Raw genomic sequence first — 115,343 nt, forward strand, 5'->3', positions numbered from 1 at the left:
CAATCAGAAGTTGTAAAAAGAGTGGAAAATGAAGGTCTTGATTTGATTGAAGCAACCGAGCCTCCTATTAAAATATATTTAGAGAAGTAGTGCCGATAAAAAAGGATATCATATGGCGGGTAGGGGCGATCTACACTTTGGTGATTATTTTTGCAATACTCATTGTTGGTAGGGTGGTAGCCTTGCAATTGTTCGAAGGAGATAAGTGGCGAAGTAAAGCTCAGTCTCTTTCGCAGCGAGATGTGATCGTGTCGGCCAATCGGGGAGATATTTGTGCCGCTGACGGCCGGCTTTTAGCAAGCTCATTGCCTTACTATCAGTTGCGAATGGATTTTCGTGCTTCCGGATTGACAGATTCTCTTTTTCGTGCCGATGTTGATTCTTTGGCACTTTGCTTATCTCGGTTTTTTCAGGATAAATCTGCAAAGGATTATAGAAATATGCTTTGGAAAGCGAAATATCGAACCAAGTCGAACCGGTATTTTTTAATTCACCGAAAGAAAATTAATTACATCGGACTTAAAAAGATCAAGACCTTTCCTATTTTTCGTTTGGGGCAGAATAAAGGTGGATTAATTTGTGAACAGGAAAACAGACGCATACAGCCTCACTTAAATCTGGCCAACAGAACAATAGGATATTTGTTGGAAGGTGAACAAAATCAGCAAATTGGTAAGGTGGGTATCGAAGGGGCTTTTGAAAGTGATTTAAAAGGAGTTGATGGAATAAGTATCATTCAAAAAATGTCAGGCAGATGGTTGCCTGTAAATATGGTCGAGCCTAAAGATGGGAACGATTTGATCACTACCATTGATGTGAATTATCAGGATGTTGCTGAATCGGCTTTAGAGCAACAGCTTATAAAATACAATGCAGATCATGGATCTGTGGTTTTAATGGAGGTGAAAACGGGAGCAGTTAAAGCAATAGCCAATTTAGGTTTCGATGAAAAATCACAATCATATAGGGAAGATTATAATTATGCTATTGGTGAGGCAACAGAACCTGGTTCAACATTCAAGTTGGCTTCAATAATGGCTTTGTTTGAGGATGGATATGTTGGCCCTATGGACTCTGTGGATACGGGGAATGGCGTATTTAGCTATTACAAAGAAAAAATGCGCGATTCTCATGTAGGCGGATATGGAAAAATAACGGTTCAGGAGGCTTTTGAAAAATCATCGAATGTGGGGATTTCGAAATTGGTAAACGATCACTATAAAAACAAACCTAGATCGTTTATTAATCGTCTTTACGAGTTTCGGTTGAATGAACCATTGGGGCTTGCTATTAAAGGAGAAGGAATTCCAAGTATCAAATATCCTGATGATCCATCATGGTCGGGAGTTTCTTTGCCTTGGATGTCGATTGGGTATGCGGTTCAGCAAACACCCTTGCAGACTCTTACATTTTATAATGCAATAGCTAATAATGGTAAGATGATGAAGCCTAGATTTGTAAAGGAATTGAGGTATCATGGCGATGTAATTCAAACTTTTGATAAAGAAGTCTTGAAATCTAAAATTTGTTCCGGAGAAACACTTAAAAATGTGAAAAACATGTTGGAAGGTGTTGTTTTAAGAGGAACGGCCAGAAATCTGCGGAATGCGAACTATACCATTGCCGGAAAGACTGGAACGGCACAAATAGCTGATAAAAATAAAGGTTATAAAGTTAAAGTGTACCAAGCTTCATTTGTTGGGTATTTTCCTGCTGATGATCCTATGTATTCGTGTATTGTTGTAATTAACCGACCAAATAAAACCAAAGGATTCTATGGAAATCAGGTTGCCGGTCCGGTTTTTAAAACAATTGCAGATAAAGTGTATGCGATGAGCTATTCAATGCATCCAATAAAACCGGATGTTGCAAGTTTGGAACCAAAGGTACCGGTTTCATTGAATGGATATAAAAATGATCTGGACAAAGTGTTTGATGAATTAAATATTGAAATAGCGAATAAAGATATTCAGTCGGAATGGGTAATAACTTCGCGGAAAGACTCAATTATTGAATACAAATACAGAACAATTAAGAAATTTATGGTTCCGAATGTAAAAGGGATGGGCGTTCAGGATGCACTTTATATATTGGAAAATGCAGGACTGAAGGTTCGGGTAAAAGGCTTGGGATCTGTGTCCGGACAATCTATACAGCCAGGAGCTTATTTTAATAAAGGAGATCATATTACAATCGATTTATCTTAAAATGTGACAGATGGGAATAAATATAAATGAACTGTTTGGTTCGGTAAATATACAGAGCATAAAGGGGAACAGGGATGTTGAAGTGAATGAGATTCATTTTGATTCCCGAAAGGTGAAACACGGTGATTTATTCGTTGCGTGCAGAGGAACCATGTCTGATGGTCATGATTTTATAAATACGGCAGTTGAAAGGGGAGCAACGGTGATTGTATGCGAAGAGTTACCTGACAGCAGTACTTCTGAAACAACCTTTATTGTGGTTGAAGACTCTTCGGCCACGCTTTCGCAGATTGCACATAATTTTTACAACAAACCAACCGAAAATATACAACTGGTTGGTGTAACCGGAACAAACGGAAAGACCACAATTGCTACTTTGTTGTATGATTTGTTTAAAAAACTAGGTTACAAAGTTGGCTTGTTGTCGACAGTTTGCAATTATGTGGATGAAAAAGAAATTAAGGCAACTCACACTACTCCCGACGCATTGCAGTTAAATGCCTTGTTGGCAGAAATGGTTGAGGCCGGATGTGAGTATTGTTTTATGGAAGTTAGCTCGCATGCCATCGATCAAAAACGGGTTGGAGCATTGAATTATAAGGGCGGAATTTTTACAAATATCACACACGATCATCTCGATTATCACAAAACATTCGATGCTTATTTAAAGGTGAAAAAAGCTTTTTTTGATCAGCTGGGGAAGAAATCATTTGCTATTACAAATGCCGATGATAAAAATGGAAAGCTGATGCTCCAAAATATGAAAGGGCATAAATTTACCTATTCAACTCGTTCTTTTGCTGATTATCGCTGTCAGATTTTAGAAAAGCACTTTACAGGAATGCTTTTGGAAATGGATGGCACAGAGATATGGACTAACTTTATTGGTGATTTTAATGCTCACAATTTATTGGCCGTTTATGGTACGGCTCGTCTGCTGAATCAAGACAAAGATGAGGTGTTACGGGGAATAAGTGAATTGAAATCTGTTGATGGAAGGTTCGAAAGTATCATTTCTACAGATGGCATTATGGCTATTGTAGATTATGCTCATACTCCGGATGCCTTGAAAAATGTCTTGGAAACAATCGAAGCTTTACGAACAGGAAACGAGCAGGTAATAACAGTTGTTGGTGCCGGTGGCGATAGAGATAAAACCAAAAGACCATTAATGGCAAAAATTAGTGCCGAATTAAGCGATAAAGTAATTCTGACATCGGATAATCCAAGATCGGAAGATCCTGATCAGATTATTAAAGATATGAAGGAAGGAGTGACTGCAAACAATACTCGAAAAGTATTAGCGATTACTGATAGAAAAGAAGCTATACGAACAGCCTGTATGTTGGCGCAAAAGGATGATATTATTTTGGTTGCAGGGAAAGGTCACGAAGATTATCAGGAAATAAAAGGAATTAAGTATCATTTTGATGATAAGGAAATAATCAAGGAAATTTTTAAGCTGTAGTTATGTTATACTATTTATTTAGGTATTTAAATCAATTGGATTTTCCGGGAGCCGGGATGTTTGAATATATCTCATTTCGGTCGGCATTAGCCATTATGACTTCGTTGTTTATTGCGACTGTATTTGGGAAAAAGATCATTCTCTTATTGCAAAAGCAGCAAATTGGCGAGATTGTTAGGGATTTGGGCTTAGCCGGTCAAATGGAAAAAAAAGGAACACCAACCATGGGGGGAATCATTATCATTATCTCCATTTTAATTCCGGTCTTACTATTTGCCAAACTCGATAATGTCTACATTATACTAATGATTATTACAACTATCTGGTTAGGATTAATTGGTTTTATCGATGATTATATAAAAGTCTTTAAAAAGGACAAAGCCGGTTTAAGCGGCAAGCTTAAGGTAGCTGGCCAAATAGGTTTAGGTTTAATTGTTGGGTTAACCCTTTATATAAATGATGATGTAGTTGTACGTGAAAAAACGAGTATGTCTGAAATAGGAATTCAAACCGAATTGGTTGACGAAGGATTTACATCTCAGGCTCCCGGAACAACTCGTTTAACAACTGATGAAAAATCTACAAAAACAACGATACCTTTTTTTAAGAATAATGAATTTGATTATGAATCGTTAGTTGCTTTTGGTGGAGAATATGCACCTATGTTGGCTTGGCTGGTTTTTATAATTATTACCATATTTATTGTTACAGCCGTTTCAAACGGTGCAAATATTACCGATGGTTTAGATGGTCTGGCGACAGGTTCGTCAGCAATTATTGGTGCCACTTTAGGAATATTGGCCTATGTATCCGGTCACGTGGTGTATGCTGATTATTTGAATATCATGTACATTCCAAATTCAGGCGAACTGGTAATTTTTATTGCTGCTTTTATTGGAGCAACCATTGGCTTTATGTGGTACAACTCTTACCCGGCACAAGTTTTTATGGGTGATACAGGCAGTTTGTCTTTGGGAGGAATTATAGCTGTTTTTGCCATTGTTATTCACAAAGAATTGTTGATTCCTGTTTTATGCGGAATTTTTCTTGTTGAGAATATTTCGGTGATGATGCAGGTTTCCTGGTTTAAATACACCAGAAAAAAATATGGTGAAGGGCGAAGAATCTTTAAAATGGCACCTCTTCATCATCATTATCAGATGAAAGGATATCCAGAACCAAAAATTGTTACCCGATTTTGGATCATTGGAATTTTTCTGGCAATTATAACAATAGTAACTCTAAAAATCAGATAAGTACAAATGGCAAAACGAATCGTCATATTAGGTGCAGGAGAAAGTGGTGTTGGTGCGGCTGTGTTGGCCAAATCAAAAGGCTTTGATGTGTTTGTTTCAGACTTAGGAGAAATAAGTCCCAAGTACAGGCTTGCGCTGAATAAGTATCAGCTTGATTTTGAGGAAAAGCAACATACTGAATCTCTTATTTTATCGGCAGATGAAGTTGTGAAAAGTCCTGGGATTCCTGATACAGCGCCTTTAATTGTTAAGCTGAAAGAAAAAAATATTCCTGTAATTTCTGAAATTGAATTTGCGGGAAGATTCTCCAATGCTAAAATGATATGTATAACCGGCAGTAACGGAAAAACAACAACAACTTTGCTTTTGTATCATATGCTGAAGAAGGCAGGATTGCATGTTGGTTTAGCCGGAAATGTAGGAGATAGTCTGGCTTGGCAGGTTGCCGAAAAAGATTATACGCATTATGTGGTTGAGTTGAGCAGTTTTCAGTTGGATGGGATGTATGATTTTAGAGCTAATATTGCTATACTGTTAAATATTACGCCGGATCATTTGGATCGGTACGATTATAAAATGGAAAATTACATCAATTCAAAATTCAGAATATTGCAAAATATGAAATCCGAGGATTCTTTTGTGTTTTGCACCGATGATGATATCATCAAAAAAGAATTAATGAATTGTGATACTCTTGCTCAATTATTGCCGTTTTCCGTTCAGGAAATAGAAGAAATGTGCGGATGGATTGAGAATGAACTTTTAAAAATTCAATACAACGAAAATCTCTTTTCTATGGATAAAAAAGATTTGTCTTTACCTGGAATTCACAACGTATATAATTCATTGGCATCAGGAATTGCCGGAAGTGTACTGCAAATTCGGAAGGAAGTAATTCGCGAAAGTTTAAGTGATTTTCAAGGTGTTGATCATCGATTGGAAAAGGTGGTTCGTGTAAGGGGAATTCAGTTTATTAATGATTCAAAAGCTACAAATATCAATTCTACGTGGTATGCATTGGAAAGTATGGATGAGCCGGTAGTTTGGATTGTTGGTGGAATTGATAAAGGAAACGATTATTCGGTTTTGGTCGATTTGGTGAAAGAAAAGGTGAAAGGAATTGTGTGTTTGGGTGTTGACAACTCTAAAATTCATGCAGCTTTTGATGGTAAAGTGGATTTTATAGTTGATGCCGGATCTATGAAAGAGGCAGTGACTCAAGCATATCAAATAGCCAGTAAGGAAGAGATTGTTTTGTTGTCTCCAGCTTGTGCAAGTTTCGATTTGTTCAAGAATTATGAAGACCGCGGAAATCAGTTCAAGGAAGAAGTAAGAAATTTATAAATTGAAGATATGGCGGGTTTTTTTAAGAATTTAAGCTTGAAGGGGGATAAAACCATCTGGATCATTATCTTTTTTCTTTCAATGATTTCTTTGCTGGTTGTATATAGTTCAACCGGAACACTTGCCTATAAGGTGAAAGGCGGGAATACATCCTATTTTTTCATTAAGCAATTGATTCTTTTGGGCGGTTGCTACATGATTATTTATGTAGTTCATCGGATACATTTTAAGGTATATTCCAGTTCAGCCAATCTGGTTCTGATCATTTCAATCGGATTGCTCATATTGGCAAAACTCGTTGGTACAAACTTAAACGATGCATCAAGGTGGATTACAATTCCTGGGATAGGGTTCAACTTTCAGCCGTCGGAGCTTGCTAAACTTGCCTTAATATTGCATGTTTCCAGAACATTGTCACGATATCAGGCTGAAGATTCCTGCAAAAAAGAGGCGTTTTGGCACATTGTTATTCCTGTAGGAATTGTGTGTTTGTTGATTTTTTTGGATGACTTTTCTACTTCAGTATTGTTGGGAGGCGTATGTTATTTGCTGATGTTTATTGGTAGAATAGCAAAAAAATATTTGTTTGGATCGGTGGGGGTTGTTTTGGGATTGGTGATTATGCTGATTGTAATGGCACCTCTGCTTCCCAGCATCGGACGTGTTCAAACCGTGCGGAGTCGAATCGTTAACTTTTTTGATAAAGACGAGTCAAATGTAAATAACAACCAGAATTATCAGGTAGAACAAGCAAAAATTGCAGTTGTTTCCGGGGGAATTTTCGGAAAGTTCCCAGGAAATAGCACACAGCGGAATTTCTTACCACATCCGTATTCTGATTTTATTTATGCCATTATTTTGGAAGAAATGGGCTGGATTGGAGGTTTTATCATACTGGCTTTTTATCTCATATTACTGTATCGCGCCGGCTTGATTGTCCGGAAATGCAATCGGACTTTTCCTGCATTGCTGGTGGTTGGTTTAACTTTAAGTATTGTTTTTCAGGCATTGACCAATATGGCAGTATCGGTTAATTTAATCCCGGTAACGGGACAACCTTTGCCTTTAGTGAGTATGGGAGGTACGTCACTAATTTTTACAAGTGCCGCCTTTGGAATGATACTAAGTGTGAGTAATTGGGTAAATGAGGAAGAGAAATTGAATGAAGAAGCAAAAGTAAATGAAGCAGAAAATTAAAATAATTGTTAGCGGAGGCGGAACAGGAGGCCATATATTTCCGGCTATTTCAATTGCAAATGCTTTAAAAGAAAAGCATAACGATTGTGAAATTTTATTTGTAGGAGCCGAAGGGAAAATGGAAATGGAAAAAGTTCCTTCTGCAGGATATAAAATAGTTGGATTGCCAATACGTGGACTTCAACGAAATTTTTCGAAGGAGAATTTGAAATTTTTTTCGAGACTGTTTAAAAGTTTGAGAAAAGCCAAGGCCATTGTTAAGGATTTTCAGCCCGACGCAGTTGTTGGTGTTGGAGGATATGCCAGTGGTCCGCTTTTACATGCAGCAGCTAAAATGGGAATTCCTACCGTAATTCAAGAGCAGAATTCGTATGCGGGAATAACGAACAAACTTTTGGCAAAAAAAGCAAAAAAGATTTGTGTGGCTTACGAAGGAATGGAACGGTTTTTTCCTGCTGACAAAATATTATTGACAGGAAATCCTGTTCGAAAAGATTTAATAAATATTGCTTTGAAAAAGCAGGAGGCAATGGCTCATTTTGAGTTAGATCCTGAAAAGAAAACCATTTTGGTTGTAGGGGGAAGTTTGGGAGCAAGAACCATTAATAATAGTATGTTGGGTTCGCTTTCAGCAATTTCAGATTCAGAAGTTCAGGTAATCTGGCAAACAGGAAAGTTTTACATTGAAAAGGTTCGCGAAGAATTGAAAAATTGGGACATCCCCGGATTAAAAGTTTTTGATTTTTTGGGGAGAATGGACTTGGCTTATGCTGCTGCCGATATGGTTATTTCAAGAGCCGGAGCGGGTACAATATCAGAACTATGCCTGGTGGAAAAGCCATGTATTTTGGTACCGTCACCTAATGTTTCAGAAGATCACCAAACCAAGAATGCCATGGCTCTGGTAAATAAGAATGCTGCGATAATGGTAAAAGATATTGATGCTGAAAAGGAATTGGTTGTGGAGGCATTAAAACTGATAAATGATGCAGATAAATTATCTGAGCTTTCGGCGAATTGCAAAGCTTTGGCGAAGCCCGATGCAGCAGATGAAATTGCAGAACAAATAATAGCATTAACATAGATTATGCAGATTAAGGATTATAAAAATATTTACTTTATCGGGATTGGTGGAATTGGCATGAGTGCTATAGCCCGCTACTTTAATTCCATTGGTAAGAATGTGTTTGGTTATGACCGAATGGCCACTCAGCTTACTGCGGAATTAACTGCGGAAGGTATTGGTATAACTTTTCAGGAAGATGTCGATCAAATTCCAGTACGTTATCAATCTAAGTATGATACTTTAGTAGTGTACACACCTGCTATTCCTGCAAATCATCCTCAATTGATTTATTTTCAGCAGCAACAATTTGAAATTATGAAGCGATCGCAGGTTCTGGGTTTGCTTTCCGATAATTTGAATGGTATAGGTATTGCCGGAACCCATGGTAAAACTACGGTTTCAACCATCACAGCGCATATTTTTAAAACATCAGCTTTAGATTGCAATGCTTTTTTAGGAGGAATTTCCCGCAACTATCAGTCTAATCTTTTACTGTCAAAAACCAGTCCTTGGATGATTCTTGAGGCTGATGAGTTTGATCGTTCATTTCTTCAATTACACCCGCAGTTGGCTGTAATTACCTCAATGGATGCTGATCATTTGGATATTTACGGCGATAAAAATGAATTGGAAAAGAGCTTTCAGGCTTTTGTTCATCAAATAAAGGAAGGGGGAATCCTTGTCTATAAAAAGGGATTGGTTCTCACTCATGATAAACTTTCGGCTTATACTTATTCATTAGAGGAGAAAGCAGATTTTTATGCTGAGAACATCAAATTAGTGGAAGGATTTTATCAATTTGATTTGGTGTATCCGGATGGAACAATTAAAGATTTGTTGTTCTCCTACCCAGGGAAGATTAATGTTGAAAATGCAATTGCAGCATCAGCTATGGCTCTTCTTTGCGGTGTTGAAGCTGATGAGTTGAGAAAAGCTCTTTCAACTTTTAAAGGAGTTAGAAGAAGGTTTGATTATCAAATCAGAAATGAAAAAATTGTTTTTATTGATGATTATGCACATCACCCAAAAGAGTTGTGGGAAAGTATATCATCGGTAAGGGAATTGTATCCTGAAAAGAAAATAACCGGAATATTTCAACCTCATTTATATTCACGAACAAGAGATTTTGCAGAAGGTTTTGCTGCAAGTTTAAATCTTTTAGATGAAGTCATTCTTTTGGATATTTATCCAGCCAGAGAATTGCCAATAGAAGGGGTTAATTCTGAAATTATTTTGAAAAACCTGAAGGTGCCAGCTAAATTATGTACTAAAGGTGATTTGATAGAGTTACTTAGAGAGAAAGAATTTGAAGTTTTACTAACTTTAGGTGCAGGCGATATCGACAAGTTGGTCGAGCCGATTAAAAATTTAATCTGCGAACGATTGGAATGCTAAAAAAAATTGCAAACACATTAATTTGGGTGTTCTTGCTGGGATACTTAATTGTAGTTTTTTCCTTTGCCAATGGCAAATCGGAGAAGCTGGTGTTTTCAGGTACACTGGTAAATGTGGTTGATAGTGTGAAAAGAGGTTTTGTAAACAATTCTGATGTTGAAAGAATTATTAAGAAAAAATATCCGGGAGTGGTAGGGACTACTATTTCCGAAGTTAATAAAGAAGCATTGGAGGATCTAATAGACAAGATTCCTTATGTGAAAAAATCGGAAGTGTACAATTCGCTTTCCGGAAAATTAATTGTTGAAATTAAACAACGCAACCCAATTGTGCGGATTTTATCGGGGAATGGATATTATATTGATACGGATGGAGAGAAAATGCCTTTGTCTGCAAATTTTACATCAAGGGTTTTGGTGGTTTCAGGGGCTGTAAATGATCAGTTGATAAAAGAAGAACTGTTTGAGTTGGTAAAATTTATTACAAATGATGAATTTTGGAAATCGCAGATCACACAAATTGATGTAGACAGAAACAAGGAGTACGTTTTAATTCCTCGTGTTGGAGCTCATAAAATTGAATTGGGGAGCATTGAAAACTACGAGCAGAAATTTCAAAAATTGAGAGCTTTGTATATCAAAGGATTTTCAAAAAAAGGTTGGAATACGTATAGTAAAATCAATTTGAAATATAAGAATCAGGTAGTTTGCACAAAAAAGAATTTAAATGACTAGCAGGAATAATATCATAGCAGCTATCGACATTGGCACAACTAAAATTGTTGCCATTATGGGAGAAGTAGACGCCGATGGAAGGTTGCGGATTATAGGTATGGAAAAAACCGTATCGAGGGGCGTTAAGAGGGGAGTGATTCATAGTATTGAAGATACAATTGGTGCTATCAGTGAGGTAGTTGATCGATTGGCGGAGAAAACTAACAAAGACATTTCTACAGTTTATGTAGGTATTGCCGGACAGCATATACGGAGCATAAAGAACCGACAGTTTAAATACATCCAAAATGGAATAGGTGAAATTACTAAACAGGATGTTGAGGAAATCATAAATGAGAATTTTAGGATTCCAATTGAGATTGGAGAACAAATACTGCATGTGATTCCGCAAGATTACGTAGTTGACAAGGAGGCTGGCATTCGGAATCCAATAGGAATGGCCGGACGAAGGCTGGACGGGAATTTCAATATTATTATTGGAAGAACTGCATCTGCACGCAATATTGTGAAATGTGTGAAGGAAGTTGGATTGGAAATTGAAGAATTGGTTTTGGAACCTTTAGCTTCTTCTTTATCTGTGTTAAGCGAAGAAGAAAAAGAGGCTGGAGTTGTTTTGGTTGATATTGGTGGCGGAACTACGGATATTACAGTTTATTTTGATGGTATACTAAGGCATACTGCAGTAATTCCTTTTGGTGGCGATATTGTTACCCGAGACATAAAGGAAGGTTGCTCGGTACTTATAAAACAGGCCGAAGCTTTAAAAATTCAGTTTGGAGAAGCTGTCGCTGATTTAGTAGACGAAGAAAAGGTGGTTACCATTCCAAGTGTTGGTGGTTGGGATCCAAAGGAAATTTCTTTTAAAACCTTGGCTCAAATCATTCAATGCCGAATGGAGGAGATTATTGACAGTGTTAAATTTCAAATCGAAATTACAGGACTGCACGATAAAATTGGTGCCGGAATTGTATTAACAGGTGGAGGTGCATTACTGACGAATCTTGACGTGCTGACTCAAAAACAAACAGGAATAGATGTTCGCATAGGCTATCCCGGAGCATCATCTAAAATAATTTTAGATGAAACCTTAAATCAGCCAATTTATGCAACAGGAATTGGATTGATGCTAAAAGGTTTGAATAAACCTCGTAAAAAAATTCAGAATCAGAATACAGACAAAAATAAAACAGGCAAAAAGAAAGGATTTCAGAAATTTTTTAGTGCTTTGTTTGATACTGATGATTTAAAAATGTAAATAAAATATTGTAACCCTAATACTTGTGACATCATGATTGACGAATTGTTACCGGTTGATTTTGAACCTAAAGAGAAATCCATTATAAAAGTGATTGGTGTGGGTGGCGGTGGAAGTAACGCTGTTAATCACATGTTAAAAGAAGGAATCACGGGGGTCGATTTTGTAATATGTAATACTGATTCTCAGGCTTTGGAAAACAGTCAGGTGCCGATTAAGGTACAGCTTGGTAAATCACTTACCGAGGGTAGAGGAGCTGGAAACAAACCTGAAAGAGGACGGGAATCTGCACTTGAAAGTATTGATGACATCAATAAAGTTTTAAGTGAGAAAACCAAAATGATATTTGTGACTGCCGGTATGGGAGGTGGAACCGGTACAGGTGCAGCTCCTATAATTGCAGAAACAGCCAGAAAGCAAGGAGTCCTAACTGTTGGAATTGTAACGATCCCATTTCGATTTGAGGGGAAAAGAAGAATTGAGCAGGCGATGGAAGGAATTGCAAATCTGGAAAAGCATGTGGATGCACTTCTAATCATCAATAACGAAAAGTTGAGGATGATGTATGGTGATTTAAAATTATCGGATGCCTTTGCAAAGGCTGATGATGTTTTATCTATTGCCGCCAAAAGTATTGCTGAAATAATTACTGTTCATGGTTATGTAAATGTCGATTTTGCCGATGTGGAAACCGTGATGAGGGATAGTGGTGTAGCCGTAATGGGATCAGCTTCTGCTACAGGTGAAGACAGAGCGCTTCGTGCTATTGAAGAGGCACTTACATCTCCGTTATTGAATAGTAATAATATTTGCGGAGCAAGAAATATCTTATTAAATATCATCTCGGGTAAAGATGAGGTGACCATGCAGGAGGTTAGTGTGATTACCGATTACGTTCACGATGTAGTGGGTGACGAGGTGAGTATTATTTGGGGAAATGGTAATAGTGATAGATTGGACGATGAATTAAGCGTTACAATTATTGCTACCGGATTTTCCGAAAGCCCTATTCCTGAATTAAGTATAGAACCTCGGAAATCAGTTCAAAATGAAGCTCCTAAATTGGAGCTGATTATTGAGAATCCAGCCGAAGCTGAGGAGATTGCGGCAATGAAGAAGCGGGAGGAAAGGCAACGAAGAGAAGAGTTGATGAGAAAACGCTCCGATGAAGACCGTGAGGAGTATGAGGTAACAGAAGAGAAAAAAACGCCTGTAACTAAAAGTAAGGAACCTATTGAAGTTGAGGAAGAAAGTGGAGAAGAGGAACATAAAAAAGGAAGCCTCGACAATTGGTTTAAAGATAAGTTTACACAGATATTTGATAATAATGATTCTTCGATGTAGCGTTTTAAGTTGCGTGAAATCATAAAAGAGATAATTTTAGATATTAATGACTGAGGATTTAATTGATTTTAGTTTGCAGGAAAATGAATCATCGATTATAAAAGTAATTGGTGTTGGTGGTGGTGGCGGTAACGCTGTAAATTATATGTATAAGCAGGGCATAAAAGATGTGGATTTTGTCATTTGCAATACTGATGCCCAGGCCCTTGAAACAAGTGAAATTCCTGTGAAAATTCAGTTGGGTGAATCGCTGACTGAAGGTCGTGGTGCGGGTAACAAACCCGAGCGGGGTGAGCAATCCGCGATTGAGAATTTGGAAGATATAATTGAAGTGCTGGCTGATAATACCAAAATGGTTTTTATTACTGCTGGTATGGGAGGAGGAACAGGTACAGGTGCCGCTCCGGTTATCGCGAAAGCGGCTAAAGAAATGGGGATTTTAACGGTGGGTATTGTTACGATACCATTTCGTTTTGAAGGACGCCAGCGATTGCACCAGGCCATTGAAGGAATCAATAAATTAAAAGAGAATGTGGATTCCCTTTTAGTGATAAACAATGAAAAGCTAAGCGAAATTTACGGCGATTTAAAGTTGTCTACAGCCTTTTCCAAGGCGGATGATGTGTTGGCAACCGCAGCTAAAGGAATTGCTGAGATTATAACGCTTCACGGTTATATCAACGTAGATTTTGAAGATGTAAAAACAGTAATGACAGATAGTGGGGTTGCAGTAATGGGATCTGCTTCGGCCGAGGGAGAGGATCGTGCTGTTAATGCCATTCGTGAGGCTCTTACATCACCATTATTGAACAGCAATGATGTTAGAGGAGCCCGAAATATTCTCTTAAATATTAGTTCCGGTCAGGAAGAGGTAACCATGGATGAGGTGGGACAAATAACCGACTACGTTCAGGAAGCTGTTGGCGATAGTGCTTCTATTATTTGGGGTACAGGGCAGGATTTGGCATTAGGAAAAAAAGTATCGGTTACAATCATAGCAACGGGTTTCGATAATGGTTTAATTCCAGAGGAGAAGGCGACACCCAAAACTGCATCTTTTCAGGCTGGCAGAGGACGCAACAGTGCTGTCGATCAAGTAAAAACTATTTTAGAAGAAGAGGCGAATGAAAAATCGGAAGAGAATCAGTTAATCTTGACAGATTTGAAGGATACTGAAATTGATGAAATTGAAAATATTCCTGCTTACAAGCGAAAACTGAAGAATATAGACAACCAGAAATTTCAATCGGGTAAGGTTATTCGCTTTACTTTAGACGAAGAGTAGTCATACAGTCATAATCTTATAGAAACTTAAAATACAGAACAATGGGTTTATTAGAACAGATCAATTCAGATATAAAAACTGCCATGAAGGCGAAGGAAAGAGACAGATTGGAAGCACTCCGAGCTGTAAAAACAGCTTTTACCATGGAAATGACAAAAACAGGAGCTGCCGATATCGACAATGATTCTGCACTTAAGATCATTCAGCGATTGGTGAAACAACGTAAAGATTCTGCCAGTACATTCACTGCCGGAGGGCGTGGAGATTTAGCCGAGAAGGAACTTCTGGAATTAAGTTATTTAGAGGTTTATCTTCCTGCTCAATTGTCTGATGAAGATTTGACCGTTGCCGTTCAGGGAATCATTACTAAAACCGGAGCATCTTCCATGAAAGATATGGGGAAAGTAATGGGATTGGCTTCCAAAGAATTAACAGGTAAAGCTGATGGTAAAGCCATTGCTGATAAAGTTAAGGAGCTTTTGTCCTAGTTTTATAAGGAATTTTAAGAGGTGCTGCATTTGTAGCATCTCTTTTTTTATGGATAAACTTAAATGCACAAAAAAAGCGGGATGATAATTTATCATCCCGCTTTTTAATGAGTTTTACTCTCTAATAAAACTTGTATCTTTTATCAATAACATTTGCATTTTCTTTCAATGCCTGAAATGCCTGATAGTTTGTTCTGTATTGATATCCTTGCTCTAATCTTGATTTAAAAGCTTGAACGGTAACATCAGAAACTTCATCGCTGTTTTCGTTAGTAATAACAAGCATGTAAACACCTTGATTGCCTTCAACAGGAGATGAAATTTTACCTTTCTCCAGCATTGAAGCTGTACTTATTACTTTAGGCTCAATCCCTGCACCAGGAATCTGAAACGATTGGAAACTGATACCTGTTGCAGTTTTAACTTCTAAGTTTTCTTTTTGTGCCACAGAAAGCAAACTTTGAGCTCCGGCACTACTCTTTGTCATCTCAGCAATAATTAGTTCAGCTTTTTTATCTTTTCTGATCGCTCTCTTGATTTCAGAAACCTTATCTTGAATAGATGCAATTCCTTCTTCTTTTATATCAGAAAGGATCGCAACAACAAATTTGTTTCCAAATTCGAAAACTGCAGAGTTATCATTATTCAATAAAATACTCTCCATATTATCCGTGTTGTAGGCAGCTCTAACAAGATCTCTTGAATTTTCCAGTCCGGGGATCAATTTAGTTTCTCTTTTAAGATTTGCTGTTCTACGATTTAAACCATCAGCAGTGCTTGCTTTCTCGAACGCATTTTTGTCAAGATTGTTTCCTGCAAAAGTACGGGCTTTAGCATAAGCTGCCTGAATTGTTTTTTGACTGGCTTCAACCTTACGGTCAACAATAGCAAGTTGAACTTTTTTCACTGCCTTACTCATATTGGTAACCTGAATAACGTGAGCTCCAAATTGAGTCAGAACAACTTTTACTTCATTCTTTTTCGAAGAGAAAGCAGCATCGTTGAATGGCTGAACCATTTTTCCTTGAGTAAACCATCCTAAGTCACCACCATTAACAGCAGAACCTTGATCTGATGAGTTTTCTTTTGCTAAAACAGCAAACTTAGCTCCTTTATCAAGTAAAGCTTTTAAACTGTCAGCTTTTGCTTCAGCACCTTTATAATCACCATTAACAGGACGAATTAGAATGTGACGGGCTTTTACTGAATCAGGAAGCATTTTTACTTCATGCAGTTTTGCCATTTTATACATTTCGTTTTCGAAGTAAGGGCCAAATACATCACCTTTATTTGCAGAGAACGCGAATGCGTTAAGATCAGCATTTGTGATTTCGTCTTGTTTGAAATAGTAAGCATTAAAATCGCTGTCGCCATTCAATTCTACAAATTGAACGTCATTGCTTTCATTTGTGAAGTCTTCTTTCAAGTCAACAATCCATTTTTCAGTTGCTTTGTAATCTTCAGTAGAAGGTATAACGTCAAATGATACGTAATCAATCTTTCTTGATTCTGTTTGTTTGAACAGATCTTCGTGTTTACTATAGTAATCTCTGATTTCAGATTCAGTTACATTAATAGTACTGTCTGGAATTAGATTGTAACTTTTCACAATATAATTGAAATCTACTTTTTTACTTCCTTTAGTTGCCATGTCTTTAACCAATACATTTGGCATGTAAAGACCTTTTTGAACTAAGGTATTGTACTTAACAAGATTTCTTTGCGTAATAATTGATTCTTCGATGTTTAACCAGTAAGCTTTTTGAGGAGTTCCATTAGGAGCTGCAATTAATTTCTTAAGAGTTGCAACAACTTGATCCTTATCAACCAATCCGTTTTCGTTTTGAAATAACTGACGAATAGCAGGATCGATATTTCTACCTTGAACCATATCAAATAATTCCTCAGAAGAAATAGAAATTCCCAACTCATCATACTCACGGTTCATTACAAATTCCTGAACCATCTGTTGCCAAACCTGCTCTCTTAAACGCTCAATCTGTTCCGATGGAATTGAGTTCTGTCCGGACATGAGTTTGTTAATCTCAAGACTATGATTGAATCGGTTTTGGAAATCACGGATGTTTACTGATTCCCCTGCAATTTCTGCCATCTCATTTCGTGAGTTTGCTAATAACGAACCACCTGATTTTAGAGCATCTCCAGCAATAAATGCAAGAAGAGCACCACCAATAATGATCCCTATAAAAACACCACGATTTCTTATTTTTTGTAATGTTGCCATCGAAAAAGATTTAAATATTCTTAATTAGGCTACGAATATACAAAAAAATGGGAAATGATCGCTTTTTATTGCAATTGGATTACTCGCTTTTATAGTAAAATAAAAAGAGACTTGAAAGTAATTATTTCTATCTGGAATAATATTGACCTGATCCTACTTACAATTGAGGATGCGGACATACCCGGATATCTATTTTGGATATAAATAGAGATGATTTAAATGAGGATAAGAAAATTGGGGATGAAGGATATTTTATAGAATTGTTAAGCGTATTTTAATAACACGTGTATTGCTTACTTCCAAAATTTTAAAATTGAAATTTTCAATGCGAATTGTTTCATTATACGTGGGAATACTTTCGTGAGTGAAAATAAGAAAGCCGTTTAATGTTTCAAAGTCTTCTGATACAGGCAGGTTAAGTTCATACTTGTCATTCAGATAATCTATTTCCAAACGGCCTGCGAAAATGTATTCTGTATCTGAAATTTTCTGTTCTTCCAGATCTACGTCATCATGTTCATCTTCAATTTCGCCAAATATCTCTTCCATGATGTCTTCGATGGTAACCATTCCCGCTGTTCCTCCAAATTCATCAACCACTACGGCAACACTTTTATGTTCGCGCGTAAAAAGATTTAGTAATTTATGAGCGGGCATTGTTTCGGGTACAATAATAATATTGCTTAAGCCTGCCTTTATACTTTGTGGATTTTTAAAAATTACAGACGAGTGTATATAACCAACAATATTGTCGATTGAATCTTTGTAGATTAAAATTCTGGAGTATCCGGTTTCTATAAAACGTTGCGTCAGGCTTGAAATATCACCATTAATTTCCATTGCCTCAATTTCATTTCGGGGCACAATGCATTCGCGCAATTTCACTTTTGAAAAATCGAGCGCATTTCTAAATATTTTTATGTCGTGAAGATCGTCTTCGGCTATGGTTTGGGCATCATGGCCTTCCTGTACCAAATGATCCAGATCAACTTTCCCAAAAGCCTGCGTTTCTTCTTCTTCGGTAATGTTAGTTTTAAAAATTTTTCGGATAATATTTTTTGATAGGAATATAGTGAACGATGTTATCGGATAGAATAAAATGTAAAAAAACATCACCGGAAGGGCAAACAGGTTCAAAGCCATGTTTGGATTGATCCTAAAAAGGGTTTTGGGTATAAACTCTGCAGTAACCAGAATTAATATGGTTGAAAGAAATGTTTGAACAGCCAGTATTATTGAATCGGAATCAATCCATAGCGCTATAGAAGGTTCCAATAACTTAGCCATAAGAATACCATATATTACAAGGGCAATGTTGTTGCCAACGAGCATGGTACTAATATAATGTCCTGGGTTTTGAGAAAAAATAGAAATAACCTTAGCCGAAACTGTATTTTTGTTTCGATCAAGCTCCATTCGCAACTTGTTTGCGGCAATAAAAGCAATTTCCATTCCTGAGAAAAATGCCGATAAGGCCAACATGATAAAAATGATGATCAGCTCGTTCATTTATTTCCGGGCTTTGTTTTTCTCTTGTAATTTCCGCATGTATCTTCTCCAAACATACATTAAACCAGCAATGCCGGCGATAACATACAGCATAATACTTTCAGCAAATCCGTAATCAATTGTTTTGTGTACAGCAGCAATCAAGCCAACAATCATAACGATTAACCAGATGATTTCTAAAATGAAAGGGAGTTTTTGTTTCATGTGTTAAATGATTTTAGATGCAATATAGTACGATTTTATTCTTATTGTTCTGTTTCATCATTTAAATATACTTCACCAGTAACTTTTTTGAGGGTAATCTTATCCATTTTATCATCAGAAGAAAAACCGATTCCTTCCAAAACCTGACCATCATCTGTGGTAATTCTAACATATTGATCCGAATAAATGAGACCTTTACCTTGATCCCAATACATTAATTCGGTATTTATGGTTTTCCCGTCATCACTAACAGCAATAACTTTATTTCTTAGTTCCCACAATTGATCTGAGGTAAAGTGTTTGGCATAATTTGCTTCTATTTGTCCTGCAACAGTTCCGTCATCGTCATAGGAAGTAATTTTTCCTCCTTTTGGGAAATCCTGATACTCTTTATCTTCGGTTTTCACATCAATAAATTCAACCGCAAAAGCACGATATTTAATTCGTGTTGAATCAGTGAAAATAAATTCAACATCTTTGCCCGAACGCTCCGGGGTTTTTTCGTTACTTGTAATACTTTGTACCTCTTTAATACTGTTTTTACAAGACAAAAGCATTGTAATCCCGGAAAGGATCACAATGCTTTTGATAATATTATTGATATTTTTCAATGTTTTATTCTGTTAATCTTGCTTTGGTTGATTCGTTAATCCAATCTCCAACTTTATAAGTATCTCCTTCTTTAATTCCTTCGAAGAAAGCTTCCTCTTTGCGGGGGAAATACTTAGAGTAAGTAGTAATTAATTCGCGGGCTTCTTCAGAACAATCAGGATCTAAAGCTTTAGCTTTAGCAAATTTATCAACAGCTACCCAATAAACAGCTTGCTTTTCAAGCGGACTTGATCCGTAATTTTTGCTGTAAGCAGCATAAGCTTTTCCAATCAACAAATAAGGTTGTCCCCAATTAGCTCTGTATTTGGCTGCCTTTAATGCGTTAGATTTAGCATCACTGTATTTGCCTTGCATTAAAAGAATTGTAGCTAATTTGAAATGAAGGTCCGCTTTAATATCAGCATCTGTTTCCAATTCGATAGACTTAACTAAGTACTCTTTACTCTTGTCAAATTCTTTTTTCTTGATAAACATTTTTGCCAAGTTGTGAGCAGCATCAGCATTCGGATCCAATTCATATTTTCTTTCCGCAACTTCAGCATACAAAGCTCCATCTTCACATTCCTGACGATTCAACATTCTTAAGATCTTATTGATCAGAACCAAATCATTATTATTTGCATGAAATTTAGGAGTAAAGATATTGCTTAAGGTTTCACAATCAGCAACTCCGGCAGCAAAGAAAATTTGTTCTACATTCAATCTTGCGTTGTTGATATTGTCTTTTTTAGCTGGATCAGTTTCAGCATCCATTTGCTTCTTAGCCATATCCATAAAAAGAAGGTAATTGTCGATCACTTCTTCTGCTTCTATTTGATTGTTTTGAACCAAAACTTTTGATGCTTCCATTGTGTTGGCAATAACTTTCGCTTCAGCATTCAGTCCTTGCATTTCAATGGATTTTTTCATCATGGCATAAGCTTCTTTTACAGAAGGGATATCTTTTTCTCGGTATTGAAACAAATCACCACCTTTACGACCAAGAATCCAACCTGTAGAATATTTACGATCTTTACCAAAATACTTAATTCGGTTATCGTAAACCATCATTAAAGTGTCAATGTATTTGTCATTCTTAGTAGCGCGGTATAATCCTTTCATTATTTTCACACCATTAATATACGTGGATTTTTGGTAGGCAGGTGCATTTCTATAAACGTATCTCCATCCAGTAAGTGCTTCTTTGTAATTTCCCTGTTTTACCATCTCGATGTAGAGAGATGCGTTTAAAATTGTTTTAGCACTATCCAACCCATATTTTGATTCCAAAGTCTGAGCTTCCGCCTTAAACAGACCCGAAAACAAAAGAACCATTGTTACAATTAAAAGTCTTGTCTTCATATTACTATTTTTTTTATAATCAAGTTACTTTTTATTTCAAAACCAAAAATGACATTTAGATTTACCTGTAAAATCTCAATATTTTAAACCAGGGTCTAAATATAACGAAAGTTTTAGTTTTGTCAGAACTAAAACTGCAAAACTCATACCAAAAATTTAGTACAAGCTTCGAAACTGGTTGGGACATCTATATTTGAGAGCCCTTTGCAAAACTATAAATAAAATATAAAGCTGCAAAAAATACGTCTTATTAAGAGTGAATCAATAAATTAAATTCCAATATCTTATTCAACCCCTCCAATACGATTTCGGGATGATATGCTGCTTTGTTATCTATTGATTTATTTAAAAAACGGGCATCTCCTCCGGTAATTACCACACGTAATTCCGGATGTATGGCTTTTAATTTGTTGATGTATGAATCTATTTCGAAGATCAGACCATTTTGAACGCCTGACACTATTGCATCATTGGTGTTTTTACCAATTAAATTGAAACCTTCATTTTTTGACAGCTCGGGCAGGTTTTGAGTAAATTCGTGTAAAGCTTTGAAACGCATTTTTAAACCGGGAGATATACAGCCTCCTAAATATTGGGCTTTAGCAGTAACAAAATCAAACGTGATAGCGGTTCCGGCATCTATTACCAGTATGTCTTTTCCTTTATATAAACCATGTGCGCCTGCGCAAGCGGCTAATCGATCGTAGCCGAGTGTGCTTTTCGATTCATATAAGTTTTCCAGTGGTGTGCCTATTTCTGAATTAAAAAACAGAACGACTTTGCAGGCCAATTTTAATCTGGAGATTAATTCTTCAGGATATTTTCTAACAGAAGAAATAATAACATTAGGTGCATTTTCACATCTTGATAAAAGGCCGGAAACGAATTCAGTTTCCCCTAATGTTGAGTTTTCAAGTCTAACTAATTGATTGTTTTCAAAGAAGCCTGACTTTATTTGTGTGTTCCCTATGTCTACTATTAAATTCAAAAGAGTCGGAATGATGGTAATTTATTGTAAATGTCTTGTAAAATCGCATAAAATTAGTAAACTTTAGGCATATTAGTCTATTGATACTTAGGTTTTTTATAATCATTTTAAATAAGATGCTATTTAATTATTCAGTAAATACAATTTAAATGATTGTATATCCTTTTTTTAGATTAAAATCGATCACACATTCAATTTTAGATTGATGAAGAAAAAAATTTTAATTGTAGAAGATGACAGTTTAATATCGACCATCTTTCGGATGTTTTTAAAAGAACTGGGTTACGATCTTATCGGAATAGTAGAAGATGGAAAAGAAGCTATTCGTTTGTGTGAAACAATGAAGCCGGATATTATTCTGATGGATGTTCATTTGGGTGGAGGCCTTGATGGAATTCAAACTACAGAATTAATTAAAACCAAATTTGACATTCCGGTTATCTTCCTTTCCAGCGATACTGAAGAAAGCACTATTCAGAGAGTTATTAATATTCATTCTTATGGATATCTGGTGAAACCAATTGATAAGAGGGAACTTGGAATTTCAATAGAATTGGCTTTTTATAAACATCAATTTGATTTGGATCAGAAAATGCGTGAACAGCGTTTTAGAAACTTCATTACCGATTCTCCCGAAGCTATTATTGTGATCAATGAAAATGGTTTGATCGAATATGTGAACTGTTTGGGATTAAAATTATTCAAAACAGCATACATCGAAGATTTAATGGGCTTGCCCTTGTTGTCATTTGTTGATGATGATTACTCGGCAGTTTTTAAAGAGAGATTGGAGAATTCGTCGGCTATGGAAAAAGGAATCTCTTATACTCATCTGAAATTAAAAACCATACATGGCGAATTGATTGATGTTGGTTTGACCGGAGCTCAAATTGAATTTAATGGTAAGAAAAATTTACAATTAATTGTTCGTGATATTACGCGGGAGTTTGCCTATCGTCAGTTGTTAGCTGAAAAAGCGAATATCATTAATAATTTTGTTGATGGTGTTGTTACTTTCGACCTTGAGGGGAAGGTGAAATCGTGGAACCGGGCATGTGAACGGATTTTTGGTATTTCTGAAGACAGCACTATCGGTAAATTATACTGTAGTTTGTTTCTTTACGAGGGACAAAAATCGTTTGCCGAAGATATTTTAATTCCATTAGGGGAGAACGGGAAACATGAAGTGAATTTTACTTTAGAGATAAATGATAAAAAGCAGAACGTGAAGCTGATTGCTAGTTTGCTGCGTAACGAAAAAGGAGAAGAAACCGGAGTGGTTTGCTACATCCGGGATCATTCGTGTTCATAAAAAATAAACTCCGATCAATTTATCGATCGGAGTAATAATATTATATCTCATTAATTAGAGCCAGTATTTCGCTGGCTTTTTTAATGTTCTTAATTTTCTCGAAACTAAGACTTAGTCTGTTTTTTGCTTCTTTCATTTTGCAGGGAACAACTTGTGTCTGCAGGAATTGAAGGACTTTACTAAACTGCGCTGATTTATAGAAAGCTGAATCCTGATCAGAAATAAAATACAGAACCAGTTTTCCCTTTTTAAGAATGATTTTTTCGATTCCTAAATCCAAAGAAATCCAACGCAAACGAACAACATCTAACAGTTCAAGACATGGTTCGGGTAAGTCTCCAAACCGATCTTTTAGTTGAGATTCAAATGTTTTTATTTCTTCTTCGGTCTGAATGTTATCCAATTCGCGGTACAAACGAATTCGTTCTGAAATGCTTTCAACATATTTCTCAGGAAATAGAATTTCCAAATCGGTATCTATTTGGCATTCGCTTATAAATCGGAGAACATTTTTTCCTTCTTCTTTCTTTTCATCTTCGAAAACATCTTTGAATTCATTTTCCTTCAATTCCAGAAGTGCTTCATTCAGAATTTTGTGATAAGTCTCGTAACCAATATCAGCAATAAAACCGCTTTGTTCGCCACCCAGTAAATTACCGGCGCCACGAATATCCAAATCCTGCATGGCAATATTAAAACCACTTCCCAGTTCCGAGAAGTTTTCAATGGCCTGAAGTCTTTGTCTGGCTTCCTGAGTCATGGAATCATGCGGAGGAGTTAACAAATAGCAAAATGCTTTTTTGTTCGATCGGCCAACGCGGCCTCTTAACTGGTGCAGTTCGCTCAATCCAAAATTCTGTCCGTTATTAATGATGATGGTATTGGCATTCGGAATGTCCAATCCAGATTCAATTATGGTAGTTGCAATCAGAACATCAAAATCACCTCGGATAAAGTCGAGCATGATTTTTTCCAGTTTAGGTCCTTCCATTTGTCCGTGGGCAACCACAGTTGAAACTCCTGGAACGGCTCTCTGAATCATTGCTTCAACGTCCTTGATATTTTGAACCCTGTTATGAATAAAGAAAACCTGTCCGTTTCGTTCCACTTCGTAGGTAATTGCTTCCCGAATAATGTCTTCATTAAAATTATGAATTTCGGTTACAATCGGATAACGGTTTGGTGGCGGCGTATTGATGATGGACAAATCTCTCGCACCCAGCAATGAAAATTGTAATGTTCTTGGAATTGGAGTAGCAGTTAATGTTAAGGTATCAACATTTACTTTAAACTGTTTCAATTTTTCTTTTACGGATACACCAAATTTCTGCTCTTCGTCAATGATGAGTAAACCCAAATCTTTAAACTCAACATCTTTTCCTATGATCCGGTGTGTCCCGATTATAATATCAGTTTGTCCGGCTTTTAAATTTTTCAGAATCTGTTTCTGATCTTTCGAGGTTCTCATTCGACTGATATAATCTACCGTGCAGGGAAAATTTTTCAATCGATCGTTAAAAGTTTTGAAATGCTGAAAGGCCAGAATTGTGGTCGGAACCAGAATAGCGACCTGTTTGTTATCGGCAACAGCCTTAAAAGCGGCACGAATGGCAATTTCGGTTTTTCCGAAACCAACATCACCGCATACCAGCCTGTCCATTGGGTAAGGCGATTCCATTCCTTCTTTGGTTGCGATTGTTGCTTTCACCTGATCGGGAGTATCTTCGTAAATGAAAGAAGCTTCCAATTCTTGCTGCATGTACGTGTCGGGACTAAACGAAAAACCTTTTTCTGATTTTCGTTTGGCATAAAGGGCAATCAAATCCTTGGCAATATCTTTTACCTTGCCTTTGGTTTTTTCCTTTAGCTTTTGCCATGTGCCGTTACCCAGTTTGTATATTTTAGGAGCAGATCCGTCTTTGCCTTTGTATTTTGAAATTTTATGGAGCGAGTGCAAACTCACATACAGAATGTCATTGTCTTTGTAAACCAGGCGAATTACTTCCTGTGGTTTGCCGTTAGTATCGATTAGCTGCAAACCTCCGAAACGACCAATTCCATGATCGGAATGAACGATGTAATCACCTGGGTGAAGGCGGTTAATCTCTTTAAGAGTTACCACTTCTTTGGCTTTGTGAACCGTTGAGTTCTTAAGCTGAAATTTGTGGTAACGATCGAAAATCTGATGATCGGTGAAGATCGATATTCTCAGGTCTTTATCCGAAAATCCTTCATGAAGGGTATGGTTTACATCCTGAAAATCAACTTCAATTCCCTGGTCTTCAAAAATATTGTGGATTCGTTCAATCTGTTTTGGATTGTCGGAAAGAATGTAATTCGACTCTGCTTTGGCATTGTTATTTAGCAAATGCTGACCAAGTAACTCGAAATTTTTATTGAATGCTGGTTGCGGATTTTGATTGAACTGAAGCTCTTCCTGAGCCACAAAAAAGAATTTCTGTCCGAATTCCAATGTCGAAAAATCATTTAACTGATTCAAAAATTCTTTGCTGTTTATCAGATAATCTTTAGTGGATACGGAATCTTCACCCATTTGCATAAAAGGAACCTTTTCGATGGTGCTTTCATATATAGATTGAATCCGGTCGCAGGAAAACTGTAAATTCCTGCACCAAAAAACGGCATTGCGGGGCACAAAGGAAAGAAAGGATATCCTGGAATCCTTCAGCAGACTTTCCTGAATGTTGGGAATGATATCAACGGAGTTTAGTTTTTCTATGGATAGTTGATTTTCCACATTAAACATTCGGATGGAGTCTACTTCTTCGCCAAAAAAATCAATTCGAAAAGGATGCTCATCCGAAAAGGAAAAAATATCAATAATACTTCCGCGGATAGAATACTGACCTGGTTCTACCACAAAATCGGCTCGTTCAAATTCATAATCGACCAAGACTTCTTCCACAAATTCGGGAGATAATTTTTCGCCTACCTTAATTGTTAAGGTATTTTCTTCCAGTTGTGCTTTACTAATTACTTTTTCGATAACGGCTTCGGGAAAAGTAATAATGAAAGTAGGATGCTTATCGGAATTCAAACGGTTCAGACATTCGGCACGAAGAATAATGTTCGAACTGTCAGTTTTCTCATATTGAACGGAACGTTTGAAGGAAGATGGGAAGAACAAAACGGTATCTTCATCAAGCAGATTGCACAGATCATTGTAAAAATAGGCGGCCTCCTCCTTATCGTTAAACAGTAAAATGTGTGGATGTTGGCCGGGTTTAAGGGCGGAAACCAACAAGGGAAGCGAAGAACCAACCAAACCTTTTAGGTGAAGCTGAAACTTTGATTTTTGTTCCAGATATTTTTCAATGCTGTATCGGGCAGGATGCTCCGAGAAAATTTGTATAAGTTGTTTTAGTTCCAAACCCTTGTCCTTTTATTATTTGATTCGCAAATTTAGGGAAAATATTTTAGGGACAAGTTAAAAGTGCCAAGAACCAAGTAACAAGAACCAAGTAACAAGAACCAAGTAACAAGTGCCAAGAACCAAGTGCCAAGAACCAAGAACGAAGTAACAAGTGGAAAGAACCAAGTATAAAGCAGGCAAAAGGAAATGTCGTTGGTTTGATAACATGCACATCTGTTGCTTTTAAGTAAAAAAAAAATAAAGGGATATGAAATTTCATTCGTCAGTACTATTTGTAAAGGATATCGAAATATCAAAAGATTTCTACATTCGTGTACTTAATCAGGAAATAGAACATGATTTTGGAAAGAATGTGATATTTAAGAGTGGTTTAACGATTTGGGAACCGGCACCAAATCATATTATTGAGAAAGAGTTGAACACAAAAGGTGATTTGAATCGATTCGAATTGTATTTTGAAACGGAGTTGCTTGAAGAGTTTTGTGAGAGACTGAAAATGAAAAAAACAGTGTTTTTACATGAAATTCATAAAGAATCCTGGGGACAAAGGTCCATTCGTTTTTTTGATCCCGACAATCATCTGATTGAAGTGGGAGAGCCTATGGAAGTATTTGTGATGAATATGAAAAACGAAGGACTTTCTATAAAACAAATTGCACGAAAAAGTGGAATACCACTTGAAACTGTTGAGACTATAATTTTAAGATTAAAAAAATAATAAAATCATGTTTATCATTTCATTAACCTACAAAGTACCTATCGAAAAGGTAGAAGAAGAATTGAACAATCACGTTCAGTATTTAAAAGAGCAGTATGCTTTGGGAAATTTTCAGGCTTCGGGCAGAAAAGTTCCGAGAACAGGAGGCGTAATACTTTCAACAGTGAAGGATAAAAAACAATTGGAAGAAATTCTGGCTAAAGATCCTTTTCACAAAAATGATTTAGCCGATTATGCAATCACCGAATTTATCCCCAGCATGACGAGCGACGAGTTAACTTGTTTGCTGGAGGTTTAATTTAAAATCCATAACCGACAGGGCCGTATCCGGGAACACTAACATAGCCGCGGGTATTGCCCTGATCGGAATTGCCGGCACTAAAGCGGGTTGACCAGAAATTATCTCCGCCACTGCCTTGTCCCATATAATAGTTCTGCTGAGCAGCCAAATACAAATTAACAGTAGGAATTGGATTGCCCTCGTAACCGGCATTCCCCTGATCATCGAACCAGTAAAAGCCTGGTTGAATGTAATAACCCAATACATAGCTCCACACCAACCATTCGTTCTCGGGCAGTTCCCGCCCGTTAACAACTACACTTGTATTGCCGGCAGATGCGTCTGATTTTAATTCCCCAAAATCGTGTCCGGGCAGCATAAATCCGAAAGAAGCATAACCAACAACTCCATACAAACCACTTTTGCTGTCGTACCAGTAATTTCCTGCTTTGGGTTTTAGGCCATATTCATTTTCAAGATTGGTAAGTTGAGTTTCATTCAGCTCAATATCATTAATAATGACTTTCCCGTTTTGACTGAAAGCAATAAGGGGAACCGTAAATAGAAACAGGCTTATTAAGAGTTTGTAAACTGTATTTTTCATTGCTTTTGATATTGATTTATTCACGAATTGGATTTAAAATATACATATGTGTGCGAAGAGAATTGGAAGCAATGTAGGGTGCTTGTGTAAAATTACAACAAAGATGATGGAGTGTCAATAGCTTGTTGATGAGACTTGATGAGTGTTTAAAATGGAGTTGTGAAAAATAATAAAGAGAATTATGTGTATTTTAATAATCGAATTGTTAAATTTAAAAATTCGATCATAAAAAATAATATAGAAGAATTGAGTGGGATCAGAGATGATTGGTGAGTTTGAAGAGCTTGATGATAGTTTATGATCCGTATAGGTAGGAACAATTTACAAAAATAATACAGAGAATTAGTTTCACTAAAATCAACATGAAATGGCAAAACTATTAAACGACAAAATGTCGTCGCAGGTACACATTAACAATTCGAATCGCCATACCAGGCTTTGTAAACAAACCAAAGGAGCAGAAGGTTTAGCAGAGGCAATAGCCCCTAAAATTATTGTTTTAAAAGAAAAAAGAGACGAAACCGACAAAAAGAGGGAATTGTATGATGCTGCTCATGATGATTTGATGCTGAGAGATGCGGTATTGGACGATAGCATTCGAAACGTGGCCGATGTGGCCAAACAATACGACCGTAACAATCCGGGACGACCTGTTTTTACTATGTTATTTCCCGATGGGAAGTATTCCGACATTGTACGTGCACCATTTGCCAAAGAAGTTGATAAGGCTAATCAAATTGCTGAACGTATTAAAGCCTTAGGCGAAGAGCACGTTTTGGCGGTACAATATGCGCCACTTACCAGAGCCATTGCCGAAGTGCGCACAGCAATATCCAACAAGCAACAAGCCAAAACCAATGTGGAAATGGCTGTTGCAAATGAAGGATTGGCTCAGGCCGATTTGCGCAAACAATACGAATTCAATTATCTGGATGCGGTAAAGTTGTTTGGCCGGAAATATGCCGACCGTTTGTTCCCCAGAACGGTATCGAAAGCAAAGGTTGAGGAAGAGGTTGCTGCTCCCGAAGTGTAATCCGATTGTAAATACAGAAAAGTATGCGCTGCAAGCCTGCAGCGTTTACTTTTTTTCGGAGGAATATAGTACGCAGGCTTGTAAAGCCAACTCTACCGAAATCGAATAGCTGCTGCATGCCTGCAGAACATGTTCGATTGTAGTAAAATAGGGTAAACATGCTTGCATACACCATTTCACAGCTGTCGAATAGTTGCTGCACGCCTGCAAAGCACATTTTACCGAAAAAAAACAGTTGCTGCAGGCATGTAGAAATAGCTCTACCGAAATGGGGAGGTGTTTGCAGGCTTGCAAGAAGAGCATGTGATTGCAAGTGTTAGTGAAGAATATTTATTGATTAATAATTTAAAGAAAATATAAAATGAAATTTTTAGTAATAGATTTTGAAACAGCCTAATATTTTATGTGCAGGGAAAGGAGTCGGCCCTTCAAAGGTTGAGAAGATGGAAATTAAAATTGAGCAGGGTAAAGATGCTTGTATTTTGAAGGAAGGTGAAATTTTAGAATTGTTAGGGATGAATTGATATTTCTAAGTGTTTGATCTGCTAGAAATCTTCGACTTCTGGCATAAGCAAGTAATATGAGGAGAATTACAGGTTGCAAACTTGCGGTAAGAACAAAACAAAAGCCACTTTCCAATTGGGAAGTGGCTTTTGTTTTGTGGTGTGTTACAATAATTTCTTCTGTAAATTCGGTTTAAAGTATCATAGTTTAGGCATTCATTATTATACTTGATTGTAAATAATGTTTACTTTCGTAAAAATTTTATGGATAATAGTATTGCTTAAGGCTTACAGGCAGGCAAGGTGTTTTTCTCTAAAATAGTAACGATGAAATTAAATTAAGATAACCTTTTGGCATCTCTTACAAAATGGAGTGAGACCATTCAACAAAATAGATAAAATATGAATCCAATTTTAAGTCGAAATTCATTTTTCGTGAAGGAACATGTTGGCATGTTCAAAGCAGCAAATAATTTTGATATTTTCAATCCTGAAAATCAGGAAATGATAATGACCTGCAGGGAAGAAAAACTTGGTTTTTTTACCAAGATGCTTCGCTTTACTGATTACAAGAGAATGACTCCTTTTAATATTGAAATTAAAACTGTTTCAGGTGAAAAAGTACTAACAATAAAACGAGGTGTTTCATTCTTCTTATCTACAGTTGAAGTTTTTGATGAGAATGATAATTTATTGGGAAAATTCAAACAAAAATTTTTCTCAATAGGTGGCAAGTTTGATGTTATTGATTCTACTGAAAATATTTTGTGCACTCTTAAAGGAAAATGGACCAGCTGGGATTTTAAATTCAGTAAAGGGGAAACCGAGTTTGCTCATGTAAGTAAAAAATGGGCTGGAATTGGCAAGGAATTGTTTACATCAGCAGATAATTATATGTTGGCGATTGATGAGAAAGTGACTGCAGATAATCCGATGAGAATTCTTATTCTTGCCGCGGTAATGTGTATTGATATGGTTTTAAAAGAATAAGCGACCAATAAGTAAAGAATACAAAGCCACTTCTCAATTGAAAAGTGGCTTTGTTTAGTAGTGTGTTAAATTTTTCTTCTGAAAATTCTATTTCAGATGTTGTTGAAGAAATGTAAAAACTCTTCGGTTTTCTTCACCATGTTAGTCGATCCGGTATAAAACGGAACACGTTCGTGAAGCGAACTTGGTTTAATGGTTAAAATTCGCTGCGTGCCATCGGTAGCTTTACCGCCGGCTTGTTCTGCAATAAAAGCAATTGGATTGCATTCGTACATCAAACGAAGTTTTCCGTTGGGGTTTTTTCTGGTTTGCGGATAGATAAAAATACCACCGTTCAATAAATTTCGGTGAAAATCGGCCACCAAAGATCCTATGTATCGGGAAGTGTAGGGGCGGTTTGATTTTTGATCATATTCCTGACAATACTTAATGTACTTTTTTACACCCATTGGAAAATTGATGTAATTCCCTTCGTTGATGGAGTAAATTTTTCCTGTTTTTGGTGTTTTAATGTTGGGATGCGACAAACAGAATTCACCGATTGATGGATCCAGAGTGAAACCGTTTACTCCTTTTCCGGTGGTGTATACCAACATGGTTGACGAACCGTAAATGATATATCCGGCAGCAACCTGTTTGGTTCCTTCCTGAAGGAAATCCTCAATTTTAGCAACTTCTCCCCGGGGAGAAAGGCGTTCGTAAATCGAGAAAATTGTTCCGATCGAAACATTTACATCGATGTTCGATGAGCCGTCAAGCGGATCCATTGCGAAAACATATTTTCCATGTTTACTCAATTCATCATCAAAAATAATGATTTCTTCATTTTCTTCCGATGCAACAGCACAGCATTCACCACAGGCTTTTAAGGCATCAATAAAGTGAGTATCTGCAAAAACATCCAGTTTCTGCTGATCTTCTCCCTGCACATTTCGATCTCCATGTTCACCTAAAATATCAACCAGACCGGCTTTGTTCACAGCACGGTTTACAATTTTAGATGCAATTCCAATATGATGAAGTAACCGGGATAATTCTCCCTTTGCTCCAGGATGATCGGATTGTCTTTGGATGATGAATTGATTTAGAGTTTGAACATTGTTGTGTTCAGTCATTTTTTTAAGGCTTTTTGGTTTACATTCATTTGGTGGCATAAAGTTATGCTTTTTTGTGAAACGCCGAAACACTTATTTCAAACGTCAGACTGTCTAAAAACCTTGATAAGTTGTTGATAAGTTATAATTGCTGTATTTGGCAGGTTTTCAACACTTTGTTATCTTATGGTATGAGATTTATACAAGGACAAGACAGAACACAAACTCATCTTTTTCCCATCTCACTGGATCAGTCAATTGCTAAAGACAATGAAGTTCGCTTGATCGACCTGTTTGTTGACAGCCTTGATTTGAATGACTTTGGTTTTAAAGTTGATTTTGATGAAAACGGACGACCGGCTTACCGTCCATCGGATTTACTCAAACTCTACATTTATGGGTATCTGAACAGAACCCGCTCCTCCCGGGGTTTAGAGAAAGAGTGTGCGAGAAACATAGAAGTTATGTGGTTGCTCAGGTGCTTAAGCCCTGACCACAATACCATCTCCAACTTTAGACGGGACAATCCCAAAGCAATAAAAAAAGTATTCCGGCAAACCGTTCAACTGGCCAAACACTTTAATTTGATTGGAGGAAAATTGCTGGCCGGTGACAGCACCAAACTCAGGGCACAAAACAGCAAGAAAAACAACTTCAATCAAAAAAAGATTGACTGTCATTTAGCTTATATTGAGAACAAGCTTTCGGAGTATGAAAAGGCATTGGCAGAAAGTGACGGCGATAAAAAAAAGATCATCGAAGAAGAAATCAGCAAACAAACTGATCGGAAAAAGGAGTATCAAAATATAGAGAGTCAAATCAAGCAAACAGGTCAGCCTCAAATCTCTACTTCCGATCCTGACAGCCGTCAGATGATTACCCGTAATAACATTACCGAAGTCGCTTATAACATACAAACCACGGTTGATGCAGAAAACAACATCCCCATCGATTACAAAGTAACAAATGCCAACGACAGCAAAGCCATGGGTAATATGCTGCAGCGTGCAAAAACGATTTTACGAAGCAACCAATTCACGGCTCTTTACGATAAAGGTTACCATACCGGTTCAGAATTCGCTGTCGCGGATCGATTGGGTATTGAAACCATAGTAGCCATACCCAGAGTGGCAGCACAAGCACCGAATCCAGAATATAATGTAGACAATTTCGGATACAACAAGCAGGAGGATTATTATACCTGTCCGCAAAACCAACAACTAAGAACTAACGGAAGATGGCACCAGGCCAGAACCTACCAGTTTAAACGCTATACGACCAAAGCCTGTGCAAACTGCAGTGTAAAAGACCAATGCAGCAAGGCAGTCTGTGGAAAGGCAATACAACGCAGCGAATACCAGGATCTCATTGAGGTAAACAAACAACGCGCAGATCAGAATCAAACTTATTACAAACGACGGCAGGCAATAGTCGAACATCCTTACGGAACCATAAAACGACAATGGGGCTTCGATCACATTATGACAAAAAAAGGCATCGCAAGGGCAAGTGCCGATGTGGGCTTACAAATGACCGCCTACAACCTGCGCCGCTTAATCAATATTATTGGCCTGAAAACCCTTATGGAATGGGCAATACAGCAATTATCTTATTTTCTTGAATTAATACTGCTGTTAAAGTTAAGTGTCGCCCAAATAAGAAGCTCAATTCTATTTCCAAATAAAAGCATTTTCAATTTTTATGTATCCCTAAAACCGCTATATTTAACACTTAATTGAGCAGTTTGATGAGTTTTTAGACAGACTGACGTTTACGGTAATTAATTTTAAGGTGTGAAGCCTTGGTATATTAGGTATGTAATAAGTGAAAGGAAAATTGTTGTTTTAATGGCATTAAACAGGTTTTTGTTTTCAACCGCGTTTTTTTCTTTTTTGCGATTAAAAAGTGCGAAATGAATTACAGAATGATCTTAAAATTTCACAAACTTTGTAATGCTGAAACAATATTTTGTAACTTCAATTTTTATTTTGAAAGCGGGTTTAAATAACCTTTTAGTAAGAATTATCTAACATTTTTTTGATGAACATATTTAAATTTGGCGGGGCTTCGGTAAATAGTGCTGATGGTGTACGGAATTTTGTGAAAATTGTACAATCCTACAGAGAGGAAATGATTATTGTATTGTCGGCAATGGGCAAAACAACCAATGCTTTGGAAGAGATCGTTGATGCTTTTGCAGCTAAAAAGGATGGGATTGAATCTAAAGTAGATGCATTGCAAACATACCATACAAAGATCATAAATGAATTGTTTTCCAAAAAGGATGATGCTGTTTTTTCGAAAATAGAATCTCTTTTCGGGCAGTTGCGGGCTTATCTGCAAAAATCACCCTCCTTAAGTTACGAATTTGATTACGATCAAATTGTGTGTTTTGGAGAGTTGATTTCTACAACAATTGTATCTGAATACCTTCGTTTAAGCGGTACGCCAAATAAGTGGGTGGATATCCGTACTTGTTTAAAAACGGATGATACTTATAAAGAAGGACGGATTGATTGGGAACTTTCTCAGAAATTGGTACCTCAGGCCTTTGGTTTTACCAACACATTTGTATACGTAACCCAAGGATTTTTGGGTGGAACTAAAACCAATCAGACAACAACTTTAGGACGGGAAGGCTCCGATTATACCGCTGCAATTTTATCTTATATCCTTGATGTGGATAAATTGGCCATTTGGAAAGATGTTCCCGGAATTATGAATGCAGATCCAAAATGGCTGCCCGATGCGCAAAAATTAGAGCGTATTTCGTATCAGGAGGCCATCGAACTTGCTTTTTACGGCGCTAAAGTAATTCATCCCAAAACCATACAGCCAATTAAGAAAAAGAAAATTCCATTGCAGGTGCGTTCGTTTCTTAATTTGAATGAATCCGGAACTTTAATTAGTACAGCTTCTAAAAAGCAGGATCAGTTGATTCCTGTTTATATTCGTAAACAAGATCAGGTGCTGATTTCGATACGACCAAGTGATTTTTCTTTCATACTGGAAGAAAATTTAAGTTCGTTGTTTTCCATTTTCGCAAAACATCAGGTGAAAGTAAATTTAATTCAGAATTCGGCAATTAGTTTTTCGGTATGTGTTGATAATTCAGATAGAAGGTTGAAAAATTTAATTGAAGAAATTTCTACCAAATTTGAAGTGAGATACAATGAAAATCTGGAGTTGATTACGATTCGCCATCACAATTCTGAAGCCGTTGAAAGAATGACCAATGGCCGGGAAATACTGCTGGAACAGCGAAGCAGAGATACTGCACAATTTGTGCTGTTGTAAAAAAATAAAAGACAAAGAGGTCGGGAATGTTTGGTGAATTCAAAAACTTCCCTATCTTTGTTCCCGTTATATAAGGTAAATCTCTCAGGAGAATATCTATAATTTATACAGAAGAAGTAAGAGAACAGGCTCGTTGACCTTCTGACAACCGCGGCTTCCATAGCTGAAAGGTGTCAAATCCTGACCAAATTTTTGGTGAATATAAATTAACAGATTATGAAGAAGACTCAAATTAATTACAATCAGCAGGCTCATCAGGAGCAAAACTTCACGTTGCAATCTTCAACCATGTTGATGATGCGAATGCAGCAAATGATGCGTATGATTTAACGCATTCTTTCTAAAATCTTTCCCTTTTTTTAGATACTGGTGCGTATAAAATAACACCGAACCCGGGAATTCAAATTCAATTTTGCTTACTTTTTATATTTCTGTTTTTACAGAACGATGAATAGGTACAACCAAATCTGAAACCACATTCAGAATGTTTGAATCTAAGCAGATATGTTTTTGCGACATTCAGAAACTTCAGTTTCTAACAAATTAATCAATTTTTAAATCAAGGAATAGGCTTTTAAGCTGAATAACAAGTCAGATAATCTGATTGTTATGTAGTAGCTAAAAGTGAATGGCTGACAGCAAACAGCCTGTTCGAAAAACAGAATCGCTATGTCAAATAATTTAAGATACGAAACATTACAGATACACGCAGGTCAGGAAGTTGATGCAGTAACCAACTCGAGAGCAGTTCCTTTGTACCAAACCACAGCTTACACTTTTAATAGTTCAGAACACGCAGCAAACCTGTTTGGATTGAAAGAATTCGGAAATATTTATACTCGTTTGGGGAATCCTACCAATGATGTTTTCGAGAAAAGAATTGCGGCTTTGGAAGGTGGAGTTGCAGCTGTTGCAACAGCATCCGGTCAGGCTGCCCAGTTTTTAGCACTAACAAATATTCTGGAAGTTGGTGACAACTTTGTAAGTGCTTCTCAGATTTACGGAGGAACATACAATCAGTTTAAGGTTCAGTTTAAAAAACTGGGAATAGAGTGTCGTTTTGTTGATATCGATGAGCCGGATACTATTATTCCGTTGATCGATGAAAAAACCAAAGCCATTTATGTTGAGGCTTTACCGAATCCTAAATTCTCAATACCGGATTTTGAAAAGATATCTGCAATAGCTAAGAAATATGATTTGCCGCTTATCGTGGATAATACTCTGGGTGCAGGAGGATATTTATTCCGTCCGTTGGAGCACGGAGCCAATATTGTTGTGGAATCGGCAACCAAATGGATTTGCGGTCATGGAACAGCTATTGGAGGAGTAATTGTTGATGGAGGAAACTACAATTGGGGAAATGGAAAATTCCCTCAGTTTACTGAGCCTTCAGAAGGATATCATGGATTGGTATTCTGGGATGTTTTTGGCGCCGACGGACCATTTGGAAACATTGCTTTTGCAATTCGTGCCAGAGTAGAAGGTTTACGGGATTATGGATGCAGCCAGAGTCCGTTCAATTCTTTCCTTTTATTACAGGGATTGGAAACTCTTTCACTTCGTTTGGATCGTCATGTTGAAAATACAGTCGCTCTTGCCAAATGGTTAGAGGAACAGGATTGGGTGGATCAGGTAAATTATCCAGGCCTAAAATCCAGTCCTTACTACGAAAGAGCTCAAAAATATTTCAAAAAAGGCGCCGGCTCTGTTTTAACTTTTAAAGTAAAAGGTGGAAAAGAGCTTGCCGATAAATTGGTTGATGGTGTGGAACTTCTTTCACATGTTGCCAATTTGGGAGATGCAAAATCTTTAATTATTCATCCAAGTTCAACCACTCATGAGCAATTGAGTCTGGAAGAGCAAAAAGCTTCGGGTGTTGAGCCGGGGTTGCTTCGTATTTCGGTAGGTATCGAACACATCGAAGACATTAAAGCTGACATCAAGCAATCTGTTGAGAAAGCAATTAACATAGAGACAATCAATTAGTTCTTATAGTCAATCCCAGTTGGAAATTTTTTAGTCGGATTTTCGACTGGGAACTTAAGATTTCGCTCAAGAATATTTTGGGTGAAATTTTCACAAAGTAAAAAACAACAAACAAAACAAAATCAATAAACAGTGAATCCAGAATGTTACATCCATAAAGAAGGTTTACAACTTGAATCAGGTGAGTGTCTGAAAGAGTTGGAGCTTACCTATCACACCTATGGGGAATACGATCCGCAAAGGAATAATGTGATTTGGGTTTGTCATGCTCTTACTGCTAATTCGGATGTTTTCGATTGGTGGGAAGGATTATTTGGAGAAAATGATTTTTTCAATCCAAAAGATTACTTCATAGTTTGCGACAATACTCTTGCTTCCTGCTACGGTTCAACCGGACCTCTTTCAAAAAATCCGGACAACGGGCAGGCATATTATCATGATTTTCCACAACTAACGGTTCGGGATTTGGTTGGGGCACATGAAATTTTGAGAAAGCATTTGAAAATAGAACGTATTCATATGATGATTGGAAGCTCACTTGGCGGCATGCAAGCCATGGAGTGGGCTTATCTGTTGAATGGGAAGTTGGACAATTTGGTGATATTGGCCTCCAATGCAAAACATTCTCCTTGGGGAATTGCTTTCAACGAATCGCAAAGAATGGCAATTGAAGTTGATCCTACCTGGAAAGAATCGAATGATGAAGCAGGTTTGAATGGCATGCGCGTGGCAAGATCGATTGCTCTGCTCAGTTACAGAACTTATTCAACTTACGATCATTCTCAGCAGGAAAATGAAGAAGGCAAAACAGATCATTACAGGGCAAGTTCTTATCAGAGGTATCAGGGCGAGAAGCTGGCGCGCAGATTTAATGCGTATTCGTATTGGCATCTTTCAAAAATAATGGATAGTCATGATGTTGGCCGTGGAAGAAATGGTTTAGTTCCTGCTTTGAACGAAATCAAATCAAGAACATTGGTGATTGGTGTAAATTCCGATCAGATTTTCCCAATTCAGGAGCAACGATTCATTGCTGACAACATTCCAAATGCAGAATTCCTGGAAATCAATTCAATTTACGGGCACGATGGCTTCCTTTTGGAACAGGAACAATTAACTGAAGTATTAAAAACATTCTTAAACGATAGCAAAATCAAATGAGTAATAAACTAAAAATAGGCGTTTTTGGCTACGGTGTTGTAGGTTCCGGATTGGCTCACGTTCTAAAAAACAGCAAAGGTTTGGATGCATCTATCGTAAAAGTTTGTGTGAAAGATGCAGCTAAGCAACGGGACATAGATCCTGAGGTACTCACATTAAATTCGGAAGATATTTTGAATGATCCGGAAATTAATGTTGTTGCAGAATTAATTGACGATGCAGATGTGGCCTATCAGATTGTAAAGGCAGCTATGCAAAATGGAAAGCATGTGGTTTCTGCCAATAAAAAAATGCTGGCCTATCATATCGAGGAACTGATTCAACTGCAGTGGCAATACAAGGTTTCATTTTTGTATGAAGCTTCGGCATGTGGAAGTATTCCTATTATCAGAAATTTGGAAGAGTACTACGACAATGATTTATTGCAATCGGTAAGTGGAATCCTGAACGGATCATCTAATTATATCCTGACAAAGATTTTCAATGAAAATCTGGATTACAATCTGGCATTAAAAGAGGCACAGGATTTAGGATTTGCTGAAAGTGATCCTACATCGGATGTTGGTGGGTTCGATACTTTATACAAACTGATTATCCTTACCGTTCACGGATTTGGTTTGTTTGTGCATCCCGATGAGGTTTTTAATTCGGGAATCGCGAATCTTTCACCAAAAGATATTGAGTTGGCATCGCAAAAGGGATATAAAATTCGATTGCTGGGAAAAGTAACCAAAGTAAACGGCAATAGGGTGAATTTGTTTGTGGCTCCAAAATTTGTGAGACCAACAGAGCATGCTTATACGGTTGAGAGTCATTACAACGGCGTTTTAATTCAGGGGAATTTCTACGACAACCAGTTTATGTATGGAAAAGGAGCTGGTGCGCATCCAACCGGATCGGCAGTTTTATCGGATATAACAGCTTTGGCCTACAATTACAAATACGAATATAAAAAGCTGAAATATTATGGTGGTTTGGAATACACCAACGATATGGATGTTGAGATTTATTTGAGATACACAGATAAAAACGATTTGGAATTATTTGATTTCAAGGAGATATCGGAATCGCTGACTGGAAAAGATTTTAACTATGTAATTGGAACATTGAATCTTTCCAAACTGATAAATATCCGTAAGCAAATTGCAGGGAAAGATATTTTCCTGGCTTATTTGGGTGATGAGTAATTTTGAATAATGGAAATCAATGTAAAATCTCATCCCGATTACTATCGGGACTCGCATCTCAAATCTAACTAGAAATGATCATATACAAATTTGGCGGTGCATCGGTTAAAGATGCTGCTGCTATTAAAAATATTTGTCAAATTATTGGCAAAGTAAAGCGTCCGCTTACAGTAGTGATTTCGGCAATTGGTACAACAACCAATTTGCTGGAAGAAATTGTAGATGCTTATTTTTCCGGAAATGATAAGGCCTTGGAACTTTTTGATCTGCTGAAGGAAAACCACACTTCAGTGATCGATGATTTATTCGAAGAAGTTCCGGCGAAGGTCAGTTCGGAAATAAACGCTCTTTTCATCGAGCTGAAAACCAAAATTTCAAAACCATCATCCGACCAGTTCAATTTTGAATACGATCAGGTGATTGGTTTTGGAGAACTTTTATCAACAACAATTGTAGCTGCTTATTTAAATCATATCGGACAAAATAATAAGTGGATTGATGTTCGAACCTGTTTGGATTCCGATGATAATTACGTAGATGCCAACATTCTTTGGGATTCGTCGAAAGAAAAAGCCAATGCCGTATTTCCAGATAATCCGGCTGCATTATACATTACACAGGGTTTTATTGCCAGAGATCCGAATGGTTTCACCACCTCTTTAGGAAGAGAAGGATCAGACTACACAGCGGCAATTTTAGCTCATTTGCTTGGCGCTGATAAAATGATCATCTGGAAAGATGTATTGGGAATTTTGAATGCAGATCCTGATTATTTTGATGTGACAACCAAATTGGATTTAATTCCTTATCATGAAGCAATAGAGCTTTCTTATTACGGAGCCAGGGTAATTCATCCGAAAACCATAAAGCCGTTGCAGGCAAAGAAGATTCCTTTGTGGGTGAAATCATTTATCGATCCATCGCAAAAAGGAACTTTAATTACAAAAGGAGATCAGCCGCAACCATTGCTGCCAAATTACATTGTAAAAAAAAGACAGTTGTTAGTGACTTTAAAACCGCTGAATTTTTCTTTTATTGGTGAAAAAGACCTTGTTTTTATTTTTACACTGGTTACAAAGTATAGAATAAAGCTTAATTTTACTCAGAACACTGCGGTTAGCTTTGCATTCTGTGCCAATAGCTCAGCCAGAAATATGCAGGATTTGGTGGCAGAATTGGAAGAAAAGTATGAGGTTGAATTGAGTGAGGATTTGGAATTGATCACCGTTCGGCATTATACGCCGGCGACAATCGAAGAAATACAGAACAAACATCATGTTCTGGTAGAACAAAAGAACAGTAATACTGCAATCTATCTAACAGTCGCAAATTAATATGGAACAGAAATTTACATCTATTAAAGAGGCATTACAGAAGCAAATTCTTGTTTTAGACGGTGCCATGGGAACAATGATTCAGGCGCACAAGTTGACTGAAGCAGATTTTCGTGGAACCCGTTTTGCAGATTTTTCAAGTGATCAGAAAGGACACAACGACTTACTGACTTTGACTCAGCCTGAAATCATTAAGGAGATTCATCAAAAGTTTTTGGAAGCCGGAGCCAATATTATTGAGACCAATACATTTAATGCCAATGCAATATCATTGGCCGATTATCAATTGGAAGAATTGGCCTATGAACTGAATTTTGAAGCAGTGAAAAATGCCCGTGCTGCTGTTGATGAAATGAATGTTATTGATCCAAATACTCCACGTTGGGTAGCGGGAGCAATAGGCCCAACCAACAAAACGACTTCCATGTCGCCAAAGGTTGAAGATCCTGGATATCGGGATGTAGGTTTTGATGATTTGGTGAGAATTTACACCGAGCAGATAAAGGGATTACTGGATGGTGGAGTAGACGCCCTTTTGATAGAAACAATTTTTGATACTTTAAATGCCAAGGCTGCGATTTATGCGGCTGATTTATTGCTGGAAGAAAGAGGATTGGATACACCAATCATGATTTCGGGAACCATTACTGACAACAGTGGACGAACTCTTTCGGGACAAACCCTGGAGGCTTTTGTTACTTCAGTAAAATGTGACCGATTGCTGAGTATTGGATTGAATTGTGCTTTTGGAGCCAAAGATTTGGTGCCGTATATTCAACAATTGGATACGTTGCTTCCGGTTTATGTGAGTGTTTATCCGAATGCAGGTTTGCCAAATGAATTGGGAGAGTACGACGAAACTCCTCAAACCATGTTGGGTGATTTAAAAGAATTATTGGATAATAAGAAGATAAATATTGTTGGAGGTTGCTGTGGAACCCGACCAGAACACATTAAAATATTAGCTGATGCGGTTAAAGGTGCTGCCCCAGAGAAATTCCGGTTGTAGAAAAGGAAACCCGTTTGAGTGGATTGGAATTGCTTCGAATTAATTCGCTCACCAATTTTGTGAATGTAGGAGAACGGACTAATGTGGCAGGTTCTATAAAATTTGCCCGTTTAATTCGTGAGAAAAAATACGAAGAAGCACTTTCGATAGCTCGCAATCAAGTTGAAAACGGAGCACAAATCATCGATGTAAACATGGATGATGCCATGTTGGATGCTGAAAAGGAAATGGATATTTTCTTAAAGTTATTGGTGTCTGAACCGGAAATTTCCCGTGTTCCCATCATGATCGACTCATCAAAATGGTCGGTGTTGGAAACAGGATTGAAATGTGTGCAGGGAAAATGTGTGGTCAATTCAATTTCATTAAAAGAAGGTGAAGAAGAATTTATCGATCATGCAACCAAAATAAAAAGATACGGAGCTGCTGCTGTTGTAATGGCTTTCGATGAAAAAGGACAGGCCGATACTTTCCAGCGAAGAACTGAAATTTGCGCAAGAGCCTATAAAATATTAACCGAAACGGTTGGCTTTCCGGCCGAGGATATCATTTTTGATCCCAATGTATTGGCAATTGCCACAGGAATCGAAGAACACAACAACTATGCGGTTGATTATATCAAAACCGTAAAGTGGATCAAAGCCAATTTGCCACATGCTAAAATTAGTGGAGGAATCAGCAATCTGTCTTTTTCTTTCCGGGGAAACAATACAGTTCGGGAAGCAATGCATTCTGTTTTCTTGTATCATGCCATAAAAGAAGGCTTGGATATGGGAATTGTAAATCCGGGAATGTTACAGATTTACGATGAAATAGAACCAGAACTTTTACAAAAAGTAGAAGATGTGGTTTTGAATCGCAAGCCTGAGGCTACCGAGATACTCATTGAATTGGCCGAAGGATTGAAATCGGTAGGGAAAGTTCAGGTGAAAGCCGATGCATGGAGAGAAAAACCTTGTTTTGAAAGACTTTCTTATTCTCTGGTAAAAGGAATCACCGATTTTATTGAACAGGATTCTGAAGAAGCCAGACAGTTGTTGCCTCGCGCATTGGATGTGATTGAACAACCTTTGATGGATGGAATGAACATTGTTGGCAATTTGTTTGGCGAAGGGAAAATGTTTTTGCCTCAGGTGGTAAAATCAGCAAGGGTAATGAAAAAGGCTGTTGCTTATCTTCAACCTTTTATCGAGGAAGAGAAAAATAGTTTGACCGATGCGAAAAATGCCGGTAAAATAGTAATGGCGACCGTTAAAGGTGATGTACACGATATTGGGAAAAATATTGTTGGCGTAGTTTTAGGATGTAACAATTTCGAGGTGATTGATTTGGGCGTTATGGTTCCAAGTTCAAAAATTTTAGAAGTCGCCATACGAGAGAACGTGGATGCAATTGGTTTAAGCGGGCTGATCACTCCATCCTTGGAAGAGATGTGTTTTGTTGCCGAAGAAATGAAGCGGCAGGGCTTGAATATTCCTTTGGTAGTAGGAGGTGCAACCACTTCGGAATTACACACAGCAGTAAAAATAGAACCAAACTATGACAATGGTGTGGTTCACGTTGTAGATGCGTCCAAGTCGGTTGGGATCTTTAAGCAGTTGTGCGATAAAAATAAAAGAGAAGATTTTTTGGCAAAAACCCGTGATGAGTATCAAATTGTGCGTGAAGATCATGAAAATAAAAAACCGGTTGAATACTATACTTTGGATGAGGCCCGGAAAAACAGAGAGCAAATTGATTGGAAAACCGCTCCTATTTACCAGCCAAACAAAACAGGATTGCAGGTTCTAAATAACTTTTCGATTGGCGAAATCCGCAAATACATCGACTGGACTTTCTTTTTTGTAGCCTGGGAGCTAAAGTGTATGTATCCTGAAATTATGGAAGATCCGGATTTTAAGGAACAAGCTAAAATTCTTTTCGATGATGCCAATTACATGTTGGATGTAATTGAGCGCGAAGGATTGATTGAAGCAAGTGCGGTTTACGGATTGTTTCCTGCCAATAGTGTTGGCGATGACATCGTATTGTTTACCGATGAAGACAGAACAAATGAAATTACCAGATTTTGCGGCATTCGTCAACAGGAGAAGTTTAAAAAAGGACTGAGCAGTTTGTGTTTGAGCGATTTTGTGGCTCCAATCGAATCGGAAAGAATCGATTATGTGGGCGCCTTTGTGGTAACAGCAGGTTTGGGTATTGAAGAAATACTTCAGAAATTTGCCGAAGATCATGATGATTACAACAGCATCATGATTAAGATTTTGGCTGATCGTTTGGCGGAAGCTTTCACCGAATTACTGCACGAAAAAATCCGTAAAGAAGATTGGGGATATGCTGCCGACGAAGATCTTGACATAGAGATGATGCTTCGTGAACATTATCAGGGAATTCGTCCTGCTTTTGGATATCCGTCATTGCCCGAGCATTCCGAAAAACAGGTGCTTTGGGATTTTATGGATGTTGAAAAAAACATAGGAGCAACATTAACCGAAAGTTTTGCCATGTATCCGGCAGCTTCGGTGAGTGGATTGATTTTCGCTCATCCGGAGGCATTGTATTTCTCTATCGATAAAATTAAGGAAGATCAATTAAAGGATTATGCCTCCCGAAAAGGAATATCCGAAGAGAAGGCAAAGAAGCTGTTAACAGCTATATTATAAATATGATTTATGAGAATTGGTAGTATCGGGAATGAATTTTATTTCTTAAATCTAATATCTCACATCTAAATTTAACCAATGAAAGTAATCGAACTATTAAATCAGGCAATTGAGAATAAAACCACACATTTCTCATTTGAATTGTTGCCTCCTTTGAGGGGAAACAGCATATACAAAGTTTTTAACACGATAGATAAGCTAAAGGAATTCGATCCTAAGTACATTAATATCACAGCACATCGCGACGAGGTGGTTTTCACAGAATCGGAAAGTGGTTTAATTGAAAAAAAAATTACCCGAAAGCGCCCGGGGACGGTAGCAGTGGCGGCAGCAATAAAAAATGAATACAAAATAACTGTTGTTCCTCATGTAATTTGCAGCGGATTTACCCCGGAAGAGACTGAAAATGCACTTTTGGATTTAAATTTCCTGGGTATTTACGATTTACTACTACTGCGTGGTGATTCATCTTCCCGCCATGCTTTTATTTCCAGTGAAGGAGAGCACAAATATGCGATCGATTTAATCAATCAGGTGAATGAAATTAACAAAGGCGGGTTTTTGGATGGCACACATGTAGAGCCTTTTGCAACTCCGTTTTCTTTCGGTACGGCCGGATATCCTGAAAAACACGAAGAAGCTCCAAATATTGATTCCGATATTTATTGGTTGAAAAAGAAAGTGGATGCCGGAGCTGAATACATCGTTACCCAAATGTTCTTCGATAATCAGAAATTCTTTGATTTTGTAAAGAAAGTTCGCGATGCCGGTATTACAGTTCCTGTTGTTCCGGGTATCAAGCCAATATCTGCTTTAAGCCAGTTAACAGTGCTTCCTCAGATTTTCAAAACCGATATTCCTGAAGCATTAGCTGCCGAAGTTCGCAAATGCAAAACCAACGATGAGGTAAAGCAAGTTGGTATAGAGTGGGGAATTCAGCAAGGAAAAGAATTGATTCAGCACGGGGTTCCTTCCTTACACTTTTATACACTTATGGCATCCGATTGTGTTCGTGATATCGCAAAAGCAATCTATTAAATACGTTAAGGTTTATTTTTTCCTTCGAAAAAAGAAGCATCCAGTATCAAATTAAACCCAGAGGCTCAAGATCTGATACCATCCCCCTGATTTTTAATCAGGGGGTAAGGAGCAACAGAATTTCTAATTCGTATTCAGCTGTTGGCAGTTAGAAAACGATCCCGCAATGGGAGATCTCTTTGTGTTTTTACTTGATTAGCACTTTTTTGGATTAAATGGAACGCTTTCTCTCACAAAGTGTCCCTCATTTCTCAGTATGGAAATCCCTTTGGCTCAGAGAGGAAAGATTAGCTTATTGATGGGAAGCACTCCAATGATGAGTTTCGTGAATTAATCCTGCTCAGGGATTTAAAACTTTGTGCAGCTTTTTATTAAATTTGCAAAGAAGATCGTATAAGTAATCTTTTAGAATTATGTACGATTTATTTTTGACTATGCACCTTGAATTTTCAGCGAATACATGATAAAAATAGAGATTGAAGTGTTTTTGACAGAGAATGATAAAATTTATTGAAATGAAGAGAATACTATTTGTACTGATGTTTTTATTTGTTGCAGCATTTTCGAATGCCCAAATTTTTAATACATCAGGAATTTTAAAAAATGGTGAGGCGTCGATTGGATTTGAACCCTCGATGTTAGTATCCAATGGATCAAATGAATTTTTAATGTTTTTCCATGCAGGAGTAGGCGTTGGAAGAAATATCGATTTGGGAGCTAAAATTGGTGCTTTTGGCGATGAAACTTATTACGGTGGCGATGTGGAGTTCGGAATCAGTAAGAATCTCTCATTGTCAGCAGGAGCTCACCATTTTCATGACTTTGGTTTCGATGGAACGGCCAATGTAACAGTTCCCTTGGCATCGGGTACAAAATTGATTGCCGGATTAGATATGGATATTAATTTTGGCGATGAAACAACTATCCCTCTTTGGGTGCCAATCGGCATAAGAGTTGCTGTAGGAAATGGATGGTCGCTGATTATGGAAGCTGAAATTGAATTAACCGATGAGGCTTACCATTACTTTGGAATCGGCATGGCTTATGGATTTTAGAATTTACAATTACAAATAAAAAAAACTCCGCTTTGGGCGGAGTTTTTTGTTCTAAATATCTCTATTTTCCAAATTCATCAATAGTTTTTTGAGCCCTAACTTCCGATAGTTTCCTATTCGATTCATGTGTCCAGTCACCAATGTGCAGACTCAGCAATGCTTTTTCCGCTTCAATCTGATAAACAAACACCTTTCATCTGACCAGATACGGATTTTTCACCAGATGGCAATACGAACCACTTTTCCGTGTGCAGTATTAATAAGGCAAATCAGTTTTTTTTAATTTATTCAGGAATTCATTATTCACCATAAACATCGTATCCTTTGTTTGCTGCACATACAGACTCATAATATCGCATTGCTCAAACAAGTCTTCAATCATTCTTCCTTCGCAGAACTTGCCTGAATAGTTGAATTTGTCGTAATCAGTTGCTTTTCTGTCAAAACTTTTAATGGATAGGCAAAAATAATTTCCGTAGTACCGTATCTCATAATTCTAATAATATCGTTTTTTAGGTTCTGTTTATAGGTTCATATTTGTTGATGAAAGGCTTTTAATTGTTGATTAAATGCTATTGAGTAAAGATTTTTGAGAAAAAATATTTTTCTATTAAGTGGATTTTAGGTAAATTGAATTGAACAGTAATACTTGTGGTATTGGTGATTATTTTTACATAAAATAATGTAATTAACTTAAACTCATGAAAAAGCGAAAAACAAGCATTCAGAAGTTAAAAGAATTTGCAAGGCAGTCTAATAGAAATATTGACTTTTCAGTGAAGCATTGTCATGGTAATGCTTTGAATCCTCTTATTTATAATCTTCGAAATCTGTATATTCCTAATAATGGAGGTGAGAATAGTTATTTTGTATGTTTTGGAGATTCTCGAAAGATAAATGAAAAATCAACGTTTAGTGGTGTTTTTTTCCCAATATCGATGTGCAGATCAGCTAAAATACTTATCAGAAAGAAAAATATAAAGGATATATTTAATCCTTTCTTATCGCAGAGCGATTATAAAACGGGCAATGAATCTTTCGATTCTCAGGTGGTGATAGAGGAGTTTGATTCTATCGGGACAAATAATATTTTTAAGAATTTAGAGATACAAGAATTGATTTGTAACTCATTGGAGTTTGATAAAAGGCTTAAAATCGGAGTGAATCTTGTAAATACCAGTTTTGTTCCGTCATTAATAAACAGATCTCATTTTGGAATTTTTACAACAGACAGATGGTTCGTTGAGCCGGAAAAAATAGAAACTTTATTCAGCATTGCAGAAGAAATCAGAAGTCATATTATTCAGATTGAGGAGCCTAAGCTGGAGCTTCATATTTAAAATACAAAACCTTTAATTTAATTAAAGGTTTTGTATTTTAGTAAGAATCATTACTCTCCAAATTCATCAATAATCTTTTGAGCCGTAACTTCCGATAGTTTAATATTCGATTCATGTGTCCAGCCTCCAACGTGCGGACTAAGCAATACTTTTTCCGATTCGATTAAATATTGAAACTCTGCGGGCAGCTCCGATGCATGCAAATCTTCGAATGAAGTTTTTTCATATTCCAGTACATCCAAACAAGCACCTTTTACCTTTCCTGTCTCTAAATTTTTCACCAAATCAGCAATACGAACAACTTTTCCGCGAGCAGTATTAATAAGGTAAATTGGCTTTTTAAATTTATTAAGGAATTCATCATTCACCATAAACATTGTTTCCTCCGTTTGCGGAACATGTAAACTCAAAACATCACATTGCTCAAACAAGTCTTCCATCTGTTTTTCTTCACAAAACTCATCCGAATAATCGAATTTATATTTGTCGTAGGCAATAACTTTGCAACCGAAACCTTTCAGGCGTTGGGCAAAAGCACCGCCCATATTTCCATATCCAATAATACCAATGGTTTTTCCTTTTATTTCGATGCCTCGATTTTCTTCCCGTCGCCACATTCCATTTCTAACTTCCCAATTGCACCGGCACAAGTTGTTGAAAAGAGAGAGCAGCATTCCTAAAGCATGTTCACCAACCGCATCTCTGTTTCCTTCCGGAGCATTAAAGCATCTAATCCCTTTGCTTTCGGCGTAGTCTACATCAATGTTTTCCAATCCGGCACCCACACGACCAATAAATTTCAGACGAGTAGCCTGGTCTAATTCTTCCTTGTTCAACTTGAATTTACTGCGGATAATAATGCCGTCGAACTCATGAAAAATTGCCAGAAGTTCTTCTTTGTTTTTTTCAGGAGCATAAGTGCATTCAAACCCTGCTTCTTCAAGCATTTCTTTCAAACGTGCGTGGGTTGAATCTATAAATAGTACTTTCATTTTTTTATGATATAAGATTGTAGATGTGAGAAGTTTCGGGCCTTTTTTCTTAGGCAAGGCCGTATGTTCTCAAATGCCGTACAAAAGTAAATGTAAATTTAGAAAATGAACAATCTGTTTGAAAGTATTAATGGCGGTTGATAGCTAAGAATTGGAATTGGTTTAAAATTAGTGAAAATTACAAACGATCATTTTTTATCAGCATCTAAATCCACTACAAAACTGGCTTTGTATCCTCTGACTTTTCCCAGAGCATCATATATCTCGTAGCCAAACATCATTTTTTTAACTCTCTTTTCAAGAGAAAGCTTTTTCGCATCCCAAAACCATTCCTCTTCAAACTGAATGTTTCCCGTTTTATTCATCAAATCACTTTCAGCTATTATTTTTTCAAGTTCAGGAATTGATAACTGATGATTGTCGTAATAATCAAAGGCTGGAAGATCTCCATTTCTTACCGCATTAATAATGTCTTTCACCAGATCGTGAATATTGGTATTTGCAAGGCATTCAGTTTTCCAATCATCTTCCGGATTCGGATTAGTCACCAAAACCTCATAAATAATAGGATTGGCGATTTTCACACCAGAATATTCTTTGTTTTCAACAGTGTCTTTCTGCTGGCAGGAAAACAAAAACAGCCCTGAAAAAATCAGAGCTGTAACTATAAGATTATAGTGTTTCATATTTTGAAGATTTCACCTTTTTACTTTTACCTTTTTTCTTATTTCTCAAATCTCACTTCTATCTTTCAAAACTCAGCCTCATTCCTTTAGTACTGTCATCAAATACACCATTGTCGTAGGCCAAATGACCATTAACAAAGGTTTTGTCTACTTTATATTGGAATTTTTCACCATCAAAAGGAGTCCATCCACATTTGTATAAAGAATTGGCATTGGTAGCTGTCCAGTCATCTTCTTTTAAAAGAACCAAATCGGCGTAGTATCCCTTGCGAATAAATCCACGTTTTTCAACCTGAAAAATTTCAGCCGGAGTATGGCACATTTTCTCCACTACCTTTTCCATACTGATTTTTCCTCTACGTGCTTGTTCCATCATTGCTATCAGCGAATGCTGAACCAAAGGACCACCACCGGCGGCTTGCATGTAGTTGCCATCCTTTTCTTCCGGAGTATGAGGAGCATGGTCAGTTGCAACCACATCCAAACGATCATCCAAAAGAGCTTCCCAAAGCGCATCCTGATCTTTTTTTGTCTTAATTGCAGGATTCCAACGTATTCTCGACTTCTTAGTCAGGTAATCTTTATCATCAAACCATAAATGATGAACACAAACCTCACTGGTAATTCTTTTATCTTTTGCAGGAATCGAATTATCAAACAAATCCATTTCCATTGCACTCGACAAATGCAGAATATGCAAACGTGTATTGTATTTCTTTGCCAGTTCGATAGCTTTCGATGACGATTTGTAGCAAGCCTCGGCACTTCTTATCACACCATGATACTCCATAGGAATGTCATCACCGAATTTTTTCTGATATTCAGCCTGATTTTTATCAATGGTGGGAGTGTCCTCACAGTGGGTTGCGATCAACATGGGCGATTTTTCAAAAATCTGCGAAAGCGTGTCAATATCATCTACCAACATGTTTCCGGTCGACGAGCCCATAAATATCTTAATGCCACAAACCGATTTCGGATCTGTTTTTAAAATCTCCTCCAGGTTTGTGTTTGTAGCGCCCATATAAAAGGAATAGTTTGCCAAAGATTTTTCAGAGCCTAATTTATAACGTTCAGTTAGCAATTCCTGAGTTACCGTTTGTGGTTTCACATTGGGCATATCCATAAAGGAGGTAGTTCCGCCAGCAACGGCAGCTCTCGATTCTGTATACAAGTCACCTTTTTGTGGCATTCCCGGATCACGAAAATGAACCTGATCATCAATAACACCCGGAATCAGTAATCTTCCGGCAGCATCAATAACAGTCCAATTCTTATCCGTAACTTCAGGAGCTGAAGTATATATTTCTTCAATTAGCTGATTTTTTACAAGAACACTTCCTGCAAACTTTTTGCCTTCATTAATAATCAAGGCGTTTTTAATTAGAAAACTTGACATTTGGTTGCTTAGTTAATACGTTGTAATATTTTGTATATTATAGTATATAGATGTTTGGGAAGCCTCACTATTTTATCAAATAAATTAATCTCATAGCTAACATCTCATTTCTCCTATCTATTATATTTTGTGAAAAAGCTTCTCAATTTCATTTTAATCACTCCCCAAACAGCTTCATTAAAAATTCCACCACTCATTTTAGAGGTTCCCTGAGTTCTGTCGGTAAAAATAATTGGTACTTCAATAATATTAAAACCAAATTTCCAGGTGGTAAACTTCATTTCAATCTGAAAAGCATAGCCTTTAAATCGGATATTATCCAAATTAATCGTTTCCAATACCTTTCTTGTATAGCATTTAAAGCCGGCTGTAGCATCATGAATCTTCATTCCCGTTACAAATCGGACATATTTCGATGCAAAATACGACATCAATACTCTACCCATAGGCCAATTTACAACATTTACACCGGAAACGTAGCGCGATCCAATAGCCATATCGCCGCCTTTTTCCGAACAAGCCTTATATAAGTGAACTAAATCTTCCGGATTGTGTGAAAAATCAGCATCCATTTCGAACACATATTCATATTTGCGTTCCAACGCCCATTTAAAACCAGTAATATATGCTGTGCCCAAACCAAGTTTGCCCTTGCGTTCTACAATGTGCAGCTGCGAAAACTCATTTTGTAGTTTCTTTACAATAGTAGCAGTCCCGTCTGGCGAGTTATCTTCTATAATCAGAATATCAAAAGCTGTATCCAGCGAAAAAACCTTCCTTACAATCGCTTCAATATTTTCTTTTTCGTTGTAAGTTGGGATAATAACAATACGATTTGTCACCATGAGAGATTAATGTGTTAAAATAATTTTGCAATACGAAGATAGTATATCTACCTAAAATCTTTTCCGAACGATAGTTAAAAAGCCTAAAATTTTTAATTTTAATTCATTCCATTCCCAATTTTGTATAAGAAAGAATAGAGAAATTGGTCGGGCTATCCGCTAAATCTTTTACTTCGTTCCTCGTTAAAAGGATATCGCTTCTATCCCTAATGGAGGGATCTCCCGATCATCAGCGAATAATGTTTTACTCAGCACCATCAGGAATCATTGGTTAATTTACTTTTTATAAAAAATAATTATTCATGTTATCAGTTAGTTAAGTTAATGTTTGGAAAAACTTTTTAAATGTATTAGGAATTGGGAAAAATAATGGTTTATCTTTGCACCGCTTTCAACGGAAAGTGAGCAGGGTTTTGAGTGATTTGGGGAGTAATTTTTTTATCACCGGAACGGGTTTTATTTTTTTTTGAAATTTTTTCACTTTGGGATTAGGATATAATGAAATAAATGATTTATCTTTGCACCCGCTTTGGGAGCTAACGAGCTCGTGAGACCCTAGGAAACTTGGGGATTACAGCGAAATTGTCCTGAAAAAAAAAGTTGAAAAAAGATTTGCAGGTTTGGGATTTATTTCTTTATCTTTGCACTCGCTTTTAGAGACAGCAACGGCTGTCTTGTTTAAGAATGAAATTTTAGAACAGGTTGCCTTTTTAAGTAAGGGGTATACAGCCGACAGAAGTTCTTTGAAAATATTGGAAACAACAAGTTAGGTAAATACAGGGAATAAAACCTTGTCAAGTAAGAATTACGATAACTATAAATACATCCAAGAGCAGAATTATAACAAAAGTTTTTATACAACGAAGAGTTTGATCCTGGCTCAGGATGAACGCTAGCGACAGGCCTAACACATGCAAGTCGAGGGGTATAGGCAGCTTGCTGCTTAGAGACCGGCGCACGGGTGAGTAACGCGTATGCAACCTACCTTTTACTGGGGGATAGCCCAAAGAAATTTGGATTAATACCGCATAATATATTTGAATCGCATGGTTTGAATATTAAATCTACGGAGGTAAAAGATGGGCATGCGTAGCATTAGTTAGTTGGTGAGGTAACGGCTCACCAAGACTATGATGCTTAGGGGGTCTGAGAGGATAGTCCCCCACACTGGTACTGAGACACGGACCAGACTCCTACGGGAGGCAGCAGTGAGGAATATTGGTCAATGGGCGCAAGCCTGAACCAGCCATGTCGCGTGCAGGATGACGGCCCTATGGGTTGTAAACTGCTTTTTTACAGGAATAAACTTTGCTACGTGTAGTGAACTGAAGGTACTGTAAGAATAAGGATCGGCTAACTCCGTGCCAGCAGCCGCGGTAATACGGAGGATCCAAGCGTTATCCGGATTTATTGGGTTTAAAGGGTCCGTAGGCGGGCTTTTAAGTCAGTGGTGAAATCCCGGAGCTCAACTCCGGAACTGCCATTGATACTGAAAGCCTTGAATTTAGTTGAGGTGGGCGGAATACGTTATGTAGCGGTGAAATGCATAGATATAACGTAGAACACCGATTGCGAAGGCAGCTCACTAAGCTAACATTGACGCTGATGGACGAAAGCGTGGGGAGCGAACAGGATTAGATACCCTGGTAGTCCACGCCGTAAACGATGATTACTCGTTGTGCACAATACACCGTGCGTGACTGAGCGAAAGCATTAAGTAATCCACCTGGGGAGTACGTTCGCAAGAATGAAACTCAAAGGAATTGACGGGGGCCCGCACAAGCGGAGGAACATGTGGTTTAATTCGATGATACGCGAGGAACCTTACCTGGACTTAAATGTAGATTGACCGGCTTAGAAATAGGCTTTCTCTTCGGAGCAATTTACAAGGTGCTGCATGGTTGTCGTCAGCTCGTGCCGTGAGGTGTCGGGTTAAGTCCCATAACGAGCGCAACCCCTATCGTTAGTTGCTAACAGGTTAAGCTGAGGACTCTAGCGAGACTGCCACCGTAAGGTGAGAGGAAGGTGGGGATGACGTCAAATCAGCACGGCCCTTACGTCCAGGGCTACACACGTGTTACAATGGCCAGTACAAAGGGCAGCTACCAGGTGACTGGATGCTAATCTCAAAAGCTGGTCTCAGTTCGGATCGGAGTCTGCAACTCGACTCCGTGAAGTTGGATTCGCTAGTAATCGTAGATCAGCAACGCTACGGTGAATACGTTCCCGGGCCTTGTACACACCGCCCGTCAAGCCATGGAAGCCGAGGGGACCTGAAGTACGTAACCGCAAGGAGCGTCCTAGGGTAAAATTGGTAACTGGGGCTAAGTCGTAACAAGGTAGCCGTACCGGAAGGTGTGGCTGGAACACCTCCTTTCTAGAGATTGGAAGTATTGTACTATAGGAATTGAGATTCGATAAGAGTTTTAGACTGTATTTCCTGACTGATTGTTTTCATAAATTTATTTATACCATAACCCATAGCGTTAGGGTGTTTTCACCGCTAAGCTGATAGGTAGTAATAGTCCTGTAGCTCAGTTGGTTAGAGCACTACACTGATAATGTAGGGGTCCGCAGTTCAAATCTGCGCAGGACTACTATTTAATTATCCATTAGGAGTTATTGATTACGAATAGAACGTAATTAAATGATTTGTAATTTGTAATTGGAGTGAAACGATTATGGGGGATTAGCTCAGTTGGCTAGAGCGCCTGCCTTGCACGCAGGAGGTCATCGGTTCGACTCCGATATTCTCCACAAAAATACGATGGTGTATTTAAAGTTCTTTGACATATTGAAACAAAATTAAAGTAGAAGTAACAAAAGTAAAGAAACAGGGATGAATTCCGGTAACGGGATTTAATTTTTGTTAACACAATAAGAAGTAATTAAGAGCGTATGGCGGATGCCTTGGCTCTCAGAGGCGATGAAGGACGTGATAAGCTGCGATAAGTCATGGAGAGGTGCAAATAACCTTTGACCCGTGAATTTCCGAATGGGGCAACCCACCTATTTTAATAGGTATCCAGCAATGGAGGCAAACCCGGAGAACTGAAACATCTAAGTACCCGGAGGAGAAGAAAACAAAAGTGATTCCCCTAGTAGTGGCGATCGAACGGGGATCAGCCCAAACCTATATTGTTTCGGCAATGTAGGGGTTGTAGGACTGCAATAAGAGAAATGGCGTGAAGTGGAAGTGTTTGGAAAGACACACCGAAGAGAGTGATAGTCTCGTACACGTAAGCAAAATGCCTCCAGCAGTATCCTGAGTAGCGCGGAACACGAGAAATTCTGTGTGAATCTGCCGGGACCATCCGGTAAGGCTAAATACTCCTGAGAGACCGATAGTGAACAAGTACCGTGAGGGAAAGGTGAAAAGCACCTCGAATAGAGGAGTGAAATAGTACCTGAAACCATACGCTTACAAGCGGTCGGAGCACCTTTTGGTGTGACGGCGTGCCTTTTGCATAATGAGCCTACGAGTTACTCCTCACTAGCGAGATTAAGGGCTTCAGGTCCGTAGTCGAAGCGAAAGCGAGTCTGAATAGGGCGTAAAGTTAGTGGGGGTAGACGCGAAACTTGGTGATCTACCCATGGTCAGGCTGAAGCTCTGTTAATCCAGAGTGGAGGGCCCAACCCGTTGACGTTGAAAAGTCTTGGGATGAACTGTGGGTAGGGGTGAAAGGCCAATCAAACTGAGAAATAGCTCGTACTCCCCGAAATGCATTTAGGTGCAGCGTCAGAGTCGAGAGTTATAGAGGTAGAGCTACTGATTGGATGCGAGGGCTTCACCGCCTATCAAATCCAGACAAACTCCGAATGCTATAACTTATATCTGGCAGTGAGCCCGTGGGTGCTAAGGTCCACGGACGAGAGGGAAAGAACCCAGACCATCAGCTAAGGTCCCCAAATGTATGTTAAGTTGAACTAACGAGGTGAGATTGCATTGACAGCTAGGATGTTGGCTTGGAAGCAGCCATTCATTTAAAGAGTGCGTAACAGCTCACTAGTCGAGCGATCTTGCATGGATGATAATCGGGCATAAAACATACTACCGAAGCTATGGATTTAGAATTTATTCTAACTGGTAGGGGAGCATTCCAGCGGCGCAGAAGCAGTGTGGTAATGCATTGTGGAGCTTCTGGAAAAGCAAATGTAGGCATAAGTAACGATAATGCGGGTGAGAAACCCGCACGCCAATAGACTAAGGTTTCCTGATCAACGCTAATCGGATCAGGGTTAGTCGGGACCTAAGGGGTAGCCGAAAGGCGAACTCGATGGACAACGGGTTAATATTCCCGTACCGGCTTTAACTGCGATGGGGTGACGAAGAGATGAAAGCACCGCGAACTGACGGAATAGTTCGTTGAAGACCGTACGTGATGAGAGATGCAGGTAAATCCGCATTTTGAGCTGAAAGTCGATAGTACTGCAATGCTACGGCAGCGCAGATAGTGTGCCTAATTTTACTTCCAAGAAAAACCTCTAAGCTTCAGGTTAAAGCTGCCCGTACCTCAAACCGACACAGGTAGTCAAGTAGAGTATACTAAGGCGCTCGAGTGATTCATGGCTAAGGAACTCGGCAAAATAGTCCTGTAACTTCGGGAGAAAGGACGCTCTCAGCGATGAGAGCCGCAGTGAAATGGCCCAGGCGACTGTTTATCAAAAACACATGGCTTTGCAAAAACGAAAGTTGAAGTATAAGGCCTGACACCTGCCCGGTGCTGGAAGGTTAAGTGGAGATGTTATTTTCGGAGAAGCATTGAAATGAAGCCCCAGTAAACGGCGGCCGTAACTATAACGGTCCTAAGGTAGCGAAATTCCTTGTCGGGTAAGTTCCGACCTGCACGAATGGTGTAACGATCTGGGCACTGTCTCAGCCATGAGCTCGGTGAAATTGTAGTATCGGTGAAGATGCCGATTACCCGCAACGGGACGGAAAGACCCCGTGCACCTTTACTGCAGCTTCACATTGATTTTGGGTAAGTAATGTGTAGGATAGGACGGAGACTATGAAGCGGGTTCGCCAGGACTTGTGGAGTCAACCTTGAAATACGTCCCTTTGCTTATCTGGAGTCTAACGTCTGACGACGGACAGTGTGTGGTGGGTAGTTTGACTGGGGTGGTCGCCTCCAAAAGAGTAACGGAGGCTTCTAAAGGTACCCTCAACACGTTTGGTAATCGTGTGTAGAGTGCAATGGCACAAGGGTGCTTGACTGTGAGACATACAGGTCGATCAGGTACGAAAGTAGAGCATAGTGATCCGGTGGTTCCGCATGGAAGGGCCATCGCTCAAAGGATAAAAGGTACGCCGGGGATAACAGGCTGATCGCTCCCAAGAGCTCATATCGACGGAGCGGTTTGGCACCTCGATGTCGGCTCGTCACATCCTGGGGCTGGAGAAGGTCCCAAGGGTTGGGCTGTTCGCCCATTAAAGTGGCACGCGAGCTGGGTTCAGAACGTCGTGAGACAGTTCGGTCCCTATCTGTTGTGGGCGTTGGAAATTTGAGAGGATCTGACTCTAGTACGAGAGGACCGGGTTGGACGAACCTCTAGTGCATCTGTTGTGGCGCCAGCTGCATTGCAGAGTAGCTACGTTCGGAAGGGATAAGTGCTGAAAGCATCTAAGCACGAAGCCTACCTCAAGATGAGATTTCCTTTAAGGGTCGTTGGAGACTACGACGTTGATAGGTTGCAGGTGTAAAGGCGGTGACGTCAAAGCCGAGCAATACTAATTACCCTAAAACTTTTGAGTGCGGTGTTCATTTCTGAATTTTTTCGGATGTTATTTTTACTTTGATTTTTTTGATATGTCTATGATATTATCTTGAGGGTGTAAGCTCAATATTAGATGAATGATTTTAGGTGTCTATTGCATCGGGGTTCCACCTCTTCCCATTCCGAACAGAGAAGTTAAGCCCGATAGCGCCGATGGTACTGCCAACAGGTGGGAGAGTAGGTCGACGCCAACTTTTAAAGAGTCTTGTTCCTATTGGAATGAGACTCTTTTTTTTTGCCTGAAATTTAATTTTGCTGAGAAACCCGGAAGGAAATCTTTTTTTAGAGACAATTTGAAATAGCAGATAAGCCTGTAATAGAAGTAATTTTCATTAATTCAGCATTTTGAATGGATGTTTTTATTGCTATATCTTGCTTTGTAGAAAATATTGCTTAATTTTGCGAACTGATTGTATAAGGCAATCAGTAATAGAAATTTTAAATTTTCAAATAAAAGAATTATGTATTTATCAGCAGAGAAAAAGCAAGAGCTTTTCGAGAAGTACGGGAAGTCTAACAAAGATACTGGGACTGCAGAATCACAAGTAGCTTTGTTTTCATACCGTATCAGTCACTTGACTGAACATTTAAAGAAAAACAGAAAAGATTACAGTACCCAACGTGCACTGCAATTGCTAGTAGGTAAGAGAAGAAACTTCCTTGATTACTTAAAAGCAAAAGATATTGAAAGATACAGAGCTATTATCAAAGCTTTAAATATTCGTAAATAATATCATATTAAAGCAATCCCGAGTAATCGGGATTGCTTTTTATAATATATAGCGACATCCTGTTGCTTATCCTAAAAAGAGTTTGAAATAAACTACACAAAGATGAAAGTGATTGAAAAAATAATTGAATTAGGTGATGGAAGGTCCATCACAATTGAAACAGGGAAGTTAGCAAAACAAGCTGATGGAGCTGTTGTAGTTAAAATGGGTAAGACCATGTTGTTGGCTACTGTTGTGTCTGCAAAAGATGCAAAAGCGGATGTTGATTTTATGCCTTTGTCGGTTGAATATAAGGAGAAATTCAGCGCATTAGGTAGATTTCCTGGAGGTTTCATGAAACGTGAAGGCAGACCTTCAGATTATGAAATTCTTGTCTGTCGTCTTGTGGATCGTGCTCTACGTCCATTATTTCCTGCAGATTACCACGCAGAGACTTTTGTTTCCATTAACCTTATTTCGGTTGATGCTGATGATATGCCTGACGCTCTTGCAGGCTTAGCTGCATCTGCAGCGATCGCAGTATCAGATGTTCCATTCTCAGAACCAATTTCTGAAGTTCGTGTTGCCCGAATCGATGGCAAAATGATAATTAATCCATCTCGTACAGAATTAGAAACTGCTGATCTTGATATGATTATTGCTGCTACCATGGATAACATCATGATGGTTGAAGGTGAAATGTCTGAAATTTCTGAAGCTGAAATGCTGGAAGCTATCAAATTCGGTCATGAAGCTATTAAAGTTCAATGCCAGGTTCAAGTTGAGTTGGCTGAACTAACAGGTAAAACTGTTAAAAGAGAATATTGTCACGAAACTAATGATGAAGAACTTCGTCAGTTAATCGTGGATAAAACATATGCTAAGGTATTAGCCGCAGCAAGATTACAAAACCCAAATAAGCATGAACGTTCTGATGCATTTGGTGCAATAAAAGAAGAGTTTATCGCTGAATATTCTGAAGGTAAAGACGCTTTAGAGATTAACAAGTCTTTGATTGGTCGTTACTATCACGATGTTGAAAAAGACGCTGTTCGAGAAATGGTTTTAGAAGATCGTGTACGTTTAGATGGTCGTAAGACTGACGAAATTCGTCCAATCTGGTCTGAAATTGATTATTTACCAGGTGCTCACGGTTCTGCTATATTTACCAGAGGTGAAACACAATCATTAACTTCGGTTACTTTAGGGACTAAGTTGGATGAGAAAATGGTGGATGATGTATTGTACAGAGGAAAAGAGAAATTTGTTCTTCATTATAATTTCCCTTCATTTTCAACTGGAGATGCCCGTCCTTCGCGTGGCATAAGCCGTAGAGAAGTTGGTCATGGGAATCTTGCTTTTAGAGCGTTAAAAGGGATGATTCCTAGCGATTCTCCATATGCAATTCGTGTAGTTTCTGATATCTTGGAATCTAACGGTTCATCTTCAATGGCTACTGTATGTGCAGGAACATTGGCGTTGATGGATGCAGGTATTAAGATTAAAAATCCGGTAACTGGTATTGCAATGGGATTGATCTCAACTAAAGGTGCTGAGAAATATGCTGTATTGTCTGATATTCTTGGTGATGAAGATCACTTGGGAGATATGGATTTTAAAGTAACTGGTACTAAAGATGGTATTACAGCTACTCAAATGGATATAAAAGTTGACGGACTTCCTTACGAAGTTTTAGCTCAAGCATTAGATCAGGCACGTTTGGGTCGTCTACATATTCTTGGAAAAATTAAAGAAACTATTAGTGAACCAAGAGAAGATTTGAAACCTCATGCTCCGCGTATTGTATCTATTGAAATTCCAAAAGATATGATCGGTGCAGTAATCGGACCAGGTGGAAAAATTATTCAAGAAATTCAAGAATCAACAGGTGCTGTTCTTGTTATTGAGGAAATTGACAATAAAGGTGTTGTTGATATTTCTGCTAATAATAAAGAAGCAATTGATGCAGCTTTAGCTCGTATTAAAGGTATTGTTGCAATTCCTGAAGTTGGAGAAATCTACAAAGGAAAAGTAAAATCAATAGTTGCTTTTGGTGCTTTTGTTGAAGTTCTTCCAGGAAAAGATGGTTTGCTGCATATTTCTGAAATTGAACACAGAAGATTAAATACAGTTGATGAAGTTTTGAAAGAAGGTCAGATTATTGAGGTAAAACTTATTGAAGTTGACGCTAAGTCGGGTAAACTGAAACTTTCCAGAAAAGCTTTGTTGCCTAAGCCTGAGAAAGAGGAGAAATAGAAAATCAAATATATGATTGGAAATCCTGGATTTATTCCGGGATTTTTTTTTGTTATTAGTTGAATGTCTAACTTTAAAACTTCTAAAACAGAATCGGCCTTATGGATGAAAATTGGGTAGACAAAATTTCAAATGAAATTGATGAACAAATTGATCTTTATATATCAGTACGCGACTATCGATTTTATCAAATTGAAAAACTGAAAAGAATAGCAAAGCACTTAAACAATGATAAAAGTTGTTTAGAATGCAAATATGCCCGAAAAGAGTTGGAAACTATCGTTCTGGAGTTGGATCGATTAATTAACAAGTCAGGCGTAAATAAAAGTGAATATGAGAAAAAAGTTGAAAGCTTGCTAAAGCATTTAAAGGATAAGCATAAAGTTTTTCAGGCCCATTATTTCACTTATACTTATTCCGCAACATACACATTCCTTGGAGCTGGTTTAGGGCTTCTTTTGACTTATGGGATATTTTATAGTTTCAACCCGTCAGTGTTTTTTCTGACTTCTGGAATTGGAATGTTCGTCGGAAATGTTCTGGGGAGCAGAAAAGACAGGATTTTAGTTCGGGAGGGAAAACAGATTTAGACTAAAAAAAAGAATATCAAATTCGAATAAATAGATGGACTTTTCCAATTTTATTATAGCTAAGAGTCATTGTTACTATTTTATTTGCAATGGCTCTTCCTTTTTTATAAAAAAGCCTGATATTTGTGCCTCATTTTCTATTTTTATGTCTCCAAATCTGTAACTCACTATTAATGGATTATAAATTTATCGTAATAGAAGGAAATATTGGTGCTGGTAAAACCTCACTCTCTCATAAGATTGCGGAACAATATAATGCGAAGCTCATTTTGGAGCAGTTCGCAAATAATCCGTTTTTACCCAAATTTTATAAGGATCCGGATAAGTATTCATTTCCTTTGGAGATGTCTTTTTTAGCAGACCGATACAATCAATTAAAAAAGGAATTAAGTGAGACAGACTTATTTAAATCATTTACGATTGCCGATTATTATTTTATGAAATCATTGATTTTTTCGAAGCAAACGCTAAAGGATGATGAGTATAGTCTGTATCGGCAGTTTTTCCATATTATCTATAATTCCTTACCAAAACCCGATTTATATGTCTATCTACATTCAAATGTAGATAAGCTATTAAGCAATATAAAAAGTAGAGGGAGAGAGTATGAACAGGAAATTTCAGCAGATTATTTGCAGAAAATTCAAGACAGTTATTTCGAGTTTTTTAAACAGCAGCAGGAACTCAGTTTCCTTGTTATAGATACAAATAGCATCGATTTCGTTAATAATTTAGATGATTACAATAAAGTTTCAGATACGATATTCAATTTTAACTGCAAAAAGGGGGTAAATAGAATTATTCTCTGAAGGCCTTGTTATATCAAATAAAATTATCGAATCGATTTAATTTGCATAAAATTTTCTTAAATTTGTTTTTGAACTAGATTATAATGTTTAAAGTTAAAATAATTAAGTAGTTGTTATGAAAAGATCAAAGGTTATTTCCCTAGCTTCTTTGCTGTTATCAGTTGCAGTTCTTACGAGTTGTGCAGGATTGAGCAAAATGAAGAAAGAAGCAAGTAACATCAAGTATCAAGTGACTCCTGAGGTTTTGGAAGCTCATGCAGATATGGTTGATGTAAAAATCACTGTTAATATTCCTGCAAAGTATTTCAACAAGAATGTTGTTTTAGTTGCAACTCCGGTTTTAAAGTTTGAATCAGGAGAGAAAGCTTTCCCTTCAAAAACTTTGCAAGGTGAAAAAGTTCAAGGAAACAATACTGTTGTTCCTTACGAAACAGGTAAAACAATCACTTACACAGGAAAAATTCCTTACGAGCAAGCGATGAGAATTTCTGACCTTGAAGTAAGAATGGTTGGAAGTAAAGGTGATAAGTCTCAGGAATTTGATCCTTATAAAGTTGCTGATGGTGTTATCGCTACTGCTACTTTGGTTCAAAATGCTCCACGTAGTATTGTTGGAAAAGATGCTTTCCAAAGAATTATTCCTGAAAGTAAAGAAGCAGATCTTCATTACTTGATTAACAGCGCTCAAATTCGTTGGTCAGAAATGAAAGCTGATGACATTACTGCTCTTAAAGCATATTTGGATGCTGCTAAGATGGATGAGAATAAAGAATACAAAGGTGTTGAAGTTGCGGCTTATGCATCTCCTGATGGAAAGCAGGATTTTAATGAGAAGTTAGCTACTAAACGTGAAGGTTCTTCTTCTAAGTACATTAAAAAAGAAATGAAGAAAGCTAAAATGAGTGATTATGCTGCTGAAGAATTCTTTAAAAGCAAAGTTACTCCTGAAGATTGGGCTGGATTCCAGGAATTAATGAAAGCTTCTAATATTCAAGATAAAGAGTTGATTTTGCGTGTTCTTTCAATGTATTCAGATCCTGAAGTACGTGAAAAAGAAATCAGAAACATTTCTGCTGCTTTTGACGAAGTTAAAAAAGAAGTACTTCCTAAATTGAGAAGAGCTAAATTTACTGTTAACGTTGACCTAATTGGAAAAACTGATGCTGAATTAAAGTCTCTTGCTTTAAGCAACCCTTCTGAATTGAATGTTGAAGAATTATTATTTGCTGCTACATTAGTTGATTCTGCTAAAGATAAATTGGCTGTATACGAAACTGCTAAAAAGCAATTCTCTAACGATTGGAGAGGTTATAATGATGCTGGTATGATCTTATTCGGAATGAATAAAGTATCTGAGGCTAAATCTAACTTTGAAAAAGCTGATCAGCTATCTGCAAACAATCCTGTTGTTAAAAACAACTTAGGTGCTGTTGAGTTAGTAAACGGTAATGTAAGCGAAGCTGAAGTTCTTTTTGGAGCTGCAACAGGAGCTGGAAACGAAGTTAATTACAACTTAGGTATTGTTGCAGTTAAAAAAGCACAATACGATACAGCTGTTAAGCAATTTGGTGAGTGTACTGCTGCTAATGCTGCATTGGCTAACATCCTTGTTGGAAAATACAATGTTGCTTTAGACAAACTAAATGCTAACACCAGCGATGATGCAATAGTTTATTATTTGAAAGCTGTTGTTGGTGCAAGAACTGATAACAATAACCTTGTTTTCACAAACCTTGAAACAGCTGTTGCTAAAGATGCTTCTTTAAAAGCTGCTGCAAAAACCGACATGGAATTTGCTAAAGTTTTCGAAGATGCTAAATTCAAAGCTATTGTTGAATAATTAATTATTCCTAAAATATTGAGAAGCGACCCATTTATGGGTCGCTTTTTTTATTCTTGTAATGCATTTATTCAGTAGATTTTTTATCTTCGTCTTCTCACTATTATCAGTGAAATAATGAATTAATTTGATTGTAGAATGGAAATTCAATTCCCATATAAAGTAGTAAACAATTTTCAAGGCTATATTTTCTTTTCGGAAATGCATCACCAAACAAAGAGTTGCTTTGAGGAGCAAATTGTTCTGAATTTTGCAAACACTAAGGTGATTGAATCCAATTTGTTTGCCATATTGGGAAGTATTATTGCCGGTTTGGAGCGCAGGAAGAATAAAATCCGACTTTTGAATATGCAGGAGCCTATTCAAAACTTATTTAATTCTAAGAAGCTGATTAATGGTTCTGCCCGCAAATATTTATGGAAGTGTTTTGTGAAATGCCAGCAGTTTGCTTCGGTAGATGAAGAGGCTTTGGCTGATTATTTGGAAAAGAGGATCTTTCCCGAGCGACCTGAAGTGAAATTAAATAAGCAACTGAAAATGGCTGTTCAATTGTGTGTGGCCGAAGTTTATCGGAATGCTTTCGCACACAGCAACTGCAAAGAAGTTTTTATTGCACACTATTATTCTGTTTATAATAAGAAGCTTTTAATAAGCATTGTAAGTCAGGGGCGACCATTTAGTTTGCTCGTAAATAAGACTCTTAATAAAAGGTTAAATGGTGTAGGAGCCATCGAGTGGGCTGTTGAGAACGGACATACAACAGGAAAAGATACTCATAAAGGAATTGGATTGTATACTATTCGTCAGTTTATAAAGCAAAATCAAGGCAAAATTCAAATTATATCGGGCGATGGAGTTTGGAAACAGGTGAAGCACCGAAGCTTTTCAAAATTGCATGAAAAAGAATTTCCGGGATCCGTTATTACCTTAGAATTTAATCTTCAGGAATAAGCTTACTTTTTCTGATAATTTAGTTTTGAGAAAAGATCCCAAAGCACGATTCCACAGCTTACCGATACATTAAAAGAGTGTTTGGTTCCGAATTGTGGTATTTCTATACAGCCTTCAGAAAGACTTACAATATTCTGTTGAACACCTTTTACTTCATTTCCAAAAACCAAGGCATATTTCTTAGAGGAATCCATTGTGAAATTTTCCAGAGATGTGCTGTTTTCTGCTTGTTCAACAGAGTAAACATCAAAGCCATTACTCTTTAATTGCGCAACAGCATCTTCCGTTTTTTCGAAATATTCCCAATAGACAGAATCTTCCGCTCCTAAAGCAGTTTTGTGCAATTCGCGGTGTGGAGGTGTGGCAGTAATTCCACAAAGATATACAGCTTCTACCAAAAGTGCATCCGATGTACGAAAAACAGAACCAATATTGTTCAGGCTTCTTACATTATCCAAAACAATAATGATGGGAGTTTTTTCAGATTCTTTAAACTCATCGATGCTTTTTCTGTTTAGCTCGCTGTTTTTTAGTTTTCTCATTGCTTTTATTGGAATATAAGGTCAATAATAGAATTGGCTACAAAAATATAAAAAAAGGAATCCTTTTGAGATTCCTTTCGTTTATTTTGTTTGAATTGTTACCAGTTAACAGGTTTACGGCGAACGGGCATAGTCATGCAGCGCGCACCGCCGCCACCACGTGGTAATTCTGATCCTTCAAGGGTTATTACATATTTTTCGTAATCGGAAAGCTCTACTTTATGACGAATAATGTCTTTTGCACGAAGAATTTCGAATCCGTTTTTATTCATTGCATCCATGGTGTGAACGTTTCGTCCGTAACCAATCACTTTTCCCGGACCAACGGCAAAAAAGTTAGCTCCGCTGTGCCATTGCTCCCTCTCCTGATTCCAAGGATCTCCGTTTCCGCCGCAATAAATAGGTTTCAAATCCATTCCAAGTTTTTTCAGAGCCTGAAGAAGATTGTTTTCACGGGTGATAGAAATCACTTTTCCGTTTTCAATGGCAATGTGAACAGTTTGGTATTTGTTTGGACGGATAATTAAGGGTTCGTAAACCATACATTTATCAACATCTAAAAGGGTAAATACCATGTCCAAATGAATGAAAGATTCCGGATGACTTGGCAGCTCCTGTATTAATAAATGGCGTTGTGTTTTGTCTTTTTGGCAAAGTAACTGAGCCAGAATAAAATCAATACCCTGAGTTGATGTGCGGGTTCCGTTACCAATAATCATGATGTCTTCACGGGCAATTAATACATCGCCTCCTTCAATGGTACAATTAGGATCCATTTCAGGATTATCAATCGGATTAACTGTTTTTGTTTTAAATCCAGGAGTATAATCAAAAATCGCCTGCATAATCAAGGATTCTCTATCGCGAACCGAACTGGCCATTTTACCAATCAGAACCTCATCCAGAACTGACATTGAAGCATCTCTGGTAAAGAAAAAATTGTGCAGTGGCCGCATCGCATATCGTTCCTTACTCAGAAATTTAGTCAGGTTGTCTCTTTTTAAAGGAACACCTTCGATTAATAGAGAAGCAAGGTCCGGGGGTGTCTGTTCCAGCAGGAAATCTTTTATGCAGTAAGTGTTTCCTTTAACACTTATCTGAGGTTCCATTGCAGAAATTTGGTCAATAACATTCTCTTTGGCTTTTTCATCTGCAAGCACATCAGCCAGTAAATCTTTAACCTGATAGGTTTCTGAAATTTCAGAAAGAACACCGCTTAATTGTTTGTATTCATCTTTTGCAACCGATAGGTTTAAAATATCACTGTAAAGAGCTCTTTCGGCATTTTCGGGAGTCATGTTTTCAACTTCTGAACCAGGAGTGTGAAGGATTACACCTTCCAATTCTCCAATCTCCGATCTTACATTTAATTCTACATACTTTGTCATACCTCTCAATTAAAGTACCGTTTGTTATAGTTGTTTGCGTCTAAAAATAGATGTTTTTAGATTTGCAAATGAAAGAAAAATTTGGGGCATTGAAAAGGATTGCGTTAAGTAAATTTCAATTTTCCTTAACAGTGTCTGAAATCGTTAAGATCATGATCAATACGAAGAGTTTGAATCTGGAAGTTACTTTGCGTGTTATGTAATGTAGTGTTGATATTGACGGCAGAATGCAGACACATTTAAATTATTGGTTTTTTGGCGTTTCCTAAATTCCCCTGCACAATTGTTCCGGGGAATTCAGGTCAGGCTTTCCGCTATTACTCCCCGCCATATTCTTCCGCTTCGCTTTAGATATGTCTGCGGGGTAACCGCTTCAATCCTTAACGCAAGCCTTTGTAATATAATAGGGTATAACACCCGATTGAATAAATACTGCCTACCAATTTATCCAATCGGCATAAAACCAAAACCTCTGAATAATTCATAAAACCAATATCAGACCTAAACCTCCCTGGCAATTTTCACTACACTTTGTTCCAATTTCCTTATCCATAAGAAAAATAATTTGCTGGCCACACAAATCACTCCCTGCGGTCAATGGCGTTTTACCTGCTATTTATAGCTGCCAAACAATATTGTCCTAATTGATTTTAACAATTGGGCTTTCCGCCCAAACCCGACATCATTTCTTGTCTTGAAACAAGAAACGAAGCAAAGAAATTCAAGGCTGCTTTTTAAAAAACTTCCTTATTTAATTCAAACCTAAGTGCGTACGGGCGATCTTCGAACAAGTTCTCAGCTTCCCGGTCTTACTAAAGGTTTGAACTAAAACGAAAGCTCTTTAAAAAAGATGCCAATCAAATACCTAACTTAAATTGTACCCCTTAAGATTATCACGAGCTGTAAGTTTTTATAAAAGAAGTAATTAATACTTATTCTCAAAAAACGTTTAGGACGCAATTGGCTGCCAAATATTTTTCTTCTTGTATATTTTGTTCAGTAATAAAAAAAGCACTACATTCATTATGTTTTTTACGTTAAAATAAGGGGGAGTGGGAGGTGATTGATTAGATACTAATTGCAAATGCTGGTCTTTCAATCAATATCAATTTTGGTAAGCTAAGAAAAATAGTTTTTTCATTCAATATCAATAGTGATAAAGGTTTAGGAAAGGTTTTTTTAAGCAATTTCAATAGAGATAAAGCCTGAGGAAATGTTTATTTACCAAATATGAATATTGATAAAGCCTCAAAAATTGGTTTTTTGCTCAATATTAATATTGATAAAGTAAAAGAGGACATTTTGAATAATCAATAAATACTAATCTTTATAATGATGACCCATGGCATTGATTAAGAAAATCACACCGAGCAGTCGCAATGGCGATATTAGTGCATTGTTTAGCCTTATTCTAAAAGCATTTGTGAAGATTGATTGGAGTTCAGATACGTATTTGACTTCCATAATTGAAAAGATAAGTGCTAGTAACACCTCCCTGATTGAGGCATTAAGACGACTGAAAGTTTATTCTCAGATGGCAGAGAAAGACCACGTGCGCAATATGGCAATTAGAGATTTGTTTAAATTGGTAGAGGGCTATGTTCATATTCCTATTGCTGAGATGAAAAAAGCAGCCTTGGTGGTCGAGAATGTATTGGAGCAATATGGTTTAAGCATGCAGAACAAAGATTATGCTGCAAAATCAGCAGATATTGAGTCCTTACTAAACGATTTAGCCAAGCCCGATGTTGTGGCAGCTATAGCAAATTTGAAAGGCGTGGCCGAAACGATTGCTGCTTTGGATGCGAATCAACAAGATTTTGAAAATGTGACCTTGCAACAGGCAGAGGGAGAGAGTGTGAAGAAAGGTTTGGCTTCTGCCAGTCAATTGAAAAAAGAAGGCGTTATTGAGATTAATACCAATTTGGTAGGCTATATGAACACCATGGCAAAGGTAAAGCCAGCCACTTACGAGGCTACGGCCAAAACAATTGCCGAGTTAATCAATCAAAATAACGAATTGGTAAAACGCCGTTACAAAACAAACAAGCCAGACCGCGAAGTAGCCGGTAAAACTACCGGCTAAGTGCTTCACGAGATGTAATGCACTTTGTTTTTAATAAAACACAAGTTTAAGAATAGAAGCCTGCTATTACATGAGTCGAGTAAAACAAAAGAGATTTACACCCGCCTAAGTGAAAATCTCTTGCAAAAATAAAAAGGATAACAATAACTTACGAAAAACAACAGATAAGTGATATAAAGTGCATTGTACTTTAGGCATTTGTTGTGGTGCATAGAAAAAACAAACTTAGATTTAGATAAAGAATGGAAGTTGACGATTTTGAAGAAAAATACGCAAAAGACACAGAGGAAATAGATGAAATATTTAAGGATTTAAAGCGTTCAGAGCGAGAAGGTGCACAAAACATCTTGAAATATTTCGATAGAATTCACGATAAGCTATTCACCTTCAATAATATCCTAATTGCTGGTTATTTTGCTCTTTCCCAATTCTTTGAATCTTTTTCAGTATATGGAATAATTATTCCTCTCATAAACCTTGCGTTACTAATAATTATTGAATATCGCATGATGGAGAAAAGTAGATTTGACGCACAAGTAACAAAAAAACCTAAAGACGAAATCGACCAGAATGGATCAAAAATCAGTAGAACTACAAGATATTCTCTCTACTCAATAATCTCAACCTCAATTGTTGTAGGTGTTTTCATATTTAATTTATTCAACCTTGACTCAAAAGCAGTACAAGTTGTTAATAATAATACAACTATTCAGTACAGTGAGTATGGCTATGCACAAAATGGGAAAGACAATCTGAAAGTTTCGCTGCTAATATCTAGTTTTAATAAATATGGAGAAATAGTTGATCGGATTCGCCAAATAACTTGCAATGACAGTATTCCTAAAATTGTAATTAAAAATAGAACTATCGTACGCAATATTTTTCCTGCTGAAAATTGTGAGCCAATAAAATTTGATCCAAGAGGAAAACACTATGTGACTTTCGTTGATGGGAAAGCTTATCACAATAATGGATCAAAAGAACTAAGTGTAGATTCATTAGAAAGAATGCTGCTAAATGATTTTTCCTACTATAGTACACCTAACTTAACCAATGAACCTAATAGTTATTTGGTAATTATTGAATCAAAACGGAATGAAAAAATAATAGGAATTGAAAAATTCATCAGCGAACTAACTGGAGCATTTGATAATCTGAAAACGAATTTAAATTTGAACATTGCATTTTGGGAAGTTGTACCACATATACCACCACCTCCCGAAAAACCAATTGAATTAAAAAAGGATGAATAAAACGCACCACAACATACGCTATATACCATAGGCGAGTAGTGGGTTTTCGTTGGTTTTATGCCTTTAATGAGCAACGGCAAGGCAACCATTTTAGAATAGTTATAGTTAAATGTAATCCTAAAATGGCTACCTTGCCTTTTTATAAAATTTGAAATATAAATCAACTAAAGCGCCTACGTTATATAGCGCCGCTCGTTAGGCACAAGCGGAACAGCGACTGAAAATTTAACACGCAAAAAATATTATAAAAATGAGAATAGCATTTTTTTTAACCTTATTTTATTTGGGTTTGACCAACATTTCGGCTCAATTAGCTCAAAACCCTATTATCTGGGCCGATGTTCCTGATGTAAGTGTTATTCGTGTGAATGACACATACTATATGAGCAGTACCACAATGCATATGAGCCCTGGAGTTCCAATTATGAAATCAAAGGATTTGGTAAACTGGGAAATAGTAAGCTACGCATATGATCGATTAGTTGAAAATGATAAAATGAATATGGAAAACGGTCAAGAAGCATACGGATATGGTTCTTGGGCAAGTAGTCTTCGTTATCACAAAGGGATGTTTTATGTATCAACTTTTTCTGCCACTTCAGGAAAAACACATGTTTACAAAACTAAGGATGCTGAAACTGGACCATGGGAAGCCTTCTCCTTTGCGCCTGTTCTTCATGATAATTCACTGTTTTTCGACGATGATGGACGCGTATACATGCTCTATGGAGGAGGTGAAATTAAACTAATTGAATTACTTCCCGATGCATCAGGAATTAAACCTAATGGGATTAATAAGGTAATTATTGAAAATGTTAATTTGATATTTGGAGAAGATGAAGTTGGTGGACTTCCTGGGGAAGGTTGTCAGTTACAGAAAATAAACGGAAAATATTATCTTTTTAATATTGCCTCACCAAAAAGCCGCTGGTCACGATCGGTTATTATTCATCGTGCTGACAAGATTACAGGACCTTACGAAGGTCGTTTGGCTCTTCAGTATAAAGATGTAGCGCAGGGAGGTTTAATTGATACACCTGATGGAGATTGGTACGCTATGCTTTTTGGTGATAGAGGGGCTGTTGGGCGTGTTCCTTATCTTGTACCTGTAAAATGGGAAGACGGATGGCCAGTTCTGGGAAATGAAGGCAAGGTTCCTGAGCACCTAAATCTCCCTGATAATTCTGATTGTATATCCGGTATTGTGGCTTCTGATGAGTTCGAACGAAAGCAAAACGATCCTAAACTTCCTCTTGCGTGGCAATGGAACCATAATCCTGATAATAAAAATTGGGATATTCTTCAAAATCCGGGACGTTTACGTATCACAACAAGTCGTATTGATACGAATGTGCTATGTGCGAAAAATATTCTAACCCAGCGAACATTTGGACCTAAATGTTCGGGATCAACTTTAGTAAATGTCAGTAATATGAAAAATGGAGACATTGGTGGTCTAATTGCTCTACAAAATAAATATGGTTACGTAGGCGTCAAAAAGGAGAATAATAAAACTATGATTGTTCAGGTTCAGACAAACCTTGGAGCAAAAGAAAAAAATGAAAAACAAGGCATTATCAATTTAAATGATATAATTACTTCATCTAAGGTGATTGAGCAAGTACCATTAACTCAAGAACAAGTCTATTTCAAAACCGCAATTGATTTTGAAATAGATAAAGCTTATTTTTATTACAGTTTAGATGGAAAAAAATGGAAGAAAATAGGGGACTCATTACAAATGGTTTATTCATGGCCAAAACACTTTATGGGCTACCGCTTTGGACTCTTTAATTATGCCACAAAAGAAATTGGAGGAAATGTCGATTTTGATTATTTCCGAATTGACGAAAGATAAACCGCCCCGCTAGTGCGCGATTTTATCGCGTTCCTTTAGGCTGGAAAAGAAGACAGTTATCACTCCGCTACAAGCTTGCGCTAGCAGGAGTTTGAAGAAGTAAGATGATGCTAAAGCAAAAGAATAGGAATATTTTAAATTCAGTTGGCTAAAGCCAAACTGCAATAGATAAAAAACACAAAATATTTACTGATGTAATGAGCAAAACTGAACATCTATTGCAATTGTTTTTAAGCAATGAATTAAAATGATTGAAGCAGTAGGATAAAGCTAAAGGCAAATATCTATATCAGTTGCTTTTAAGCAACTGATATAGTGAAATTAATAAATAGGCTTATTCTTATTCCCAATTCAATATCCGGCAGCCTGCCCATCTTTTCTCGATTCCGAGGCTCCAAAATACACAGCTCTTTCGGCATCAAATAGAATAGCCTGATAGCCACCATATCCGCCCATGTCATATTTTATTTTGTGTCCTTTTTCCATTAACTCACGAATACTTTGGTAAGGAATTTCCGATTCTAAATTTACCCATCCACCATCGGTCATTTTCCCTCCGGTTGGCTGTGACGAACCATCATGACGAATTCTTGCTGCATCGCCGGCCTCTTGCAAGTTCATCTTAAAATCAATTAAATTAACAACAATTTGAGCATGACCTTGTGGTTGCATGGCACCGCCCATTAAACCAAAACTGACGTATGGTTTGCCATCTTTGGTAATGAAAGCCGGGATAATTGTATGAAACGGACGTTTCCCGGGTTCGTACACATTGGCATGTCCTTCTTCCAGACTGAATAATTCACCTCTGTCCTGTAACACAAAACCCAAACCATCAGGCGTCATTCCTGATCCCATGCCCCGGTAGTTGCTTTGTATTAATGAAACCATGTTGCCCTCTTTATCGGCCACAGTCAGGTAAATGGTATTGCCCTGTTCCAGTTCACCGGCAGGATAGCTTTTGGCTGATTTGTTGGGATCAATTAAAGCTTTTCTCTCCAATGCATATTCTTTCGAAATCAATTTTTTTAGTGGAATTTTCGAAAAGTCAGGGTCGCAGTAGTACTTTGCTCTATCCTCGAAGGCCAGTTTTTTAGCTTCAATAAAAGTGTGCAGGTAATCACTGCTTCCAAATCCCATTTGTGCGATGTTATATTCTTCGAGAATATTTAGCATTTGAAGAGCCGCTGTGCCTTGTCCGTTGGGTGGTAGTTCCCAAATATCATATCCCCGGTAATTTATAGATACGGGATCAACCCATTCCGATTTGTGTGAGGCCAAATCATCGTAAGAAAGAAAACCACCCTGCTCTTTCATATATTTTGCAATGGTTTTGGCAATATCACCTTTGTAGAATGCATCGCGGCCGCCTTTTGCTATTTTCTCCAAGGTATTCGCTAAATATGGGTTCTTGAAGATGTCACCCTTTTTAGGCATTTTTCCATTTGGCATGTATGTTTCCGAAAATCCTTTGTATTTCATTAATCGATTGGCACTGGCATTCATATAGTAAGCAATAAGTTCGCTTACCGGAAATCCATTTTTGGCATATTGAATTGCTGGATTTAGAATTTGTTCCATATCCATTTTCCCAAACTTGTTATGCATGGTAAACCATCCATCAACACAACCGGGAACAGAAACGGGCAAGGCTCCAAATGATGGGATAGCAGAGTAGTTATTTTCCTTGAAATATTCCAGACTTAGCGATTTTGGGGAACGTCCACTTCCATTTAAACCATATAGTTTTTTAGTTTTTGCATCCCACAAAATGATGAAAATATCGCCGCCAATTCCATTTCCGGTAGGCTCCATTAGTCCTAAAGTGGCATTGGCTGCAATCGCGGCATCAATTGCATTTCCTCCGGCTTTTAGTATATTGAGTGCAACTTGAGTGGCTAGTGGCTGACTGGTGCAGGCCATCCCGTTTTGTGCGATAACTTCAGATCTTGTTGCAAAATTAAGTCCGGTAACCCGGTCTTGAGAAAATATTGCCAATGCGAAGAGTGATAGTAAGCAGAAGAGAAAAGACTTTTTCATTTTACAGGGATTTTTATGGATTAGTTATTGCTTGAGAATACACTTAAAGATAGGAAAGATTATCTTTGAATAGGAATTATGGATATGGCAGGATGGTTTAAAATAGGCGTCGTAATTTTGTTTACTTTTGCAGGTTCGGCATCAGCAAAGGAGTTGTGCAGTATTCGCTCATTTTCACAACAAGACACTGTCGTTTTCCTCGATACCAATTTGCATGTAAATCTCGACGAGGTTAAAATTTTGCGTTACAAAAAAAAGAGAAGAAAACACTATCAAAATACCCGGCAGTACTGGCGGATGGTTCGAAATATTCGTATCGTTTATCCTTATGCCGAGGCAGCCAATGAAACCATCGGGAAGCTTACCAAAGATTTAGAAGGAATTGACAACAAAAAAGAACGCCGTAAACTCATCCGAAAAGAATACAAAGGCTTGATGAAAGATTACAAAAAACCTCTGATGAAACTCAAAATTTCGCAAGGCAAATTGTTGATGAAATTAATCGATCGGGAAACCGGAAACACCAGCTACAATCATTTAAAAGAGTTGAAAGGATCGTTTACAGCAATATTTTGGCAATCGGTGGCTGTGATGTTTGGTTCATCGCTAAAAGCAGAATACGATCCTTTTGGCAACGATTGGATGATTGAAGAAATACTCGACAGAATGAAACGCGGCGAATTGCTGCCTCCGGGAAAATTGCCTGTGAGGAGAATCAATTAAAATTAAAAACCTTCTGAAACCCCCGGGAAGAGCGCTTACTTTTGCGAAGGGAGGGTCACAGGGCCGAAGGGCGACTCACTTTTGCGAAGGGCGGGTCACAGGTGCGAAGATTTGGATAATTCTTCCGAAGGGCGGGTCACAGGCACGAAGGAAGGCCTGCTTTATGCGAAGGGAGCCTCACAGAAACGAAGGGCCAATAGAATGGCGATTCTTCGCAGTTAATACTCATGGTTTCGTGAATTGGAAGCAACCTTTTGTATGGTTCTGCATCAGATAATTAAAGCTTAATGTTATGAGAAAAAAAGTATTGAAGAAGTACAACAAATTAATTGCCGTTCTTTTATCCATTATGGGCATAGGTGGTACAATTTCTTTTACCGGATGCGATGGTGGTGGAGAGAGTCCTGTTGAGTATGGAACTCCTCATGCAACCTTTAAAATTTACGGAACAGTTACTTCTGAAAGTAAGGTGGCGATACCTAATATTAAAGTGAAAATGCAGTACGATTCTACTTATACGGATGAAAAGGGAGAATACGCCATACAGGTTGTTGAATTTCCTCAGGATCAAAATTTCACAGTTCGGTACGAAGATATTGATGGCAGTGATAATGGCAGTTACCTTTTAAAAGACAGTATTGTAGAGTTTAAGGATCCTCAGTTTGAAAACAGTACAGGATCTTGGGATTTTGGGGAAACGAAAAAGGAAGTAAATATTGAACTATCAGAGGACAAATAATGAATTCGAAACTCTCGTTACGCAAAAAAATAGCTCTTGAACTTTTTAGAAAATACCGGGACAATGCAAAAAAGCTGCATCAGCTCAATTATATATTTTGGGAATGTACCTTGCGCTGCAATTTGAATTGTTTGCATTGCGGCAGCGATTGTAAAAAAGAAGCCTTGGTAAAAGATATGCCCATTTCCGATTTTATTGGTGCTATTGATGATGTATCCGGCATTGTAGAGCCAAATAAAACCATGATTGTTTTAACAGGTGGAGAACCGTTGGTGCGAACTGATTTGGAAATTTGTGGAAAACAATTGTATGAGAGGGGATTTCCATGGGGAATGGTTTCCAATGGATTTCATCTTACTTCCAAAAGATTGCAATCTCTTTTGAGAGCGGGTTTACGTGCCGTTACCATTAGTTTGGATGGATTGGAGAATTCGCACAATTGGTTGAGAGGAAATCCAAAAAGTTTTGAAAATGCAGTAAATGCTGTTGGGCTTTTGGCCGAAACGGAAGATCTAAAATTTGATGTAGTTACCTGTGTGAATCAAAAGAATTTTAATGAGTTAGACCAGATCAAGGAGCTGCTTTTATCCAAAGGGGTTAAAGAATGGCGGCTATTCACGGTTTTCCCAATAGGGAGGGCAAAGGAAAATAGCGAATTGCAATTGAATCCGGTACAATTTAAAAGTTTGTTCGATTTTATTGCCAGGGAAAGAAAAAAAGGCGATATCAAATTGAACTACGGTTGCGAGGGTTTTTTGGGAAATTACGAAGGCGAAGTTCGAGACAACTTGTTTTTCTGCCGGGCGGGTATTAATGTAGCCTCTGTTCTGATAGACGGTTCCATCTCGGCATGTCCAAATCTTCGGGATAACTTTTCGCAGGGAAATATCTATCAAAATAGCTTTAAGACAATCTGGGAGAATGAATATTCTATCTACAGAGATAGAATTTGGATGAAGACAGGCGAATGTTCCGATTGCAGTTCGTTTAAATATTGCGAAGGGAACGGTATGCATTTGCGTGATGAAAAAACCGGGAAATTGTTATTCTGTCATTTAAATAGAATAAAAGAAGGCGAAGAAGCCTTTAAAATGTAGCTTTCCTTAACGTTTAGTGCTTAAATATTCCTCCATTCTGCGATCAAACATCTGGTTTTTCTCTAAGTAGTCAGCAAACTTATTGTGCCCCGATTCCTCAATAAACTTCTTTAATTCTTCAAAGGCTTGTTCTTTTTTTTCTTCGATATTCATTCTGTACAGGTTCATGTATTGCTCAGCCTTTCTTTCCCATTTATATTTTTCAATGATGATTTTTTTGAGCAGGAAAGAAATTAACAGGCTTGAGATAAGTAAAATAAAGCTGGAGATTTCAGGAAAAAGAAGTACAGGCAGTATCAGGAAAAAAACAGGTAAAAAGGAGGCAATGCAAAATATCCCTATAATTATGTTGTTGTAGTACTCAGAAAAATGAACCAATTTCTTTTTTTGAGAGGAATAAAAAATCAGCCAGTTGACAAATAGATTCAGAGCCATGCTATACAGAAGAATTGCTGCTTCATATGCAGAATTAAGGGAGAAGAAAATAGCAGCAAAGAGGAGTAAATTAGAAATGATAAAAGGATAGATGTGATTTTCGGCTGCATCTTTGGTGTTTCGGTTTTTCATAGAAGGAATTATGATGTTGGCTTATGGCAGGCAACCAAAAGCCAACAGCTGATAGTTTATTTATAATGCCATAATTGTTTTCACTACATTGTCTGCGCCATCACCAATTTGAGCAATTGTTGCATCAAGCATATAGCAAGGAGTTGTCACAATTTTATTCTCTTTATCAAATACAATTTCACCGTGAGTTGTTGTAACATGAGTTGCCCCCATTTTAGAAATTGCTTCAGCAGTTCCTTCGTCTTCGCCAATGGTAACTTCTACATCTCCCAGAACTTTTGCAATAAGGGCAGGAGAGATGCATAAGGCACCGATTGGCTTTTTTGCTTTGTGCATTGCCTTTATAGCCGATGCAACATCAGGATTTACCTCACATTCGGCACCTGCGAAAGCAAATGTGCATAAATTTTTTGCTACGCCAAATCCGCCGGGAAAAAGAATAGTATCAAACTCATCGGCTGAAAATTCTTTTAGATCTTTGATATTTCCCCGTGCAATTCGAGCAGCCTCGACCAATACATTTCTTGTTTCGGACATTTCTTCACCAGTAATATGGTTAATTACATGGTATTGATTGACGTTTGGAGCAAAAATCTGATAGCTTCCTCCGTTTTTTGAAATAGAATATAAGGCTAAGGTTGCTTCATGAATTTCAGAACCATCATAGACACCTGATCCTGCTAGAACAACTGCAAATTTTTTCTTTGAATTCATTTTTAGAAACTTTTAATTTTACGGTTTATGATGTTTGTTTTAAATAAACGAATATCTGTTCTTTATATTTCATTGCGGAATTAGCCTGAACTAATTCCATTTTTATAAATACAAATTATAAGAATGAAGACGAAACGTATATTTGTTGCAATAAAGATAGATAATACACATCAAATTAATGAAGTTTTTCGACAAGTTGGAGTTGATTTAGATGAAGAAAGAATAAAATGGGTCGATAAAAACGGACTTCATATTACGCTTCTTTTTCTGGGAGAGACCGATATTGAGGAAATTGCCGTGATTACTGATAAATTGAAGATGATTGGAGCTGATTTTGATGTTTTTAGGTTGAATTTAAAATCGCTCGGCGCTTTTCCTTCAATAGAGCACCCAAGAATTTTATGGGCTGGCATTAATTCAACTTCAGGCTTATATCAACTGCAGGAGAAAATTCGAATTCACCTTGAAAAAAGTAAAGTGTCCGAGGATTATAAATATACACCTCATCTTACTATTGGCAGGATTAAAGGAGGAGTTAAGGATTCTGAAAAGGTAAAGAAATGCCTGCTGAAATGGAAAGAATGGGAAGATAATGAGCTTCTTATCGATAAGTTTGTACTCATGGAAAGTTTACTTACGAAAGATGGACCCGTTTATCATGTTTTGGAAACTTTTAGCTTGAAAAATCAGAATGTGTGAGTTGTTTTTCATTTGTAAAGTGTTGAAATAAATAATTATAAACGACTTTTAAATTTTCCTTTCATCAGGATTTTTTAAATTAATGATTAAATGTAAATTTGGGCTACTTAAAAATATTCGAATATGATTACGATAGAAACATTGGTGTTTAATCACTGGCAGGAAAACACATACATATTGCATGATGAAACAGGGGAGGCAGTCTTGATTGACTGTGGTGTTTTTTTTAAAGACGAAGGCAGAAAGCTGATTGATTTTGTTGAAAAGAAAGGGCTGAAACTGGTAAAACAGTTGAATACACATTTGCATATCGATCATGTTTTGGGCAATCAATTTATGAAGGATCAGTTTGGATTACTTACCGAAGCTCATAAAGATGATGAATTTTTGTTGGCTGAAGCTCCTAATTACGGAGTTCGATTAGGATTGGAAAATGTGGTGGAGCCACCTCCTATTGGTAAGCTGATTAAGGAAGGTGACATTATTAAATTTGGAAATTCGGAGTTGAAAGTGATTCATGTTCCCGGACATTCACCTGGTCATGTGGTGTTTTACAATGAGGAACAAAAATTTTTAATTGCAGGTGATGTCTTATTCCGCGAAAGTATTGGGCGAACAGATTTACCATACGGAAATTACGAGCAATTAATTGAAGGAATCAAAACCAAACTTTTGATCCTTGATGATGAAGTTTGTGTTTATCCCGGGCACGGGCCGGCAACTTCTATCGGACACGAGAGATCTAAGAATTTGTTTTTAAAAGGATTGAGTTAAATCAATTAAAATATTCTAAACCCCATTTTAATATGGGGTTTTTTTGTATCCAAAACAGACTTCGGAACAGGTTGTAAATGTGATAAAAATCATGTTTGTATCGTTCTATAAAACAATTTGTTAAGATGAATTGTTGTTGGATATGAGAATGTTGGATAACTGTGATTAAATTCAGGGTTCAACCTCCTCGTAAATTTAAATCTTTTACTACTTTTACGGACACAAATATTTTATAAACAACACCTAATTTAAACAACAATATGGCAACTGAAAAGTTTGTTTCCCGTCACATTGGACCTCGTAATGGCGATATTAAAACAATGTTGGAAACTGTTGGTGCTCCTTCTCTGGAAGCCCTGATTGATGAAACAATCCCTTCAGATATTCGTTTGGAAAAAGCATTAGACCTTCCAAAAGCATTATCAGAATACGAATATTTTTCGAAGATTAAAGGAATTGCTGCTAAAAACAAAGTATTCCGAACATTCATAGGACAAGGGTATTACGATACCATTACTCCGGCCGCTATTCAGCGAAATGTATTGGAAAATCCAGGATGGTATACCCCTTATACACCTTATCAGGCAGAAGTATCACAGGGTAGATTGGAAGCTTTATTGAACTTCCAGACTATGATTTTGGATTTAACCAAAATGGAACTGGCTAATAGCTCTCTTTTAGATGAAGCAACTGCCGTGGGAGAGTCAATGTATATGATGCAGGCTCTACGTTCCCGCGCCAAGAAAAAGGCTGATGCAAATCAGTTTTTTGTTGATAAGAATGTTTTTGCTCATACTCTTGACGTCTTAACTACTCGTGCAACTCCTCTGGGAATAGAGCTTGTTGTTGGTGATTTCAATACATTTGAATTTACTGATCAGGTTTTTGGAGCCATAGTTCAATATCCGGCTTCAAACGGTAGTATTCAAGATTATGCAGCTTTTGTTGAGTGTGCTCATCAGGCTGAAGCATTGGTTGCTGTATCTGCTGATTTAATGAGTTTGGCGTTGCTAACTCCTCCAGGTGAGTGGGGTGCTGATATTGTTGTAGGTACATCTCAACGTTTTGGTGTTCCAATGGGATATGGCGGACCTCATGCAGCATATATGGCTTGCCGCGAAGCTTACAAAAGAAGCATTCCCGGACGTATTATTGGTGTAACCAAGGATGCTCAGGGAAACAATGCTTTGCGTTTGGCTTTGCAAACCCGCGAACAGCATATTAAACGTGAAAAAGCAACCTCTAATATCTGTACAGCGCAAGCCTTGTTGGCTACAATGGCTGGTTTTTATGGTGTTTATCACGGTCAGGAAGGTTTGAAGAGAATTGCAATGCACATTCATTCTGCTGCAGGCATTCTTTCCGAAGGATTAAAATCCTTGGGTTATCAACAAACTGTTGACAACTTCTTTGATACTTTGCAGGTTGTGATTCCTGCCGGGGTTTCTGTTGAGGAAATTCGCAAAGCTGCATTGCAGGCCGAATTCAATTTCTATTACATTAACGATACCACAATTGGTATTTCAATTGACGAGAAAATTAGCGCAGAGGAATTAAGTGCTGTTCTTACCATTTTCTCAAAAGCAGCAGGTAAAAATGAAGTTGTTGTGGAGGGTATTGAAGATAAAATTTCATTCGATTCAAAATATGCAAGAACAAGTGAATTTCTAACTCTGGATGTATTTAAACGTTACCGTTCCGAAACCGCTTTGATGCGTTACATTAAAAGTTTGGAAAAGAAAGATATTGGACTGAATACATCTATGATTTCTTTGGGATCGTGTACAATGAAGCTGAATGCAGCAGTGGAAATGCTGCCAATTAGCTGGCCGGAGATTGGTGGAATTCATCCATTCGTTCCTGTTGATCAAGCTCTTGGTTACAAGGAAATTATTGAAGATCTTGAAAAATGGCTTTCGGTTATTACCGGATTTGCAGGTTGTACTTTACAGCCAAATTCTGGTGCTGCCGGGGAGTATACAGGATTAATGGTGATTCGCGAATATCATATATCAAGAGGTGAAGGCCATCGAAATGTGGTTTTAATTCCTTCATCAGCACACGGAACAAATCCTGCTTCGGTTACAATGTCAGGAATGAAAGTTGTGATTGTAAACTGCGATGAAAACGGAAACGTAGAATTTGAGGACTTAAAAGCGAAAGCAGAAAAGCATAAAGATGATTTGTGTGCATACATGATCACCTATCCATCTACACATGGTGTGTTCGAAACAGGTATTAAGGCGATGATGAATCTGATTCATGAAAACGGAGGACAGGTTTACATGGATGGAGCGAATATGAATGCTCAGGTTGGTTTAACAAATCCGGGTACAATTGGTGCCGATGTTTGTCATTTGAATCTTCATAAAACATTTGCAATTCCTCATGGTGGCGGCGGACCTGGTGTTGGTCCAATAGCTGTGGCTGAACATTTGGTGCAATTCTTGCCTTCTCACAAATTTGTGAAAACCGGTGGCGAAAATGCAATTACTGCAGTGGCAGCAGCTCCGTTTGGATCTGCAAGTGTATTGCCAATTACCTATGGATACATTGCCATGTTAGGCGCTGAAGGCTTGGAGCAAGTTACAAAAATGGCAATTTTGAATGCCAATTACCTAGCTTCCTCTTTTGAGAAATTAGGTTTCAAAATTTTATATAAGGGAGCAAAAGGGCGCGTTGGTCACGAGATGATTTTTGACTGCCGTGAGTTCAATAAATCTGTAGGAATTACCGATACGGATATCGCTAAGCGATTGATGGATTATGGGTTTCATGCTCCAACATTATCTTTCCCTGTTCATGGTACATTAATGGTTGAACCAACCGAAAGTGAGCCATTGGAAGAGATGGATCGTTTCATTGAAGCATTGGCCAAAATTAATGAAGAAATGAAAGAGATTGAAGATGGTGTTGCTGATGTTTCTGACAATGTATTGAAAAATGCACCACATACACATAGGGTATTAACTGCTGATGAGTGGAATCATACATACAATCGTCAAAAAGCAGCTTATCCATTAAGTTGGGTTGCTGATAATAAATTTTGGCCTTCAGTTGCTCGTGTTGATGATGCTTTTGGCGATAGGAACCTAATGTGTACATGTGCACCATTAGAAGCTTATTTGGAAGAACATATCGATGTTGACTAAGTAATATCAGATAAATATTTTAAAATCCGGTGAGTTAATTTTCATCGGATTTTTTTATAAACAAGATCGAAATTTAGGGCACAAAAAAGGAGGCTGCCCCGGCCTCCTTTTTGTTCTATTACTAACCCTAAAATTTAACTATGAAAATAATGAATTGAATAAATTCATTAAATCTATGTGTGTTTACGTTAGGGTTTTGAAAAAGTTTTGGTTAGTAAGAGCTTAGAGTTTAAATTTTGTCTGATTGATTTTCATAAAAATGACTCTTTCCCTTTTGCTGCAAGTCTTTCCTTGAGACGGGAAAAAATGAAAAAAAAATGAAAAAAGGACAGTTTTCTCTTCATTTAACTAAATATTGTAATTATCAGTAATTCAGATATTTAAATTAATTTAAAATTCATTTTCAATCACCATACTCAAAATATCTTTTAAATCTATATTCATGGCGGCAACTTGTTGGGGTATAAAACTAGTTGCTGTCATTCCCGGAATAGTATTCGCTTCTAAAACGAAAATTTCATCTTTTCGAAGCATATAATCAACCCGAACAATCCCTTTGCACTTTAAAGCGTCATAAATGTCCGAAGATAAATTTTGTATTTGAAGAGTTAGCTCTTCTGAAATTCTCGCTGGCGTAATTTCATCAGCCATTGTGGGATCGTATTTGGCTTCGTAATCGAAGAATTCCTTTTTAGGCAATACCTCTGTTACTGGAAATACAAGGGATTCCTTTTTTGTCTTGACTAAACCACAGGTGAATTCCAATCCGTCTATAAATTCTTCGATGATAACTTCTTTTCCTTCACCAAAAGCTTTGGCAATGGCTTCATCCAGCTCATCAACTTTCTTAACTTTCGAAATGCCAAAGCTAGAACCATCTGCATTTGGTTTCACAAAACAAGGCATGCCCAGATTTTCATTTATTGCTTGGGTCGAATAGTTTTGGTCTATTTTAAGAAGAATCGACTTGGCAACCTTAAAGCCCAACGATTTTAAATAGGAATTACAAGCATGCTTATTAAAACTAAGCGAACTGCTAAAAACATCGCAGGTTGAATGGGGAACAGCAAGTAATTTTAAATATCCCTGCAAAATTCCATTTTCACCGGGAGTTCCATGAATTCCAATATACGCGAAATCAAACTTTACCTTACCTTCTTCAGTGCTAAAACTAAAATCATTTTTATCGATCGGATAATATCGATCGTCGATTTTTACGTTCCAATCTGTTCCTTTTAGTATTACTAAGTAAGGAGTGTATTTCTCAGCATCCAGACATGAGAAAATATGATTTGAAGTTTGCAGGGAGATTTCAAATTCAGCAGAATCTCCACCTGCAATTACAGCGATTGTTCTTTTCATTGGGTATCTATGGTTTTATTGTTCTTCTTCTTCCTCTATAGGTCTGTTAGAGGTGTAATCTCTCCATTTCTGGATTAAAGTGGCCATGTCATCAGGAATTTCCGAATCAAATGAGATATATTCTCCGGTTACCGGATGATTGAAGCCTAATGTTTTAGCATGTAAGGCTTGGCGCGGACAAATTTTAAAACAGTTCTGAACAAATTGTTTGTACTTGGTAAAGGTGGTTCCTTTTCTGATATCATCTCCTCCGTATTCAGCATCGTTGAATAGGGGATGACCAATACTTTTGAAGTGGGCACGGATTTGATGTGTTCTTCCGGTTTCTAAAATACATTCTACCAAATTTACATAGCCAAGTCTTTCCAAAACTCTGTAATGGGTTACAGCATGCTTTCCATGTTCACCATCAGGGAAAACATCCATAACTTTTCTGTTTTTAAGATTTCTTCCAACATGACCGGTTATTGTTCCTTCGTCGTTTTCAAGATTTCCCCAAACCAATGCTCTGTATTTACGGTCACTGGTTTTATTAAAAAACTGCAATCCCAGTTTGGTTTTAGCATCTTCGGTTTTGGCAATTACCAATATCCCGGATGTGTTTTTATCAATACGATGTACCAACCCCGGGCGAGGATCTTTTGCATTAAATAAAGGGAGGTTTTGCAAATGAAAAGCCAAAGCATTAACCAATGTTCCCGAATAGTGCCCGTAGGAAGGATGTACAACCATTCCCGGCTCTTTATTAATGATTAAAAAAGCATCATCTTCATAAACAATATTTAAAGGAATATCCTGAGGAATAATTTCAATTTCTCTTGGCGGATAACTCAACACAACGGTGATTACATCCTTTGGTTTTACCTTGTAGTTACTCTTAACAGGTACACCGTTTACCAAAATGTTTCCATTGTCAGCAGCATCTTGAATTTTATTTCTCGATGAGTTTAACATTCGGTCAACTAAAAATTTGTCTATTCTAAGAGGATTTTGTCCAGGATCGGCCTCAAAACGAAAATGTTCGAATTGTTCCTGGTTTGCATCCAGATCTTCGTCAACATTGAAATTATCTAATGGTTCTTTTTCAGTCATTTTTTAAGTTGTTTTAGTAAAGCAAGTTGCTTAAACTTAGTTGCATCAGAGAATCAGCGCGTTGTAGTTTTACCGAATCCCGTGTTAGCCAGATATCAATTTTAGAACCAGGTTGAATCCTTTGATCATTATCAAAAGAAGGATATTGTTTCCAAACTTTGGATTGAATAGAATCAAAATGGTTGGTAATTGATTGATCGAATTGTATTCTTCCCAAATTCATATTGGATAGAATGATTTTTTCTTTTGCCTGAGATTTTGTTTTCCCAATTAAATTTGGAGCAATAGTTCCATTGTTATCCCCTTTTCCCAGAACTAAGTCTATGCTTGCGCCTTTATCAATCATACTGCCGGCAAATATTGTATCGCCGCTGTATTTTGGAAATAACACAAGGTTAAAAAATTGATTTTCGGCATATTCTAGTTTTCCAATCTGAAAACCATTGGTTATTAATAATTCATAGGCTTGCCGGAATGAATTATCGACCAAATTAGGGAAACGAACCTGTTCAGGTTTGTTGGCATTAATGGTTAAGAATAAACTTCTCTTTCTTTTTACAACCGCACCAGCTAAAGGTCTTTGGTCAAGAACCGTGCCCGGAGCAAATTTTGGGTTGTATATGGAATCGTAGATAGAGAAAACCAATTGCTCAGTTTCCAGTTTATTTCCGGCTTCTTCAATACTCATACCATATAAATCCGGAACTTCAAGTTCTTCTCCGTGATGGGTGTACCATCTTAAACTAATTAGAGTGATCCAAATTAGAACTATTGTAATTAATAAAGCGATTCCAATCTGTATTAGAAATAGCTTACTCTTAAAGAAATTTACTGATTTCATCCTCATTAGGGGCTTTAGTATTCTTTATAAACAACTACCTGCAAAAGAAAATATTGCTTGAATTACTTTTCTTTTGCTTTCTACAAAAATAGCAGAGATTTTTTAGATTATAGAAAAAAATGGAGCAAACCAGAACTAATTATTTGATTTGAGATTAATCCATAAAAAAAGAGCTCCCTCGGAACTCCATCTTCATCAATAATAGAATATTGTCTATTCTATAAAATACAAAAAAGTAAAGAATATAAAATCCTTTACTTTCTGTATATCGTCAACTTAATTTAAAAATTAAGCCTTGTGTTTGTGTTCACTAGAAACAGATAGTTTTTTTCTGCCTTTGGCTCTTCTACGAGATAATACAGCTCTACCGTTTACTGAAGCCATTCTCTCTCTGAATCCGTGCTTGTTTCTTCTCTTTCTATTTGAAGGTTGAAATGTTCTTTTCATCGCGAAAAATTTTTATCGAATAAAGTTATTATATGCGTTGATTTCGGATTGCAAAAATAGGGTTTTTTTTAATCTAACAAAAAGATCAGCCCTTTTATTTTCACTAAATATCAAGATGTACTACTTTTTTTGTCTCAAAGAACTCTTCCGAGAAATAATTTGAGCACTCGTAAACACTGATTCTGCTTCCATATTCGGAGATTTCACCCTCAAAATCACCACCCTTTAAATAAATTATTCCATTGGGTAAACTATTTTGATCTTTCCCCTTACTATTTTTAAGAACCATGTTTACAAATTTTGGAAATGCCGTAACAGCTCTGCTTACAATAAAGTCAAATTTATCTTTAACCTGTTGTACGCGAATGTGTTCGGCCTTTACGTTGTTCAGCTTTAGTGCATTCGCAACTTCAGTTACAACTTTTATTTTTTTCCCGATCGAGTCGATTAAATAAAAACTGCATTCAGGAAATAAAATAGCCAGCGGAATTCCTGGAAAACCACCACCTGTTCCAACATCCATTATTTTTGTGCCGGGAGTAAATTGAATCACCTTGGCTATTGCTAAAGAATGTAAAACGTGATGTTCATAGAGTGAATCCATATCTTTTCTGGAAATAACATTAATTTGCTCATTCCAAAAAGTATATAATTCTTTTAATCTGAAGAATTTTTGTTCCTGTTCTTCAGTTAAATCGGGAAAGTATTTTTTGATGATTTCCATGCCAAATGTAAATTTAAACTTGGCAAATATAGACTAAATTTTGAAGATGCGAATGAAAAAGAAGTGCGGATTCTCTTTAGTTTTTTTTCTTATCAATCTTTATCTCAGTATCTTTTAGAGTGTTAAAAAGTAATTCCCGCGCTCTAAATAATTGTGCTTTTACAGTGCCAATAGGCAGATTTAATTCTTTCGCAATTTCCTCATAGGAAAATTCTTCAAAATAGCGCAGTTCTATTAACCTTCGGTAGCGTTCTTTTAAACGACCTACCTCGTTGCGCATTATTCGGGCTTTCTGATCCCTAATAAACTCTTGTTCCGGATTTAGTGTGTTGGATTCCAGGGATATACTTCTCTCGTTTTCAGAGTCATCTTTCCCATCAATAGAAATAGTATTGCCTTTCTTTTTTCGGAGAAAATCAATACAGTTATTGGACGCAATTTTAAACAGCCAGGTGCTGAATGCATATTTTGGAGAATACTGTTTGATGTTTCTAAATGCTTTTCCAAATGCTTCAAACGTTAAATCTTCTGCATCATTTTTGTTGTTCACCATTTTTAGCAACATGAAGAAGATCGCGTCTTTGTATCTTTTGAAAAGCTCCTCATATGCTTTTTGAGTACCATTAATAGCAGATAAAACAAGCCTGTAGTCGTATTGAGCTTTTTCCGAGAGGTTAGGATTTATTTCCATTGGTTGCTTTTACTGAGAATGAAATTTGTAGACAAAAAATATATTTTTGAAAATAACACAAAAATCTCATATAAGTACGAAGATAAAAATAAATTTTCTTCCTTCAAATGCCTGGTACTTATTTTAAATAAGGTTCCAATCAGTATTATTTTTGTTAAATATATAATTGCGACGAAAAAGTATAAGTGTGTAAAGAGTAACGCGTAAATACTGATACTATAAAAGATCATTTTGCTTATTGGTTCTAAGTCAGTAAGTAAACGAATTTTGAAGGGAAGGTATTTTCGGCATTTGTAATAATGCCTGTTGATTCTGATCCATTGGTCAAAAGCACAAATTGAAGACAGGTTAATTTTGGCTTCGGGTTGAAGACATACGGATGCTCCGGAAAGTTTAGCAAGTTGAAAAACCATTAGGTGATCATATCCGGCCTCAAAGTGGGAATGCTTTACAAAACCTTTGTTTGCAAAGAAATCGGATTTTTTGTATCCCAAATTATCACCATTTCCGGAATGAGCGTTTCCTGAAGAAGCAAAACCTGCACTTTTGATATTTTTTGAGAGTAAATCGAATTTCAGAAAATTATAAAAAAAGCCCTTTTTGTTCTCAAAATTAGCATAGCCTATGTGTACTCCTTTGTCCCATGAGTTTACGAATTCCTGCAACCATTTGCTGCTTGAGGGTTTACTGTGGATATTGGTGAAAATTATTTTTTCATTCTTAGCGGCTTTAATCCCGATACTTAATGCCAGCTTTTTGTTGTGTTGAAATTTATCATCCAAAGGTATTTTTGTAGAGCGAAGATGAGGGTATCTTTTTTGAAACTCTTTAATTATTGTTTCGGTTTCATCTTCACTACCATCATTAACCAAAATTAACTCAAAGTCGGGATACTCCTGTTCCAGGAATAGTGAAAGGTTTTCTTGTAAATAACATCCCTCATTTTTCACGCATATAACAATAGAAACAGGTTCTGTTTTTATGTTGTGATTGGTTTTTTTCTCTTTTTTGAATAATTGGATGTAACGAAGTTGATATAACATCTGTACGCAAAAAGCAACCAAGAGAACAATGAGAATAGCCCATTGATTAAAAGAAGTCGGTAGAGTAATTATTGTTTCCAAATTTAGGCATGTTTTTGTGCCTCAAAAATAAGAGATTCTTATCGATAAAAAAATTTTGATATGCAGATTGATTTATGTTAGCAAAGACGACTTGTCTATGTGTCTGATATTCTTGCTTTAGGAATCATCAGTTTACCTTCGGACAAGGTAAGTGATTCAGAAATAAGATTAATTAGTATCTTTGCTGCCTGATTTTTTTACGAATTGGTTGAGATACCTGATTGTAAGTAAATATAAATAGGTCATATGGATTTTAAATTACTGAATACAGATACTAAGTCTTCGGCGAGGACAGGGGAGTTAACCACGGATCATGGGAAAATTCAAACGCCCATTTTTATGCCGGTAGGAACACTTGGTTCTGTAAAAGGTGTACATCAGAGAGAGTTAAGAGATGATATTAATGCCGAAATTATTTTAGGTAATACCTATCATTTGTATTTGCGTCCTGGTTTGGATGTGTTGGAGAAGGCGGGTGGCTTGCATAAGTTTAATGGTTGGGATCGGCCTATTTTAACAGATAGCGGTGGATTTCAGGTGTTTTCTTTGGCTGAAAACAGGAAGTTATCAGAGGAAGGTGCAATGTTTCGTTCACACATTGATGGCTCGAAGCATTTCTTTACTCCGGAAAATGTGATGGATATCCAAAGAACCATTGGTGCTGATATTATTATGGCATTTGATGAATGTCCTCCCGGAACATCTACTTATGAGTATGCAAAAACTTCACTTGAGCTTACTCAAAGATGGTTAGAGCGTTGTGTGAAAAGATTTGATGAAACAGAATCAAAATATGGTTATTCGCAAACTTTATTTCCGATAATACAAGGTTGTGTTTACAACGATTTGCGGATTAAAGCAGCTGAACATGCAGCATCTTTAAATCGGGAAGGGTATGCAATTGGCGGTTTGGCAGTTGGTGAGCCGGTGGAAGATATGTATTCGATGATAGAGGTTGTTAATCAGATTCTGCCTAAAGATAAACCGAGATATTTGATGGGGGTTGGAACTCCTGTTAATATATTGGAAGCCATTTCGAGAGGTGTTGATATGTTTGATTGTGTAATGCCTACCAGAAATGGAAGAAATGGTATGATTTTCACAAGTGAAGGAATTATCAATATTAAAAACAAGAAATGGCATGATGATTTTTCACCAATAGATCCTAATGGAACATCATATGTGGATCAGGCCTATTCAAAAGCTTACGTTCGGCATTTGATTCATTCGGGGGAGTTGTTGGGTTCTCAAATTTGCAGTATTCACAATCTGGCTTTTTATTTATGGCTGGTACGCGAAGCAAGAGAGCATATTAATGCAGGAACTTTTGCATCATGGAAAGAAATCATGGTTAAGAAATTAGCTGCCCGTTTATAACTGTTAAAAAAGCTTACAATAGATTCAGCTCGATTGGTAATTGAAGAATAAGTTATACTTTTATTCCGAAATTTGTTATTCTGCAATTTTCGGGAAATAAGGAATTTAAAATTCAGGTTTTGAGAAAATTAGATTTATACATTATCCGAAAGTTTTTGGGAACTTTCTTTTTCGCTATTGTTCTGATAATAAGTATTTCGGTTATTTTCGATTTTTCGGAACATATCGATGAATACATCGATAAGGAAGCTCCTCTCAGGGCAATCATCTTCGATTATTATCTAAATTTTATTCCATATTTCGCCAATCTTTTTAGTGCGTTGTTTACTTTTATTGCAGTAATTTACTTTACCTCTAAAATGGCATATGACACTGAAATAATTGCCATTTTAAGCAGTGGGGTAAGCTTTCGCAGATTGATGTATCCTTACTTTATTTCAGCACTAATTATTGGAATATTTTCGTTTCTTCTAAGTAATTATATAATTCCTCCAGCCAATCAAAAAAGGCTGAATTTTACAGCGACCTATATCAGTAAGCAATTCAGAAATAACGAACGTAATATTCACAGGCAAATAGAACCGGGTATTTTTATTTACATGATTAATTACGAAACAGCCAGTAATACAGGATATAAGTTCGCGTTGGAGAAATTCGAAGGAAAGGAGCTGGTCTCTAAATTGACATCCAGATCGATTCGGTGGAGTAAGGAGAAAAATAAATGGACTATAAATGATTATTTTATTCGAAGAATAGACGGGGATAAAGAGTCATTTGAAAACGGAAGGACGAAGGATACAACCTTTAATTTTGGACCGGAAGAGTTTGGCTCTAAAAAAAATATTGTTGAGGCAATGAATTTACCGCAATTGAACGCATACATTGAACAACAGTCCATGCGGGGTGACAGCAATATTGAAGCTTATAAGATTGAGAAATACAAGAGGATGGCGAATCCGTTTTCGACTTTTATTCTTACGCTTATTGGTGTATCACTTGCATCACGCAAAATTCGTGGAGGAATGGGTTTGCATTTAGGAATTGGACTACTGTTAAGTTTTTCATTTATACTTTTTATGCAGATATCTATTGTATTTGCAACAAACGGAAGTATGAATCCCATACTTGCTGTTTGGTTGCCTAATATTGTTTTTTCATTCATAGCGGTATATTTGTATCGAATCGCGCCAAAATAGAAAAAATCTAAATAGTTTTTTGTGAATTGATTTGATTATCAAGCTAAAGAGCTTATTTTATATGTGGCTAAATATGGGGTGGAGTTGAGTAGAGTTTTTTTCTACCCTAAAATTTAGTAATGTTGTATCTTGGAATTTCATGAACTGATGAAATTCAACATATATATGAAAGTATATATTTTCTAACTAAATGTACAAATTATGTCATTGAAACGAAACATTCTTGATCTTAGAAAGAGAAAAGAAAAAGTGCTTCAAGGTGGCGGTGAAAAAGCCATTCAGAAGCAAGTTGCGATGGGGAAATTGACTGCCAGAGAAAGAGTAACATCTATTTTAGATGAAGATTCTTTTCATGAATACGATATGTTTGTTGAGCACGAAGCTCGCGACTTTGGTATGGAAAAGAAAGAACTTCACGGTGATGGTGTTATTATTGGTACCGGTACTATTTATGGTGAGCCGGTGTGTATTTTCGCACAGGATTTTACCGTAGCCGGAGGTTCTCTGGGTCTGATGCATGCACGTAAAATTACGAAAATCATGGATCATGCATTAAAAATGCGTGTACCATTGATTGGTATTAATGATTCGGGGGGAGCCCGTATTCAGGAAGGTGTTAATTCGCTGGCAGGATATGGTGAAATCTTTTTCCGAAACACTCTTGCATCCGGAGTAATTCCTCAATTGTCAATAATTCTTGGTCCTTGTGCCGGAGGAGCTGTTTATTCTCCTGCACTTACCGATTTTGTGTTTGTGGTAGAGAACATTTCTAAAATGTTCATTACTGGTCCTGAGGTAATAAAAACAGTTTTGGGTGAGGAAATCACCATGGAAGAACTGGGTGGTGCTAAAGTTCATAGCGAAATCACTGGTAATGCTCATTTTTATGCTCTTAGCGAATACGAATGCTTCGAACAAATTAAGAAGCTGTTAACTTTCATTCCATGGAACAATACTAAAAAAGCTAAGGCATTTCCTCCTAAGCCACCAAGACCGGAATACAAAATTGAAGAAATTGTTCCTTCTGATCCTACTCAGCCATATGATATCCGAAACGTAATCAAATCTGTTGTTGATGATTCTGATTTCTTCGAAAGTATGGAGAATTTTGCACGAAACATTGTAGTTGGTTTCGGTAGAATGAATGGTGAAACTGTTGGTTTTGTTGCTAATCAGCCATTAGTGCTGGCAGGTGTATTGGATTGTGATTCTTCAGATAAAGCGGCACGTTTTATTCGTTACTGTAATGCTTTTAATATTCCAATTGTTACTCTAGAGGATATGCCGGGTTATTTACCAGGTGTAGATCAGGAGCATATGGGCGTTATTCGTCACGGAGCTAAGATTCTTTATGCGTACAGTGAAGCTACAGTACCTAAAATTACTGTAATCATCCGTAAAGCATACGGTGGAGGTTATATTGCAATGAACTCCCGCCATATGAAGGCTGATTTTATGTTTGCATGGCCAAATGCTGAAATTGCTGTTATGGGACCTGATGGAGCAGCTAACATTATCTTTAAGAAGGAGATTATGGCAGCTGCCGATCCTGAAGCTATGAGAAAAGAAAAAGTAGCTGAATACAGAGAGAAGTTTGCTAATCCTTATGTTGCAGCAGCCAAAGGTTATATCGATACAGTTATTGAACCACAGGAAACACGTAACATGTTGTTGCATTCAATTGAGGTTTCAAGCAATAAAGTTGATAGCAGACCTGCGAAAAAACACGGTATTCCTCCATTCTAAAAAGTATTCGATATGGGAAATTTAAAAGAATTCAACGTTGATGGTACTGTTTATACAACAGAACTAACCAAAAAGTTTGAGAATAGAAAGCCTTGGATTAGACCTAATCCGAAGCATATTAATTCATTCATTCCAGGTACAATTGTTGAGATTTTAGTTAAAGAAGGGCAGGAAGTTAAAGAAGGTGAAAACCTGATGATTCTTGAAGCTATGAAGATGAAGAATCAGATTAAAATGCCTTTTGATGGTAAAATTGCCAAGGTTTATGTAACTGAAGGAGAAAAGGTTCCCAACAGATTATTAATGGTGGAAATTGAGTAATCTTTCTGAATTGAAATAAAAATGAGTCTGTTCATAACGAACAGGCTCATTCTGTTTTAAGGTTTTTACAGTCTGCTTTTCCAGCAAAAATATTCACTCCAGATTTCAGGGCACATGGGTTCTTCTTTAAAAATTCCGAATAATGAAGATCCACTGCCCGACATTGAAGCATAAACTGCGCCCATGTTGTATAAATCATTTTTAATGTTTTCTAATTTGGGATGATTTGGGAATATGCTGTTTTCAAAGTCATTAAAAATTAAGTTTTTCCAATTTTGGATGGGCTCAGTTATAAGTTCTTTTAATGATTTGTTGGGTTGCGAAGGTGTAACGCTCGAATAAGCTTCGGGTGTGCTGATGTGGATATTCGGTTTTACCAGAAGTATATGATATCCGGAAAGATCAATAAGTATCTCTGAGAAAACATCTCCTTTCCCTTCTGCGAAAACAGGTTTGTTGGCAATAAAAAAAGGACAGTCGCTGCCAAGTTGTCCTGCCAGATTTTTCATTTCATCAAATGAAAGTTCTAGTTTATATTTCTCATTTAGCATCTTAATCATGAAGGCGGCATCCGATGATCCTCCTCCTAATCCTGCACCAAATGGAATATTTTTGTGCAGATGAATATTGGTTGAAGGGATATTGTATTTTCTGTAAAGCAAGTCAAATGCTTTGCAGACAATGTTATCCTTATCGTCTATTTTTATTGGAATGCCTGATGAACTGAAGTTGTAGATTGTTTCCTTGTTCGAATCTGCAATTTCCAAGCCATCTGTAAGAGGAATGGGGTAAAATATAGTTTCTATGTTGTGAAATCCGTCAGATCTTTTTTCAACTATATTTAATCCGAGATTGATTTTAGCATTTGGGAAGCGAAGCACAAGTAATAAGTTTTATGATTGAATGGTAAAAATACTTGATTTATAAGAGCAAAAAAAATCAATTTGTAGTATTTTTATTTTCTATCTTTGACACTGCATTCTATATTTTTTTTAGAACTTTTTTTGAGCTTGAAAAAATGCTTAGTGTGCTGATTTTAAAGGAAAAGTAAACTGTTAGAATTTAATATTTTATGGCTGGGGCAAATAAATATAACAATCAACCGAAGAATAAAGTAGATCTTGATTATGGGAAAGTTCCTCCGCAGGCATTAGAGCTTGAGGAAGCTGTTCTGGGAGCATTAATGCTTGAAAAAGATGCGATGATTTCGGTTGGGGATATTCTAAATGCTGATTCCTTTTACAAGGATGCTCACCAAAAAATATACAAAGCTATACTGTCGCTTTCAATTAACGAGGAACCTGTTGATATACTAACAGTTACTGAAGAGTTAAAGCGACATGGGAATTTGGATGCTGTGGGTGGGCCTTTTTACATTACCCAACTTACAAATAGGGTTGCATCTGCTGCTCACATCGAATTTCATGCGCGAATTATTGCTCAAAAGTTTATTCAGCGCGAATTAATTCGGGTTTCATCTGAAATTCAGACTCAGGCTTTTGATGAGAGTGTTGATGTTGCTGATTTGCTGGATAGGGCACAGCAAGATGTTTTTGAGATTGCAGAAGGAAATATCAAAAAAGAATCCTCGCATATTCGTCCATTGGCTGATGAGGTAATCAACCAAATTGTGGAAGCAGGGAAACGAACCGATGGTTTAAGTGGTGTTCCTTCCGGCTTTACTGCATTGGATCGAATTACATCCGGATGGCAAAAATCCGATTTAGTGATTATTGCGGCTCGGCCATCAATGGGAAAAACAGCATTTGTTTTGTCGATGGCCCGGAATATGGCGGTTGACCACAAAGCACCAATAGCTATTTTCTCACTCGAGATGGGTGGTGATCAGTTGGTGAAACGTTTAATATCAAGCGAAACAGAATTAGGTTCTGAAAAGTTGAGAAGCGGGCGTTTGGAAGATTTTGAATGGGAACAGTTACATGTTAAAATTAAAGATCTGGTTGAAGCTCCAATATATGTGGATGACACACCTGGTTTGTCAATTTATGAGCTGCGATCTAAATGTCGTCGTTTAAAGGCGAAACATGATATTAGTTGTATTGTGATTGACTATTTGCAGTTGATGACAGCTGGTTCGGATATGCGTGGCAATCGTGAGCAGGAGGTGAGTTTAATATCACGGCAATTAAAGATCATCGCAAAGGAATTAAACGTTCCGGTAATTGCTCTTTCTCAGTTGAATCGTGGTGTTGAACAAAGAACTGGGGATGCAAAAAAACCAATGCTTTCCGATTTGCGTGAATCCGGTGCGATTGAGCAGGATGCCGATATGGTGTTGTTTATTCACCGTCCGGAAAGATATGGCATAACTGAGGATGCTGAAGGAAATTCATTAATTGGTATTGCTGATATTATTATTGCAAAACACCGTAATGGTGCTGTCGGAGAAATACAGCTTCGTTTCCGAAATCAGTTGGCCCGATTTACCGATTTGGAAGGTGAATCATTAAACCCATTCGCCACACCGGGTTTGGAGGATGTGAAAACATTCAGTTCCAGCATGAATCAGGAATCTTCCGGTTTTGATGATTTTAGTGCAGGATTTGGTGGGGGCAGTGATTTTGATGATGCTGCACCATTTTAATGACCTTATGAAACGTCTTCTCAAATAGAATTTGTTATTTTGTTTTTATGATAGAAGATAGATTGTTCCCGAAAATATTTTTTCGAAAAATAGTTATTTTACTGTTTTTCGCCTTATCTGCATATACATCCTTTTCTGCAAGTTTATTAATTCAGATGGATGATACTCAGAAGAATCATCTTAAAGCCTATGGTATTGCTTTTTGGACTCTGGAAAAGGATTATCAGATTCATTGGCTGTTGAATTATCGCGGAGGATCTTTTTTACTTCCTTTCCAGAAAGAAATTCAGGATGAGTGTCAGATTCGAGGTGTCAGTTTTTCTGTTCTCAGCGATGTTTCTGCTCAGCAAATATTGACAGAAATATCAAGCGATGAGTTGAATATGGATGCCGTTAAACTGGAAAAATCACCTTTGATTGCAGTCTATTCACCAAAAGGGAAGAAACCTTGGGACGATGCAGTAACCCTGGCACTTAGCTATGCCGAAATTCCTTACGATATTATTTATGATGATGAGGTGATGACCGGGAAGTTGTCGAAATATGATTGGCTGCATTTGCATCATGAAGATTTTACAGGGCAGTTTGGTAAATTTTATACCTCATACCGAAATATGAAATGGTATAAAGATGAGGTGCAGTCCAATATGGAGATGGCTAACCGATATGGTTTCCCGAAAGTTTCCGATTTAAAAAAAGCAATATCTGCTAAAATAAGAAATTTTGTTGAGGCTGGTGGATTTTTATTTGCAATGTGTTCTGCCACTGATACTTTTGATATAGCACTGGCCTCGGGAGAACATGATATTTGTGATGCTGTGTTCGATGGAGATCCTATTGAGCCGGATGTTCAGTCTCAACTGGATTTTTCAAAGACATTTGCCTTTCAGAATTTTACGCTTGAAAAAAATCCTAATGTATATGAGTTTTCGGATATTGATGTGACTTTAACAAGAAAGCTAAGGCAGGATGAAGATTATTTTTCTTTGTTTGAGTTTTCTGCAAAATGGGATCCGGTACCAACCATGTTGTGTCAAAATCACAAAAATTTGATAAAAGGTTTTATGGGACAAACCACTGCTTTTAAGTTGGAGTTGATAAAACCTAGTGTACTTATTATGGGAGAGAATAAAGCTGCTGGTGAGGCGCGGTACATTCATGGAAATTTTGGGAAAGGAACCTGGACTTTTTATGGGGGGCACGATCCTGAAGATTACCAGCACTTGGTTGGAGATCCGCCTACTGACCTTAATTTGAAAAAGAATTCGGCTGGTTATCGCCTAATACTGAATAATGTTTTGTTTCCGGCAGCAAAGAAGAAAAAGAGAAAAACCTAAGGAGAGTCGAAAAGTCTGAAAAGTAGTAAGGTCAAAAATCTGGGATCTTTTTTTTCCTCTAAGCTTTTAACTTTGATTTTTTTCCTGACCAAATCAAGTAGGTTCAGATAGAGTATAAAAAGAAAAGGCTGCGTCCCCTAAACGCAGCCTTCGTATTTCAACATCGGTTATATACCAGTTTCAATATATTATTAACCATTTGTAATCTATTAACCTTAGTAACTTCACTAACCCTTTAAAAGTATTTATGAATGTCACAGTACAAACCGATGTTGGCAACAAAACTTGTTTGCATATCAAGTTTTGCTGATTACCTCTGCAAATATAAATGATATTTGCTTACTATTGATCTGTTAATTGGTCTTTTTTATTGTGAATTGTTGAAGAACATTAAAATTTGATTGCAGATTGTAATGCAAATATGTTGGTTAGCATGTTACAGTATCCTTTTGATTTCTGATAAATCATTGATTTCGAATGTTGGCTCGTCTTTGTGATTGATTTTGTGTGGGTTAAAATAAATTTGATCCATTTTGACTTTTTTTGCACCGGCAATGTCTGTAGAAAGATCATCCCCGATCATTATGCTGTTTTTTGCAAAAGCGCCGGCCCTGTTAAACGCATATTCAAATATTTGCTGGGTTGGTTTATTGGCACCGGCATCTTCCGAAGTTATTACCTCCAGAAAATAGCTGTCAAGTTTTGAATTTTTTAGTTTCTTAGCCTGAACTTCAATAAAACCATTGGTAATAATATACAATTGGTATCCTTTGTTTTTTAAATATTCAAGAATCTGATGCGCATTTGGGAAGGTAGCCGTTTGTAAAGGACTAATTTCGATAAAATCATTTGCAATCTCTTTTGCCAAATCAAGATCATCAAGTCCTGCTTCTTTTAATGTCAGGTAAAATCTTCGGTAGATCAAATCCTCTTTTTTTATTCTGTTTTGATAATAGGCATTCCACAATTTGCCGTTGTGATATTCATATCGTGATTTGAAAAACAGGAAACTTCCAAATATTGATTGCAATTGGTAATCCCTAAAGAGTAGATTTAGGCTTGCCTCGGAATTTTTATTAAAATCCCAAAGTGTACGGTCAAGGTCGAAAAAAATATGTTGGTACTTTAAATTCATGTTTGATGATTTGTATGAACTACAAATATAGCAGGGGATTTTCAGATTGATTTGCTTTTAATTCAATACAAACAATTTTTATTGCTGTTTTTAATTGCTTGACAGTTTTAAAAATACTTTTAATGTAAAATAAGAAAAATATACCAGTCGTGTTTATTTTTGGGGTTTATAATCTTGTAACTTTCTATCAGTCAAATCAGATAAAATAGTATGTAATGAGTATTGAAAACAGAATTAATCTTTAAATTGATGGTGTAAAACGTGAAGCCATCGAAACCGGGATTGCCGGTATAAAAACAGAATTAATGCCTTTGTTGGTTGCATTATCTGTTGAGAAAAAGCGAAATCTGCCAATTGTAGGCGAACGATTAATTACTTTTGTAGAGCGGGCAACGCAAAGTGTGAATCAAAACTTGAAATTTGTGCCTCCTTATTTAAATTTAGACGACGTTAAGGTTGATTTAGAGGCCTGGGTTTCTGAATAGTTTAAGTAAGAAATTGGAGAATTTACTGAGTATGTTAAATGATACTGCGGCCCTAAGTGACAGCGAGGCTTACATGGCAATGCTTTCCTATTACAATTTTCTTAAGCAGGCAGCAAAAGATGCTGTGCCTGGTGCAAAGCCAATCTACGATAATTTAAAGCATCATTTCACTTCTGCTAAAAACAGTACCAGTACAAATACAAACGAAGATTAAAAATTAATAACCGGGTTTGACACATTAATGCAAAGAGGCTGTTTCGTAGTTATGAGACAGCCTCATTTTTATGCTCATATTACAGCTGTCCCACTATTTTTCAGTGTGGCTTGTGTTCACTGTGTTAAAAAAAAATGATCTAGAGTTCTAAATTCTATATTTGTTTGATGTGAAAATTCTTGACCACCGAATATACTGGTAATCACAGTGGAAATGAAAATGGATTGTTTCCTTACGTTATTTTTGTTCTTAAGCTCTTTTACTTACGGTCCTTTGCCTTCTTTTCGTTTACCTGCGTAATTGTTTTTTTTTCTTGGTGTAATTTTGTGCCCTTCGTGGTCAAATCTTTTTTTTGATATTCTTCGTACTTCGTTGTGCTAATGCTTTTTCCTTTTTGTACCCCTTTGCAGTTAATTCCTTATTTCTTTGTAGTTAAATTTTCGGGTACGGAATAGTGACGCAGGTCTTGTTGATAACAAGTGAGCCCTAAAATAGTTGAATTTGGACATTATTAGACCAAATTAGGGGTAAAATACCCCTCGCCCGGTATTTTTTATCTCATAGTTGGTATTTTTTACAGCTTGCCAGGACAATTGTATAGCGGGCGAAGTATGTTTAAGCCTTTAATCGATCTTTTTATAGAAAAAAAACTGTCGTTTAATTCAAAATATACAAATTAAGATTAAAAACTCTTCCTTTTTTCAATTCTGTTGAATACCTTTGCGTGCTTTGTACGGGCTTGTCAATGAGTTTTCTGGAGGAATAATGTGTTGAAATAAATCCACATTTTCTGTTATTGATTAATGACGATTAAATGATGTCTTAATTCTTGTTTTTTGTGATTAAAATAGTTTAAATTGGGATGGAGACTTGGTGTATAAGTCAAATTAAAGGTAATTGCAGCTCAAAATTTTCTTTTTTGTTAAAAAAAATACAACACTTTTTAACATTTGCCGTATCAGAGTTTATATTTCGGAAAAATTTATGTTTTTTATAACAGCTAAGTACTAATTGTGCATTAAACCCATACGTTTGATAAAACATTTACACATAAAATTCTTTTTACTACTATTTATTCTTTGTTCGCAGGGTGGTTCTCTCTTGGCAAAGGATATTCTAATGGGGAGTACTTCTTCTATTAATGTAAATACGGGAGATTATTTTTATGATGACGGTAAAAATAGGAATTATGCTAATGATAAAGACTATACTATCGTTTTAAAGTCCGCACCAGGAACTCAAATTCAAGTTGTTTTTGAGAGCTTTGATGTTGAAAGTGAAAGTAGTTGTGGTTATGATTGGTTAAATGCTTTTGATGGAAATGGTACTACCGCTAGTTCTTTAATTGGAAAATATTGTGGAACAACAAATCCTAGTCCTGTACTATCAACAGGAAGTGATTTGACATTTCAATTTCATTCAGATGGATCAGTTAAAAAGTCAGGATGGAAAGCTAGAATAGAGGTTGTTGTCCCAAGTGTTGTAGGTCAGGGCTTTTGGTTTAAAGCAGATGCTGGTGTCAACGGAAATGTTACGTCTTGGACAGATCAAAGTGGTAATGGACATACCGCCAACAATTCAGGAAATGTTTCGAAAATAAATAATCGTTTGAATTTTAATCCGATTCTAAACTTTAGTGGAGTAAACAGGCAATTTCCAGTTTCAGGTACAGCTTCGGTTCAAACTTTGCTTGTCGTGAATAAAACTCCTGCCACTAATAATGATTTGTCAGGATTAATTGGTGCGAACGGCGATAAGGGGGTGCGTTTGGCAATCCCTGGTCAGTCTTGGAAGGGGGATAATAATAGGGATGACTGGGTGAATACCACTCAAGTAGGGACGGGGCGAATCAATGGATTGTCTGATCGCAATATGGTTCATAATTCACAGTGGCACATCGCTGATCTTACTCGTTATCAGGCTTTATCAGGCGATTATTATTTAGGTGGTTATTATAGCAATCGCCCATATTCTGGGGAGATTGCTGAAGTTTTGGCTGTTTCATCTGCTGTTACCAATCCAGTACAAATTGAAACTTATTTAGCCATTAAATATGGCATTACTTTAGGAAATACAACAAATCCGGTTGATTATGTGAATGCTTCCGGAGCAAAGGTTTGGAATGGATCTTCCAAGTATCAAAACAATATTGCTGGTATCGCTCGGGTCGATTCTCCTTATGCATTGCATCAAAAAGTATCTTCTACCAATAATACAGCATCCACGAGTGGTTCCAATGTTACGATGTCCACGATTAACGATTTCACAAAGTCGAATCAGGATGCTTCAAGAACGGACTTGGCAGATGGGGATTATTTACTATGGGGTGACGATGCAGGAGCAAGCGCTTCATGGCAGGATAATGGCGATTATCAAACTGTTGCGCGCAAATGGAAGTTGGAAGAGACAGGAAGTTTAGGGACTACTTATTTTCAAATTAATTTAAAATCTTACCCCAATGCTGTTGGTAATTATCTGTTGATCGTTGATAATGATCAGGATGTTGCGAATGGAATAATCAATAGCTATGTCCTAGCCAATACAACCGGCGATTTATATTCTACGTCTTTCACACCTCCTAATGGAACGAGTTATTTTACCATTGGATATTATTCCGGATCAAACATTACTGTTGCAGACTGTTTGGGGGCAAAAACTATTTGTGATGCAGTTTACGATGAACCCTCGCCTGAAATTGAGGGGCAAGGATTTGTTTTAAATGAACTTCCTGCTGTCACTAATACTTGTATGCCTGATGAGAAGAATGGTATTTGGTATTCTTTCACTCCTCAGAATGATGTGGATGCGGATTTGAAGTTTAGGATTACACCTAAACAGTCAAGCGATGATTATGATTGGGTGATTTTTGATGTGACCAATGTAAACTGTGAAGATTTGAGAGCCAGAGGAATGGATGCTGATGTTTTTGTAAGTGGAAATACCTATGGTTCAAATTGGAATAATGGAGCTACTGGGGCAGATAGTGATATGGGCGGTTCAGGAAATTGTAATGGGCCAGGAACTAATAATGGGCCAAAATGGAACAGTGATGTTAGGGTGAAACCGGATCATCATTATGTTCTTTATGTTTCGAATTGGTCTGAGAGTAATAATGGATATACAATAAGTTTTGATCAAGGAGGGTCGGCAATTATTTATGATGATATCCCGCCTGATTTGAGTGGTGTTGTGCAGGCATGTTATGGTACGAATGAGTTAAAAGTTGACTTTACAGAAATAATACCTTGTGGGAGTCTTGATAAAAATGATATTACTGTAACTATTGGAGGGATATCTTATAACGTTATCGATGTAACTTCGGCAAATTGCGATTCAGGAGGAGTTGGAAGTACTTCGTATGTTTTTATTTTGGATCGGACAATCTTAGATGTTGGGGCATCAAGCCTTCAAATAGAAGCTTCGGGGATTGCAGATATGTGTGGGAATGTGAATTTGGTTACAAGTAATATGTCATTTAATGTTTATGAAGTTGTAGCGGCTCTTTCTTCAAATAAAAACCCAGTTTGTATTGGTGAGATAATTACTGTTACTGCTGATGCTTCAGGAGGGTCGGGAGCTTATACTTACGAATTTTACTTGAATGATAATCCTCTTGTAAGTAATGCCCAATATAGTATTTCTGACAATCAATTGTCGTCAGGTGCATTTGTTGATGGCGATGTTGTGAAAGTAAAAGTGACAGATGAGAATGGCTGTTTTGTAACAAGTGCGGAAATAAATTTGACGATTAATTCTTTGCCTGCAGAGCCAACAGGGGCTGGAGCTCAATCCTTATGCAGTACCAGTACTGTGACTGATTTAAGTGTAATACCGCCATCAGGAAGTACTGTTAATTGGTATTCTGCGGCTAATGGAGGAACTGCTTTAGCTGATACCGAAGTTTTGGTTAACGGATCAACTTACTATGCCGAATCAGAAAATACGACAACAGGTTGTTTGAGCTCAAGTCGTCTGGCTGTAAGTGTAACGGTAACCGATAATGAAGATCCAACGGCAATTTGTAAAAATATAACGATTCAGTTAGATGCAAGTGGTAATGCTAGCATTACAGCAGCACAAATAGATAATGGATCAAGCGATAACTGTGGGATAGCGTCAATGTCATTATCAAAGACAGATTTTAATTGTGATAATGTTTCTACTAATCAGGTTGTAGCCTCAAGTAATGGTTATTCTGTTAATATAGAAGTATGGCCTGTTTCTGTTAATCCTGTTGGCACTACTTGTGATTATGGTTATAATTATACCGTAACGCTTGGGTATGATATAAGCTTCTCAGGTTCAGGTATTCCAGCAGGGGTGTATACCCTACAAGGAACTTTGGGTTGCGGTGGTTTTTTTAGTTTGCCTAACGGTGGTGGAAGTGGAACAGTCGAGACAACAAATGCATGGAGGGGTGCTTCTGATTGCGCAACAATTACACCAGAGATTTTGGGTTGTACTGATGCTACCATAGTAATTGAAGGACCAGGTATTCCTAATCAAAATATATCTTTACCATTATCATCTCCTAATACTGTTGAACTGACAGTTGTAGATAATTCAGGGAATACCTCAACATGTAGTGCAAATGTTTTTGTTGAAGATAATGCAGCACCAACAGCGATATGTAAGGATATTACAATTCAATTGGATGCAACAGGAAATGCAAGTATTGTAGCCAGTGATATTGATGGAGGATCAAGTGATGCCTGTGGAATATTAAGTATGACTGCAAGTATGACCTCATTCGGTGTGGCTAATGTTGGGGAAAATACGGTAACATTAACAGTGACAGATAATAACGGTAATGTATCTATTTGTGATGCAACAGTAACAGTTGAAGATGATGTAGCACCAACGGCAATCTGTAAAGATATTACGGTTCAGTTAGATGTAAGTGGTAATGCTAGTATTACAGCAGTACAAATAGATAATGGCTCAAGCGATGCTTCAGGGATTTCAGATTTAAGTGTAAGTCCAAGTACATTCAGTTGCTCAAATATTGGAGCTAACACAGTTACTTTAACGGTAACAGATAATAATTCTCAAGTATCAACATGCACAGCAACAGTGACGGTTCAAGATGTAACCAATCCATTAACCCCAACATTAGCGGATGTAACAGGAGAATGTGGTGCTACCGCAACGGTACCAACCACAACAGATGCATGTGCTGGGACAATTACAGGAACGACAAGTGATGCATTAACTTATAATACTCAGGGAACACACGTAATTGCTTGGACATTTGATGATGGCAATGGCAATTCAATTGTTGTGAATCAGAATGTAATCATTGCCGATAATAAAGCACCAGTTGCTGATTTGGCATCTTTGCCAAACGTAACAGCCCAGTGTGAAGTAACAAGTTTAACAGCACCAACAGCAACCGATAACTGTGACGGTGCAATCACTGGAACACATTCAGAAACGTTTCCGCTTACAGCATCAAAAACTGTAGTTTGGACTTATACTGACGGATCAGGAAATACCAGTACACAGACTCAAAATGTAGTAATTAATGATACAACAGATCCTGTAGCTGACGCAGCAAGTTTATCAGATGTTACAGCTCAGTGTGAAGTAACAAGTTTAACAGCACCAACAGCAACCGATAACTGTGACGGAGCAATCACCGGAACACATTCAGAAACGTTTCCGATTACAGCATCAAAAACTGTAGTTTGGACTTATACTGACGGATCAGGAAATACCAGTACACAGACTCAAAATGTAGTAATTAATGATACAACAGATCCAGTAGCTGACGCAGCAAGTTTATCAGATGTTACAGCCCAGTGTGAAGTAACAAGTTTAACAGCACCAACAGCAACCGACAACTGTGACGGTGCAATCACCGGAACACATTCAGAAACGTTCCCTATTACAGCATCAAAAACTGTAGTTTGGACTTATACTGACGGATCAGGCAACAGCACAACACAGACTCAAAATGTAGTAATTAATGATACAATAGATCCAGTAGCTGACGCAGCAAGTTTATCAGATGTTACAGCCCAGTGTGAAGTAACAAGTTTAACAGCACCAACAGCAACCGATAATTGTTCGGTAGTAACGGTAACAAGTGATGCAGGCTTACCGATCAATACTCAGGGAACCACTGTTGTAACCTGGACTTATAAAGATGTTGCGGGTAATACAAGCACACAAACACAGAATGTCATTATTACTGATAATATTAAACCAACGATCACCTGCCTTACTGATATCATGCAAGTAGTTGATGCTGGAAGCTGTGATGCCGTGGTTACTTATGCTACACCAATTGGTTCTGACAATTGTGCAGGAGCATCTACAGCTCAGATCACCGGATTGTCTTCGGGTTCAGCTTTCCCAATTGGAACAACAACGAATACCTTTGAAGTTACAGATGTGGCAGGAAATAAGGCCAGCTGTAGTTTTAATGTGACAGTAACAAAAGAAAACAATATAGCAGTTGTTGACGTATCTGGTTCTTTATCTCCTGAAACTAGTGATGGTTCAGATAATAATAATGGAAATCACTGTTCTGATATGAATGGATTGCAGGCTGTTATTTCTCCATCAGGATATACTTATTCCCCAGGAACATCGCAAGTTCAATTTAGAGTGGATCGCTTGTGTGACGCAGGAACTTGGTCTTTTGCTTATTCGATAGGAGGAGCAGGGGTTAATGTAGACAAGGTTTTAATAACAGATGTTGGAACTTCAACAAACTCTTCTGGTGTGATCAGCGTTCCTTCTGAAAAAAATTATGTCCTATTTACAATAGATGTAGATAATGTAGTTGGTACAACTTTACTTATTGATTTTACAATTTCTAATGGAGGAACAGATAGTGCAATAAAAGATGCAATTACAATACAACACAACTTGAAAATGATACCACAAATAGTGGGTTTTGACTAATTAGAATTAATAAAACAACTATAAAAATTTCATATTATGAAAAAGCTATTACTCTCATTAATGATTTGTTTGGGAATCATGATGATTTCCTCTCAAACTTTTGCTCAGAACAATCCTGGTGAAAAATTAAAGCCATATGTAGGTGGGACTTATACTTATACATTTGATGGTATTACTGATGGATTGACCTATGAATTTTATATAAGTTCACTCAGTACTTCTGGTGGAGGAAAGGGAACTGTAGATACTGGTTTAACGGGCTATATCACTTCGGGATTAACTGGAACTGTGTCAGGTAATAAAGCTGTAGCAACAATTGCATGGCCTGCAGCAACAACAACAGGAACCGAAGTATACTTATTTGTAAAGATTTCAGGTGCTGGGGTTTGTGAGAATTATAATGCTGTTGGAATTACGCCAATCGCGAATAGCTTCACATTAGCTTTGATAGATGATATTGCAAGTCCTTCCTGCCCTGATTTGACAGGTTTAAATGCTGTTGTAGCACCAACGGATACTTACAATGCAGGCACAACTACTTTAACTTATACTTTCACCAAAGCAGGCAATGACAATGATTGGAATGCAGGATTTGATATTGTTCAGGTTGGTAGTGGTGATTATACTTATACATTTAATGGTACCAGTGCTTCGGTTACAGGTAACAATGCGACAACTGCTGTTTCGGCAACGGGATTGACAAATAATACTCAGGTTGTAACAATCGTGGTGAATAATGTTCCTGGAGAAACTCCTTCTTTTAAAATTCACCCAACGAGTGCTGTTGATGTGGTAACATCAGTATCACCAACTCTACCAGGTGATGTAACTCATATAATTACACCTATGCCGGTAATTGGTTCATTTAATTAGTAAAATCTAAAAAATTATATCATATGAAAAAGTTATTATTATCACTCGTTATTTGTTTGGGTTTGGTATCCTTTGCCAGCCAAACATTTGCTCAGAGTACGGCTGTTAAACCTTACGATGGAGCGAAGCACACCTACACATTTGGAGATGTTGAGGCGAATGCAACTTATAAATTTTATGTGAGTACTTCTACTGTTGCTTATGGTGTAGGATCGGAAGTTACCGATTTTGGAGCTTTCACGGGAACAGGAACAGGAACTATTGGAGCGGCAAATGGAGCTGCCTCGGTAGAAATAACTTGGGCAAATAATGCAGCGGCAAACTATGGTGCTTCCGGATTGTATTTGTTTTTAGCAGTAACTGTATCTGGAGACCCTTGCTCTGGGCCAGGTAACTACAAAGCTGTCCATATTATGCCTCAAGCCAGTGCATTTAATCTTGCAGTTGTTGATGACTCAGCAACAGATCCGACTTGTGCCGATTTAACTGGATTGAAACCTGTAATTAATTTGACGGATATTAATGTAACAGATGAATATGATGCTGGTAAAACAACATTGTCTTATACAATAACCCGTACAAATTCATCTAATGCTTGGAGCGGAACTTATACTGTTACTTCTAGTGATAATACTGTTGAATTCACTGCTAATACCGTAGCTTCGTCTTCAGGTTTAGTTTCAGGCTCTGTAACTAATGAGACTGCAAATACACATGTTGTGACAGTAGTTATTACCAATAAACCAGGATCAAATCCAACATTTACCTTGAACTTAGTAACAGGTTCGGATGATGTTACAGGAGTAACTGATATTGATCTTACAACTGCTGATGCAACAGCAGATCATACAATCAATTTGATGCCAACAATTGGATCTTTCACAGGAATTTAATTTGAAAAAAATATATAAATGAAAAATATTTATAAATTATTAATTGCACTAGTTGTTTTAGTGGGCTCTTCGGAACTTACTAAGGCACAAAGTACTTATGAATTGCCTTATCCCGGTGCTACACACACTTATCAATTCGATAATGTTGTAGGAACTAGTACTACAGATTGGTTTGTATCCAGAGATGCAGCTGTTGGTGCTACAGCGATTGTTGGAGGTGCTTCTGCAGATTTTGTTATTTCAGCGGTGGATGGAACAGGAACCTCAATGGGTACTGATGGCGTTTTAACTGGTACTGGAGTATCTAAAGTGTCAATTACCTGGAATGGAACTGCAAGTGGTACGTATTATGTGTTTCTTAATGTTAGTGACGGTACTTGTTCGAACCTAAAAGGTTATAAGGTTGTTGTTCAAACGGGTGAATTTAATGCATTGATTGCTGATGTTACAGGTTCGGCTACACCTGGTACTGTAGATACTTCTGTGGCAAATGATATTAAATCTCTTACTTGTCCGGATGAGACAACAATTAGTCCTATTGTGAATGAAGGTACACCAAGTTTAGGTACGTCTGATATTGTATATCGTGTGAATCGTGAGTTTACAAATACAACTAATGGCTGGAAAGTAGTGTTTGATGCTTTGGTTGCAGGTGCTTCAATTAAAGAGGTTAAGGATGCTGCAGGTACAACTATTGCAGATGCTTCTGGTTATATCGTTGATGGAACTCAGGATTACATTCTTGTTACTGTAACTGTAACAAATGCAATTTCAACGCCTGATTTTACTTTGACGATTAATTCAGCGGGAACAATAGATATTATTACTAATGCTTCAGATAATGATGCAACAGATAATGATGCAACGCATCAATTCAATGATATGCCAACAATTGGTAATATTTCTGGAATTTAATAGAAATAATATTTAATGAAAATAGACATAATATATAAGACATTTATGGCATTTGCCATAATCATCCTCTCACTTGCTTCGGCAAGTGGGCAGGGTGCTTATACTGTTGTGTTAAATTCTCAAGTAAAATATGAAGTACCGGGGAATACAGATATTCAAACTTACGAATGGAAGGTTTATACCGATAATTTATTAACAACAGAAGCTTTAGTTTCAGAATGCATATTAGCAACCGTAACAGGAGAGCCTAATGCCATTGTTGTAGATTGGCTTAGTGACGGAGATTATTATCTTACATTATATGCAACCGGAATCAATGGTTGTACTAATAAAAAGGCTTGGAAATATACAGTAGTTTCAACACCTAACATTGTTTTTAAAGATCTAACATCAGAGGATTGTGCTGATTTAGATCCACAATTTGCTACAGAAATGGTAACAATGTTCGATTCAGGTACTCAATTGCCGGAATCACAATACCCGATTACAGTGAACTATCGCTTAGATGGGGATTCTGCTGATCGAACTGCAATTGTAAATTTTGCAGATAAAATGCTCCATGTAGCGGGCGTTATTGAAAATGAAATAAATGAAACAATAAATCATATAACCATAATGAGTGCAACCAATAGGTATGGAGGTACGTTAAATGTGGTAACAGGAAAAGAAATTCATACAAGAACAATACATCCATTACCAATAGTTAACGATATAGAATATTAATTAGACTTTAAATACTACTGATATGAAAAAAATATTACTTGCAACGTTTGTAATTCTGACAACAAGCATAGCTTCATTTGCTCAAAATGGCGAATTGATGGCTACAACTCACAATGTGTACTCTGGTATTACTCATACCTATAAAGCAACTGGTACGGATGCTTTTACTTGGGAAGTATTTTCTGATGTAGCTTGTACAGCCACGGTTTTACCTGCTGCCGATACATATACTTTTTCAGCAGGAACAGATCTTACTAAAGATCTAACCATAACATGGAATGAACCTGTAGCATCACCTGCTACATATTATTTGCGTTTGAAGCAGTTAAATACAGGAACTGGTTGTTATAACTATAAGACCTTAACAGTTATTGTTACTTCTGTAAATGATATGACTTTTGCATTTGCACCTACTGCATCTACTGAAGATTGTGCTGTAAACATCTCTTTATCAGATGTGATTTTTGATGTTACTTTATCAGGTACTAATTTGGTTCATGAGGCAACTAAACAAGCTCAGGTTGAGTATGCTATTGGAACAGGTACTAAAGCTTGGTTAAATGTTGATTTAGGCAGTACAACAGGAGCTGGTACATATACCATAACTATCCCTGCAAGTCAATTGTTAAGTTCAGATCCAAAAGTTGATCAAAATTTTGATATTAATATTTATCGATTACGCGATGGAAATGGCGCAATTAATGATTTTGCATCAACGCCTATTACTCATGTATGGAAAGCAAATGCCCTTCCAACTATTGTTGACATTGTATTTTAGTATTAACTAGATAGCTATGAAAAAAATAATTTTATCAATATTATTCTGTTTTACTGCGTTTGGACTTGTATCAGCCCAAACACAGGTAACTGGAGGCACAAGCCAAAAGTTGACCGCAGTACATACGTTTGGAAATACTTTCGCTTGGACTGTTGTTGGTGATGGGACTGGAACGACTGTAACTATTCCCGAAACAACAAATACTGTAACTTTTACTTGGCCAACTGTAGCTGATATCTATACTGTTACAGTAGTTACAACAGATGTGAATGGTTGTAAGAGTGAACCGTTTGAGCAAAAAATACAAGTACTAGGTGACCCAACTGTGGAGTTTGCTGATGCAGGTGATGTAACAGGAGTTTGTTCTGCAGCCACTACAATTGCTGCTAATGGAAGTACACCTGTTACTGTTACTTATACCGGGGCACAGCCATGGACATTAACGTATTCAATTTTGGATAATAATGATCTTGTTGTTGCTGGATTTGATAATGTTGAAGTCGCAAATTTGAATGGTGATTATATTATTGATGTAGTTCATAATTTTGTTAATAATGAAACAACACCTCAGAATTGGAAAGTTGTAATTAACTCTGCAAAATCAGCTGATGATGTGGTTGTTAATGCTGCGGATAACGATAAAAATATTGTTGTTTATCCTTTACCAGTTATCACCAATCTTACTTTGAACTAAGCTAAATTTTAAAATAAATGTTGAAAACCTTACTACATAAAACACTGCTTACTGCAATAGCCATCCTTTTGGGAGGATGGGCTGTTGTGGCACAGCAGTATGTGGTTAAGGGAACAACACTTAATTTTAAGGTGGATGAAGTTACTGGTTATGAATATCATTGGTCAGTAACACATACATCTAGCGGTTCAGTAGCATATCTTGCATCAAAAACATTTGAATCCGGTGATTATGTATTCGCTAACGAAGGTGATTATGAGGTGAAAGTATATCCGGAGGATTTAGGGACACATTGTTTTGGTGATCCATTAACCATGATCGTGGTAGTTGATGGCGCAGCTCCAACCGCTGAGTTTGATGATTTAGAGGTACCCTATGTTTGTTCTGCAAATAATGGCGGAGATGCAAATGGTAAAGTGAATATTACCGTTAATTATAATGGTCCTAAACCATGGACATTTAAAATTTCAGTCGATCGTGCACCTGCAGTAATGCCTGTTGGAGCAGAGGAACTGTATGTGAATACTTTTGAGTTTGAACTTGAAATTCCAAATACAACGGGTAAAACACACAGAGCGGAGATTTTATTAGTTGAGGCGAAGACTTTATCAGGAATACCGGTAACAGAAGATCTTGCTAATCAAACTTTGGAGGTTGATGTAATGGCTTTACCAAATACTTTATTTGGTGATTATGCTCCGGTAATTCAGGCTGGAACAATTCAGTCTTATACTGCAACCATCGAGAAGAATGAAAATTATGAACTTTTTGTTCCAGGCGGAGCAACAGTCCTAAATGAAAAGACGAAGAAGCTAAGCGATAAGTTCCATAGTGAATTAAGTTTTGATGTTCAATGGGGAAATACGCCTGGAGATTATCAGATAAAATTGTTGGAGCGCACTGCTTTTGATTGTGCCGGAGATACAATTTATGCAGCTATTAGTGTTGTTGAATCTTTCGTAGTTAGTTTGGGTGGAGATATTCAAATTTGTGAAGGAGAGACTGCAGCTTTAACTCCGGCCATCGACTTTGATGGAACTTATACTTACCTATGGTCAGATGGATCAACAGGTTCTTCATTATCCGTAACTGAGACGGGAACATATTCTGTTACAGCAACTGATTCCGAAACAGGTAAATCATCATCGGCAACAGTAAATGTTAATGTGTTAACAGCTCCGGTTGTTGATTTGGGAGCGGATTACGAATTGGCTGATGCTGAAACAAAGGTGTTGGATGCAGGAAATCCGGGATTAACCTATTCTTGGTCGACAGGAGAGACAAGTCAGACCATAAGCGTGAATAACAGCAATACGTATAGTGTTAATGTAACCAGCTTAAATGGTTGTGTTGGAACTGATGAAATTATTATAAGCAGCGCAAGTGATGTATTTGCTATTGATTTGGGTGCCGACAAGAATATTTGTGATGGGGAAGAAGTGATTCTAAATCCCAATCCAAGCATCTCGCAAAACTATGCTTACCTATGGTCAAATGGAGCAGGAACCTCCACACTTACCGTGAGTGAGTCCGGAATTTACTCGGTAACGGTAAGAGATGATGAAGGCAATGAAAAAACCGATGAAATTGAAGTAATTGTGCATGCTTTACCAATTGTTGATTTAGGTGGAGATATCACATTATACGATGGTGAAACCACGACTTTGGATGCCGGAGTTTCAGGATCAGGTTTGGTTTACGAATGGAGTTCCGGAGAGTCAACCCAGACAATATCGGTAAGTGAGGAAAATGTATATTCTGTGAAGGTTACAGATGAATACTCATGTTATAATACAGATGATATTAGTGTTGTTAGAAAAGACGGTCATAAATTCTCTGTAGATTTAGGTGGTGATATTCAGATTTGTGAGGGTGACAGAGTGTATCTTGAACCAATTATTGATAGAACATTTACTTCTGATCCTATTTATAAATGGATACCGTCAGAGTCAACTGAAAAGGGAATCCTTGTCAATCAATCAGGTAAATATTGTGTTGATGTAACGGATCCATTTGGTAATACAGAAGGAGATTGTATCGAATTAACGGTTAATCCTTCTCCTATTGTGGATCTTGGTGAAGACCTTATTGTTCAAACCGGAGAAAATGTAACTCTTGATGCTGAAAATAATGGTAGTTTCTACCGTTGGTCAACAGATGATATTTCTCAGACTATAAATGTGAGTCAGGCAGGAGAATACTGGGTTGAAGTAACCAATCAACAGAGTTGTATGGGAAGGGATACGATAAATGTAATTTATCCGGAAGGTGATCAATTTGTTGGATTAGCCAGCGGATTCTCTCCAAATGGAGATGGTAAAAACGATGTTCTATTTGTTCGGGGTAACAATATAGGTTCAATGAATTTGATTGTTTATAACCGATTAGGACATAAAATCTTTCAATCGAACAGACAAGATGTAGGATGGGATGGTACCTATCGTGGAGTAAAACAAGATATGGATGTTTATGTTTTCTTCCTGCAAGTGACCTTCCTTGATGGTAGTTCTGTACAAAAGCGCGGAAATGTTACACTACTGTACTAATATAGTTGATGAATAAAATGGATTATTACTGTTAAATTTCATCATATTAATTATATTTATGCCAAATAATTTGTCGCAAAAAAATAAATGTAATATAAAATATTTCACAGTGGGTAATAGGCTATTATTACCCATTTTTATATTTTTGCTTGGGGTATTTCGTTTTGCTGGTTGAAAATCTTTGCTAATCGGCTGAAAGACCCGTAAAATTGGATATGAGGAAGAGTTTAATTGTTTTTATACTGATATCGTTATTCGGGGTCTGTCAAGTCTTCGCACAGCGTGTGCACTCTTCTCAATTCTATTCTATACCATTATTGTTGAATCCAGCTCTTACAGGAAATTCTGATTATAATCTTCGGGGTGGGATGAATTATCGTAACCAGTGGAATAGTGTAACAACACCTTTTGTTTCTCAGGCAGTTTTTGTAGATGGTAAATTATCGACTCAACTATTGAGTTCTTCCTGGCTTGGTGTTGGAGGTATGATTTTCAATGATAAAGCTGGAGAAGGTAGTTTAAAAACTACTCAGGTTATGTTTTCCGGATCATTAAATAAAAGTCTGAATGCAGGGAATACATTGTTTTTACATGTGGGACTTGGTTTGGAATTAGTTAATAAATCGGTTGATTATAACAAATTGGTTTTTGATGATCAATGGGATGGCACACTTTTCGATCCAAATTATCAAACAGGAGAACCTTTAGGAACACAATCTTTATTTTATACTGACTTTTCTGCTGGTACTATGGTTACATTTTTTAAAGGGAAATCAAAATATTTTATGGGGATGGCAATTAGTCATATAAATCAACCCAATGAATCCTTTTACGCAATCACCAATAACCTTAAAAGACGATTTGCATGGCATGGAGGAGTAGAGTCCAGATTATCTTCGAGATTATATGTCAAGCCTGAAATTATGCATACTACCGAGAGTAGTTCAAACGAGTGGATTGCCGGAACCAATTTTATGATGTTGTATGGAGAAAAAGGCACCATTCTTCATTACGGATTGTGGTATCGTTTTACTCAGGATATTATTCCTGCATTTGGGTATGAGAAAAACCGCATGAAATTTATGATTAGCTATGATATTAATGTCTCGGATTTACAGGCTGCATCTTCTAACAGAGGTGGTTTGGAGATTTCTCTGACTTATAATTACAACTATTCCAATCCCCGGGAAATCCGAAAGTTGAAACGTCGTCAGAAAGTCAAAAAATTGGGTGATAAGGCAATCTCTTGTCCTAAATTCTCACACGAAGACTAATGACAGTTAAGAATTATAAATTCATAATGTGGTTCTTCTAAGCTAAATCATGAAAGAGTAGCAGCAAAGCTTTTAGCCTTGGTTTTACTGTCGGTCCTTTTTTATGTATTCTTTCTTCTTTTTCTCAACAAGCTTACCGCCAACAACAATTACAATTTCACCTTTCACAGTTTTCGAACTGAAATGAGCGATTAGTTCAGCGAGAGTGCCACGTACATTTTCTTCATATAGTTTGGTTAACTCACGGGATACAGATGCTTTTCTATCTTCTCCCATTACTCCAGCAAATTGCTCTAAGCTTTTCACCAGGCGGTGTGGAGATTCATAAAAAATCATTGTTCTTGATTCTTCCGCCAGTTCATCTAATTTAGACTGACGCCCTTTTTTTTGCGGTAAAAATCCTTCGAAACAAAATTTTTCATTTGGCAACCCGGAATTCACTAAAGCAGGGACAAATGCTGTTGCTCCTGGTAAACATTCAACATCAATTCCATTATCAAGACAATGTTTCACCAAAAAGAACCCGGGATCTGAAATAGCCGGTGTTCCTGCATCAGATATTAAGGCAATGGTTTCACCGGCTTTAATTCGGTTAACGATGTTTTCGGCCG

89 protein-coding genes, 2 tRNA genes, 3 rRNA genes and 1 riboswitch (2 of these 95 only partly in view) are annotated in these 115,343 nt (G+C 37.2%); of the genes, 66 read left to right on the forward strand and 28 right to left on the reverse strand.

Annotated features, from left to right (window positions below; genetic code table 11):
* The 13 genes in view from ACY0M5_RS05460 to ACY0M5_RS05520 are tightly spaced (at most 46 nt apart) and all read left to right on the forward strand, a layout consistent with a single transcriptional unit that may run on beyond the window.
* Positions 1-90, forward strand: partial view of an FtsL-like putative cell division protein gene (locus ACY0M5_RS05460; RefSeq protein WP_101309401.1) — the 3' end only. The gene continues 291 nt to the left of window position 1, outside the view; 90 of the gene's 381 nt are visible here — the last part of the coding sequence; its start codon lies beyond the left edge, outside the window; it ends in the stop codon at positions 88-90.
* Positions 90-2,207, forward strand: coding sequence for a penicillin-binding protein (locus ACY0M5_RS05465; RefSeq protein WP_461631057.1), 2,118 nt, complete (start codon positions 90-92; stop codon positions 2,205-2,207). The genes ACY0M5_RS05460 and ACY0M5_RS05465 overlap by 1 nt, the downstream gene beginning before the upstream one ends.
* Before the next feature lie 10 nt (positions 2,208-2,217).
* Positions 2,218-3,675 (forward strand): UDP-N-acetylmuramoyl-L-alanyl-D-glutamate--2,6-diaminopimelate ligase, encoded by a 1,458-nt coding sequence (locus tag ACY0M5_RS05470; RefSeq protein WP_461631058.1) that lies wholly within the window; start codon positions 2,218-2,220, stop codon positions 3,673-3,675.
* Positions 3,676-3,677: 2 nt separating this feature from the next.
* Positions 3,678-4,931, forward strand: coding sequence for a phospho-N-acetylmuramoyl-pentapeptide-transferase (gene mraY / locus ACY0M5_RS05475; RefSeq protein WP_156196964.1), 1,254 nt, complete (start codon positions 3,678-3,680; stop codon positions 4,929-4,931).
* A gap of 6 nt (positions 4,932-4,937) precedes the next feature.
* Positions 4,938-6,275, forward strand: a complete 1,338-nt coding sequence (gene murD / locus ACY0M5_RS05480) for a UDP-N-acetylmuramoyl-L-alanine--D-glutamate ligase (RefSeq protein WP_461631059.1) — start codon at positions 4,938-4,940, stop codon at positions 6,273-6,275.
* A gap of 9 nt (positions 6,276-6,284) precedes the next feature.
* On the forward strand, positions 6,285-7,472 hold the full coding sequence (locus ACY0M5_RS05485; RefSeq protein WP_101309396.1) for an FtsW/RodA/SpoVE family cell cycle protein: 1,188 nt from the start codon (positions 6,285-6,287) through the stop codon (positions 7,470-7,472).
* A complete protein-coding gene (murG, locus tag ACY0M5_RS05490; protein WP_461631060.1) occupies positions 7,456-8,556 on the forward strand; it encodes an undecaprenyldiphospho-muramoylpentapeptide beta-N-acetylglucosaminyltransferase in 1,101 nt (366 codons plus the stop codon). Before ACY0M5_RS05485 ends, murG begins: the two co-directional genes overlap by 17 nt.
* A 3-nt stretch (positions 8,557-8,559) precedes the next feature.
* Positions 8,560-9,933: a UDP-N-acetylmuramate--L-alanine ligase gene (gene murC, locus ACY0M5_RS05495; protein WP_461631061.1), complete on the forward strand. Its 1,374-nt coding sequence runs from the start codon at positions 8,560-8,562 to the stop codon at positions 9,931-9,933.
* Entirely contained in the window at positions 9,927-10,667 is a 741-nt protein-coding gene (locus ACY0M5_RS05500) for a cell division protein FtsQ/DivIB (RefSeq protein ID WP_461631062.1), read from the forward strand. Before murC ends, ACY0M5_RS05500 begins: the two co-directional genes overlap by 7 nt.
* Entirely contained in the window at positions 10,660-11,922 is a 1,263-nt protein-coding gene (gene ftsA / locus ACY0M5_RS05505; protein WP_461631063.1) for a cell division protein FtsA, read from the forward strand. The genes ACY0M5_RS05500 and ftsA overlap by 8 nt, the downstream gene beginning before the upstream one ends.
* Positions 11,923-11,955: 33 nt before the next feature.
* Positions 11,956-13,266, forward strand: a complete 1,311-nt coding sequence (gene ftsZ / locus ACY0M5_RS05510) for a cell division protein FtsZ (protein ID WP_461631064.1) — start codon at positions 11,956-11,958, stop codon at positions 13,264-13,266.
* 46 nt (positions 13,267-13,312) lie between these two features.
* On the forward strand, positions 13,313-14,551 hold the full coding sequence (ftsZ, locus tag ACY0M5_RS05515; protein ID WP_461631065.1) for a cell division protein FtsZ: 1,239 nt from the start codon (positions 13,313-13,315) through the stop codon (positions 14,549-14,551).
* Between the two features lie 41 nt (positions 14,552-14,592).
* Positions 14,593-15,039, forward strand: a complete 447-nt coding sequence (locus tag ACY0M5_RS05520; protein ID WP_124993908.1) for a GatB/YqeY domain-containing protein — start codon at positions 14,593-14,595, stop codon at positions 15,037-15,039.
* A 121-nt stretch (positions 15,040-15,160) separates the two neighbouring features.
* Here the strand turns inward: ACY0M5_RS05520 and ACY0M5_RS05525 are convergent, their stop codons facing one another.
* From ACY0M5_RS05525 to ACY0M5_RS05550, 6 genes are all read right to left on the reverse strand, one after another.
* Positions 15,161-17,284 (reverse strand): peptidylprolyl isomerase, encoded by a 2,124-nt coding sequence (locus tag ACY0M5_RS05525; protein ID WP_461631066.1) that lies wholly within the window; start codon positions 17,282-17,284, stop codon positions 15,161-15,163.
* 252 nt (positions 17,285-17,536) lie between these two features.
* Positions 17,537-18,793, reverse strand: a complete 1,257-nt coding sequence (locus tag ACY0M5_RS05530; protein WP_461631067.1) for a hemolysin family protein — start codon at positions 18,791-18,793, stop codon at positions 17,537-17,539.
* Complete coding sequence (locus tag ACY0M5_RS05535; RefSeq protein ID WP_124993905.1) at positions 18,794-18,997, reverse strand: hypothetical protein; 204 nt, start codon at positions 18,995-18,997, stop codon at positions 18,794-18,796.
* A 41-nt stretch (positions 18,998-19,038) separates the two neighbouring features.
* Positions 19,039-19,608: an LPS export ABC transporter periplasmic protein LptC gene (gene lptC, locus ACY0M5_RS05540; protein ID WP_461631068.1), complete on the reverse strand. Its 570-nt coding sequence runs from the start codon at positions 19,606-19,608 to the stop codon at positions 19,039-19,041.
* Between the two features lie 4 nt (positions 19,609-19,612).
* Positions 19,613-20,950, reverse strand: a complete 1,338-nt coding sequence (locus tag ACY0M5_RS05545) for a tetratricopeptide repeat protein (protein WP_461631069.1) — start codon at positions 20,948-20,950, stop codon at positions 19,613-19,615.
* Positions 20,951-21,200: 250 nt separating this feature from the next.
* Entirely contained in the window at positions 21,201-21,938 is a 738-nt protein-coding gene (locus tag ACY0M5_RS05550) for a type III pantothenate kinase (protein WP_461631070.1), read from the reverse strand.
* Between the two features lie 205 nt (positions 21,939-22,143).
* Here ACY0M5_RS05550 and ACY0M5_RS05555 point away from each other — a divergent pair, with 205 nt between their 5' ends.
* Positions 22,144-23,250, forward strand: coding sequence for a PAS domain S-box protein (locus tag ACY0M5_RS05555; RefSeq protein WP_156196848.1), 1,107 nt, complete (start codon positions 22,144-22,146; stop codon positions 23,248-23,250).
* A gap of 40 nt (positions 23,251-23,290) precedes the next feature.
* Here ACY0M5_RS05555 and mfd read toward each other — a convergent pair whose 3' ends face one another.
* On the reverse strand, positions 23,291-26,641 hold the full coding sequence (mfd, locus tag ACY0M5_RS05560) for a transcription-repair coupling factor (RefSeq protein WP_461631071.1): 3,351 nt from the start codon (positions 26,639-26,641) through the stop codon (positions 23,291-23,293).
* A 250-nt stretch (positions 26,642-26,891) separates the two neighbouring features.
* On the opposite strand from mfd, the gene ACY0M5_RS05565 reads away from it, so the two are divergent.
* Positions 26,892-27,362: a VOC family protein gene (locus ACY0M5_RS05565; protein ID WP_124993899.1), complete on the forward strand. Its 471-nt coding sequence runs from the start codon at positions 26,892-26,894 to the stop codon at positions 27,360-27,362.
* A gap of 7 nt (positions 27,363-27,369) precedes the next feature.
* Entirely contained in the window at positions 27,370-27,660 is a 291-nt protein-coding gene (locus tag ACY0M5_RS05570; RefSeq protein WP_124993898.1) for a YciI family protein, read from the forward strand.
* Between the two features lies 1 nt (position 27,661).
* Here the strand turns inward: ACY0M5_RS05570 and ACY0M5_RS05575 are convergent, their stop codons facing one another.
* Positions 27,662-28,246, reverse strand: coding sequence for a hypothetical protein (locus ACY0M5_RS05575; protein WP_124993897.1), 585 nt, complete (start codon positions 28,244-28,246; stop codon positions 27,662-27,664).
* 367 nt (positions 28,247-28,613) lie between these two features.
* On the opposite strand from ACY0M5_RS05575, the gene ACY0M5_RS05580 reads away from it, so the two are divergent.
* Both ACY0M5_RS05580 and ACY0M5_RS05585 read left to right on the forward strand, forming a co-directional pair.
* Positions 28,614-29,279 carry a hypothetical protein gene (locus ACY0M5_RS05580; protein ID WP_321320564.1) on the forward strand — a complete coding sequence of 222 codons (666 nt, stop codon included), beginning with the start codon at positions 28,614-28,616 and terminating at the stop codon, positions 29,277-29,279.
* A gap of 905 nt (positions 29,280-30,184) precedes the next feature.
* Entirely contained in the window at positions 30,185-30,772 is a 588-nt protein-coding gene (locus ACY0M5_RS05585) for a phospholipid scramblase-related protein (RefSeq protein ID WP_124993895.1), read from the forward strand.
* 92 nt (positions 30,773-30,864) lie between these two features.
* Here the strand turns inward: ACY0M5_RS05585 and fbp are convergent, their stop codons facing one another.
* On the reverse strand, positions 30,865-31,887 hold the full coding sequence (gene fbp, locus ACY0M5_RS05590) for a class 1 fructose-bisphosphatase (RefSeq protein ID WP_461631072.1): 1,023 nt from the start codon (positions 31,885-31,887) through the stop codon (positions 30,865-30,867).
* Between the two features lie 170 nt (positions 31,888-32,057).
* On the opposite strand from fbp, the gene ACY0M5_RS05595 reads away from it, so the two are divergent.
* The 11 genes from ACY0M5_RS05595 to ACY0M5_RS05645 all read left to right on the forward strand — a co-directional run bounded on the left by ACY0M5_RS05595 (position 32,058) and on the right by ACY0M5_RS05645 (position 47,939).
* A complete protein-coding gene (locus ACY0M5_RS05595) occupies positions 32,058-33,605 on the forward strand; it encodes an IS1182 family transposase (protein ID WP_461629368.1) in 1,548 nt (515 codons plus the stop codon).
* Positions 33,606-33,906: 301 nt separating this feature from the next.
* A complete protein-coding gene (locus ACY0M5_RS05600; RefSeq protein WP_461631073.1) occupies positions 33,907-35,163 on the forward strand; it encodes an aspartate kinase in 1,257 nt (418 codons plus the stop codon).
* Between the two features lie 100 nt (positions 35,164-35,263).
* Positions 35,264-35,371, forward strand: a riboswitch (SAM riboswitch).
* Positions 35,372-35,832: 461 nt separating this feature from the next.
* The gene (locus ACY0M5_RS05605) at positions 35,833-37,152 is read left to right on the forward strand and encodes an O-acetylhomoserine aminocarboxypropyltransferase/cysteine synthase family protein (RefSeq protein ID WP_461631074.1); all 1,320 of its coding nucleotides are present in this window, start codon (positions 35,833-35,835) and stop codon (positions 37,150-37,152) included.
* A gap of 132 nt (positions 37,153-37,284) precedes the next feature.
* Positions 37,285-38,313, forward strand: a complete 1,029-nt coding sequence (locus ACY0M5_RS05610) for a homoserine O-acetyltransferase family protein (RefSeq protein WP_461631075.1) — start codon at positions 37,285-37,287, stop codon at positions 38,311-38,313.
* A complete protein-coding gene (locus ACY0M5_RS05615; RefSeq protein ID WP_461631076.1) occupies positions 38,310-39,500 on the forward strand; it encodes a homoserine dehydrogenase in 1,191 nt (396 codons plus the stop codon). The genes ACY0M5_RS05610 and ACY0M5_RS05615 overlap by 4 nt, the downstream gene beginning before the upstream one ends.
* A 74-nt stretch (positions 39,501-39,574) precedes the next feature.
* Entirely contained in the window at positions 39,575-40,834 is a 1,260-nt protein-coding gene (locus ACY0M5_RS05620; RefSeq protein WP_124993889.1) for an aspartate kinase, read from the forward strand.
* A 1-nt stretch (position 40,835) separates the two neighbouring features.
* Complete coding sequence (locus ACY0M5_RS05625) at positions 40,836-41,843, forward strand: homocysteine S-methyltransferase family protein (protein ID WP_461631077.1); 1,008 nt, start codon at positions 40,836-40,838, stop codon at positions 41,841-41,843.
* Between the two features lie 14 nt (positions 41,844-41,857).
* On the forward strand, positions 41,858-44,506 hold the full coding sequence (gene metH, locus ACY0M5_RS05630; protein ID WP_461631078.1) for a methionine synthase: 2,649 nt from the start codon (positions 41,858-41,860) through the stop codon (positions 44,504-44,506).
* A gap of 78 nt (positions 44,507-44,584) precedes the next feature.
* On the forward strand, positions 44,585-45,544 hold the full coding sequence (gene metF / locus ACY0M5_RS05635) for a methylenetetrahydrofolate reductase [NAD(P)H] (RefSeq protein WP_124993887.1): 960 nt from the start codon (positions 44,585-44,587) through the stop codon (positions 45,542-45,544).
* Positions 45,545-46,059: 515 nt separating this feature from the next.
* On the forward strand, positions 46,060-46,599 hold the full coding sequence (locus tag ACY0M5_RS05640; RefSeq protein WP_461631079.1) for a hypothetical protein: 540 nt from the start codon (positions 46,060-46,062) through the stop codon (positions 46,597-46,599).
* 701 nt (positions 46,600-47,300) lie between these two features.
* Complete coding sequence (locus ACY0M5_RS05645; protein ID WP_124993884.1) at positions 47,301-47,939, forward strand: hypothetical protein; 639 nt, start codon at positions 47,301-47,303, stop codon at positions 47,937-47,939.
* 50 nt (positions 47,940-47,989) lie between these two features.
* Here the strand turns inward: ACY0M5_RS05645 and ACY0M5_RS05650 are convergent, their stop codons facing one another.
* The 4 genes from ACY0M5_RS05650 to ACY0M5_RS05665 all read right to left on the reverse strand — a co-directional run bounded on the left by ACY0M5_RS05650 (position 47,990) and on the right by ACY0M5_RS05665 (position 51,861).
* Positions 47,990-48,931, reverse strand: coding sequence for a 2-hydroxyacid dehydrogenase (locus ACY0M5_RS05650; RefSeq protein WP_461631080.1), 942 nt, complete (start codon positions 48,929-48,931; stop codon positions 47,990-47,992).
* Between the two features lie 188 nt (positions 48,932-49,119).
* Entirely contained in the window at positions 49,120-49,617 is a 498-nt protein-coding gene (locus ACY0M5_RS05655) for a hypothetical protein (RefSeq protein WP_124993882.1), read from the reverse strand.
* Between the two features lie 58 nt (positions 49,618-49,675).
* Entirely contained in the window at positions 49,676-51,016 is a 1,341-nt protein-coding gene (locus ACY0M5_RS05660) for a dihydroorotase (RefSeq protein WP_461631081.1), read from the reverse strand.
* 113 nt (positions 51,017-51,129) lie between these two features.
* Complete coding sequence (locus ACY0M5_RS05665; RefSeq protein WP_461631082.1) at positions 51,130-51,861, reverse strand: polyprenol monophosphomannose synthase; 732 nt, start codon at positions 51,859-51,861, stop codon at positions 51,130-51,132.
* Positions 51,862-52,718: 857 nt separating this feature from the next.
* Between ACY0M5_RS05665 and ACY0M5_RS05670 the strand changes: the two genes are divergently transcribed.
* From ACY0M5_RS05670 to ACY0M5_RS05720, 11 genes are all read left to right on the forward strand, one after another.
* Positions 52,719-54,238: ribosomal RNA gene (locus tag ACY0M5_RS05670) — 16S ribosomal RNA — on the forward strand.
* 146 nt (positions 54,239-54,384) lie between these two features.
* Positions 54,385-54,458, forward strand: a tRNA-Ile gene (locus tag ACY0M5_RS05675).
* A gap of 86 nt (positions 54,459-54,544) precedes the next feature.
* Positions 54,545-54,618 (forward strand) — tRNA-Ala (locus ACY0M5_RS05680).
* 121 nt (positions 54,619-54,739) lie between these two features.
* Positions 54,740-57,616: ribosomal RNA gene (locus ACY0M5_RS05685) — 23S ribosomal RNA — on the forward strand.
* A gap of 106 nt (positions 57,617-57,722) precedes the next feature.
* Positions 57,723-57,833 (forward strand): 5S ribosomal RNA (rrf, locus tag ACY0M5_RS05690).
* Together the 16S, 23S and 5S rRNA genes with 2 tRNA genes alongside form the textbook arrangement of a ribosomal RNA operon.
* A 267-nt stretch (positions 57,834-58,100) precedes the next feature.
* A complete protein-coding gene (gene rpsO, locus ACY0M5_RS05695) occupies positions 58,101-58,370 on the forward strand; it encodes a 30S ribosomal protein S15 (RefSeq protein WP_101263426.1) in 270 nt (89 codons plus the stop codon).
* Between the two features lie 102 nt (positions 58,371-58,472).
* Positions 58,473-60,605 (forward strand): polyribonucleotide nucleotidyltransferase, encoded by a 2,133-nt coding sequence (pnp, locus tag ACY0M5_RS05700; protein ID WP_124993277.1) that lies wholly within the window; start codon positions 58,473-58,475, stop codon positions 60,603-60,605.
* Positions 60,606-60,706: 101 nt separating this feature from the next.
* Complete coding sequence (locus ACY0M5_RS05705) at positions 60,707-61,195, forward strand: hypothetical protein (RefSeq protein ID WP_461631083.1); 489 nt, start codon at positions 60,707-60,709, stop codon at positions 61,193-61,195.
* A gap of 173 nt (positions 61,196-61,368) precedes the next feature.
* Entirely contained in the window at positions 61,369-62,004 is a 636-nt protein-coding gene (locus ACY0M5_RS05710; protein ID WP_321320598.1) for a deoxynucleoside kinase, read from the forward strand.
* 115 nt (positions 62,005-62,119) lie between these two features.
* Positions 62,120-63,844: a tetratricopeptide repeat protein gene (locus ACY0M5_RS05715; protein WP_461631084.1), complete on the forward strand. Its 1,725-nt coding sequence runs from the start codon at positions 62,120-62,122 to the stop codon at positions 63,842-63,844.
* Positions 63,845-63,982: 138 nt separating this feature from the next.
* Positions 63,983-64,795 (forward strand): hypothetical protein, encoded by an 813-nt coding sequence (locus ACY0M5_RS05720; protein WP_156196710.1) that lies wholly within the window; start codon positions 63,983-63,985, stop codon positions 64,793-64,795.
* A gap of 2 nt (positions 64,796-64,797) precedes the next feature.
* Here the strand turns inward: ACY0M5_RS05720 and ACY0M5_RS05725 are convergent, their stop codons facing one another.
* Together ACY0M5_RS05725 and ACY0M5_RS05730 are read right to left on the reverse strand one after the other, a co-directional pair.
* Complete coding sequence (locus tag ACY0M5_RS05725; RefSeq protein WP_156196711.1) at positions 64,798-65,337, reverse strand: RNA methyltransferase; 540 nt, start codon at positions 65,335-65,337, stop codon at positions 64,798-64,800.
* Positions 65,338-65,435: 98 nt separating this feature from the next.
* On the reverse strand, positions 65,436-66,725 hold the full coding sequence (locus ACY0M5_RS05730) for an arginine deiminase (RefSeq protein WP_124993269.1): 1,290 nt from the start codon (positions 66,723-66,725) through the stop codon (positions 65,436-65,438).
* Positions 66,726-68,067: 1,342 nt separating this feature from the next.
* Between ACY0M5_RS05730 and ACY0M5_RS05735 the strand changes: the two genes are divergently transcribed.
* The 3 genes from ACY0M5_RS05735 to ACY0M5_RS05745 all read left to right on the forward strand — a co-directional run bounded on the left by ACY0M5_RS05735 (position 68,068) and on the right by ACY0M5_RS05745 (position 71,922).
* The gene (locus tag ACY0M5_RS05735) at positions 68,068-68,811 is read left to right on the forward strand and encodes a DUF6261 family protein (protein WP_461631085.1); all 744 of its coding nucleotides are present in this window, start codon (positions 68,068-68,070) and stop codon (positions 68,809-68,811) included.
* Positions 68,812-69,053: 242 nt separating this feature from the next.
* Complete coding sequence (locus ACY0M5_RS05740) at positions 69,054-70,064, forward strand: hypothetical protein (protein ID WP_461631086.1); 1,011 nt, start codon at positions 69,054-69,056, stop codon at positions 70,062-70,064.
* A 250-nt stretch (positions 70,065-70,314) separates the two neighbouring features.
* Complete coding sequence (locus ACY0M5_RS05745; RefSeq protein WP_461631087.1) at positions 70,315-71,922, forward strand: glycoside hydrolase family 43 protein; 1,608 nt, start codon at positions 70,315-70,317, stop codon at positions 71,920-71,922.
* Between the two features lie 351 nt (positions 71,923-72,273).
* Here ACY0M5_RS05745 and ggt read toward each other — a convergent pair whose 3' ends face one another.
* Positions 72,274-73,962 (reverse strand): gamma-glutamyltransferase, encoded by a 1,689-nt coding sequence (gene ggt / locus ACY0M5_RS05750; protein WP_461631088.1) that lies wholly within the window; start codon positions 73,960-73,962, stop codon positions 72,274-72,276.
* Between the two features lie 78 nt (positions 73,963-74,040).
* On the opposite strand from ggt, the gene ACY0M5_RS05755 reads away from it, so the two are divergent.
* The 3 genes from ACY0M5_RS05755 to ACY0M5_RS05765 all read left to right on the forward strand — a co-directional run bounded on the left by ACY0M5_RS05755 (position 74,041) and on the right by ACY0M5_RS05765 (position 76,521).
* Entirely contained in the window at positions 74,041-74,685 is a 645-nt protein-coding gene (locus ACY0M5_RS05755) for a DUF4294 domain-containing protein (protein ID WP_461631089.1), read from the forward strand.
* Between the two features lie 292 nt (positions 74,686-74,977).
* Positions 74,978-75,424, forward strand: a complete 447-nt coding sequence (locus tag ACY0M5_RS05760; protein ID WP_461631090.1) for a radical SAM-associated putative lipoprotein — start codon at positions 74,978-74,980, stop codon at positions 75,422-75,424.
* Positions 75,424-76,521 carry a TIGR04133 family radical SAM/SPASM protein gene (locus ACY0M5_RS05765; RefSeq protein ID WP_461631091.1) on the forward strand — a complete coding sequence of 366 codons (1,098 nt, stop codon included), beginning with the start codon at positions 75,424-75,426 and terminating at the stop codon, positions 76,519-76,521. The genes ACY0M5_RS05760 and ACY0M5_RS05765 overlap by 1 nt, the downstream gene beginning before the upstream one ends.
* A gap of 6 nt (positions 76,522-76,527) precedes the next feature.
* On the opposite strand, the gene ACY0M5_RS05770 is transcribed toward ACY0M5_RS05765, so the two are convergent.
* Both ACY0M5_RS05770 and elbB read right to left on the reverse strand, forming a co-directional pair.
* On the reverse strand, positions 76,528-77,088 hold the full coding sequence (locus ACY0M5_RS05770; protein ID WP_461631092.1) for a hypothetical protein: 561 nt from the start codon (positions 77,086-77,088) through the stop codon (positions 76,528-76,530).
* 60 nt (positions 77,089-77,148) lie between these two features.
* Positions 77,149-77,802 (reverse strand): isoprenoid biosynthesis glyoxalase ElbB, encoded by a 654-nt coding sequence (elbB, locus tag ACY0M5_RS05775; RefSeq protein WP_461631093.1) that lies wholly within the window; start codon positions 77,800-77,802, stop codon positions 77,149-77,151.
* 123 nt (positions 77,803-77,925) lie between these two features.
* Here elbB and thpR point away from each other — a divergent pair, with 123 nt between their 5' ends.
* The 3 genes from thpR to gcvP all read left to right on the forward strand — a co-directional run bounded on the left by thpR (position 77,926) and on the right by gcvP (position 82,427).
* Positions 77,926-78,501 (forward strand): RNA 2',3'-cyclic phosphodiesterase, encoded by a 576-nt coding sequence (thpR, locus tag ACY0M5_RS05780; RefSeq protein WP_461631094.1) that lies wholly within the window; start codon positions 77,926-77,928, stop codon positions 78,499-78,501.
* Between the two features lie 123 nt (positions 78,502-78,624).
* Positions 78,625-79,275, forward strand: a complete 651-nt coding sequence (locus ACY0M5_RS05785; RefSeq protein WP_461631095.1) for an MBL fold metallo-hydrolase — start codon at positions 78,625-78,627, stop codon at positions 79,273-79,275.
* A gap of 260 nt (positions 79,276-79,535) precedes the next feature.
* Positions 79,536-82,427: an aminomethyl-transferring glycine dehydrogenase gene (gene gcvP / locus ACY0M5_RS05790; protein WP_461631096.1), complete on the forward strand. Its 2,892-nt coding sequence runs from the start codon at positions 79,536-79,538 to the stop codon at positions 82,425-82,427.
* 390 nt (positions 82,428-82,817) lie between these two features.
* On the opposite strand, the gene ACY0M5_RS05795 is transcribed toward gcvP, so the two are convergent.
* The 7 genes from ACY0M5_RS05795 to ACY0M5_RS05825 form a co-directional block, all read right to left on the reverse strand.
* Positions 82,818-83,789, reverse strand: a complete 972-nt coding sequence (locus tag ACY0M5_RS05795; protein WP_461631097.1) for a D-alanine--D-alanine ligase — start codon at positions 83,787-83,789, stop codon at positions 82,818-82,820.
* Between the two features lie 15 nt (positions 83,790-83,804).
* On the reverse strand, positions 83,805-84,881 hold the full coding sequence (locus ACY0M5_RS05800; RefSeq protein WP_124993250.1) for an RluA family pseudouridine synthase: 1,077 nt from the start codon (positions 84,879-84,881) through the stop codon (positions 83,805-83,807).
* Positions 84,882-84,894: 13 nt separating this feature from the next.
* Complete coding sequence (locus tag ACY0M5_RS05805; RefSeq protein ID WP_461631098.1) at positions 84,895-85,722, reverse strand: PASTA domain-containing protein; 828 nt, start codon at positions 85,720-85,722, stop codon at positions 84,895-84,897.
* A gap of 288 nt (positions 85,723-86,010) precedes the next feature.
* Positions 86,011-86,169 (reverse strand): 50S ribosomal protein L34, encoded by a 159-nt coding sequence (gene rpmH, locus ACY0M5_RS05810; protein ID WP_124993247.1) that lies wholly within the window; start codon positions 86,167-86,169, stop codon positions 86,011-86,013.
* Between the two features lie 103 nt (positions 86,170-86,272).
* Positions 86,273-86,893, reverse strand: coding sequence for a 16S rRNA (guanine(527)-N(7))-methyltransferase RsmG (rsmG, locus tag ACY0M5_RS05815; protein WP_461631099.1), 621 nt, complete (start codon positions 86,891-86,893; stop codon positions 86,273-86,275).
* Between the two features lie 76 nt (positions 86,894-86,969).
* A complete protein-coding gene (locus ACY0M5_RS05820) occupies positions 86,970-87,584 on the reverse strand; it encodes an RNA polymerase sigma factor (protein ID WP_124993244.1) in 615 nt (204 codons plus the stop codon).
* Positions 87,575-88,708, reverse strand: coding sequence for a glycosyltransferase (locus ACY0M5_RS05825; protein WP_124993243.1), 1,134 nt, complete (start codon positions 88,706-88,708; stop codon positions 87,575-87,577). The genes ACY0M5_RS05820 and ACY0M5_RS05825 overlap by 10 nt, the downstream gene beginning before the upstream one ends.
* 246 nt (positions 88,709-88,954) lie before the next feature.
* Between ACY0M5_RS05825 and tgt the strand changes: the two genes are divergently transcribed.
* From tgt to ACY0M5_RS05845, 4 genes are all read left to right on the forward strand, one after another.
* Complete coding sequence (gene tgt / locus ACY0M5_RS05830) at positions 88,955-90,085, forward strand: tRNA guanosine(34) transglycosylase Tgt (RefSeq protein ID WP_124993242.1); 1,131 nt, start codon at positions 88,955-88,957, stop codon at positions 90,083-90,085.
* A gap of 119 nt (positions 90,086-90,204) precedes the next feature.
* Complete coding sequence (locus ACY0M5_RS05835) at positions 90,205-91,281, forward strand: LptF/LptG family permease (protein WP_461631100.1); 1,077 nt, start codon at positions 90,205-90,207, stop codon at positions 91,279-91,281.
* A 201-nt stretch (positions 91,282-91,482) separates the two neighbouring features.
* Positions 91,483-93,027, forward strand: a complete 1,545-nt coding sequence (locus ACY0M5_RS05840; protein ID WP_101311116.1) for an acyl-CoA carboxylase subunit beta — start codon at positions 91,483-91,485, stop codon at positions 93,025-93,027.
* Between the two features lie 12 nt (positions 93,028-93,039).
* The gene (locus ACY0M5_RS05845) at positions 93,040-93,348 is read left to right on the forward strand and encodes a biotin/lipoyl-containing protein (RefSeq protein WP_124993240.1); all 309 of its coding nucleotides are present in this window, start codon (positions 93,040-93,042) and stop codon (positions 93,346-93,348) included.
* Between the two features lie 65 nt (positions 93,349-93,413).
* Here ACY0M5_RS05845 and ispE read toward each other — a convergent pair whose 3' ends face one another.
* Positions 93,414-94,229, reverse strand: coding sequence for a 4-(cytidine 5'-diphospho)-2-C-methyl-D-erythritol kinase (ispE, locus tag ACY0M5_RS05850; RefSeq protein WP_461631101.1), 816 nt, complete (start codon positions 94,227-94,229; stop codon positions 93,414-93,416).
* Positions 94,230-94,420: 191 nt separating this feature from the next.
* Here ispE and dnaB point away from each other — a divergent pair, with 191 nt between their 5' ends.
* Together dnaB and ACY0M5_RS05860 are read left to right on the forward strand one after the other, a co-directional pair.
* Complete coding sequence (gene dnaB, locus ACY0M5_RS05855; protein WP_101311113.1) at positions 94,421-95,953, forward strand: replicative DNA helicase; 1,533 nt, start codon at positions 94,421-94,423, stop codon at positions 95,951-95,953.
* A gap of 47 nt (positions 95,954-96,000) precedes the next feature.
* Positions 96,001-97,290 (forward strand): hypothetical protein, encoded by a 1,290-nt coding sequence (locus ACY0M5_RS05860; RefSeq protein ID WP_461631102.1) that lies wholly within the window; start codon positions 96,001-96,003, stop codon positions 97,288-97,290.
* Between the two features lie 436 nt (positions 97,291-97,726).
* Here ACY0M5_RS05860 and ACY0M5_RS05865 read toward each other — a convergent pair whose 3' ends face one another.
* The gene (locus tag ACY0M5_RS05865) at positions 97,727-98,425 is read right to left on the reverse strand and encodes a YjjG family noncanonical pyrimidine nucleotidase (protein ID WP_461631103.1); all 699 of its coding nucleotides are present in this window, start codon (positions 98,423-98,425) and stop codon (positions 97,727-97,729) included.
* 305 nt (positions 98,426-98,730) lie between these two features.
* On the opposite strand from ACY0M5_RS05865, the gene ACY0M5_RS05870 reads away from it, so the two are divergent.
* From ACY0M5_RS05870 to ACY0M5_RS05920, 11 genes are all read left to right on the forward strand, one after another.
* Positions 98,731-98,910, forward strand: a complete 180-nt coding sequence (locus tag ACY0M5_RS05870) for a hypothetical protein (protein WP_461631104.1) — start codon at positions 98,731-98,733, stop codon at positions 98,908-98,910.
* Positions 98,911-98,941: 31 nt separating this feature from the next.
* The gene (locus ACY0M5_RS05875; RefSeq protein WP_461631105.1) at positions 98,942-99,124 is read left to right on the forward strand and encodes a hypothetical protein; all 183 of its coding nucleotides are present in this window, start codon (positions 98,942-98,944) and stop codon (positions 99,122-99,124) included.
* A gap of 1,032 nt (positions 99,125-100,156) precedes the next feature.
* Complete coding sequence (locus ACY0M5_RS05880; protein ID WP_461631106.1) at positions 100,157-106,036, forward strand: HYR domain-containing protein; 5,880 nt, start codon at positions 100,157-100,159, stop codon at positions 106,034-106,036.
* Between the two features lie 36 nt (positions 106,037-106,072).
* Positions 106,073-106,909, forward strand: a complete 837-nt coding sequence (locus ACY0M5_RS05885) for a hypothetical protein (protein ID WP_461631107.1) — start codon at positions 106,073-106,075, stop codon at positions 106,907-106,909.
* Between the two features lie 23 nt (positions 106,910-106,932).
* The gene (locus ACY0M5_RS05890) at positions 106,933-107,802 is read left to right on the forward strand and encodes a hypothetical protein (RefSeq protein WP_461631108.1); all 870 of its coding nucleotides are present in this window, start codon (positions 106,933-106,935) and stop codon (positions 107,800-107,802) included.
* Positions 107,803-107,820: 18 nt separating this feature from the next.
* Positions 107,821-108,717: a hypothetical protein gene (locus ACY0M5_RS05895; RefSeq protein WP_461631109.1), complete on the forward strand. Its 897-nt coding sequence runs from the start codon at positions 107,821-107,823 to the stop codon at positions 108,715-108,717.
* Positions 108,718-108,732: 15 nt separating this feature from the next.
* Positions 108,733-109,440 carry a hypothetical protein gene (locus ACY0M5_RS05900; RefSeq protein WP_461631110.1) on the forward strand — a complete coding sequence of 236 codons (708 nt, stop codon included), beginning with the start codon at positions 108,733-108,735 and terminating at the stop codon, positions 109,438-109,440.
* 22 nt (positions 109,441-109,462) lie between these two features.
* Positions 109,463-110,218, forward strand: coding sequence for a hypothetical protein (locus ACY0M5_RS05905; protein WP_461631111.1), 756 nt, complete (start codon positions 109,463-109,465; stop codon positions 110,216-110,218).
* A 16-nt stretch (positions 110,219-110,234) separates the two neighbouring features.
* On the forward strand, positions 110,235-110,912 hold the full coding sequence (locus tag ACY0M5_RS05910; RefSeq protein ID WP_461631112.1) for a hypothetical protein: 678 nt from the start codon (positions 110,235-110,237) through the stop codon (positions 110,910-110,912).
* A gap of 17 nt (positions 110,913-110,929) precedes the next feature.
* A complete protein-coding gene (locus ACY0M5_RS05915; RefSeq protein WP_124993229.1) occupies positions 110,930-113,458 on the forward strand; it encodes a T9SS type B sorting domain-containing protein in 2,529 nt (842 codons plus the stop codon).
* A 215-nt stretch (positions 113,459-113,673) separates the two neighbouring features.
* Positions 113,674-114,732, forward strand: a complete 1,059-nt coding sequence (locus ACY0M5_RS05920) for a PorP/SprF family type IX secretion system membrane protein (RefSeq protein WP_124993228.1) — start codon at positions 113,674-113,676, stop codon at positions 114,730-114,732.
* Between the two features lie 84 nt (positions 114,733-114,816).
* Here ACY0M5_RS05920 and rsmI read toward each other — a convergent pair whose 3' ends face one another.
* Positions 114,817-115,343: the 3' portion of a 16S rRNA (cytidine(1402)-2'-O)-methyltransferase gene (gene rsmI / locus ACY0M5_RS05925; protein WP_461631113.1), read on the reverse strand. Its footprint extends 187 nt past the window's final position; the window shows 527 of its 714 coding nt (coding positions 188-714); its start codon lies beyond the right edge, outside the window; the stop codon is at positions 114,817-114,819.

It is taken from the genome of Labilibaculum euxinicum, from assembly GCF_963678175.1.
In the GTDB taxonomy this organism is placed as follows: Bacteria; Bacteroidota; Bacteroidia; order Bacteroidales; family Marinifilaceae; genus Labilibaculum; species Labilibaculum euxinus.

What these genes read in the sequence shown, in the direction of transcription:
- ACY0M5_RS05705 (WP_461631083.1), top strand. Translation starts at nt 60,707, where the DNA reads ATGGATGAAAATTGGGTAGACAAAATTTCAAATGAAATTGATGAACAA.
- murD (WP_461631059.1), top strand. Translation starts at nt 4,938, where the DNA reads ATGGCAAAACGAATCGTCATATTAGGTGCAGGAGAAAGTGGTGTTGGT.
- ACY0M5_RS05545 (WP_461631069.1), bottom strand. Translation starts at nt 20,950, where the DNA reads ATGAAGACAAGACTTTTAATTGTAACAATGGTTCTTTTGTTTTCGGGT.
- ACY0M5_RS05840 (WP_101311116.1), top strand. Translation starts at nt 91,483, where the DNA reads ATGTCATTGAAACGAAACATTCTTGATCTTAGAAAGAGAAAAGAAAAA.
- rpsO (WP_101263426.1), top strand. Translation starts at nt 58,101, where the DNA reads ATGTATTTATCAGCAGAGAAAAAGCAAGAGCTTTTCGAGAAGTACGGG.
- ACY0M5_RS05770 (WP_461631092.1), bottom strand. Translation starts at nt 77,088, where the DNA reads ATGAAAAACCGAAACACCAAAGATGCAGCCGAAAATCACATCTATCCT.
- ACY0M5_RS05885 (WP_461631107.1), top strand. Translation starts at nt 106,073, where the DNA reads ATGAAAAAGCTATTACTCTCATTAATGATTTGTTTGGGAATCATGATG.
- ACY0M5_RS05820 (WP_124993244.1), bottom strand. Translation starts at nt 87,584, where the DNA reads ATGGAAATAAATCCTAACCTCTCGGAAAAAGCTCAATACGACTACAGG.
- ACY0M5_RS05525 (WP_461631066.1), bottom strand. Translation starts at nt 17,284, where the DNA reads ATGGCAACATTACAAAAAATAAGAAATCGTGGTGTTTTTATAGGGATC.
- tgt (WP_124993242.1), top strand. Translation starts at nt 88,955, where the DNA reads ATGGATTTTAAATTACTGAATACAGATACTAAGTCTTCGGCGAGGACA.
- ACY0M5_RS05650 (WP_461631080.1), bottom strand. Translation starts at nt 48,931, where the DNA reads ATGAAAGTACTATTTATAGATTCAACCCACGCACGTTTGAAAGAAATG.
- murG (WP_461631060.1), top strand. Translation starts at nt 7,456, where the DNA reads ATGAAGCAGAAAATTAAAATAATTGTTAGCGGAGGCGGAACAGGAGGC.
- ACY0M5_RS05580 (WP_321320564.1), top strand. Translation starts at nt 28,614, where the DNA reads ATGGCAAAACTATTAAACGACAAAATGTCGTCGCAGGTACACATTAAC.
- ACY0M5_RS05535 (WP_124993905.1), bottom strand. Translation starts at nt 18,997, where the DNA reads ATGAAACAAAAACTCCCTTTCATTTTAGAAATCATCTGGTTAATCGTT.
- ACY0M5_RS05900 (WP_461631110.1), top strand. Translation starts at nt 108,733, where the DNA reads ATGAAAATAGACATAATATATAAGACATTTATGGCATTTGCCATAATC.
- ACY0M5_RS05865 (WP_461631103.1), bottom strand. Translation starts at nt 98,425, where the DNA reads ATGAATTTAAAGTACCAACATATTTTTTTCGACCTTGACCGTACACTT.
- ACY0M5_RS05570 (WP_124993898.1), top strand. Translation starts at nt 27,370, where the DNA reads ATGTTTATCATTTCATTAACCTACAAAGTACCTATCGAAAAGGTAGAA.
- fbp (WP_461631072.1), bottom strand. Translation starts at nt 31,887, where the DNA reads ATGACTGAACACAACAATGTTCAAACTCTAAATCAATTCATCATCCAA.
- ACY0M5_RS05740 (WP_461631086.1), top strand. Translation starts at nt 69,054, where the DNA reads ATGGAAGTTGACGATTTTGAAGAAAAATACGCAAAAGACACAGAGGAA.
- ACY0M5_RS05660 (WP_461631081.1), bottom strand. Translation starts at nt 51,016, where the DNA reads ATGTCAAGTTTTCTAATTAAAAACGCCTTGATTATTAATGAAGGCAAA.
- ACY0M5_RS05910 (WP_461631112.1), top strand. Translation starts at nt 110,235, where the DNA reads ATGAAAAAAATAATTTTATCAATATTATTCTGTTTTACTGCGTTTGGA.
- ACY0M5_RS05470 (WP_461631058.1), top strand. Translation starts at nt 2,218, where the DNA reads ATGGGAATAAATATAAATGAACTGTTTGGTTCGGTAAATATACAGAGC.
- ACY0M5_RS05585 (WP_124993895.1), top strand. Translation starts at nt 30,185, where the DNA reads ATGAATCCAATTTTAAGTCGAAATTCATTTTTCGTGAAGGAACATGTT.
- ACY0M5_RS05620 (WP_124993889.1), top strand. Translation starts at nt 39,575, where the DNA reads ATGATCATATACAAATTTGGCGGTGCATCGGTTAAAGATGCTGCTGCT.
- ACY0M5_RS05920 (WP_124993228.1), top strand. Translation starts at nt 113,674, where the DNA reads ATGAGGAAGAGTTTAATTGTTTTTATACTGATATCGTTATTCGGGGTC.
- ftsA (WP_461631063.1), top strand. Translation starts at nt 10,660, where the DNA reads ATGACTAGCAGGAATAATATCATAGCAGCTATCGACATTGGCACAACT.
- ACY0M5_RS05755 (WP_461631089.1), top strand. Translation starts at nt 74,041, where the DNA reads ATGGATATGGCAGGATGGTTTAAAATAGGCGTCGTAATTTTGTTTACT.
- ACY0M5_RS05640 (WP_461631079.1), top strand. Translation starts at nt 46,060, where the DNA reads ATGAAGAGAATACTATTTGTACTGATGTTTTTATTTGTTGCAGCATTT.
- ACY0M5_RS05715 (WP_461631084.1), top strand. Translation starts at nt 62,120, where the DNA reads ATGAAAAGATCAAAGGTTATTTCCCTAGCTTCTTTGCTGTTATCAGTT.
- ACY0M5_RS05735 (WP_461631085.1), top strand. Translation starts at nt 68,068, where the DNA reads ATGGCATTGATTAAGAAAATCACACCGAGCAGTCGCAATGGCGATATT.
- ACY0M5_RS05565 (WP_124993899.1), top strand. Translation starts at nt 26,892, where the DNA reads ATGAAATTTCATTCGTCAGTACTATTTGTAAAGGATATCGAAATATCA.
- murC (WP_461631061.1), top strand. Translation starts at nt 8,560, where the DNA reads ATGCAGATTAAGGATTATAAAAATATTTACTTTATCGGGATTGGTGGA.
- ACY0M5_RS05605 (WP_461631074.1), top strand. Translation starts at nt 35,833, where the DNA reads ATGTCAAATAATTTAAGATACGAAACATTACAGATACACGCAGGTCAG.
- ACY0M5_RS05890 (WP_461631108.1), top strand. Translation starts at nt 106,933, where the DNA reads ATGAAAAAGTTATTATTATCACTCGTTATTTGTTTGGGTTTGGTATCC.
- ACY0M5_RS05520 (WP_124993908.1), top strand. Translation starts at nt 14,593, where the DNA reads ATGGGTTTATTAGAACAGATCAATTCAGATATAAAAACTGCCATGAAG.
- ACY0M5_RS05555 (WP_156196848.1), top strand. Translation starts at nt 22,144, where the DNA reads ATGAAGAAAAAAATTTTAATTGTAGAAGATGACAGTTTAATATCGACC.
- ftsZ (WP_461631064.1), top strand. Translation starts at nt 11,956, where the DNA reads ATGATTGACGAATTGTTACCGGTTGATTTTGAACCTAAAGAGAAATCC.
- ACY0M5_RS05800 (WP_124993250.1), bottom strand. Translation starts at nt 84,881, where the DNA reads ATGACTGAAAAAGAACCATTAGATAATTTCAATGTTGACGAAGATCTG.
- ACY0M5_RS05625 (WP_461631077.1), top strand. Translation starts at nt 40,836, where the DNA reads ATGGAACAGAAATTTACATCTATTAAAGAGGCATTACAGAAGCAAATT.
- pnp (WP_124993277.1), top strand. Translation starts at nt 58,473, where the DNA reads ATGAAAGTGATTGAAAAAATAATTGAATTAGGTGATGGAAGGTCCATC.
- ACY0M5_RS05745 (WP_461631087.1), top strand. Translation starts at nt 70,315, where the DNA reads ATGAGAATAGCATTTTTTTTAACCTTATTTTATTTGGGTTTGACCAAC.
- ACY0M5_RS05860 (WP_461631102.1), top strand. Translation starts at nt 96,001, where the DNA reads ATGATAGAAGATAGATTGTTCCCGAAAATATTTTTTCGAAAAATAGTT.
- ACY0M5_RS05915 (WP_124993229.1), top strand. Translation starts at nt 110,930, where the DNA reads ATGTTGAAAACCTTACTACATAAAACACTGCTTACTGCAATAGCCATC.
- ggt (WP_461631088.1), bottom strand. Translation starts at nt 73,962, where the DNA reads ATGAAAAAGTCTTTTCTCTTCTGCTTACTATCACTCTTCGCATTGGCA.
- ACY0M5_RS05530 (WP_461631067.1), bottom strand. Translation starts at nt 18,793, where the DNA reads ATGAACGAGCTGATCATCATTTTTATCATGTTGGCCTTATCGGCATTT.
- rpmH (WP_124993247.1), bottom strand. Translation starts at nt 86,169, where the DNA reads ATGAAAAGAACATTTCAACCTTCAAATAGAAAGAGAAGAAACAAGCAC.
- ACY0M5_RS05765 (WP_461631091.1), top strand. Translation starts at nt 75,424, where the DNA reads ATGAATTCGAAACTCTCGTTACGCAAAAAAATAGCTCTTGAACTTTTT.
- ACY0M5_RS05655 (WP_124993882.1), bottom strand. Translation starts at nt 49,617, where the DNA reads ATGAAACACTATAATCTTATAGTTACAGCTCTGATTTTTTCAGGGCTG.
- ACY0M5_RS05575 (WP_124993897.1), bottom strand. Translation starts at nt 28,246, where the DNA reads ATGAAAAATACAGTTTACAAACTCTTAATAAGCCTGTTTCTATTTACG.
- ACY0M5_RS05615 (WP_461631076.1), top strand. Translation starts at nt 38,310, where the DNA reads ATGAGTAATAAACTAAAAATAGGCGTTTTTGGCTACGGTGTTGTAGGT.
- ACY0M5_RS05645 (WP_124993884.1), top strand. Translation starts at nt 47,301, where the DNA reads ATGAAAAAGCGAAAAACAAGCATTCAGAAGTTAAAAGAATTTGCAAGG.
- ACY0M5_RS05875 (WP_461631105.1), top strand. Translation starts at nt 98,942, where the DNA reads ATGTTAAATGATACTGCGGCCCTAAGTGACAGCGAGGCTTACATGGCA.
- ACY0M5_RS05725 (WP_156196711.1), bottom strand. Translation starts at nt 65,337, where the DNA reads ATGAGAAAACTAAAAAACAGCGAGCTAAACAGAAAAAGCATCGATGAG.
- ACY0M5_RS05600 (WP_461631073.1), top strand. Translation starts at nt 33,907, where the DNA reads ATGAACATATTTAAATTTGGCGGGGCTTCGGTAAATAGTGCTGATGGT.
- ftsZ (WP_461631065.1), top strand. Translation starts at nt 13,313, where the DNA reads ATGACTGAGGATTTAATTGATTTTAGTTTGCAGGAAAATGAATCATCG.
- ACY0M5_RS05760 (WP_461631090.1), top strand. Translation starts at nt 74,978, where the DNA reads ATGAGAAAAAAAGTATTGAAGAAGTACAACAAATTAATTGCCGTTCTT.
- thpR (WP_461631094.1), top strand. Translation starts at nt 77,926, where the DNA reads ATGAAGACGAAACGTATATTTGTTGCAATAAAGATAGATAATACACAT.
- ACY0M5_RS05805 (WP_461631098.1), bottom strand. Translation starts at nt 85,722, where the DNA reads ATGAAATCAGTAAATTTCTTTAAGAGTAAGCTATTTCTAATACAGATT.
- ACY0M5_RS05665 (WP_461631082.1), bottom strand. Translation starts at nt 51,861, where the DNA reads ATGGTGACAAATCGTATTGTTATTATCCCAACTTACAACGAAAAAGAA.
- rsmG (WP_461631099.1), bottom strand. Translation starts at nt 86,893, where the DNA reads ATGGAAATCATCAAAAAATACTTTCCCGATTTAACTGAAGAACAGGAA.
- ACY0M5_RS05595 (WP_461629368.1), top strand. Translation starts at nt 32,058, where the DNA reads ATGAGATTTATACAAGGACAAGACAGAACACAAACTCATCTTTTTCCC.
- metF (WP_124993887.1), top strand. Translation starts at nt 44,585, where the DNA reads ATGAAAGTAATCGAACTATTAAATCAGGCAATTGAGAATAAAACCACA.
- ACY0M5_RS05485 (WP_101309396.1), top strand. Translation starts at nt 6,285, where the DNA reads ATGGCGGGTTTTTTTAAGAATTTAAGCTTGAAGGGGGATAAAACCATC.
- ACY0M5_RS05870 (WP_461631104.1), top strand. Translation starts at nt 98,731, where the DNA reads ATGCCTTTGTTGGTTGCATTATCTGTTGAGAAAAAGCGAAATCTGCCA.
- mraY (WP_156196964.1), top strand. Translation starts at nt 3,678, where the DNA reads ATGTTATACTATTTATTTAGGTATTTAAATCAATTGGATTTTCCGGGA.
- ACY0M5_RS05730 (WP_124993269.1), bottom strand. Translation starts at nt 66,725, where the DNA reads ATGACAAAGTATGTAGAATTAAATGTAAGATCGGAGATTGGAGAATTG.
- dnaB (WP_101311113.1), top strand. Translation starts at nt 94,421, where the DNA reads ATGGCTGGGGCAAATAAATATAACAATCAACCGAAGAATAAAGTAGAT.
- ACY0M5_RS05500 (WP_461631062.1), top strand. Translation starts at nt 9,927, where the DNA reads ATGCTAAAAAAAATTGCAAACACATTAATTTGGGTGTTCTTGCTGGGA.
- ACY0M5_RS05710 (WP_321320598.1), top strand. Translation starts at nt 61,369, where the DNA reads ATGGATTATAAATTTATCGTAATAGAAGGAAATATTGGTGCTGGTAAA.
- elbB (WP_461631093.1), bottom strand. Translation starts at nt 77,802, where the DNA reads ATGAATTCAAAGAAAAAATTTGCAGTTGTTCTAGCAGGATCAGGTGTC.
- ACY0M5_RS05895 (WP_461631109.1), top strand. Translation starts at nt 107,821, where the DNA reads ATGAAAAATATTTATAAATTATTAATTGCACTAGTTGTTTTAGTGGGC.
- ACY0M5_RS05845 (WP_124993240.1), top strand. Translation starts at nt 93,040, where the DNA reads ATGGGAAATTTAAAAGAATTCAACGTTGATGGTACTGTTTATACAACA.
- ACY0M5_RS05905 (WP_461631111.1), top strand. Translation starts at nt 109,463, where the DNA reads ATGAAAAAAATATTACTTGCAACGTTTGTAATTCTGACAACAAGCATA.
- ACY0M5_RS05785 (WP_461631095.1), top strand. Translation starts at nt 78,625, where the DNA reads ATGATTACGATAGAAACATTGGTGTTTAATCACTGGCAGGAAAACACA.
- gcvP (WP_461631096.1), top strand. Translation starts at nt 79,536, where the DNA reads ATGGCAACTGAAAAGTTTGTTTCCCGTCACATTGGACCTCGTAATGGC.
- ACY0M5_RS05720 (WP_156196710.1), top strand. Translation starts at nt 63,983, where the DNA reads ATGGAAATTCAATTCCCATATAAAGTAGTAAACAATTTTCAAGGCTAT.
- ACY0M5_RS05795 (WP_461631097.1), bottom strand. Translation starts at nt 83,789, where the DNA reads ATGAAAAGAACAATCGCTGTAATTGCAGGTGGAGATTCTGCTGAATTT.